Source organism: Variovorax terrae (genome assembly GCF_022809125.1).
GTDB classification, from domain to species: Bacteria; Pseudomonadota; Gammaproteobacteria; order Burkholderiales; family Burkholderiaceae_C; genus Variovorax_A; species Variovorax_A terrae.
Genome location: NZ_JALGBI010000001.1, coordinates 2,465,408 through 2,576,429, shown reverse-complemented (window position 1 = coordinate 2,576,429; position 111,022 = coordinate 2,465,408). Strand labels below are relative to the sequence as shown.

The following is a 111,022-nucleotide window of genomic DNA, read 5'->3' as shown; positions in this document are numbered from 1 at the left end:
GCCAGTGGTTGCGCAGCACGCGCATCAGCACGCTGAGCACCAGGGCCGCCAGCACGCAGCGCAGGCCGGCCACGCCCCAGGGCCCGAGGGCCGGGCTGGCGATGCGGATGAAGGGAAACGACGCGCCCCAGAGGGCGGACAGGGCGATCAGCTGGGCGAAGTGGCGTGTCTGCATGGACGCAGGCGATTGTGAGGCAGCGCGGCGAATCCTGCTGGGCGCCAGCGGCCGGTGCACGGGCAGATTTCAAGGAAAATCGGCCCGAGGTCCAGGTGCTCCGGTCATTCATTGCTATCAAAACAGGAGCGACCGGGTTTCGCTCGGGCTGCGGGGCTGAGAGACCGTGAACAGGCTCCAAGCGGCGCGGCGTGGCCTGAAACCAACGTTGACACGGCGGGGCTCCCGTCCGGCGGCACAATGCAGCAAGCCGATCAACAGCCAGACAGGAGGGGCCATGCCGCAGTTGAACTTCGTCAAGCAGGGAAAAGGCTCGACCGTGGTGCTCAGCCATTCGATGGGCTGCGACCTCGGCATGTGGGACGAAGTGGCCGCGCTGCTGCAGCCGCGCCACACGGTGCTGCGCTACGACCACCGCGGCCACGGCCGCTCGGAGGTGGTGCCCGGGCCCTGCACGATGGAGGCCCTGGCCGACGATGCCGCGGCCCTGATCGAGCAGCACGCGCGCGGACCGGTCACCTTCGTGGGCCTGGGCATGGGGGGCATGGTGGGGCAGCAGATCGCCGTGCGCTACCCGCATCTGATCAAGAGCCTGGTGCTGGCCAATTCCGCCAGCCGCTTTGGCGAGGCCGCGAGCGCGGCCTTGCTGGCGCGCGCGCGTGGCGCGCTGACGCTGGGCATGGCCGCGCTCGCCGACGAGGCGCTGGCGAACTGGTTCACGCCCGGCTTCCTGGCCGAGCCGGGGCCCGCCGCGGCCCGCGTGGCGGCCGCGCGCGCCGCCTTCATCGCCACCGACGCGCAGGCCTATGTGGCGAGCTGCGAGGCCCTCCTGCAGGCCGATTTCCGCCGCAGCAACCCGCTGATCGCCTGTCCGGCCCTGGTGATCGCCGGGGCGCAGGACAGCAATATCTCGATCGAGATGACCGACACGCTGTGCCGCACCATCTCGGGCGCGCAGCTGCGTATCATCGACACGGGCCGCCTCAGCGCCGTGGAGCGGCCCACCGACTTTGCCAACCTCGTGATCGAATTCCTGAACAGCCTATGAAAACCGCCTATGTCCTGAACGGACCCAATCTCAACCTGCTGGGCACGCGCGAGCCGCAGGTCTACGGCTCGCAGACCCTGGCCGACGTGGAGGCGCTCTGCGCCCAGGCCTGTGCCCGGCACGGCTTCGCGCTGGAATTCCGCCAGAGCAACCACGAGGGCGTGCTGGTGGACTGGATCCACGAGGCGGGCCGGGCGCACGCCGCCGGCACGCTGGCCGGCGTGGTGCTCAATGCCGGGGCCTACACCCACACCAGCGTGGCGCTGCACGATGCGATCAAGGGCACGGGCATCACGCTGATCGAGCTGCACATCAGCAACGTGCATGCGCGCGAGGCCTTCCGCCACCACAGCTACATCTCGCCGGCGGCCAAGGCGGTGATGGCGGGCTTCGGCGTGCCGGGCTATGCGCTGGCGATCGCCGGCTTGGCCGAGCTGGCTCCGGCCGCCTGAGGCGGGGCAGGGCCTCCGCCAAGCACAGGTGTCCATGTCCACACCGTCCCTGTTTCCGGTGGATGAGCGCGACGTGGAGATCAGCGCGATCCGCGCCCAGGGGGCGGGCGGTCAGAACGTCAACAAGGTCTCGAGCGCGGTGCATCTGCGTTTCGACATCGCCGCCTCGTCGCTGCCGGACGACGTCAAGGCCCGCCTGCTGGCGCTCAGCGACAGCCGCATCACCCGGGACGGCGTGCTGGTGCTCAAGGCCCAGCAGCACCGCACACAGGAGATGAACCGGGCCGATGCACTGGCGCGGCTGCAGGAGCTGGTGGACAGCGTGTCGCTGCCGCCGCGGCGCCGGCGCGCCACCCGCCCGACCCTGGGCTCGCGCCTGCGCCGCCTGGACGGCAAGAGCCAGCGCTCGGCGCTCAAGGGGCTGCGCGGCCGGGTGCGGGGCGAAGGCCCGGCCTGAACCCGCCGTCCCGGCAGGCCCGGGCGGCCCCCGCCCGGGCAGCAGGGTTTCTTGAAAATCCCTAGCATTCCCTCATCTGCATGAACCATCTCTCTGTCTGAAAGCGGTACCATGACGACACTCCTGAAGATCGATTTCGTCTCCGATGTCTCCTGCCCCTGGTGCGCCATCGGCCTGAACTCGCTTGAACAGGCGCTGCGCCGGCTGACGCCCGACGTGACGGCCGAGCTGCATTTCCAGCCGTTCGAACTCAACCCCCAGATGCCGCCCGGCGGCCAGGACATCACCGAGCACCTCAGTGAAAAATACGGCGCCACGCCCGAGCAGGCCGAGCGCAACCGCGAAGCCATCCGCCTGCGCGGCGAGGCCGTGGGCTTCACCTTCGACATGGCCGCGCGCGGCCGCATCTACAACACCTTCGACGCGCACCGCCTGCTGCACTGGGCCGAGCTCGAAGGCTGGCAGACCGAGCTCAAGAAGCTGCTGTTCAAGGCCTATTTCACCGACGGCGAAAGCCCCGAGTCGCACGAGGTGCTGCTGCGCCTGGCCGGCGAGGCGGGGCTGGACACGGCGCGCGCCCAGGCCATCCTGGCCAGCGACGAATACGCCGAGGCCACGCGCGAGCGCGAGCAGTTCTACCTGAACGCCGGCATCCATTCCGTGCCGGCCGTCATCATCAACCAGCGCCACCTGATCTCGGGCGGCCAGCCGGCCGAGGTGTTCGAGCAGGCCCTGCGCCAGATCGCCGCCGAGGCCGCGCCGGCCTGAGCGCTGCCGATGCGAGCCCTTGAAGAGACGCCGGTGCTGCCGGTGGAGATCCAGCGCCTGGCGCAGTCGGCCGAACGCCTCGAAACCCCTTGCGGCGCCGGCAGCCTGGTCTGGCACGCCTGGGGCGAGGGCGATGGGCGTCACCCGCCCGTGGTGCTGCTGCACGGCGGCAGCGGCAGCTGGACGCACTGGCTGCGCAACATCGAGCCGCTGGCCACCGCCGGGCGGCGCGTGCTGGCGGCCGACCTGCCGGGCTTCGGCGATTCGGCGCCGCCCGCCGCGGGGCGCGACGCCGATGCGCTGGTCGAGCCGCTGCAGGCCGGCCTGCAGCAACTGCTGGGCGACGCGGCCTGCGACCTCGTGGGCTTTTCCTTTGGCGGCATGGTGGCCGGCCTGTGGGCCGAGCGTTTTTCGGCCCGCGCGCGGCGCCTCGTGATCGTGGGCGCGCCGGGCCTGGGCGTGGTGCCGCGCGGCACCGTGCCGCTGTCGGGCTGGCGGCACCTGCAGGACCCTACGGCGCGCGATGCGGTGCACCGCCAGAACCTGGCCGCGCTGATGCTGCATCAGCCCGCGTCGATCACCGAGCTGGCGCTGCGGCTGCATGCGGCCAACGTCGTGCGCGACCGCATGCCGGGCCGGCGGCTGGCCCACACCGACGTGCTGGCCCGTGCCCTGGACCAGGTGGCCTGCCCCGTGCACGCGATCTACGGGCGCGAGGACGCGCTGTACCGCGAGCGTCTGGACGCGCTGGCGCAGGTGCTGCGTTCCAAGCCCTGCGTGCGCGAGCTCACGCTGATCGACGGCGCCGGGCACTGGGTGCAGTTCGAGGCCGCGGCGGCGTTCAATGCGCTGCTGCTGCGCCTGCTGGCGGCGCCGGGCGGCTGAGCCACGGCGCCCCGGCTCAATTCAAGAGGAGACATGCCATGAAGTCCGCATCCAGGCTCGATTTGCCGCTCACATTTCTGGAGCGCCCGGCCGAGGGCGACAGGCCCTGGCTGCTGGTGCTGATGCACGGCGTCGGCAGCAACGAGCAGGACCTGTTCGGCCTCGCTCCCTATGTGCCGCCGCATTTTCACGTGCTGAGCCTGCGCGCGCCGCACACCCTGGGCTATGCGGCCCACGCCTGGTTCGAGTTCGGCCTGCGGCCCAACGGCGAGCGCGTCATCAACGAGGCGCAGGAAGCCGCCAGCCGCCAGCTCGTGGCGCAGACGGTGGAGGCCGCCGCGCAGCAGCTCGGCATCCCGCCGGAGCGGGTGGTGGTGGGCGGCTTCAGCCAGGGCGGCATCATGTCGCTGTCGCTGCTGCTCACGCGGCCCAGGAGCCTGCACGCGGCGATGGTGCTGCACGGGCGCCTGCTGCCCCAGGCGGTGCAGGCCGCGGCGGCGCCCGAGGCGCTGCAGGGCCGGCAGCTGTGGGTCAGCCACGGCCTGCAGGACAACGTGATTCCGCTGGCCAGCGCGCAGGCGATCCGCGACTACGCGCAGCGCCTGCCCATCGCGCTGCACTATGCCGAGTTTCCCGGCGCCCACGAGATCCGCCCCGAGGAGCTGCAGCAGGCCATGGCCTGGCTGGAGCAGCTGCCGGCGGCGGGCTGAAGGTCTGTTGAGGCCGCGGCCGGCGGATTTTGAGGCGAAATCGGCCCGATGTCCGCGTGCAGCGGTCATCGGGTGCTATCAAAAAATGAGCGTCAGGCCCAACGCGCCGCCAGCGCGGGCAGCGCCGAACCCAGCAGCGCGATGCCTGAGGCCGTCAGCAGGCCCAGCACGATCTTGCGGAAGGCTGCCTCGCTGATGCCGATGTACAGCCGCGTGCCCAGCAGCGTGGGCACCAGCATGGCCGGGGCCACGACGGCGAACAGGGGCAGCGTGTCGCGTGTGATCAGGCCGGTGGCCAGGTAGACGCCGAAGGTCACGAGCAGCATCGAGAGGTTGAAGTTCTGGATCACGCTGCGCTGCACGTCCTTGTCGAAGCCGCGCAGCGTGCACCACAGCGTGGGCGCGACGCCGGTGAAGCCGCCGAGCCCGCCCATCACGCCGCCGATCGCGCCGGCCACGCCATCGGCCAGGCGCCCGCCGCGCGTGACGCGCGGCAGTTCGCGCGCCATCAGCATCAGCGGGCACCAGATCACCAGCACCAGGCCGAGGAACAGCTTGAACAGGGTGACATCGAGCCGAGGCAGCAGCAGCACGCCCAGCGGGATGCCCACCAGCCCGCCGGCGACGAAGGGCAGCAGCAGCTTGAGGCTGAAGCCGCGGCGCACCGACAGCACGGCCAGCAGCTGCCCGGTGAGCGAGCCGAAGACCACCAGCGCCGCCGCCAGCCGCGGCTCCAGCACCCAGGCCCAGAACGACATGGCCACCAGGCCGAAGGCAAAACCCGACAGGCCCTGGACGAAGCCGGCCACGGCCGCACCCAGGACGATCATTCCAACGACGAAATCCATGCCGGCGCGACTCCTTGACTCTGGCAGCTCTTTACTGGGGGGCCATTCTCGCATCCGTCACCCGCCGCATCGGCGAGAACAGCAGGGCCAGGGCCGCCAGCGCCACCAGCGTGCCTCCGCTGGCGGCGAACAGCTGGCCCAGCGTGACGGCCTTCATCAGCCAGCCGGTGACCGCGGCCGACAAGGGCGCCAGGCCCATGAAGATGAACATGAACAGGCTCATGGCGCGGCCGATCAGCGCCGGCGGCACGCGCTGCTGGATCCAGGTGAACACCGACACCTGCATGAAGCCGCCCAGCAGGCCGATGGCCAGCATCAGCGCCGCGCCCTGCCACACGGCGGTGATCTGGCCCATGGGGATGAACAGCAGGCCGATGACGGCATCGAAGGCGAGGATGGTCGTGCCCAGGCTGCCCAGGCGCAGCCGGGGCGCGATGCCCGAGACCACCATGCCCGCGAGCGTGCCCGCGCCGTGGGCGCCGAGCATCAGGCCGAAGGCGGCGGCGCCGAGCTGCGGCCGGGCGTTGGCCAGCACGGGAATCGCGATGTGGATCGGCCCCATGATGAACAGCGCGACCGCCGCCCAGTAGACAAAGCAGGTGCGCAGTTCGCGGTCGCGCCAGAAGTGCGCGAGCCCCTGCGCCACGGCCGCCAGCACCGGCTGCGGCGCCCCGGGCGCGGCGCGGGCCGCCGCTGCGTGCGGGCGCACCTGCGCCAGGGTCCAGGCCGACAGCGCGAAGCTGACCGCGTCGAAGGCGAACGCCAGGCCGATGCCGGTGGCATTCGCCGTTGCCGAGGCGCCGTCGCCGAACAGCGCGATCAGGAGGCCTGCCAGCAGGGGGCCGAGGAACATCGAGAGCTGGCGCAGGCCCAGCTGCACGCCGTTGGCCGCCTGCAGCTGCGCGGGGGCCACCACGCTGGGCATCAGCGCCGTGCCCGCAGGAATGCTGAAGGCCGTGGCCAGGCCGATGCCCAGCGCCAGCGCATAGACCATCCACAGCGCGAGGCTGCCGGTGAGCACCAGCGCGGCCAGCACGCCGAGCAGCACGGTGTTGACATGCTTGGTGAGCATCAGCACCTGCTTGGGCGAATGCTGGTCCACCAGGGCGCCGCCGACCAGGATGAACGCGGCGCGCGGCAGGCTGATGAGGGCCAGCACCGTGCCCAGCACCAGCGTGTCGCCGGTCATGCGCAGCACCAGCCAGGGCAGGGCGATCAGCGTGAACTGGTCGCCCAGCATGGACAGCGCGCCGCCGGCGGTCATCCAGCGGAAATTGGTGTCGCGAAACAGCGCGGCGCGCTGGCTGCGCCGTGCGGCGCCGGGGTGGGGTGTGTTCATGCCGTCGATCCTTGGGTTCTGTACCGGGGGCCGACTGTAGGCCCTCACGTTGCGTGAGGGTCAAGCGGATTCTTCAGGAAAACTCAGGCGGCGGGCAAGCCCTGCTGGAGGTAGTCGCGCACGGCGGCGCTCAAGGGCGAGCCGGCCCGCAGCAAAGGCTCGTTGGCGGAGGCCGCCAGCAGCTTGCTGCGCAGAACCGGGTCGTGGCGCGTCAACTGGTCCATCAAGTCGCTCCACTGCTGCACCGCTGCCTGGCCCGGCGGGCTGCCGGGCGGCACGCCGTCGTGCAGCAGACCGGTCACGCGGTTCTCCAGCGCCTCCCACTGCGCGATGGAGACATGGGCCAGGCGGCGCAGCTGCGCCGGTGTCACGTATTTTTCCAGCAGGGCCATGCGCAGCTTGATGGCGGTTTCCACGAACTCGAACATGTCGCCGGGCGGGCCATGGTGGCGGCCATGCGCCGAGGGCTCCTGGCGGTACATGTGGCCCCAGCGGTGGAGCAGCTCGAGATCGCCGTCCATCCAGTGCAGCACCAGCGACATCCAGCGGTAGGCCAGCCGCTGCACCTGCGGCGTTTGCGGTGCCAGGCCCTGGTCCATGGCCTCGCGCACCTGCGCCATCAGCGGCACCCACTCCGCCTCGATGCGTTTCCAGTTCTCGAACACCTGTTTGAGCTCGGCGGCGCTGAAGTACTTCCCGAAGGTGGCCATCAGCCCCAGCGTTTCCAGCCAGTTGCCCATGTCGGGCTCGGCGCCGGCCACCAGGCCATCGCGCATCAGGGCCAGGCGGCCGCGCAGCTCGGTGGCCTGCACGATCTGCTGGTCCAGCGCGTGAATCTGCTGCGCGATGATGCGGTCGGGCTGGGCGCCTTCACCCGCCAGCAGCTGCGCGATGTCATGCAGCGGCAGCCCCAGGTGCCGCAGCGCCTGGATGCCGTGCAGGCGCTGCACATCCTCGCGGCTGTACAGGCGGTAGCCGGCGCCGGAGCGCCCCGAGGGCTTGAGCAGGCCGATCTCGTCGTAGTGGTGCAGGGTGCGCACCGTGAGGCCGGTGCGCCTTGCCAGCTCACCGACCTTGAGCAGCATGGGGTGTGCGGCCTAGCGCTTCACCGAGATCAGCTCGATCTCGAAGTTCAGCGTCGCATTGGGCGGAATCACGCCGCCGGCGCCGCGCTCGCCGTAGGCGATGGCCGGCGGGCAAGTCAGCTTGGCCTTGCCGCCCGGCTTCATCAGTTGCACGCCTTCGGTCCAGCAGGGGATCACGCGGTTGAGCGGGAACTCGGTGGGCTCGCCGCGCTTGTAGGAGCTGTCGAATTCGCGGCCGTCGGGGAAGCTGCCGCGGTAGTGCACCTTGACCGTGTCGGTGGCGGCGGGCGCGGCGCCGCTGCCTTCCTTGAGCGATTGGTAGATCAGGCCGCTCTTGGTGGTGACGGGCGCGTTTTGCGCCAGGACGGCGGGCGCGGCCGCGAGGCCGGCGAGCAAGATGCACAACAGGGTTCGCAAGATCGATCCTTCGGGAAAGAGGGGTGAATGGGAAGCGGCGATGTTACCCGCCGCCGCGCCCCTTTTCCGCTCAGTCGTCGTCGCCGATCGGCACGCAGCTGCAGAACAGGTTGCGGTCGCCGTACACGTTGTCCACGCGGCCCACCGGCGGCCAGTACTTGGCGTGCCGGGTCTGGCTCAGCACGGCGGCGCCGGTGTCGCGGCCATAGGCGTGGGGCCACTCGCCCTTGAGCAGGCTCACGGCGGTGTGCGGCGCGTTCTTCAGCGGGTTGTCGTCCTGCGGCCACTCGCCGCCCTCGATGCGGCGGATTTCCTGGCGGATCGCGATCATGGCGTCGATGAAGCGGTCGAGCTCGTCGAGCGTCTCGCTCTCGGTCGGCTCCACCATCAGCGTGCCGGCCACCGGGAAGCTCAGCGTCGGCGCATGGAAGCCGTAGTCGATCAGGCGCTTGGCCACGTCCTCGGCCGTCACGCCGCTGGTTTCCTTGAGCGGGCGCAGGTCGAGGATGCACTCGTGCGCCACATGGCCGTTGGCGCTGGCGTACAGCGTAGGGTAGTGGTCCTTCAGGCGCGCGCTGACGTAGTTGGCGGAAAGGATCGCCACCTCGGTGGCCTGCTGCAGGCCGGCGGCGCCCATCATGCGGCAGTACATCCAGCTGATCGGCAGCACCGCGGCGTTGCCCAGCGGCGCGGCCGAGACGGCTCCCACCGCCGAATGCAGGCCCGCCGTGGCGTGGCCGGGCAGGTAGGGCACGAGGTCTTCCACCACGCACACCGGGCCGACGCCGGGGCCGCCGCCGCCGTGCGGGATGCAGAAGGTCTTGTGCAGGTTCAGGTGGCTCACGTCGCCGCCGAACTCGCCGGGCGCGGCCACGCCCACCAGCGCGTTCATGTTGGCGCCGTCCACGTAGACGCGTCCGCCATGCTGGTGCACCAGCGCGCAGAGTTCCTTGACCTGGGTTTCGAACACGCCGTGCGTGCTCGGGTAGGTGATCATCACGCAGGCCAATCTGTCGCCGTGCTGCGCGCACTTGGCGGCGAGGTCGCCCAGGTCCACGTTGCCGCTGGCGTCGCAGGCCGTCACCACCACCTGCATGCCCACCATCTGGGCGCTGGCCGGGTTGGTGCCGTGCGCGGAGGAGGGGATCAGGCAGATGTTGCGGTGGCCCTGGCCCTGCGCCTCATGGAAGGCCTTGATCGCGAGCAGGCCCGCGTACTCGCCCTGCGAGCCGGCATTGGGCTGCAGGCTGATGCCGGCGTAGCCGGTGGCCTGGCACAGCCAGTCGCGCAGCTGGGCATCGAGCTGGGCGTAGCCCTGCAACTGCTCGGCGGGCGCGAACGGGTGGATGTTGGCGAACTCCGGCCAGGTGATGGGGATCATCTCGCTGGTGGCGTTGAGCTTCATGGTGCAGCTGCCCAGCGGGATCATGCTGCGGTCCAGCGCGAGATCCTTGTCGGACAGCGCGCGGATGTAGCGCAGCATGCCGGTCTCGCTGTGGTGCGTGTTGAACACCGGGTGCGTGAGGAAGGCGCTGGTGCGGCGCAGCTCGGTGGGAATCAGCGGCTCGATGCCGCGCTCGAAATCGGCCACGCGCGGCAGCGCCTGGCCGGGCCGGGCGAAGAATGACCAGAGCTGCTCGATGTCCTCGCGCGTGCTGGTCTCGTCGAACGACACGCCCAGGTGGTTGTTCAGCCGGTGGCGCAGGTTGACGCCGGCCTGGCGAGCCCGGGCGGCGATGGCGGGGGTGGCGTCGCCGGTGCGGATGGTGGCCGAGTCGAAGGCGCCGCCGTTGGTGATTTCGTAGCCCAGGGCCTGCAGCCCGCGCACGAAGACCGCGGTGTAGCAGGCCACGCGCCGCGCGATGCGCAGCAGGCCCTGCGGGCCGTGGTAGACCGCGTACATGCTGGTCACCACGGCCGGCAGCACCTGCGCCGTGCAGATGTTGGAGGTGGCTTTCTCGCGGCGGATGTGCTGCTCGCGCGTCTGCAGCGCGAGGCGGTAGGCCGGGTTGCCGTGCGCGTCCACGCTCACGCCGACCAGCCGGCCCGGCAGCGAGCGCTTGAACTCGTCGCGGCAGGCCAGGTAGGCTGCGTGCGGGCCGCCGTTGCCCATGGGCATGCCGAAGCGCTGGGTGGTGCCGCAGACGATGTCGGCATCCCACTCGCCGGGCGGCAGCAGCAGGGTCAGCGCCAGCAGGTCGGCCGCCACGCACAGCGCCGCGCCCACCGCGTGGGCCTGGCCCGCCAGCGGGCGCAGGTCATGGATGGCGCCGGTGGTGGCCGGGTACTGCACCAGCACGCCGAAGTAGTCGCCCTCGGCCATCAGCTGCGGCACGGTGGCGGCCGCGGTGCTGACCTTGACCTGCAGCCCGAGCGGCCGGGCCCGGGTCTGGATCACCTCGATGGTCTGCGGATGGCAGTCGCCGGCCACGATGAAGATGTTGCTCTTGCTCTTGACGCTGCGCCTGGCCAGCGTCATGGCCTCGGCGGCGGCCGTGGCCTCGTCGAGCATGGAAGCGTTGGCGACGGCCATGCCGGTCAGGTCGCAGACCATGGTCTGGAAGTTGACCAGCGCCTCCATGCGGCCCTGGCTGATCTCGGCCTGGTAGGGCGTGTAGGCGGTGTACCAGGCCGGGTTCTCCAGCACGTTGCGCAGGATCACGCCCGGCGTGTGGGTGCCGTAGTAGCCCTGGCCGATGAAGCTCTTGAACACCTGGTTCTTCGATGCGATCGCGCGCAGCTCGTCCAGCGCCGCCGCCTCGGTCACGGCCGCGGGCAGCTGCATGGGCTGCGCCCGCCGGATCGACGGCGGCACGATGCCCTCGATCAGTTCGCGGCGCGAGGCCGAGCCGATCACCGGCAGCATGCGGTGTTCGTCGTCGGCGTCGATGCCGATGTGGCGGGCGATGAACTCTTCGGGGTCTTCGAGTTCGCGAAGCGGCGGGGCGGATTGCATCAGCATGGGCGGCTCGGCTGGGTCAGGCTTCTTTGGTGAATTTCTCGTAATCGGGTTCGTCCATCAGCTGGTCGAACTGGGCCATGTCCTTGATCAGGATCTTGAAGAACCAGCCGTTGCCCATCGGGTCGCTGTTGGCCAGCGCCGGGTCGGCGCGCAGGGCCTCGTTGACTTCGGTGACCTCGCCGGCCACGGGCATGAATATGTCGGCCGCGGCCTTGACCGACTCGACCACGCCGGCGACTTCGCCCTGGCTGAAGGTCTTGCCGACTTCGGGCAGGTCGACGAACACCACGTCGCCCAGCGCGTCCTGCGCATGCAGCGTGATGCCGACGACGGCGGCTTCATGGTCTTCGAGCTGGATCCACTCGTGATCCTGGGTGTACTTGACGGTCATGGTCGGTTCTCCGGAAAAAGGTTGAAAAAGGGCTGTGCAATCAGCCCCTGTAGTATCGGTTGGGAACGAAGGGCATGGGGCTGACTTCCATCGGCACCGGCTTGCCGCGCACCAGGGCGTTCAGCCGGGTGCCGGGGGCGGCCTGGGCGGCGTCCACGTAGCCCATGGCCACGGGCCGGTCGATGCTGGGCCCGAGCAGGCCGCTGGTGACTTCACCGACGCGCCGGCCGGCCGCATCCTGCAGCTCGGTGTGCTCGCGCACCGGAATCCGCTCCAGCGCCACGAGTCCGACGCGCTTTCGCGTCAAGGCCCCTGCCGCGTCCTGCAATTGCGCCATCACTTTGGCCGCGCCCGGATAGCCGCCCTCGCGCGCGCCGCCGGCGCGGCGCACTTTCTGCAGGGCCCAGGTCAGGCCGGCCTCGACCGGCGTGGTGCCCGTGTCGATGTCGTTGCCGTACAGGCACAGCCCGGCCTCCAGGCGCAGCGAATTGCGCGCGCCCAGGCCGACGGGCTGGACCTCGGGCTGGGCCAGCAGCGTGCGGGCCAGGCCCTCGGCGTGGGAGTCGGGCACCGAGATCTCGAAGCCGTCCTCGCCGGTGTAGCCGCTGCGGGTGATGAACAGGTCGGCGCCTTCCCAGGTGAAGTGGCCGCCGGTCATGAACACGAGTTTCTCGATGTGGGTGAGCAGCCGCGACAGCGCCTGCGCGGCCTGCGGCCCCTGCAGCGCGAGCAGGGCGCGCTCGGGCATGGGAATGACCTCGCAGCGCGCGCCGATGCGCGCCTGGATGTGCGCGATGTCGCCTGCTTTGCAGGCGCCGTTGACGATCACGAACAGGTCGCTGCCCCGGTTCACGAACATCAGGTCGTCGATGATGCCGCCTTCGCCGTTGAGCAGCAGGCCGTAGCGCTGCTTGCCCACGGGCAGGTCGATCACGTCCACTGGCATCAGGGTTTCAAAGGCGGCGGCGGCGTCCGGCCCCACGAGGCGCAGCTGGCCCATGTGCGAGACGTCGAACAGGCCGGCGGCGCTGCGCGTGTGGTGGTGCTCGGCCATCAGGCCGGCCGGGTACTGCACCGGCATGCTGTAGCCGGCGAACGGCACCATGCGGGCGCCCAGTTCGAGGTGCAGGCCGTGCAGCGGGGTCTTGAGCAGGGGGGCGGTGGCGGCGGACAAGGTGTTCTCCAGGGCAAACAGGTTCCATGGCCCCAGGGCCATGGGCTTGCCCCGCTGTCCGCTTTACCTGAGAGATTCACCGGGCCCGCCATGGACGACATGGGCAGACTGCGGCTTGCTCCTTCGGTGGGCCGCTGCGCGCAGCGGCCTCTCTCCAGGGGGGGACGTCCTTGCGGACGTTTGCCAGTCCTTTTGCCTGAGCGTTCGGATGGATCCTGCGCCTTCGGCGGCCCTTGGAAAAGGGCTCTCTCCTGACCCCGCCAGTGTAACGGATGGGCGCGGCCTCAGCTCGCGTATTCGGGCGGCAGCAGCATGGCGATGCGCTCGCTGATCGAGTCGGCGCGCTCGTGGCCCGCGGCCTTCTCGATCTCCACCAGCATGCTGCGGCCGGCCGCGAGCATGCTGTCGCGGTCCTTGGCGGCGCGCAGCGCCTCGCGGAACTGCTCGGCCAGCGCCGGGTCGCGCCGGGCGAACATGCGCTCGCAGATGTCGAACAGGAACATGCGCGTGGTCGCCAGCGAGCGCTTGCCCTCGAATGAATCGGCCGCCACCCGGATGGCCTGCGTGGTCTCGGGGCTCGGGAAAGCCTCGCGCTGCGCCGCGGTCGGGGGCGCCACGGGCGCCGGTGCCGGCGCCCGCGCGGCAGCGGCACCGCCTTGCAGGTAGCCCTCGCGCAGCAGGCGCAGCGCGATCTCCTCGCCTTCGCCGTCGAACAGCCCGCGGAAGTCCTGCGCCGACTTCTGGCCGTCGGCCAGCAGCAGGAGCGTGCGCTCGCGCTGGCCCAGCGTCCGGTTGCCCGGGCGAAGCTCAGCGCGCGCCTTGTCGGTCTTCAGCAGGAACATGCGATGCCGTGGAGGTCAAAGCCACAGCATCGATGGAAAAGGTGACAGCTTGATGAAGCCGGCAGGGCGTGGACAGGTTCTAGCGCGAGTACACCAGGTCGCGCAGGCCCAGCGACAGCCCGGGCACGTAGGTGATCACCATCAGGCAGGCCAGCACCACCAGCACGAAGGGCAGCAGCTGCGTCACGATGCGGTCCAGCGAGATGCGCGCCACGGTGCAGGCGGCGAACAGGTTCACGCCGAACGGCGGCGTGATCATGCCCAGGGCGAGGTTGACCACCATGATCAGCCCGAAATGCACCGGGTCCACCCCGAAGTGCAGCGCCACCGGGGCAAGGATGGGCGCCAGCACGATGATGGCGGCGCTGGTCTCGATGAACATGCCGATCACGAACAGCGCCGCGTTCACGCCCAGCAGGAACATGGCGGGCGACTGCAGCACCTGCTCGAGCCAGTGGCCGATGGCCTCGGGCACGCCGGCGCGCGTGAGCAGGAAGGCGAACAGCCCGGCGTTGGCGATGATGAACATGATGACCGCCGACGACATCACCGACTTGCGCAGGATGGCGTAGAGGTCCTTCACGCTGATTTCGCGGTAGATCACCATGCCCACGATCAGGGCGTAGAACACGGCCACGGCGGAGGCCTCGGTCGGCGTGAACACGCCGCCGTAGATGCCGCCGAGGATGATGACCGGCATCATCAGCGCCCAGCCGGCCTGCCAGGTGGCGCGGCCCAGGGACATGCGGCCGACGCCGTCGTTCTTGCCCCAGCCCTTGTACTTGCAGTAGAGCCAGACGAACAGCATCAGCGCGCCGCCGATCAGCAGGCCCGGGCCGAAGCCGGCGATGAACAGCTCGCCGATCGAGACCTCGGCCGAGACGCCGTACAGGATCATCGGGATCGAGGGCGGGATGATCACGCCCAGCTCGGCGCTGGTGGCCTGCAGCGCCGCCGCGTAGGTGGTGGGGTAGCCGTGCTTGATCAGGGCCGGGATCAGGATCGCGCCGATGGCGAAGGTGGTGGCTACCGAGGAGCCCGAGACGGCGGCGAAGATCATGCAGGTGAGCACGCAGGTCATCGGCAGGCCGCCCTGCACGCCGCCCACGATGCTCTTGGCGAACTCGACCAGGCGGCGCGAGATGCCGCCGGTCTCCATGAGGTTGCCGGCCAGGATGAAGAACGGGATGGCCGCGAGCGGAAACTTGTTGATCGAGCCGAACATCTCCTTGACGGAGATGAGCATGTTGGCGTTGGCGACCTGGATGCCGAGCACCGAGGCCAGGCCGATCGAGACGGCAACGGAGATGGTGAGTGCAAAGCACAGCACCATGGTGGAAATCATCACGGTGGACATGGCGATTCTTGTCTTTCTTTTATTGCGCGGTTTCGAGTTCGAGCCGCTGCGGGTCGAGCAGGTTGCCGACGATGCCGAACACCGAGAACAGGGCGCCGACCGGCATCGCCAGGTAGGCCCAGAACATCGACAGCGACTCCAGGCCGCTCATGGTCTGGACCTTGCCGCGCTGCGCGTAGTCCCAGCCCCACCAGAGGATCACGGCCACCAGCAGCAGCGCGGCCAGGCACACCACCCAGTCGAGCACGCGCTTGAAGGCCGGCGGGCTCCAGCGGTACAGCACGTCCACGCTGACCATGGCGCCGGCGCGGAACGCCGCGGGAATGCCCAGGAACACCATCCAGATCAGGCTGAAGCGGATCAGCACCTCGGTCCACTCGGCCGGTTTCTCGATCACGAAGCGCGTGATGATCTGGTACAGGCCCAGCGTCGAGGCCACGGCCAGCATCAGGCAGGCGCCGGCCATGGCGAGTTCGGAGGCGAAGCGCTCGAACCGGAGAAAAGCTGCTTTCATGGGGCTTTTTCTGATGAAAATGCCCGAAGGTCCTGGACCTCCGGGCATTGTTTGCTATGAAAAAAGGAGCGTTCTACTTGTAGTTGCGGATGGTGTCGAGGTTGGCCTTGCCGAACTGCTTCTCGAAATCGGCGTAGACCGGCGTGAGCGTGCTCACGAATTTGGCCTTGTCCACGGTCTCCACCACCTGCATGCCCTTGGCGCGCAGCTCGGCCACGCCCTTGGCGTCGTCCTCGTCCACGCGCGCGCGGTTGGCGGCGGCGGCGACCTTGGCCGACTCGAGGAAGGCCTTCTTGTCGGCGTCGGACAGCTTGTCGTACATGCCCTTGTTCATCAGGAAGATGCAGGGCGAGTAGACATGGCCGGTGAGGGTGAGGTACTTCTGCACCTGGTCGAACTTGGCCGACATGATGACCGGCAGCGGGTTCTCCTGGCCGTCCACCGTGCCCTGCTGCAGCGCGGTGAACACCTCGGGGAAGGCCATAGGCGTGGTGATGATGCCGAAGCCCTTGTAGGCGGCCACGTGCACCGGGTTCTCCATGGTGCGCATCTTCAGGCCCTTGAGGTCGTCGGGGCTGTTGACGGCGCGCTTGCTGTTGGTCATGTGGCGAAAGCCGTTCTCGGCCCAGGCCAGCGCCTTCATGCCCTTGCTGTCGAACTTGGTCAGCAGGTCCTGGCCGATCGGGCCATCGAGCACGGCGCGCGCATGGGCCTTGTCGCGGAACAGGAAGGGCACGTCGAGGATGCGGGTCTCGGGCACGAAGTTCGGGATCGGGCCGCTGGAGGTGAAGGTGAGCTCCTGCGTGCCGAGCTGCACCGCCTCGATCGATTCGCGCTCGCCGCCGATGGAACCGTTGTAGAAGGTCTGGATCTTGTAGCGGCCGTTGGTGCGCTTCTCGACCTCCTTGGCGAAGGTGTCGATGGCCACGCCCTGGTGCGAGTTCTGCGCCACCGAGATGTTGATCTTCATGGTGGTCTGCGCCATCGCGGCGGCCGTCAGGCCGAAGCCCAGCACCAGACCTGCAAACAATCGGCTTACTTTCATGGTATCTCCTGCTCCTGTGGTGGATCTGTCAATGTGTATGCATAGCAACTATGCCCGAACCGGCGGCCTGCCGGTGTCGGGATTTCCACCGACGCGCGGTCGCCGTGGCGACGCTCAGGCCGCGGGCGGGGGCGTCTGCTGGTCGAGCTGGGCGCGCACGTAGTCCACGTGCTGGCGCAGGGTGTAGACCCGGTCGGAGAAATCGAGCGGGAACTTGGCGATGCTGACCTCGTGCTCGATGTGGTTGAGCTGCTCCCGCGCGGCCTGCCGCTCCGCATCGCTCAGGGTGCGCGAGGCCAGGTCCTTCTCCAGGAACTTGAGTTCGCCGTAGCGGCGGAACAGCTTGTTCTTTTCCTTCCAGGTCAGGAGCGGCGGCAGGATCCTGAACAGCGGCACCAGCACGGCCACCAGCGGCACCAGCAGCAGCACCAGGCGCTGCACCAGGTTGGCGGCCCAGAACGGCAGGTAGCGCTGCAGGAAGGGCCGGCCGTTCTTGAAATACGGCTCGGCCTCCGCGGCCAGCGGGAAGTCGGTAGCCTGCGGGCTCGGGAAGTCGCCCGGGCGGCTCAGCAGGCTGGGCTGGTGGTGCGTCTGGTTGGCCGCGTCGAGCAGCAGGTAGGCCAGGGCCGGATGCAGGTCCTGGCTGATCACGAGGTTGGCCGTGGTGGCCAGCAGCGCGATGTCGTGCGGGGGCAGGTCGCGCCGCGGATCGACCGAGCCGCGCTTGAGGCTGACCGGCTGGAAGTACGGGAAGCGCCGCGCCAGGCCCTGGGTGTGCCGCAGCGAGGCGAGCTGGATGGCGCTGTCGTTGAGCAGCAGCTGCACCGCGGCGGCCTGCGGCGCCGACACCAGGATCAGCGCGTCGACCGCATGGGCTTGCAGCAGGCGCGCGGCCGCCACGCCGCCTTCGCCCACCAGCGTGGTGCCGGGCGTGGGCCGGTCCTGCGCATCGACGACACCGTAGACCTTGAGCAGATCCAGCGCCAGCCGGTGGTTACCGCTGCCGGACACGCCGGTGGCGATCTTCTTGCCTTCCAGCGCGCCCAGTCCGCGCGACAGGTCCAGGGTGTGCGAGAAGATCCAGACCGGCTCGTAGAACACCGTGGCGAGCGAGCGCAGCGGTGTGTCGACGGCGTCGTCGGACTGCGGCTCCAGCGTCAGGAAGCCGAGGCCGCCCTGCACCAGGCCGACCGAGGCCGTGCCGGCGTTCAGCCGCTGCAGGTTCTCGACCGCGCCGCTGGACGGGTGCAGCTCCAGCGTGACGCCGTTGGCCTTGAGCAGTTGCTGGTAGCGGAGCGCGAACGCGTGGTAGGCGCCGTCGGGCGCGCCCGTGGTCATGACCAGGGTGCGCGGCGGCAGCGGGCTGACGAAGCGGAACACGGCCCAGGTCGACACGGCGATGAACGCCGCCACCGCGACCCAGAAGACCGCCTGCTGCCTGGACGTGAGCGCCGGGATGATCATGCGCCGAGTTTAGGGCCTGTTCAGCGCGTGCGCACGGGCACAACGCGAGGCGCGGCGCGTCAGCGCGCGCGCAGCGTGAGCAGCCGCTCGCGCGCCGCCGCGAGATGCTCGCGCAGGGTGTACCAGCGGTCGGCGTAACGGTCGGGCAGGTCCAGCGCGGCCACCTGCTGCTCGATCGCGTCGAGCTTGGCCAGCAGGTTCTTCAGCGCCAGCGGGGTCTCGGTGACCACATGCTCGATGTCGTTCTCCAGGAACTTGAGCTCGCCGTAGTAGTGCGACAGCACGGCGTTGACGTGCAGGCTGAACAGCTGCGGGATCCAGACCAGCGCCACCATCGCCAGCAGCAGGATCGGCAGCAGCGCGTACAGCACCAGCGCGGCCAGCTGTGCCCACCAGTAGGGCAGGGCCGATTCGAGCCAGGGGCGGTCGCCCAGCGCGTAGTGCTGGGCCTCGGGCGAGAGCGGGAAATCGGTGCCGCGCATGTCGGGGAATTCGGACTGGCGCTGCAGGAACGAGGCCGGCGAGTGGATGTCGGTGGCGGCGTCGAGCAGGGCGCGCTGCAGGGCCGGATGCATGCCGGTGCGTACCAGCAGGTGGGTGCCGGTGTAGAGCATCGTGAGGTCGCGCGACGGCACGTCGCCGCGCAGCTCGATCGTGCCCTGCGGCAGCACGAACGGGCGCAGGCGCGGCTCGCGCGCGGCCACGGTGGTGGCGCGCTCCACGCCGAGCATCTGGATGCCGGGGGAGTGCGTGAGCAGGCGCGCGGTGGGCGAGTCGCCGCTGCCGATCGCCACCAGCGCATCGATCTTGCCGTCCAGCAGGTCGTTGGCTGCGTCCAGGCCCTGGCGCGCCACCCATTGCACCTCGTCCACGTCGAGCTGGGCCTGCGCGAGCAGTAGTTGCGCCACATGGCGCGCCGGGCCGTTCTCGGCCCCGGCGGCGATGCGCAGGCCGCGCAGCTGGGTGAGGGAGGTGAGCGCTGGGTGCCGCGTGAAGATCCAGACGGGCTGGCGCCCGATGATGGCCAGCGCCTGGAGCTGCGGGTTCCCCTGCTGCGACAGCAGGCCGTAGGCGAAGCCGGCCTGGGATGGATCGGCCGGATCGGCCAGGCGCTGCATCGGCCCGAGCGCGCCCGCGGCGCTGCCCAGGATGTCGACCGCGATGCCGCGCCGGCGCAGCTCCTCGCGGTAGCGTTCGGCCAGCTGCATGTAGCCGCCCTGCGGCACGCCGGCGGCAAAGGCCAGGCTGCGCGGCGGCAGCGGCATCCAGTAGGTGGCGGCCCAGGCCATGGCGGCCACGGCCAGCGCCACCACGGGCAGGTAGAACAGGCCCCAGCGGCGGCGATACAGCAATACCACTTTCGTCATTTAGCGCCCTCGCCGGCGGTACAGCCGCAGCCGCACGAAGTCGATGTGCTGGCGCAGCATGAACCAGCGCGGCATCAGGTAGGCCGGCGTCACGAAGGCCGCCATGCGCCGCTCGATGCTGTTGAGCCGGCCGAGGTACTTGGTCAGGTCCAGGCCCGACAAGCTGTCGCGCGAGAGGTCCAGCTCGATGTACTTGAGCTCGCCGTACCAGCGGGTCACGCGGCTTTCCACCAGCCAGCGCAGGTAGGCCGGGATCAGGTGCGCCAGCCACAGGGCCAGCAGCAGCACCGGCAGGCAGATGACCAGCAGCCGCGTGGTGACCTGGGCCCACCAGAACGGCAGGTGCGCCTCCAGCCACGGCAGGCCGTGGACCAGCGTGTGGCGCGCCTCGGCCGAAGCGGGGAAATCGAGCCGCTTGAGCGAGGGGAACTCGCCGGGGCGGTAGAACAGCCCGCTGCGCGCATGGATTTCGCTGGCGATCTGGGTGGCCAGCCGCTTGAGCGCGGGGTGCAGGTCGTCGCGCGCGACGAGGCTGGCCACCACGGTCAGCAGCGTGGCGTCCTGCGGCGGGTGCCGGCCGGTCGGGTCCAGCGTGCCCTGCGCCAGCAGGTGGGGCTCGAGGTAGGGCAGGCGCTCGGTGAGGGCGGCCGTGCGCCGCAGCTGGACCAACTGGAGGCCGGGCGCGATCAGCAGGGCGTTGATGACGGCGGATTCAGGCGCCAGCACCATCACGGCCGCGTCCAGCGTGCCCTGCTGCAGGGCCTGCACCGCGGCCATGCCGGCGGTGTCGGTCACCGTCAGGTCTTTGGGGCCGAGCCGGACCTGCTCGAGCAGCTTCAGCGCCAGCAGCCGGGTGCCGCTGCCGGCCGGGCCCAGCGACACCTTCAGGCCCTGCAGCTGCTGCAGGGATTCGATGTCGCGCAGGCGCGAGAAGATCCACAGCGGCTCGATGTCGATGTTGGCCAGCGTCTGCACGCGCCCGCTGCCCCGGATGTTGCCGGCACTGCCGAGATAGCCGACGCCGCCCTGCATGAAGGCCAGCTCGGCCTGCTCGCCGTGCAGGCGCTGCAGGTTCTGCAGCGCGCCGTCCGATTCGAGCACCTCCAGCGTGACGCCGTGCTCGGCGAACTTCTGCGCGTACTGCTGGGCATAGGCGTAGTAGACGCCGTCGGCGCGGCCGGCCGACACGCGCAGCTGGCTGGGCGGCATCGGCAGCCATTCCAGCCAGAGCCACGCCATCGTTGCCAGCGCCAGCAGGGCAATCGGCAGCTTGATGAGAACCCACTTGCGCTGATAGAGCCGGGCGGCTGCCATGACGACACTCCCTGACGTCGGGTTGAGTGCGCCGTTTATAGCGCAAGCGCGTGATTGTTACAAGATGTGACGAAACGCGGCGGACCCCCCGCCGCGCAGGCCTACATGCCCGAGTAGTTGGGCCCGCCGCCGCCTTCGGGCGTGACCCAGACGATGTTCTGCGTCGGGTCCTTGATGTCGCAGGTCTTGCAGTGCACGCAGTTCTGCGCGTTGATCTGCAGGCGGTCGCTGTTGTCGGCGTTCTTGACGAATTCGTAGACGCCGGCCGGGCAGTAGCGCGACTCGGGGCCCGCGTACTTCGCCAGGTTGATGCCCACCGGCACGCTCGCGTCCTTCAGCGTCAGGTGCGCCGGCTGGTTCTCTGCGTGGTTGGTGTTGCTGATGAACACGCTGGAGAGGCGGTCGAAGGTGAGCTTGCCGTCGGGCTTGGGGTAGGCGATGGGCTTGCACTCGGCCGCGGGCTTGAGGCTCAGGTGGTCGGGCTTGTCGCGGCGCAGCGTCCAGGGCACATGGCCGCGCAGCGCGAACTGCTCGACGCCGTTCATCAGCGTGGCCACCACCAGGCCCTTCTTGAACCAGGTCTTGAAGTTGCGCGACTTGTGCAGCTCGGTGTGCAGCCAGCTGTTCTCGAAGGCCTCGGGGTAGGCCGTCAGCTCGTCGTGCTGGCGGCCGGCGGTGACGGCGGCATACGCGGCCTCGGCGGCCAGCATGCCGGTCTTGATGGCGGCGTGGCTGCCCTTGATGCGGCTCACGTTGAGGTAGCCGGCATCGCAGCCCACCAGCGCGCCGCCGGGGAACACGGTCTTGGGCAGCGACAGCAGGCCGCCGGCCGTGATGGCGCGCGCGCCGTAGCCCAGGCGCTTGCCCGGCTTGATGCCCTGGGCTTCATCGCCCTCGAGGTACCAGCGGATGTTGGGGTGCGTCTTCCAGCGCTGGAATTCCTCGAACGGGCTCAGGTAGGGGTTGGCGTAGTCCAGGCCGGTGATGAAGCCCAGCGTCACCTTGTTGTCTTCCATGTGGTACAGGAAGGCGCCGCCGTAGGTGCTGTTGTCCATCGGCCAGCCGGCGGTGTGCATGACGAAGCCGGGTTGGTGGCGCTTCGGGTCGATCTCCCACACTTCCTTCACGCCCAGGCCGTAGGCCTGCGGGTCGCGGCCGGCGTCGAGCTTGAAGCGGGCGATCAACTGCTTGCCCAGGTTGCCGCGCGCGCCCTCGGCGAAGATGGTGTACTTGGCATGCAGCTCCATGCCGAGCTGGAAGTCGGCCGTGGGCTCGCCGTCCTTGCCCACGCCCATGTTGCCGGTGGCCACGCCCTTGATCGAGCCGTCGTCCTTGTACAGCACTTCGGCCGCGGCGAAGCCCGGGAAGATCTCGACGCCCAGAGCCTCGGCCTGCTGGGCCAGCCAGCGCGTCACGTTGCCCAGGCTGACGATGTAGTTGCCGTGGTTCTGGAAGCACTCGGGCAGCAGGAAGTTGGGGGTGCGCAGGCTGGCCGACTCGCCCAGGAAAATCATGGCGTCGTCGGTGACCGGCTGGTTCAGCGGCGCGCCGCGCGCCTTCCAGTCGGGGAACAGCTCGGTCAGCGCGCGCGGGTCCATGATGGCGCCCGAGAGGATGTGGGCGCCGGGCTCGGAGCCTTTTTCGAGCACCACCACCGACAGGTCCGTGCCCTTGTCGGCCGCCAGTTGCTTGAGCCGGATCGCCGTGGCCAGCCCGCCGGGGCCGCCCCCGACCACCACCACGTCGTATTCCATGGCTTCGCGGGGGCCGAACTGGGCCAGGATTTCATCGTTGGTCATTGGGGTGTCTCGCTGATAATGGATTGGAAACCGGAAGGCGCGTGGCGCGCCGCTGAACTGACAGCATTTTATGCGGCGGCCACCGGCCGGCGGATGGTCATTTCATTCATCTGAAGAGGACTCCCTAAATGGCTTACAGCATCGATCTCTCGGGCCGTGTGGCCTTCATCACCGGCGCATCGAGCGGGCTCGGGGCGCAGTTCGCCAGGACCCTGTCGCGCGCCGGTGCCGCCGTGGTGCTGGCCAGCCGCCGCACCGACAAGCTCAAGGAGCTGCGCGCGCAGATCGAGGCCGAGGGCGGCGATGCGCATGTGGTGCAGCTCGACGTGACCGACATCGCCAGCATCCGCGCGGCCGTGGCGCGTGCCGAGACCGAGGTCGGCTCGATCGACATCCTGGTCAACAACTCGGGCGTGAGCACCACCCAGCGCCTGCAGGACGTGGGCGAGGAAGACTACGACTTCATCTTCGGTACCAACGTGCGGGGCGCCTTCTTCGTGGCGCAGGAAGTGGGCAAGCGCATGCTGGCGCGCGCCCGCGGCGCGGCGCCGGGCACCTACACCGGCGGGCGCATCATCAACATCGCCTCGATGGCGGGCCTGAAGGTGCTGCCGCAGATCGGCGTGTACTGCATGAGCAAGGCCGCCGTGGTGCAGATGACCCGGGCCATGGCGCTCGAGTGGGGCCGCTTCGGCATCAACGTCAACGCGATCTGCCCGGGCTACATCGACACCGAGATCAACCACCACCACTGGCAGACCGAGCAGGGCCAGAAGCTGGTCAACATGCTGCCGCGCAAGCGCGTCGGCCAGCCGCAGGACCTGGACGCGATCCTGGTGATGCTGGCCAGCAGCCAGAGCCACTTCGTGAACGGCGCGGTGATCGCCGCCGACGACGGATTCGCGGTCTGAACGCCATTCGCAAGGACCTGAGCATGGACTTCCATTTCCCTCCCTACCTCGCCTCCGTCGGCATGATCCTGCTGGCCCTGTTGGCCGGCGTGCTGAGCCCGGGGCCGAGCTTCGTGCAGGTGGCGCGCATCGCCGTGGCGCGCTCGCGCGCCGACGGCCTCGCGGTGGCCGTCGGCCTCGGCCTTGGCGCGGTGGTGTTCGCCGTGCTGGCGCTGGCGGGCCTGCACGCGGTGCTGGCGGCGGTGCCGCCGCTGTACACCGCGCTCAAGCTGCTCGGCGGGCTGTACCTGCTGTGGATGGCCTGGTCGATCTGGCGCGGCGCGAAGCAGCCGCTGGCGCTGGCCGGCGAGGCCGCTGCTGTGCCGGCCCGGCGTTCGCTGTGGCAGTCGTTCCGGCTCGGGCTGGTCACGCAGCTCAGCAACCCCAAGTGCGCCGTGGTGTACGGCAGCGTGTTCGCCGCGCTGCTGCCCGCGCATTTCCCGCTGGCAGCCAGCCTGCTGGTGGCGCTGGGCGTGCTGCTGATGGAGACGGGCTGGTACGTCGTGGTGGCGCTGGTGCTGTCGTCGGCCGCGCCGCGCGCGGCCTACCTGCGCAGCAAGATGGCGGTGGACCGCACCGCGGCCGGCGTGATGGGGCTGCTGGGCGGGCGCCTGGTGCTGACGGCCTCGCAGGTCTGAGCCGCGGATGACGGCCGGCATTCTCGCGGGCCTCGCGGCGGGCGCGCTCTGGGGCCTCGTGTTCGTGGCGCCGCGCATGGTGCCGGGCTATGCGCCGGTGGATTTCGCGGCGGGCCGCTTCGTGGCCTACGGCGCGATCGCGGCGGCGATGATGCTGCTGGGCCTGCGCACGCGGCGCCGGCCCACCCTGCGCCAGGCCGGGGCGGCGCTCGGCTTCAGCGTGCTGGGCTTCACGGGCTACTACCTGCTGCTGGTGCTGGCGATCCGCGATGCCGGCACCGAGGTGCCGACGCTGATCATCGGCACCATCCCGATCTGGGTCATGCTGCTGGGCAAGCCCGGGCACCTGCGCTGGGGCGCGCTGGCGCCCGGCCTGCTGCTCACGCTGGCCGGCCTGGGCCTGATGATGAGCGCGCCGCACGGCGTGGCGGGCGAGGGCCTGCCCCCGCACTACGCGCGCGGCCTGCTGCTGGCCGCGGCCTCGCTGGTGTGCTGGACGGTTTTTGCGATCGGCAACGCGGCCTGGCTCAAGCGCCATCCGGAGGTCAACGCCACCGACTGGGCCAACTGGCTGGGCGTGGCCACGGGACTGGGCGCCGTGGTGCTCTGGCTGGCCGCGGGTTCCGGCCTGAAAACGCTGGAGGTCCAGGCGGACGGGTCGTTGTTTGCTATTCTTTCGATAGCAACCGGATTCGGTTCGAGCTGGCTGGCCACGATCCTCTGGAACCTGGCCAGCCAGCGGCTGTCGGCCAGCCTGTGCGGCCAGCTGATCGTGAGCGAGACGCTGTTCGCGCTGCTCTACTCGTTTGCCTGGGACGGGCGCTGGCCGACCTGGGCGCAATGGCTGGCCTGCGGGCTGTTCACGCTGGGCATCCTGGCATCCATCAAGGCACACCGATGAAGATCGAACTCCCCGAGAAGAAGAAGCTGGTCCACACCATGAGCATTCCCATCCGCTGGGGCGACATGGACGCGATGGGCCACGTCAACAACACCACCTATTTCCGCTACCTCGAGACCATCCGCATCGAATGGATGCGCAGCATCGGCTGCCAGCCCGATCCGAAAGGCGAGGGGCCGGTGATCGTCAACGCCTTCTGCAACTTCTACAAGCAGCTCGAATACCCGGGCGATGTGCTGATGAAGATGTACGTGAGCGACCCGGCGCGCAGCACCTTCGAGAGCTGGGGCACCATGGAGCGCGCGGACGCCCCCGGCGTGATCTGCGCGGCGGGCGGCGCCACCACCATCTGGGTGAATTTTCCGGCGCAGAAATCGGCGCCGCTGCCCGACTGGGTGCGCGCGCAGCTGCTGTAGCGGCGGCCCAGAGACTGTGGCGCTCAGGCGCCGGGGCGCACCACGCGGAAGCTGTCGGCGTTGGCGGCCAGCCAGCGCTCGGCCAGCGCGCGGTCGCCGTCCTGGTCGGGGTGGAAGCCGCGGCGGTAGTAGGCCAGCAGCGGCCCGGTGCAGCGCCAGAGCTGGCCGTCGCGGCCAAAGAAGAAGGTGGCCGCGCCCCACCAGGTGCGGGGCTTGAACAGCGAGCCGTCGCGCCAGAGGTTGAGCACGGTCTGGCGCATCGCATCGAACGCGAACACCGCGAGCACGTAGCTGTACCACCACACGCGCCACCTGTGGTTGCCGCCCAGGGCCAGGTAGAGGTCGTAGGCCACGGCCTTGTGCTCGGTTTCCTCGGCCGCGTGCCAGCGCCACAGCGTGCGCATGCGCGGCTCGGCCGCCTCGAACCAGCTCGCGTGGCGCAGCGTGCCGTCGGCGAACACCGCGGTGCAGTGCTCGTAGGCGCAGGTCACGGCCAGGTCGTGCAGCGGGTGGAAGCCGCGCGTCTTGGCGATGCGCCAGCTGGCCCAGTGCTGCCAGCGGTTGACCAGGCCCTGTTTTTCCAACTGCGCGTTGTACAGGCCGTGGATGTGGCGGTGCGTGGCCTCCTGGCCGATGAAGCCCTGGATCGTGGCGCGCAGCGGCGCGTGGGCCTCGGTCTCGGGCAGCAGCTTGAGGGCCGCGCGCACCGAGTCGATGAAGAACTGCTCGCCCACCGGAAAGCTCATCGATAGCGCGTTGTAGTACTGGCTGCGGAACGGGTCGCCGCCATGCCAGTGGCGTGCAAAGCCGCCGGACAGGTCGACCTCGAGTTTGCGGATGGGGAGCTGGGTCATGGAAAAGCCTTGATGCGAAGCCGTTTTATGAGCATTATTCAGTTCTGCGGCCTGGCCCGCAACTCGCTTATCGCTCAGTTTTCACTCCTCGTCCGCCATGAAGAACGCCGCCCCGAGCCCGCCCTCTGACAGCATGCGCAAACTGCCCACGCAGGAGCGCGCGCAGCGCACCATCGAGGCCCTGTTCCAGGCCACGGCTCAGATTGTGGAAGACGAGGGCGAGGCGGCGCTGACCACCAACAAGGTGGCGCGCAAGGCCGGGTTCTCGATCGGCACGCTGTACCAGTACTTTCCGAGCAAGGAAGCCATCCTGCTGGCCATGATCGGGCGCGAGCGCCGCCGCGTGATGGAGCGGCTGCAGGCCCTGCTGAGCCAGGCGGTGCAACAGCGGCGCGACCCGCAGGCCGTGGTGCGCGAGCTGGTGCACCAACTGGTGGAATCGTTCGGCAGCGGGCCGAAGCACCGGCGCGCCATGATCCGGCTGGCCTGGCGCATGGACCATCACGACAACGTGACGCAGGCGCTGCGCGAGGCGGGCGAGCGCAATGCGTTCGCGCTCGGCCAGCTCAACGACCCGGGCGTGCGCGCGCCCACGCCGGCCATGATGTTCGTGGCCACGCGCGCCGTCATGGGCACGATCCGCAGCGCCTCGCTGGAGGATTCGCCGCTGCTGGGCACGCCCGAGTTCGAGGACGAGCTGGTGCGCATGGTCTGGGGCGTGCTGCGGGCCTGATTTTTGAATGAAAACCGGCCAAGGTCCTCGTCCCGTGGTTGTTTCATGCTATTGAAACAGGAGCGGCCGGGCGCTGCTCAGGCCGCCGGCTTGGCCCTGGGCACGCGGCCCATCAGGTAGAACTCGGGGTTGGGCAGCATGCTGCTGAACGAGGCGATGCGGTTGGACAGGCCGAAGAACGCGGTGATGGCGGCGATGTCCCAGATGTCCTCGTCGGAGAAGCCGTGCGCGTGCAGCGGCGCGAAGTCGTCCTCGCCGATCTCGTGCGAGCGCAGGCAGACCTTCATCGCGAAGTCGAGCATGGCGCGCTGGCGCGGCGTGATGTCGGCCTTGCGGTAGTTGACGGCCACCTGGTCGGCCACCAGCGGCTTCTTCTCGTGGATGCGCAGGATGGCGCCGTGCGCCACCACGCAGTACAGGCACTGGTTGGCTGCGCTGGTGGTGGTGACGATCATCTCGCGGTCGCCCTTGCTGAGGCCGCTGTCGCGGCCCGCGGTCTCGGGCGCCATCAGCGCGTCGTGGTAGGCGAAGAAGGCGCGCCACTCGGCCGGCCGGCGCGCCAGCGCGATGAACACGTTGGGGATGAAGCCGGACTTCTCCTGCACCTCGAGGATCTTGGCGCGGATGTCGTCGGGCAGGTCGTTCAGTTCGGGGGCGGGGTAGCGCTGGGACACGGGCAGATCTCCTGGATGGGATGAAGCGGGCGGGCATGCGCAGGCGGCGCACGGCCGGTGTCTCCATCATAGGCGCGGCGGCCGGGCCCTCGGGGGTGTGGAATATAAAAACTATCGGAGGGATATATCTGATTGTCTTTACCGATTTGCCCGCAGTGCCTAGCATGGGGCCTCTGTCCTTCCTTTCTGTCACCAGGAGACTCCCATGACCAGCGAAGCCAAGTGCCCCTTCCATCCCACGGCCGGCGGCGGCACCTCGAACCAGGACTGGTGGCCCCAGCAGCTCAAGCTCGGCCTGCTGCACCAGCATTCTTCCCTGTCCGACCCGATGGGCCAGGGCTTCAACTATGCGCAGGCGTTCAAGAGCCTCGATTTCGCCGCGCTCAAGCAGGACCTGCGGGCGCTGATGACCGATTCGCAGGACTGGTGGCTGGCCGACTTCGGCCACTACGGCCCCTTCTTCATCCGCATGGCCTGGCACAGTGCGGGCACCTACCGCACTGGCGACGGCCGCGGCGGCGCCGGCCGCGGCCAGCAGCGCTTCGCGCCGCTCAATAGCTGGCCCGACAACGTGAGCCTGGACAAGGCGCGCCGGCTGCTCTGGCCGATCAAGCAGAAATACGGCAAGAAGATTTCCTGGGCGGACCTGATCATCCTCACCGGCAACGTCGCGCTGGAGTCGATGGGCTTCCAGACCTTCGGTTTCGGCGGCGGCCGCGCAGACGTCTGGGAGCCGGACGAAGACGTCTACTGGGGCAACGAGAAGAAGTGGCTCGACGACCAGCGCTACGCCGGCGACCGCGACCTGCAGAACCCGCTGGCCGCCGTGCAAATGGGCCTGATCTACGTCAACCCGGAAGGCCCGAACGGCCAGCCGGACCCGCTGGCGGCGGCCCGCGACATCCGCGAGACCTTCGCGCGCATGGCGATGGACGACGAGGAGACCGTCGCGCTGATCGCCGGCGGCCACACCTTCGGCAAGACCCATGGCGCCGGCCCCGTGTCGCACGTGGGCCCCGAGCCGGAGGCCGCGCCGATCGAGCAGCAGGGCCTGGGCTGGAAGAACAGCTTCGGCACCGGCCGGGGCGGGGACACCATCTCCAGCGGCCTGGAGGTCACCTGGACCACCACGCCGACCCGCTGGAGCACCAACTTCTTCTGGAACCTGTTCGGCTACGAATGGGAACTGAGCAAGAGCCCGGCCGGCGCGCACCAGTGGGTGGCCAAGGGCGCCGGCGCCACGATTCCGGACGCCCACGACCCCGCGAAAAAGCATGTGCCGACCATGCTGACCACCGACCTGTCGCTGCGCTTCGACCCGGCCTACGAGAAGATCTCGCGCCGCTTCATGGAGCACCCCGACCAGTTTGCCGACGCCTTCGCGCGCGCCTGGTTCAAGCTCACGCACCGCGACATGGGCCCGCGCGCGCGCTACCTCGGCCCCGAGGTGCCGGCCGAAGAGCTGCTGTGGCAGGACCCCGTTCCCGCGGCCGGCCACCCGCTGGTCGATGCGAAGGACGTGGCCGCGCTCAAGGCCAGGGTGCTGGCCTCGGGCCTGTCGGTGGCCGAGCTGGTCTCGACCGCCTGGGCCTCGGCCTCCACCTTCCGCGGCTCCGACAAGCGCGGCGGCGCCAACGGTGCCCGCATCCGCCTGGCACCGCAGAAGGACTGGGCGGCCAACCAGCCGGCCCGGCTGGCCACCGTGCTCAAGGCGCTCGAAGGCATCCAGGCCGAGTTCAACGGCGCGGCCGGCGGCGGCCGGAAGATCTCGCTGGCCGACCTGATCGTGCTGGCCGGCGGCGCCGCGGTCGAGCAGGCGGCGAAGCAGGCCGGCGTCGAAGCCAGCGTGCCGTTCGCACCGGGCCGCACCGATGCCTCGCAGGCGCAGACCGACGTGGCGTCTTTCGCGGTGCTCGAACCGGCCGCCGATGGCTTTCGCAACTACCTGCCGCGCCGCTACACCGTGCCCGCCGAGGCGCTGCTGGTGGACAAGGCGCAGCTGCTGACCCTGAGCGCGCCCGAGATGACGGTGCTGGTGGGCGGCCTGCGCGTGCTCGGCGCCAACGTGGACGGCTCACCGCACGGCGTGTTCACGCGCACGCCCGGCGCGCTGACCAACGACTTCTTCCTGCACCTGCTCGACATGGGCACGGTGTGGCAGCCGCTCCCGGCAACCGGCGATGCGCCGGAGGTGTTCGAAGGGCGCGACCGCAAGACCGGCAAGGTGCAATGGACCGGCACCCGCGTGGACCTGATCTTCGGCTCCCACTCGCAATTGCGGGCGCTGGCCGAGGTCTATGGCAGCGCCGACGCGAAGCAGAAGTTCGCCGACGACTTCGTGGCGGCCTGGACCAAGGTCATGAACCTGGATCGCTTCGATCTGGCCTGAGAGAGGAGGGACCTCATGAAGCGCATCAGGACCGCCGTGGGCCTGGCTATCTCCGGCACCGGCCTGGTGGTGGTGCTGGCGAACCTGGCGCACGGCTACGTGGGCTGAGCACGCGGGCGATGCCTGCGGCGGGAGGCGTGCGGCTACCATGCGGTGGTTTTTTCATGGAGAACCGCATGACCCCGCCTCCCGACAAGGACTTCGACCAGGGCCTGGCCACCCGCAAGCAGGTGATGGGCGAGGACTTCGTGGCCAAGGCATTCGCCGGCGCCACCGAGTTCACGCTGCCGATCCAGCACTACATCACGCGCAACGCCTGGGGCGACGTCTGGCAGCGCCCGGGGCTGGACCTCAAGACCCGCAGCCTCGTCACGGTGGCCTTCCTCGCCGCCCTGGGCAAGCAGCACGAGCTCAAGGGCCATGTGCGCGGCGCACTCAACAACGGCGCCACGCCGCAGGAAATCCAGGAAGTGCTGCTGCACGCGAGCATCTACTGCGGCCTGCCGGCGGCCGTCGATGCCTTTCGCACCGCGGCCGAGGTGGTGGATGCCGGCAAACCGGCCTGAATCCAAAAATTTTCAGTGAAAATGGCCCGATGTCCGCGTCGGGCGGTCATTGGCTGCTATGGAAAACGTAGCATCCGAAATGTGACGCCACGCCCGCTCAGCCCGCCATCAGCTTGTGCACGAGGTCGGCCGTGGTGCTGGCCTTGTACTTGCGCATCAGCCGCGCGCGGTAGATCTCCACCGTGCGGTGGCTGATGGCCAGCACCTTGCCGATCTCCTTGGAGGTCAGGCCGTCCATCAGGTGGGCCGCCACCTCGCGCTCGCGCGCGGTGAGCTCGGCCTTCACCGGGCGGCGCGAGCTCAGGTCCTCGAAGCTCCAGATGCCGGCCTCGTGCGGCGCGGCGCGGTTGAGCGCGCGGCCGGTCACGTGGCACCAGAAGGTTTCGCCCTTGAAGCGGCCGTCCACGCGCTTCATGATGCGGTCGTCGGCGTAGTGGCCCTTGGCGTTCATGATGGGCGCGATGCGCGCGCCGGTGCGCTCGTACTCGTCCACGCTCGGGTACAGCACCTGGAACGACTGGCCCACCAGTGCCTCGCGCGAGGCGCCGAACATCTCGCACAAACGCTGATTGCAGTCCACAATGGCGCGGTTGCGCGACAGCACCAGCCCCACCGGGGCGAGGTCGAACGCGAGACGGTAATCCACTTCCATGGGGCTAACCTTTACGAAAAACTACGTATGCTCCTAGGTAGTATCGTAACGTTCTGAATTTCCAGAGGAGACCTTTGTGAACAAACTTTCCCCCTCCGCCGCCGAGGCCCTCAAGGGCGTCGTCCAGGATGGCCAGTTGCTGGCGGTCGGCGGCTTCGGCCTGTGCGGCATCCCCGAGGCCCTGATCGACGCGCTGCGCGACAGCGGCGCGAAGAACCTGACCGTGATTTCCAACAACGCGGGCGTCGACGGCTTCGGCCTCGGCAAGCTGCTGGAGACGCGCCAGATCAAGAAGATGATTTCGAGCTACGTGGGCGAGAACAAGGAGTTCGAGCGCCAGTACCTCGCGGGCGAACTCGAGCTGGAGTTCACGCCGCAGGGCACGCTGGCCGAGAAGCTGCGCGCCGGCGGCGCGGGCATCCCGGCGTTCTTCACCAAGACCGGCGTCGGCACCCAGGTGGCCGAAGGCAAGGAGCTGCGTGACTTCGACGGCGAGACCTATGTGATGGAACGTTCGCTGGTGCCCGACGTGGCGCTGGTCAAGGCGGCCGTGGCCGATACATCCGGCAACCTGCGCTTCAACCTCACCGCGCGCAACTTCAACCCCGCCGTGGCCATGGCCGGGAAGGTCTGCGTGGTCGAGGTGGAGAAGATCGTCGAAGTCGGCGAACTCGCGCCCGACGACATCCATCTGCCGGGCATCTACGTGCACCGCCTGGTGCTCAACGCCACGCCCGAGAAGCGCATCGAGAAGCGCACGATCACTGAAAAACAAGGAGCCTGACATCATGCCCTGGACGCAAGACCAAATGGCGGCGCGCGCCGCGCAGGAACTCGAAGACGGCTTCTACGTCAACCTCGGCATCGGCATTCCCACGCTGGTGGCCAATTTCACCGGCGACAAGGAGGTCTGGCTGCAAAGCGAGAACGGCATGCTGGGCATCGGCCCGTTCCCGACGGAAGACCAGGTCGACGCCGACCTCATCAACGCCGGCAAGCAGACCGTCACCACCATCAAGGGCTCGTCGATCTTCGGCAGCCATGACAGCTTCGCGATGATCCGCGGCGGCAAGATCAACCTGTCCATCCTCGGCGCCATGCAGGTCAGCGAGCACGGCGACCTGGCCAACTGGATGATCCCGGGCAAGATGGTCAAGGGCATGGGCGGCGCCATGGACCTGGTGGCCGGCGTCAAGCGCGTGATCGTGCTGATGGAGCATGTCGCGAAGAAAAAGGACGGCACCGAGGACTTGAAGATCCTGCCCAAGTGCACGCTGCCGCTGACCGGCGTGGGCGTGGTCGACCGCATCATCACCGACTTGGCCGTGCTCGACGTCACGCCGCAGGGCCTGAAGCTGGTCGAGTTGGCACCCGGGGTGACGCAGGAGTTCCTGCAGTCCAAGACCGGCGTCAAGCTGCTCTGACGAAGGCCGGCGAGAACGCCGGCCAATGCCTGGACAGGGCGCTGCGCGGCCCCGGCCCGTAGCGCCGGCCCATATCCCTGCGGGCAAAACGGGGAATGCCGGCCGCTGCACATCGCCGGCCCGAGGCGTATAGTTTTCTGCATCCCCCTATGAAGAAAGACAACATATGTGGGTGCTTCTTCTGCTGCCGTTTGCCGGCCTGCTGTACGTGCCGTTCTACAACCACGCGCAGCCCGCCTTGTTCGGCTTCCCCTTCTTCTACTGGTACCAGCTGGCCTGGGTGTTCGTGACGGCGCTGCTGACCTGGGTGGTGTACCGCCACTACCGGGCGCCTGACGACGAGGAGGAGGAATGATGGCCGACTCCCGCATCCACTGGACCGCGCTGGCGGTGTTCGTGTTCTTCTTTGCGCTGGTGACGGTAATGGGCTTCGTGGCGTCGCGCTGGCAGCGCGGCCCCGCGTCGCCCGGGCCCGGCCAGCACCTGGACGAGTGGGGCCTGGGAGGCCGCCGCTTCGGCGCCTGGATCACCTGGTTCCTGGTGGGCGGCGATTTCTACACGGCCTACACGGTGATCGCGGTGCCGGCGCTGGTGTACGCCGTGGGCGCCTATGGCTTCTTTGCATTGCCCTACACCATCGTGGTGTACCCCATCGTCTTCGCCATCATGCCGCGGCTGTGGACCCGGGCGCGCGAGGCCGGGCACGTGACGGCCGCCGATGTGGTCTATGGCCACTACGGCTCGCGCACACTGGAGCTGGCCGTGGCGCTGACGGGCGTGGTGGCCACCATGCCCTACATCGCGCTGCAGCTCGTTGGGATGGAGGTGGTGATCAAGGCGCTGGGCCTGTCGGGCGAACTGCCGCTGGCGGCGGCCTTCGTCATCCTGGCGCTCTACACCTACTCGGCCGGCCTGCGCGCGCCGGCGCTGATTGCCTTTGTGAAGGACCTGATGATCTACATCGTGGTGCTGGTCGCGGTGGTGCTGGTGCCGGCCCGGCTGGGCGGCTACGGCGCCGTGTTCCAGGCGGCCGGCGATGCCTTCGCGGCCAAGGGCGGCGCCACGGGCCTGATCCTGCAGCCGCAGCAGATGCTGCCCTATGCCAGCCTGGCGCTGGGCTCGGCCCTGGCGGCCTTCATGTACCCGCACACGCTGACCGGCATCTTTGCCGCCAGAAGCGCCGACACCATCCGCAGGAACGCCGTGTTCCTGCCGGCCTATACGCTGCTGCTGGGGCTGATCGCCCTGCTGGGCTACATGGCCCACGCCGCGCATCTGGTGGTCAAAACCCCCAACGATGTCGTGCCGGGCCTGTTCGCCGCGCTGTTTCCGGACTGGTTCAGCGGCTTCGCGTTCGCGGCCATCGCCATCGGCGCCCTGGTGCCGGCGGCGGTGATGTCGATCGGCGCGGCCAACCTGTTCACGCGCAACTTCTGGAAGGCTTACGTGAACCCCGAGCTGTCGCCTGAAGGCCAGGCCAGGGTGGCCAAGATCGCCTCGCTGGTGGTGAAGTTCGGCGCGCTGGTATTCATCCTGTTCATTCCCACGCAGTACGCGCTGGATTTGCAACTGCTGGGCGGCGTCTGGATCCTGCAGACGTTCCCGTCGGTGGTGCTGGGCCTGTTCTTCCGCCTCTTCCGCGCGCCGGCCCTGCTGCTGGGCTGGGCCATGGGCATGCTGGCCGGCACGCTGCTGGCCTATGCCGACGGCATCAAGCCGGTGCACACCTTTGTTCTCGGCGGCCACTCCTATGCCTTGTACACCGGCCTGGTCGCCTTGCTGCTGAACGTGGTTGTCGCGCTGGTGGCGCAGGCCGTGTTGTCGGCCGGACGGGGTGCCGCCCCGCGGGTGCATGCCTGAGGGGCGGGTGGCCGCACCGGACCGGCATGCCGCGGGTGCGCTGGAGGCCCGCGCGGTCCTGCAGGGCCTGTGGCAGGCCGCGCAGTTGCCGCCGGACGCGCTGGGCCAGGTGCAGTTGAGCGGGGCCGATCCGGTCCTGCCGTCTTCCTTTGCCGTGGGCGCGGCCGCGCAGGCCACGATGGCGGCTGCGGCGCTGGCCGCCTGCGAGCTGGGCCACGCGCGCGGCGTGGCGCGTCAGCAAGTCAGCGTGGACATGCGGCAGGCCGCGCTCGAGTGCGTCGGCTGGTTCAGCCTCGATGGGCGCGTGCCCGCCAAGTGGGATCCCTTCTCGGGCCTGTACCGCAGCCGGGACGGCTGGGTCCGCATCCATGCCAATTTCGCGCACCACCGTGACGGCGCCTTGCGCCTGCTGGGCCTGAACCCCTCCACCGCGCAGCGCGGCGATGCCGAGCACGCGATGCTCGGATGGCGCGCCGAAGATTTTGAAGATGCCGCGGCCCAGGCCGGCCTGGTGGCGACGGCCCTGCGCAGCTTCGAGCAATGGGATGCCCATCCCCAGGGGCAGGCCGTGGCCGCGCAGCCGCTGTTCACGCTGGAGCGCATCGGCGAAGCCGCGCCGCGGGCACTGCCGGCACTGGGCGCGGACTCGCTCCCGCTGTCGGGCCTGCGCGTGCTGGACCTCACGCGCATTCTGGCCGGGCCGGTGTGCGGCCGGACCCTGGCGGGCTATGGCGCTGACGTGATGCTGGTCAATGCGCCGCAGCTGCCCAATATCGAATCGATCGCCGACACCAGCCGCGGCAAGCTGTCCACCCACATCGACCTGCGCACGCCGCAGGGCTGTGCCGACCTGGCGCGCCTGCTGGAGGAGGCCCATGTCTTCGTCCAGGGCTATCGGCCCGGCGGCCTCGATGCGCTGGGCTTCGGCCCGCAGGCTGTGGCGGCGCTGCGGCCGGGCATCGTCTATGTCTCCCTCTCGGCCTATGGCGAGCAGGGGCCCTGGCGGGCCCGGCGCGGCTTCGACTCGCTGGTGCAGACCGCCACGGGATTCAACCTGGCCGAAGCGCAGGCTGCCGGCATGGCAGAGCCCAGGGCGCTGCCCATTCAGATCCTCGATTACGCGACCGGCTACCTGATGGCCTTCGCGGTCGCGGCCGCCCTGCGCCGCCAGCGGCTGGAAGGCGGGAGCTGGCACGCGCGGCTGTCGCTGGCACAGACGGGGCGCTGGATCCGGGAACTGGGCCGCGTCGAACATGGCTTCGCCGTGGCCTGGCCTGAGGCGGCTCCCTATCTCGAAACCTCGGCTTCCGGGTTTGGCGAACTGGTGGCCACGCGGCACAGCGTGGTGCTGTCGAGGTCGCCCGCGCGATGGCTGCGGCCGTCGATGCCGCCGGGCACCCACGCGCCCGCCTGGCCCTGACCGGCAGGCCCGGCGCGTGTTGCGGTGTTACGGCTGCTCGTTCGCGGCGTTACGTAACGCCCCGTAGCAAATGACGCTGCGGCCCGGCGTCGAGGGTACGCCAGTTTTCTGAATTTCCATTTCAAATCAACAGCTTGCAGCCGACGGGGAGGTTGGCTGGCAGGGCGCGCCGGCATCGGCACGCATGTTGCTCATTTCATGTTTTCTGTGTCAATTCAATGGAGGTCATGATGAGCAAAGCTAACTGGAAACAATCGGTTCTGACTCGCGCCCTGCTGGCAGGCAGCGTTGCGGCCTTGTGCGTGCTGGGGGGCTGTGCCAGCGATGGATCGCTCAACCTGGGCGGAGGCGACGCCGGTGGCAGCGGCGGTGGCACGGGCGGTGGAGGTGGCAGCAATGGCGGAGGCAATGGGGGTGGCGGGACCATCGCAACGACGCCGATCGCAGACATCATTCAGAAAACGGGCGATTCGACCAGCACGCTGGGTTCGGCGGTCGGCAGCCTCGGCACGGAAATTTCGCGCGCGCTGCCCAGCGCCCTGGGAACGCAAACCAGCGACGGTCTCAAGGGCGTCTTCGTGAACACGGGCAAGGCCGTCGACGCGCTCGGCGGCGGCCTGACCCAGGGGCTGGGGCAACTGGGCAAGACCGACGATCCCGTCGGGACGACGGCGGGCAGTCTGGGGGGCGTGGTGGTGCACGCCGGCAAGGCGGTGTCCAGCCTGGGCGAAACCGTGAGCGGGCTCGGTGGCGCATCGGCCCTCCAGCCGCTGGCCCCCGTGACGGGGCCGGTCGGCGGGCTGGTGGATCAGGTGGGTGCGGCCGTCAGCCAGGTGGGCACCCAACTGGGCACGCAACTGACGACGGGGCCGGTGAAGCAGGTCACGCGCTCGGCCAGTTCGCTGATCACGCCGCTGGCCACCTACACGCTGCGGACGACGCAGGATGTGGGCCATGCCACGGGCCTGGGCCAACCCGTCAGCAACCTGCTGGGCATCGTGGGCGGTACCGTGCAGCAGATTGGCGTTCAGGTCGCGGGCAATGGCAAGACGCCCGTGATCTCCGAGGTCGGGCACGTCGTCGACAACACCGGCGCCAGCGTGGCCTTGCTGGGGGGCGTGGTGTACCTGCCTGACCGCGTTGCCTCTCCCGGTGGCGGCCTGCTGGTGCCCGTGACCGGGTTGCTGGGCGGCCAGGCGAGCGGCGGCGTGCTGGCGCCGGTGACGGGCCTGGTGGGCGGTCTGACCGGTGGCAATGCAGGCGGCAATCTGCTCGCCCCGGTGACCGGGCTGATCGGTGGCCTCACCGGTGGCACGGGCGGTGGCGTGCTGTCGCCGGTGACGGGCCTGGTGGGCGGTCTGACCGGCGGTAACACGGGCGGCAATGTGCTCGCTCCCGTGACCGGGCTGATCGGCGGCCTCACCGGTGGCACGGGCGGCGGCGTACTATCGCCGGTGACGGGTCTGGTGGGTGGCCTGACCGGCGGCAACACGGGCGGCAACGTGCTGGCTCCTGTGACTGGGCTGGTCGGAGGCCTGACCGGTGGTACGGGTGGCGGTGCACTGTCGCCGGTGACGGGCCTGGTGGGCGGGCTGACCGGCGGCAGCGCAGGTGGCAATGTGCTGGCCCCCGTGACCGGGCTGGTGGGTGGGGTCACCGGCGGCTTGACGGGTGGCACGGGCGGCACTAACAATGTGCTGGCACCTGTCACCCAATTGGTCGGCGGCCTTCTGGGAGGGGTGAAACCTTGAGGGAGGAATGAGCCGATGCTGCGTGCCCTGACGTTGCTGTTTTTCTTCGCGGTCATGGGCACGGCGGTCACGCCGCCCGCACGGGCTCAGGCCGGTTCGGGCAACCCGCTGGACACGCTGCCCAGAGCACAGGAGCCTCGACAAGGCGGTGTCGCAACGGAAGTTGTGCCACCGCCTTCGCCTTTTCAGGCCTTGCGCAACGGGGTCATCACCCCCAGCCGCTTTGACGTCGAGGGGGTGCAGTCGATTCCGTTCGACGATGTCGCGGGACGCTTTGCCCCGCTGGCTGGGCAAAGCATCACCATCGGACGCCTGCTGGACGTGGCCCAGGAGGTGACCCAGCTCTATCAGCAGCGTGGCTACGCCCTGTCGTTCTGCTTTATCCCCCAGCAGGATTTCAAGGATGGGGTGGTGCGCATCATCGCCGTGGAAGGGCATGTGTCCGAGGTGCGCATCGAGGGAGAGGCGGGCCGGGCCAGGCCGAAGATCCGCGACATGGCCGAGCACATCCGCCAGGACAAGCCGCTCAGGCAGCAGACCTTCGATCGGTATATCCAGTTGCTGGGCCAGTTGCCTGGCCTGTCGATCCAGGCCAGCGCGCCACTGCCGGTGAACACCGACGGCGCCACGGTGCTGACGCTCAAGGTGAGCAGCAAGCCGTATTCGGTGTCGGTCGGGCTCGATTCGTACCAGTCGAAGCCGCGCGCCCTGGTCACGGGGATTCTGAACAACCCGCTGGCGGCGGGCAGCCAGTTGCGGGCGTCTGCCATGGCCTCCACGCTCAGCGAAGAAGAGTACTACGCGTTCCAGTATTCGCAATGGGTGGGCAGCGAGGGGCTGAGTTTCAAGATCGATGCCTCGCACTACCAGGGCAATCCCGACGCGCAGTTCAACCTCGACACAGGAACCCGCCGCAAGGTGACGAACGACCGGCTCGAATGGTCTGCCAGCTACCCGCTGGCCTTGTCCAAAACCATGAGCATGGTGGCCAGTGCCGGCGCGTACGGCGTCAACTACACCGACGACTACGCCAACCCTGTCACGGCGGCTGCGGTGGCGTACGACACCCGCGTGCGCGCCGTGTTCGGCCAGCTCAGCTACACGCTGTCGCAGCCCGACCGCGCGCGTCGCCTGAGCGTGATGCTGGTCCGGGGCCTGGATGCCGCGGGAGCGCTGGCACGCGCGAGCACCAATGTGCCGGGGTTGATGGTGACGAACCCCGTGGACCTGGACTTCACACGCGTGCTGTTCCAGGGCAGCCAGAGCGACAGTTGGCCGGCGCGCATCGGAACGGTGCTGTCGATGGCATTGCAGTACAGCCCGAATGCACTGCCCACCACCGAGCGGGTTTCGTTCGGGGGCCTGAGATGGGCACGCGGCTATGCGCCTGGCGAAACCTCAGGGGACTCCGGATGGGGCGTGGGGTTCGAGCTGAATCGCCGCTATGCCTGGGAGATCGGCCCTCTCAAGCAGATCCAGCCCTACGTCCTGCTGGAATCCGCTCGCGTCTACAACAAGCAGGGCACGCCGGTGCCGGCGCGGCTCAATTCCGTGGCCTTCGGTGCGCGGCTTTCAGATCAGCGCTACTACAGCCTCGATCTGTCGCTGGCCAAGCCCACGGGTGAACTGCCCATCGAGAATCCGGCACGCCATCTCCGCTGGAATGCGAGCCTGAATTACCAGCTGAATCCGCCTTGAATTCGGACCGTTTGTTAAGGCTGTGTAAAAGTGTTTCAAAATGAGAAATTGTTGAGTATGTTTGGCGTGTTTACAACGAATTTCAGGTGTTTCAGACCTTTTCTGTGCGTATCTATGCTGCTAGGATGAATTCGTCGGTGATACATAAAGATAAAAATTGACAGAAATGAATCTCTCTGTCTGACAAAGAGAGTGCAAGCAAAGTCTCTGTATTTTTGTGATTAAGGTTTTTCCTGGAGGTAATCATGAAAGAGTCTGTTGTTCGTTTCCTGCGCGATGAAGAAGGCGCCACCGCCATCGAATACGGCTTGATTGCCGGTTTGATTGCAGTCGGATTGCTCACCTCGCTCACCAATATCGGGACCTATCTGGCGGTCATCTTTACCAAGATCGCGACAGCCATTACGGCCGCAGGCACACCCTGAAGCGGCCAGAGCCCTGCCAGTCCAGCACTGAAGCGCAAACTTGAATCCCATGGGGTTCGGGTCGAGCCACCTATTGCTCGCGTGGCTCCTGATGGCGATTGTTTGGGATTGCCGTATGCGGCGCGTTCCCAATGGGTTGGTGCTGTCAGGTGCCGCTTGCGCAATGCTCGCGCTGGCTGTCGGGGGTTCGCCCTTCCACATCACTTTTCTGCAGGCCCTGCTCGGCGGGGCCGTGGGCTTCGCCGTGCTGCTGCCGTTTTACGCAACCGGTGTGATGGGGGCGGGCGACGTGAAGTTTGCTTGTGTTGCAGGCCTGTGGTTCGGGTGGCAGCCTCTGCTGCCCATCTGGGTGCTGGGAAGCCTGCTGGCCGGGATGCATGCGTTGGTCTGGCTTGCGGTCCATCGATGGAAATGGGGCGGGGCCATGAGCATTGCGTTTCCGGGTGCGCGGTCAAGGGCGGATGCTGCAGATGAGCCGCACGCCGAGGGGCACCCGCCCGGTGGATTCTTGACGAGATCTCGTCAGCGTCAGATCCCGTATGCAGCGTATCTGGCGATCGCCGCCCTGGCGATCATGGCGGTAGGGCCGTAGGTTGAGGCCAGGGCTAGGAGTTGGTGGAAGGTGTGGGCCCGGGTTCGGGGCCCAGGAACGAGATTAGGCAATTCAGGGCCGACATCACCCAGGTTGAAGATCTGCAAGGGCAGACAGGGTGATCGTTCCGGGCGCGGGCAGTTTTTGCGTGAAGTGGTTGCTGGTGACAAGCGGAGGTGGGCATGAGGCAAAAGTACAAAAGGCCCTCGGAGACTGCGCGCAGGCTCTTGGGGGTGAACTCGTGTATACGGCGCCGGCAGCGGGGCGCGACTGCGATTGAGTTCGCGCTGATCTTCCCGGCTTTCTTCATCATTTTTTACGCCATAGTGACCTATGGGCTGATCTTTGCCGCGCAGCAGACGTTGACGCTGGCGGCGGCAGAGGGCGGCCGCGCGGCGGTTCGCTGGTAAAACACGCTGCCCCAGCGCGTTGCAACCGCCTGCGATGTGGCGAGTGCTCCGCTGGCATGGCTGCGGGGCATGAAGGGGCTGGGCACGAGTGCCGCCTGCAACTCCGATGCCAGCAGCCCCGGCGTCTATGCGTCCAGTGGAAACTGCACCTACACCAGCGGTGGCGTCGTTTTGACGTGCGTCACCGTGACGGTGAACTACGACTATGACGGCCACCCGCTGGTGCCGCATCTGTTCGGCAACTTCCTGAAGCTTCCCACGCCGGGGCGTCTGGTGGGGCGAGCGGTGGTGCAGGTCAGCCCGACCTGAGGCTGTATGAAAAAAATCGCATGCGTTGATGCTGCAGGGGAGTGAGTGCCATGCTGAATTTCACGAAGATCATTGCGGTCTTGCTGGTGGTGATTGGCGTCTTGCTGGGCGCGTATGCCTGGGTCCTGAGTCGTGCCCCCGCTGCGCCGCCACCGGCTGTCGTGTCCGGGAGCTCGGCATCCGTGCATGCAGTGGTGATCGCTGTCAAATCGCTGCCCGCAGGACAACCCATCCGGGTGGAGGACGTGCGGGTGGAGCAGTTGCCCATTCAGTCTTCGGATACGTTTCGGGACGCGGGGGCGGTGGTCGGCAAGGTTCCAGTAATTGATGTGGGTGCAGGCACTCCGATTTCAGCGCAGCAACTGGCCACGGGGCTGGCGGAGAAAGTTGACGAAGGCGAGCGCGCCGTTGCCATCAAGGTGGATGAAGTGGTCGGTGTGGGCAACAAGATCCGACCGGGCGACTACGTGGATGTCTTTTTTCTGCTCAAGCGTGACAACGGCGAGATCGATCGCAGCCAGTCGCGTCTGCTTCTTGCCCGAAAGCGGGTGCTTGCCTATGGGGTTGCCTCGGTGGACAGCATGTCGGCGGCGTCCTCGCAAGGCGGCAATGCCACGGCCGTGCCCCGCACCGCCGTGCTGGCGGTGCCCGTCGACGAAATCAACCAGCTCGCATTGGGCGATGCCAATGGTCGCCTGCTGCTGGCTTTGCGCAACCCCAAGGATGCGGCCGTGCCCGACCCCAGCCTGTTCACACCCTTGCCCGTTGCGATGGTGCAGGCCTCCAGGCTCGGCAAGTCGGACCTCTCCAAAGAAGATCGCGCGCTGGCCGGCACGGCGCTGGCCGATCTGGTGACGCGTGGAGGCCGGCCCGCGGCGGTGCCGCCAAAGGGCAGCGCGCCGCAGCGTGTCGCCAAGGCCGCCGGGCAGGGCGCCGTCGCCACGACCGTCGAGGTGATCCGCGGCAGCAAGCAGGAAGTCTTGACGTACTGAGATTGACGAACAACAGGCAACAGGGATTTCAAATGAATTCAAAGCTCCTTCATGTGTGGCCCTTCTTGGTGTTGCTGGGGACTGCGGTGCCGCCGGCCGCGGCGGCCGAGGCGCATCAGCTTGCGCTGACCGTGGGGGCGCAGCAGGAGCTGGTCTGGGAGAAAGGGCTGGATCGCCTGGCCATTGGAGACCCTGCCGTGGCCGATACGGTGATCATGAAGGCCGGCAAGAGCGCAGGCGATGCCCGTGTACTGGTGGTCGGAAAAGCGCCTGGCCGCACCACGCTGATGATCTGGCCCAAAGGCCAGAAAACAGCCATCAGCTACGACGTCCAGGTGTCCGGTGCCGCCAGCGCTTCGCTGCTGGGCGCCGATGCCAAGTCGCGCGTCGATGCGTATGGCAAGACGGTGGTGATCGATGGCGTGCTGCCCGATATGGCCAGCCACAACCGGATTGCCGGCGTGGCCAACGAAGCAGCGGGCAAGCCGGTGCTGGTGGACCGATCGACGGTCGCCGTGAAAAGCAACACGGTGCAGGTCGATGTGAAAGTGGTCGAGTTCAGCAAGAGCGTGCTCAAGGAGGCCGGTTTCAACATCTTCACCAATCGCAATGGCTTTGGCTTTGGAGCATTTGCCCCCGGCGGGCTCAAGAGCATGACAGGCGGAGGGTCGCTCGACCCGATCGCCTTCACGGGCGCGAGCCCGTTGACACAGGCCTTCAACCTCGTGCTCAGTTCCAGCCGCAGCGGCATCGTGACCAATCTGGGCATTCTGGAAGGCAACGGCCTGGCGCGCGTTCTGGCGGAGCCGACACTGGTCGCGCTGTCGGGCCAGAGTGCCAGTTTCCTGGCAGGAGGCGAAATCCCGGTGCCTGTGCCCCAGGCCTTTGGGACGGTGAGCATCCAGTACAAGCCCTTTGGCATCGGGCTCATGCTGACACCCACGGTGCTGTCCAACGACCGTATCGCGCTCAAGGTGGCGCCGGAAGCCAGTGACCTGGATTTCAGCAACGCGGTGACCCTGAACGGTGTGTCGGTGCCCGCCATCACCACGCGCCGTGCCGACACGATGGTGGAGCTCGGCGATGGCGAGAGCTTCGTGATCGGGGGCCTGGTGAGCCGGACCACAGTGTCGGACCTCGACAAAATTCCCATGCTGGGCGACATCCCGGTCCTGGGCGCGTTTTTCAAGCGGCAGCACTACCAGCAGAACGAGCGGGAACTGGTGATCGTGGTCACACCGCATCTTGTGAAGCCGATCGCCAAGGCGACCGACCTCCAGCCGCTGCTGCCCGGCCGTTCGGAGCAGAGGGAAGGCGCCGTCTGGCAATCCTATCTTGCCGGTGCGGCGTCCAGAGATGCCTTGCCCGGGTTTTCGGACTGACAAGGGATGGACCCGACCATGAACGCCCGGCATGACCCCGCCATCGAGAAGAGCGTGCCCGCCTACCTCTTTGCGTCCGACGCGATAGGGCACAGCCAGTGGCTGTCCGAGGCGTTGGGTGACAGAGGCGTGGTGGAGTCGGTGGCCATGAATGCGCCGAGGTTGATCGAGCGCATTGCAGCCTTCAACCCTGCCGTTGTGCTGCTGGATTTCTCTTCAACCCAATCGGTGCCGGCGGCCGAACTGGCTCAGGCAGTCCGGCGGGTGTACGCCCACCTGCCGGTGCTGGGCACGGGCTGGGTGACGGAGCCCGCCGCAACCTTGTCGGCCTTGCGGGCCGGGGTGGACGATTTTCTGGACATGGCTTCCGCCCATGAGGACGTGGTTCTTTTCCTGCATCTGCTGGCCGAGAGGCGCAGCCAGAAGCCGTCCTCCAAAGGGCGCCTGGTGACTCTGCTGGGAGGGCGCGCGGGTCTGGGGGTGAGCACGCTGGCAGGCAATCTTGCGATCCTTCTGCAGCGAACTGACCTCGAACAGGGACGCAAGCAGCGAAACATCGCCTTGCTCGATCTGGGATTGCCCTGTGGCGATGGCATGCTCTATCTGGATGCGCATGGCGACTTCAGCTTTGTCGATGGAGTGCGCAACCTCAAGCGCCTGGACCAGACCCTCGTGCAAACCGCGTTGACCCGCCATGCCAGCGGCATCGGCGTGTTGCCGCTGCCTGCCAATCTGGCCCAGATGCGGGAAATCTCTCACAGTGATTCCGTGGCGCTGGTCCGGCGACTGCGTGATTTCTTCGATTTCCAGGTGGCTGACCTTGGCGGTTTTTCCAATTCGGACTTCATCGCGCAAGTGCTGCGCAGTGCGGATGACGACCGTGTGTGGGTGGTCTGCGATCAGGGCATTGCTTCCATTGTGTCCACGGCCCAGTTGCTGAGCGACTTGCGCGAGCGCGGCGTGGATACGAAGAAGGTGGGATTGGTCGTCAACAAATTCGATGCCCGTGTCGGCATTCAGGCCAGGGACATTGCGGACCGATTGGAACTGGGGCTGGACGCCGTGCTGCCGGCGCGCAGCACGTCGTTGCTGACAGCCGCCAGCCGCGGGGAAATGCTGGCCAACATGACCCGCAGCGATCCGTATGTGCAGGCCGTCGAGGGCTTGGTGAAATCCCTGCTGCACGGAAGCGCCGCGGCCGCCCATGGGGCTGCCGGTGCGCGCTGGGCGCAGCAGTTGTCGCGGTTCGCCGGTAAATGGATGGGGGGAAGCAATGTCCAGCGAGGTTGAGTTTGCCGATGACAACCAGGCCTTCCTGGACTCGCAGCAGTTCCAGGACATCAAGGCCTGGGCACATGAGCACCTGCTGAGCAGGATCGAGGAACTGGGGGCTGAGTTCGGGCGATGGTCCCGCACGGCAATCCGGCAGTTCGTCGACCTGGAGCTGGACAGCTTCGTGCGCCTGCAGCGCATCCCCATCAATGACAGCGAAACCCGGCTGATCGGCGAAGCGCTGACCAAGGAGCTGTCGGGATTCGGCCCGATCGAGGATCTGTTGCAGGATCCTGCGGTCGAGGACATCCTGATCAATGGCTACAAGCATGTCTACGTGTCCCGGCGCGGGGTGCTGCAGCGCGTCTCCCTGCGCTTCTCGGACGATGAGCACCTGCTGCGCATCGTGCGCCGCATCCTGGCACCCATCGGCCGGCGGCTCGATGAGTCCAACCCCATGGTGGATGCCCGGCTGCCCGATGGCGGGCGCATCAACGTCGTGATCGAACCCCTGGCGATTGACGGCCCCGCCGTTTCGATCCGGAAATTCAGGCGCGATCCACTGAGTCCCGCGGAGCTGGTGCAGCTCGGCACCTTCGACGCCACCATTTCACAGCTACTGGAGTTTGCCGTCAAAGGCCGGTGCAACATCCTGGTCAGCGGAGGCACGAGCTCCGGGAAAACCTCGCTGCTCAATGCGCTGGCAACCTTCATTCCTGAAAGCGAACGCGTGGTGACCATCGAGGACACGGCCGAACTGTCCTTGAACCACCCGCACGTGGTCCGGCTCGAAAGCCGCCCCGGCGGATTTGACTCCACGGGTGTCGTGGCGATCCGCGATTTGCTGCGGAACAGCTTGCGCATGCGCCCCGACCGCATCATCGTGGGCGAGGTGCGAGGCGGCGAGGTGCTCGAGATGATGCAGGCGATGAACACGGGGCACGATGGCTCCATGGGCACCATCCACGCGAGTTCGCCCCGGGAGTGCCTGTACCGCCTTGAGATGCTGGCGGGATTTGCCGGCTACCAGGGCAGCGAAGTCAGCTTGCGGCGCCAGATCGCCAATGCGGTGGACTTCATTCTGCAAATCGGCCGGCTCTCCAATGGGCAGAGGCGCATTCTTTCCGTCACGGAGGTGACGGGGCTCAACGACAGCATGGTGGCCATGCAGGAGCTGTATCGCTATGAGCCGGGCGTGGGGCCGAACGGCGAAGAGCGCGACCGCTGGGTTTCTCTTGGCATCACGCCTCATTCGCCCAAGCTCGCCAAGTTCCGCCAGGCCTTGCAGAAACTCAATGGGAGCGGCCATGTCTAGCGCCACGCTGGCGTTGGGCAGCGTGGCGCTGCTGCTGGTGGCGGCGGGCTTGTCAGGCTGGCTGTGGACGGTCCGGCGCCAGGAAGGGCGGATCGTCGAGCGCCATCTCGACCGGCGGCTCGCGGCAGAGGTGCGGCCTCGCGAACCTGCATGGGCCGACGGGGATGTGGCCGGCGCGGGACCGGCTGCCGATAGCGAAGCGATGCCGGCGGCGCCTGCCCGGATCGCCTGGGCCGTGCCAGCATGGTTCCTGGGCGCTGCCAGCCTGCAGACCCTGGTGGCGTGGGTGTCGCTGGAGTTGATCGCGGTGCTGTTGACTGTCTTGTCCGTGGGCTGGGTGGCGGGCTTGGCGATGCTGGTGCTCCTTCTGGTCTTCTCCGTATTCAGCTTGTGGTTTCGCATTCAGAAGCGGCGCGAGAAGCTGATCAGCCAACTGCCCGGATTCCTGGATTCCATGGTGCGTCTGATCAACATCGGCCATTCAACGCATGCCGCATTCCAGATCGCCGTGCCGGGAACGAAGATCCCCTTGCGCGGGTACCTGGACAACGTCAGCCTCCTGGTGAAAGCCGGGGTCGATCTGGAGCCCGCGCTGCTGCAGGTGGCTCGCAATGTTCGCGTCGAGGAGCTGCATCTACTGGCCGCCGTGCTCGGCTTGAGCGTGCGCTATGGCGGCCGTGCGGACGTCCTGCTCGAGCGGATGGCCAACTTCATGCGCGACAGCGAGCAGGCCGCCCATGAACTCGTGGCGCTGTCGTCGGAGACCCGTCTGTCGGCCTGGATTCTGGGGCTCCTTCCTGTGGCCGTGGGTGGGGCCATCATCATGATCAACGCGGCGTATTTCACCCGGATGTGGAATGACGAGTCCGGGCGAACCTTGCTTTTCGGTGCCCTGGGCTTGCAGGTCTTTGGTGCTTTCTGCCTGTACCGGCTGGCTCGCTCGATCTAGGCGGCAAACCATGCTGAACTCTCACTTCCTGCTGGCTTCGGGTATCGCGTTGCTGGCGCTGGGCCTGCTGTTGATGGCCGGCGTGCTCTTGGCGCAGCAATGGGCGCGCGCGCGCCGCGAGAGGGTGATCCACCGCGCGATGGAGCGACGCACGGCGGTCGTGGTTTCCGAGCCGGATGACGCTGGGCAGGCTGGCACGCCGTGGCAAGAGCCCGGCCATTCGGCGCACTGGCTGGAGAGCCGGCTGGGCCGGGCACTGGTGGTGGACGAGGACCGGCGCCTGATCGAACAATGCGGGTTTCCCGCGCTGAAGGCACAGCTGTGGTTTCTGTTCTCGCGGCTCGGCCTGGCCATGGGGCTGCCATTGCTGTATGGCCTGTTGTCGGCAGGACGGTCGGCGGGGGGCATGCGCTTTTTCTTCTGGGCTCTGGCGTTGACGGTGGGATTCCTCGGGCCCAAATGGTTTCTCTCCTGGTATGCCGCCCGGCGCAAGGAGCGTGTCATCCACGAGCTGCCGCTGTTCGTCGACCTCATCCGGCTGTTGCAGGGGGTGGGGTTGAGCCTCGATCAAAGCCTGCAGGTGATTGCCAACGATTTTCGAGGCATCCTGCGGGTGCTGGGCAAGGAACTCGAAACCGCGAATCGCCAGTACAGCCAGGGGCGCACCCGGGAGCATTCATTGCAGCGCCTGGCCCAGCTTCACGACAACGAGAACATGGTCAACCTCATGGCATTGCTGGTGCAGGTGGACCGCCATGGCGGAGCAGTGCAGGAGCCCTTGCGCCAGTTCAGCGAACGCCTGCGCGAGCGGCGCAGGGCCGAACTGAAGGACCGCATTGGAAAGATCACCGTCAAGATGACAGGGATCATGGTGACGACGCTGCTGCCGGCGCTGATCATCGTGACGGCCGGCCCAGGCTTTCTGGCCGTCATTCGTTCACTCGGGGCCATGGCACGATGAAAAAACCGCTCCACACCATTGCGGCGGGCTGCCTGGCCATTCTGGCCAGTGCCTGCTCCACGGCGCCATCGGGGTATGGCATTGCAACGGGCCCGCGTCCCCCTGCGGCTTCGGTCGAGGACCCCCAGGTCAATACCGCGGCAACCTATCTGACGCTGATTCGCCAGATGCAGCAAAGGGGGCTGTGGTTTGCCTCGCTGGCCCACATCGATGCGCTGGAGCAGCAATGGGGTACCTCGCCGGAAGCCGCGCTGCTGCGCGCAGATGCCTTGCGGCAGACAGGACAGGCAGCCTCCAGCGAGCAGGCCTATCGCAAGCTCATGGGAACGGCTTTGGAGGCGGCCGGCTATCGCGGTCTTGGTCTGCTGGCGGCAGCGCAGGGCGACTACGCCCGCGCCATCCAGATGTTCGAGCAGGCCCAGCGCCGCAGTCCTACGGATGCCCTGCTGCTGAGCGATCTGGGCTATGCCTACATGAAGGCAGGCCGCCTGGCTCAGGCACGCATTCCCATCATGCAGGCTGCGCAGTTGCAGCCGGAGATGCCCAAGGTGCAAGGCAATTTCGCGCTCTACCTGCTGGTCGATGGCAAGCCGCAACAAGCCGGAGCCCTGATGGACAAGCACGGCATGCCCGACGAGGTGCGCGCCGTGATTGCACGGGAGGCTGCCGAGATGAGACTCGATTCAAGCAGCGCGGGCGTGCCAATGTCAGAGGCGAGGCTGCAAGAGGGGATGAACATGCCGCTCACCCTCAAGACCTCATCCTCGCTGCTGTCGACCGGCAGCAGCGAGCGATGAACGGGAAAGCCTGAGGGCTGGAACACATCAACGAATCAATGACAGGAGGTTCCCATGCTGACACGAGAAAACTTCAGGGCTGGTTTTGCGTTGCTGAGTGCCATGGGGCTCCTTGCGGGGTCCGTCCATGCTCAATCGACGGGGTCTTCTGCGGACTCGCCGAATACACCCGCGGCCGTGGCTGCAGGCCCGGGAGCCGATGGGCCGGCGAGAGGGCTACGTGTGGGCGATGCGACCCGTCAGTTGCTTGAGCTCCAGCGCAACAGCACAAGCCCGGCGCGTCCCATCCCGGGGGAGCAGGCCGGCCTGAGCTACCAGCGCTACCTGAACAGCTTCAACCATGCCATTCCTGAATTCATGAGTTCTACCGTAGGCAAAACGAACTCCGGGAAATAGGGGGCGGCATGCGGGACCGGCATCAGCCAAGGCGCGCGCCTGCATGGCCACGGCAGCATGGGGCCGTCGCCATGCTGGGAGCCATCTGGCTGATGGTGGCCGTGATCTGCCTGATGAGCATCGATATTGGCAACGTGTTCTGGCAGCGGCGTGAAGTACAGAAGATCGCGGATCTCGCGGCCCTGGCGGGGGCAGGGGTGGTGGCCGGTGGATGCGCCAATGCGTCCGCGAATGCGCTGGCCAACGCCGGTTTGAATGGCTTGCAGACCACGGACAGCGCCGCCGTGACCTGCGGCAACTGGAATCCAAGGGATCCTCGCGGCGCGGCGGATGCCACGGCGAGTCCGCCGCGCTATTTCCGCGTGTCGGAGGTTCCACTCAATTCGGCACATGTGTCGGTGTCGCGGACGGTGCCCTATTTCTTTGTGTTCAATTTCTTTGGCGCGGGCGGTGCTCCCGCATCGCGCACCGTCACGGCCGAGGCGACGGCGGCGCGCACCTCACCCCTTGCGGCGCTGAACATCCAGAGCACGCTGGTGACGGTGGACAGCGGCAAGTCGACCTTGCTCAACTCGGTGTTCGGCGGCCTGCTGGGAGGCACCCTCAACCTGAGCGCCGTCGGCTGGCAGGGGTTGCTGGATACCAACATCAATCTACTGAGCTACCTGGACCGGCTGGCGCTCAACCTGGGCGTGGCTGCGGGCGACTACAACGCACTGCTGGCGACGCAGACCACCGTGGGCCGCCTGCTTCAGGCCGCCGTCGACGTGCTGGGCAGCGGCAGCGCCGCGTCCACGGCCATCATTGGCCTGCAGGGCATCGTGGCCCCGGCGATCGGCGCGCTGCCGCTCGAACTCGGGGACGTGCTTCAGCTTCAGGCTGGTACGCAGGCGGCCGGCTTGAACGTCGATCTGCAGGCGTTTCAGCTGATCCAGGGCGTGGTGCAGCTTGCCAATAGCAAAAGCGCGGTGTTCGCTGCCGTTCCTCTCTCGGTTCCCGGCATTGGAACGGCCACGGTCAATGTCAAAGTACTGGAGCCGCCGCAGCTGTCGGCGATCGGCAATCCCGAACTGGCCAAGGCCGACCCCACCGGGCCGAACGGGATTTTCGTGCGGACGGCCCAGGTGCGGACCCTGCTGTCGGTCGACCTGACTTCCAGCCTGACGAGCCTGGTTTCGGGGCTGCAAAGTACGCTGGACGGCCTGCTTTCGCCGATCACCAACCTGCTCAACAGCGTGCTGACGCTGAACCTGGTGGACGTTCTGAGCAACCTGTTGTGCATTGGCTGCACCCGGAACGTCACGGATCTCTTGATCCTGCCGGGACCTTTCCGTTTTGACGTGAACATCGACGCGGCAGCGGGGCAGGCCCGCATCACGGATTTCACATGCAATTCCAACACGAGCAAGTCGCTGACCGTTCCCGCGTCGACTTCGGCGCTCAATGTGCGCATCGGCAGGATGGGCTCCAGCGCGGCCGATGCCGCGAACAAGGTGTTTGCGAGCCCTAGCGCGCCGACGGTGGCGCCCGTGCCCCTGATCGATATCGGCGTCAAAACATGCACTCGCACCTGTGTCGTGTTGTGCATCAGCAGTTGCCAGCCGCGCCAACCCTTTGCGGGCGGTGGCATCGGCCTGATGACGAACACTTCGCTGGCGGGGGCTTCGCAGGGGCTGACATACTCGGCGCCGCCTGCGACGGACCTTCCCGACATCACCAGCGCGCCGGCCTACCAGTCGATTTCCTCGTCCAACGTCGTCAACAGCCTGTCCAGCACCCTGTCGGGCGTCAGCATCCAGATGTATAAGCCCCTGGTGTCCGGCAGCGGCCTCGGGGACTTACTGGCGGGGGCCGGTTCGGTCATCAGCACGCTCGTCAGCCTGCTGCAGTCCGCGGTGTCCACGGTCCTTTCCCCCTTGCTGGACCCTTTGGTCAACTCCCTGCTGAAAACGCTCGGCATCACCCTGGCCCAGAGCAGTGTAGGCGCCCGCCTCACCTGCGATGGCTCCGTTGAACTGGTGTACTGACGATGCGATTTTTTGCACCCCCATCCAGGCAGTGTGCTTCGGGCGCCTTGAAGCCTCTTCATCCAGGCCATCCATGAGAAACCTGTTCCATTTCGACGAACTCGACCTCTATGTCTGGGAGGGCAAGGCAGACGTGCTGGACCGCATTGCGCGCTGCATGGCCAGCTTCGACGTGGAGGTGATCCGGGCCGACGGTATTCCGCTGCCGCAGGACCGCTCGAGCACGCGCGTGGCATTGGCCATCATCAGCGTGACCGTGATCGACGGCGGCGGGCTGCCGCTGGCTTCCGAGGTGGTGCAGGGCATGCCTGTGATCTGGGTGGCCGCCGCGACACGGGAGCGTGACTCGCGCAACTATCCGCCTGAATACCTGCACATCCTGCCCTTTGATTTCACCTGCGCCGAGCTGCGCACGCTGGTGACCAAGCTGGTGCAGCAGATCCGCGCCAACGGTGCCAAGCCGGAAAAACCCGACGTGCTGGTGGCCAACTCCGAGTGCATGCAGGCGCTGCTCGCCGAGGTGGCGGCTTTTGCCGACTGCGACCACAACGTGCTGGTCCACGGGGAAACCGGCGTGGGCAAGGAGCGCATCGCGCAGCAGTTGCACGCCGGCCATGGGCAGTATGGCAAGGGGCCCTTCGTCGCGGTCAATTGCGGCGCGATTCCCGATGGCCTGTTCGAGTCGCTGTTTTTCGGCCATGCCAAGGGCTCGTTCACCGGCGCTGTCCATGCGCACAAAGGCTACTTTGAGCAGGCCACGGGGGGCACGCTGTTCCTGGATGAAATCGGCGATCTGCCACGCTACCAGCAGGTCAAGCTGCTGCGTGTGCTGGAAGACAACACGGTGACCCGGCTGGGCTCCACGGTGGCCATCAAGCTCGACTTCCGCTTGGTGGCCGCCACCAACCGCGACCTGCGCGACCTGGTGCAGCAGGAGGAGTTTCGCTCCGACCTGTTCTACCGCCTGGCGGTGATCGAGCTCCACGTGCCCACACTGGAGGAGCGGGGCGCCATCGACAAGATCGCGATCTTCAAGGCGATCATGACCTCGGTGATGGGAACGCAGCCGCCGCCCAACCCGCCGGACCTGCCGTATTGGCTGACCGATGCTATTGCCGACATGTATTTCCCCGGCAACGTGCGCCAGCTGCGCAATCTCGCGGAGCGGGTGGGCGTCATCGTCCGGCAGACGGGTACCTGGGACCAGCCCCTGATCCAGCGTGCCTTGTCGCTGGCGCGGAGTTCGACGCCGACGCCGGAATCCATGGCGGCCGACGGCAGCGCACGCAAGAACTGGAATGCGGGTGAACGCAACCGCATCATCGCGGCACTGGAGGCCAGCGAGTGGAAGCGCCAGGAAACGGCCCAGTACCTGGGCATCAGCCGCAAGGTACTGTGGGAAAAAATGCGCAAGTACCAGATCGTGGACGGAGAGCCGGGAATTCCGGAGGCTTCGTGACGGCGGCGGGTGTGGAGACTGGAGCGGGTGAAGGGAATCGAACCCTCGTATGAAGCTTGGGAAGCTGCCGTTCTACCATTGAACTACACCCGCGTCTGAGTGGCGGCAGGCCGGCCGTGGCCGAATCTGCCAGGAGCGATGCTAACTGGGATCCCCAGCCGATCATCGTTCTCTATCGATTATCGCATTGGTTCGCATCGCTGCGGCTCCGGCCGCATTGGCAGGCCGCCTGCGTTCGCCGTATTCCGAGCATTGACCCGAATTTACATTAAGTGCATAGTTTGACAAATGCTTGCATTTGGCGCGCCGCGCCTCGAGTGCGGCGGGTTCTGGCGGGTTTGAAACTTAGTGCAGAAAATGAAAAAACAGCTTATCGGGATGGTCCTGTGTACCGCTGGCGGCAGCGCGCTGGCCGCTGTGGCCGACGACGTCAAGTCTCTGCTGGAGAAGGGACAGCCCAGGCAGGCTTATGAGCTGGGCAAGGCGTCGCCAGGGGAGATGGGGCAGCCGCTGTTCGACTTCTATTTCGGCATCGCGGCGCTGGACGCCGGCGCGCCGGGCGAGGGCGTGCTGGCGCTGGAGCGCTATGCGCTGTTGTTTCCCGACAACCGGTCGGCGCGGTACCAGCTGGCGCGCGGCTACTACATCCTGGGAGAGGACCAGCGTGCGCGCGAGGAGTTCACGGGCCTGGTGGCGGGCAGCACCGGCCAGGAACTCGACGCCATCAACAAGTTTCTGGATGCCATCCGGGCGCGGGAGAGCCGCTACCAGCCGACGGCCTCGGCCTATGTGGAATTGGGGCTGGGCACCGACAGCAACATCAACGCCGGGCCACCCAGCGGCCAGGTGAGCGGACTGCCCCTCGGGGTGGTCATCGCGCCGGGAGATTCCGCCGAGAAGGAATCGGCGGGGTTCTCCACGTTGGCCGCGGGCGCCCAGGGCACCTATCCGGTGGCGCCCGGCGTGGCCCTCTATGGCGGCGTCGGCGCGACGGGCCGCCTGTACCAGGGCGGCGGCAACAGCCAGTTCGACCAGCGCTCGCTGGCCCTGCAAGGCGGCGTGTCGGTGATCGGCGGGCGCAACCTGTACCGCTTCGGCATCGACTGGAACAAGCTGACGGTCGACAACCAGAATTACTTGAGTCTCACGACGCTGGTGGGCGAGTGGCAGTACCAGAACGACCAGTTCAACCGCTTCGGCCTGTCCGCGCAGTGGTCCGACCTGAACTACGACAACATCCTGACCTATCTCACCAAGAACAAGAGCGGCGCACCGGTGCTGTCGGCTACCGATGAGCGCGACAGCCGGCTGGCCACGCTCACCGGCTTCTGGACCCGCTCGCTGGTGCATCCCTGGAACCCGGTCCTCAACCTGAGCCTGAACGCCGGGCGCGAAAGCAACCGCAGGAACCGCGACGACCTCTCGCGCAACCTGTGGGGCGGCCGGGTTTCGCTGTCGGCCCAGCCCCGGGCGCGATGGACGGTGGCCGGCGGCCTGAGCTACCAGAACAGCCGCTATGCGCGCGAGTTTGCCGTGGGCGCTCCCCATCGCCAGGATGATTTCTGTGCCCTCGATCTCGCGGTCATCTATGCGGTCGACCGCAACTGGTCGGTGCGCGGGGAGTACCAGTACACCGATCAGAGATCGAACATCGGCTTCTACCAGTACGACCGCGACGTGCTGGCCGTGAAACTGCGTTACGACTTCAAATAGCCGGGGAGCGAACATGAAGAAAACCCACATCGCTGTCGCCGTGCTCGCGCTGGGCAGCAGTTATCCGGGCGCATGGGCCGCCTCGGCCGGCCGGGTGCTGGCCGTGGCTGGCGACGCCAATATCGAGCGCGCCGGCGCCAAGGTGGCCGTCGGCGTCGGCACGCTGGTGGAAAGCGGGGACACGCTGCTCGTGGGCGACAGGAGCGCGCTGCAGGTCCGGTTTTCCGACGAGTCCATCGTGGCGCTGCGGGCCAACAGCCAGTTCAGGATCCAGGACTACCAGTACGACCGCAAGGCCGAGTCCGACAAGTCGGTCCTGAGCCTGATCAAGGGCGGCCTGCGCACCATCACGGGCCTGATCGGCAAGGCCAACCGCAAGGCCTTCGCGCTCAACACACCCACTGCCACCATCGGCATCCGCGGCACCAACTTCACCGTGGTGACGTGCGACAACGATTGCACCAATGCCGACGGCAGCCAGGCGCCCAACGGCACCTTTGGCGGCGTCACCGACGGCCGCATCGACGTGAGCAACCAAGGCGGCGAGACCGAGTTCGGGCAGCAGGAATACTTCTTCGTGGCCGACCAGAACACCGCGCCGACCCAACTGCTGGCGCCCCCGTCGGTGCTGAGCGAGCGCGGCCTGCTGGCCCGTGGGCGCGGCAACACCAATGCGCCGCCGTCCGGTGCCTCCGGCACGTCAGGCACATCGGGTGCGTCAGGCATGGCCAGCGCCTCAGGAACGACGAGCGCGGGCGGCGAGTCGGGCAGCGGGCAAACGGCGTCGTCCTCGCCGTCGTCCTCCTCTTCGTCTTCTTCGGAGGCCTCTGCGCCGCCGCAATCGTCCAGCTCGACCCAGACGTCGACCTCGCCGCAGACCTCGTCCTCGTCCCAGATGGCCCTGCAGGGCACGCCGCCTGTCTCTTACAAGGCCGCGGACGCGACCACGACCTCCATCCCCACCACCCCCGCCAGCAACGGGCATGTCGTGCTGGTGACGGACCGGCCGGGCGGCCCCAATGTGCGCGAGGGCACGCCGGATCTCGGCGGCTTCTGGAACCCTGCCTTCAACCTGACGGGCGTGACGAATGCCGCCGGGCTCGCGGCCGCCATCGATGCGGTGGCGACCGATCCTTCCTACAAGATGGGCTTCGTGTCCACCAGCTCCAGCAGCGCTGCGGGCGCGTACTGGCTGTACGACACCTTCCGGGTGGCTCACTACATCTTTGCCGATTCGCCCACGGTGGCGCTACCGACCTCGGGCATCGCCCAGTACAACTACGCCGGCGGCTCGCCGGCCACCGACAACTTCCACCGCCAGGGCACGTTTGCGCCGGGCAACCTCTCGATCAACTACGGTAGCCAGTCCGTCACCACGCTCTCCAACATGGTGATGGGCTTCGGCGCCGGGGCTGGCCAATCCGCCACCAGCTACTCCATCGCCGCCGGCACCCAGTATTCGCTGGCCGCCGGCGCCCAGGCCTTGCCGGTGACCTGCACGGCGGGCTGCCAGACGGGCAATGTGTCCACCGCGATCACGGCGGGCCAACTGGCGGGCGCCAGCGGGCAGAGCTTCCTCGCGGTGTTCAGGGTTCAGAGCACGCTGCTCAGCAGCGGCGCGGGCCATGTGGCCGGCGCCTCGGCGGCCTTCGTCAAGGCGCCGTAGCCGGGCCGCGCTTCAGGTGCTGCGGCGTCCCGGCCTTGCGGGGTGCCTCGGGCTCAGGGCCGCAGGTAGGCCCAGCCCTCGGCCTGCTTCTTCATGATTTCCGTCACGCCGGCCGGCACGTAGCCGACGGCGCCGTTCATGTCGTCCTTGGTCAGCTTCTGGCCGCGCATGGTGTTCTCGCAGGCCAGCACCTTGACGCCGGCCTTCACCGCATCGTCGACGCGCGAGGCCACCGGGGATTCGAGCTTGAGCATGCCGATGCCGGGGCCGTAGGCCACGATCTCGATGTCCACGTTGGTGGCGCCGACGTCGTCCTGCAGGTTCTTCGCGTTGTTCAGCGCGAGATTCCACTTGCCCGGGTCGGCATCGCTCATCTGGATCACGATTTTGTGGCGTTTTGTGCCGGAGGTCCCTGTCCCCTGGGCCTGAGCTGCTATCAAAAGCGTAGCGGATGCGGTGGCCGCGGCGGCCTGGATGAAGAGTCGGCGGTTCATTTGAGAATGTCTCCGAGGCAAAGGTACTTCATTTCAACATACTCATCCATGCCGTGGTGCGAGCCTTCGCGCCCCAGGCCCGACTGCTTGACGCCGCCGAACGGCACATGCTCGGTGGCGATGATGCCCACGTTGATGCCCACCATGCCGTACTCCAGCGCCTCGCCCACGCGGAAGATGCGGCCCACGTCGCGGCTGTAGAAGTAGCTGGCCAGGCCGAACTCGGTGTTGTTCGCCGCGTCAATGGCCTCCTGCTCGGTCTTGAAGCGGAACACCGGGGCGAACGGGCCGAAGGTTTCCTCGCGGGCGCACAGCATGTCGGCCGTGGCCTCGGCCACCACGGTGGGCTCGAAGAACTGGCCCGGCAGCCTGTGGCCGCCGGCCACCACCTTGCCGCCCTTGGCCACAGCGTCGTCCACGTGGCGCTGCACCTTGTCGATGGCGGCATCCTCGATCAGCGGGCCCTGCACCACGCCGTCCTCGAAGCCGTTGCCGACCTTGAAGGCCTGGACCTTGGCAGCGAACTTCGCCACGAAGGCGTCGTACACGCCGTCCTGCACATAGAAGCGGTTGGCGCAGACGCAGGTCTGGCCGGCGTTGCGGTACTTGCTGGCAAGCGCGCCCTCGACGGCCGAGTCGATGTCGGCATCGTCGAACACGATGAAGGGGGCGTTGCCGCCGAGCTCGAGCGCCAGCTTCTTGACCGTGGGAGCGCTCTGCGCCATCAGGATGCGGCCGACTTCCGTGCTGCCGGTGAAGCTGATGTGGCGCACCGTGTCGCTGGCGCAGAACACCTTGCCCACGGCGATGCTGTTGGCGCCGTCGGCAGGCAGCAGGTTCAGCACGCCGGCCGGGATGCCGGCACGCAGGGCCAGCTCGGCAGCGGCCAGCGCCGTCAGCGGCGTGAGCTCGGCGGGCTTGATCACCACCGGGCAGCCGGCCGCCAGCGCCGGCGCCACCTTGCGCGTGATCATGGCCAGCGGGAAATTCCAGGGCGTGATGGCGGCGCACACGCCGATCGGCTGGCGGATCACCATCAGGCGGCGGTTGTTGTCGAAATGGGGCAGGGTCTCGCCGTTGACGCGCTTGGCCTCCTCGGCAAACCACTCCACGAAGCTCGCGCCGTAGGCCACTTCGCCCTTGGCTTCGGCGAACGGCTTGCCCTGCTCGGCGGTCATGATGCGGCCCAGGTCCTCCTGGTGGGCCATCAGCAGGTCGAACCACTTGCGCAGGATGATGCTGCGCTCCTTGGCGGTCTTGCTGCGCCAGGCCGGCCAAGCGGCGTTGGCGGCGGCGATGGCGGCCTCGGCATCGGCCGGGCCGAGGTTGGCCACGTCGGCCAGCTTGCGGCCGGTGGAAGGGTCGTTCACGTCGAAGCGGCTGGCGCCCTGCACCCATTGGCCATTGATCAGCGCATCGGTCTTGAGCAGGCTGGGGTCCTTGAGCAGGGCGAGGGGGGAAGTCTTCATGTCCACGAAAGGTCTCCTGAGGGTGAGGGCGTCCGGCTGGGCCGGAAATTACTTAACGTATTAACTAATTTTGCCAGCATTCGGGCCGGGCGTCTGCGCCAAATCGGGCCAGACACCGGGGCAGGCCGAAACTTATAATCGAATGTTCAAATAAATCAAGCATTTACGTGTGGTCTGCGGTCGCTGGCCGGCACGGCATTCTTCCAGAAGATGAGCACTCCCACTTTTACCGTTGCCGACATCCGCAAGACGTTTCTCGACTTCTTCGCTTCCAAGGGCCACACCATCGTGGCGTCCAGCTCGCTGGTGCCCGCCAACGACCCCACGCTGATGTTCACCAACTCGGGCATGGTGCAGTTCAAGGACGTGTTCCTCGGCACCGACAAGCGCCCCTACGTGCGCGCCGCCTCGGTCCAGGCCTGCCTGCGCGCCGGCGGCAAGCACAACGACCTGGAGAACGTGGGCTACACCGCGCGGCATCACACCTTCTTCGAAATGCTGGGCAACTGGAGCTTTGGCGACTACTTCAAGCGCGAGAGCCTGAAGTGGGCCTGGGAGCTGCTGACCGAGGTCTACAAGCTGCCCGCCGACCGCCTGCTGGCCACCGTCTATGCCGAGGACGATGAGGCCTACGACATCTGGACGAAAGAAATCGGCCTGCCGCCCGAGCGCGTGATCCGCATCGGCGACAACAAGGGCGGGCGCTACAAGTCCGACAACTTCTGGATGATGGCCGACACCGGCCCCTGCGGCCCCTGCAGCGAAATCTTCTACGACCACGGCGACCACATCCCCGGCGGCCCCCCGGGCAGCCCGGGCGAAGACGGCGACCGCTTCATCGAGATCTGGAACAACGTGTTCATGCAGTTCGACATGGCGGCCGACGGCAGCGTCACCAAGCTGCCCGCGCCCTGTGTAGACACCGGCATGGGGCTGGAGCGGCTGGCGGCCATCCTGCAGCATGTGCACAGCAACTACGAGATCGACCTGTTCGCTGCCCTCATCAAGGCGGCGTCCCGCGAAACCGGCGAGAAGGATCTGCAGAACAAGAGCCTGCGCGTGATTGCCGACCACATCCGCGCCACCGCCTTCCTGGTGGCCGATGGCGTGATCCCGGGCAACGAAGGCCGCGGCTACGTGCAGCGCCGCATCATCCGCCGCGCCATCCGCCACGGCTACAAGCTGGGCCAGAAGAAGCCTTTCTTCCACAAGCTGGTGCCCGACCTCGTGGCGCTGATGGGTGAGGCCTATCCCAAGCTCAAGGCCGACGAGAAGCGCATCACCGAGGTGCTCAAAGCCGAGGAAGAGCGCTTCTTCGAGACGCTGGCCAATGGCATGGAGATTTTAGACGCGGCCCTGGCCAACGGCGCCCAGGTGCTGCCCGGCGACGTGGCCTTCAAGCTGCACGACACCTACGGCTTCCCGCTCGACCTGTCGGCCGACGTCTGCCGCGAGCGCGGCGTGAGCGTGGACGAGGCCGGCTTCAACGCCGCGATGGAAAAGCAGAAGGCCGCCGGCCGCGCCGCCGGCAAGTTCAAGATGGACCGTGCGCTGGAGTACAGCGGCGCCGGCAACACCTTCACCGGCTATGACGAGCTGGCGCATGCCAGCCAGGTGGTGGCGCTGTATGCCGAGGGCACGCCCGTGGCTGAGCTCAAGGCCGGCCAGGATGGCGTGGTGGTGCTGGACACGACGCCGTTCTATGCGGAAAGCGGCGGCCAGGTGGGCGACCAGGGCGTGATCGCCGGCGGCGGCGCGCGCTTCGCGGTGGCCGATACGCAGAAGATCAAGGCCGACGTGTTCGGCCACCATGGCAGGCTGGCCGAAGGCACGCTCAAGCTTGGCGACGCGGTGACGGCGCAGGTGGACACGGCCGTGCGCGCGGCCACCATGCGCAACCACAGCGTGACCCACCTGATGCACAAGGCCTTGCGCGAGGTGCTGGGCGACCATGTGCAGCAAAAGGGCTCGCTGGTCGATGCCGACAAGACGCGTTTCGACTTCACCCACAACGCGCCGGTGAGCGACGCCCAGATCCGCGAGATCGAAACCAAGGTCAACGCCGAAGTGCTGGCCAATGCCGCCACCCAGGCGCGCGTGATGGACATCGAGTCGGCCCAGAAGACCGGCGCGGTGATGCTGTTCGGTGAAAAGTACGGCGACACCGTGCGCGTGCTCGACATCGGCAGCAGCCGCGAGCTCTGCGGCGGCACCCATGTGCAGCGCACCGGCGATATCGGCCTGTTCAAGATCGTCTCGGAAAGCGGCGTGGCCGCTGGCGTGCGCCGCGTGGAAGCCGTCACCGGCGCCAACGCGCTGGCCTACCTGCAGCAGCTCGAGGCCACGGTGCAGCAGGCGGCGGGCACGCTCAAGGCGCCGGCCGCCGAGCTGCAGGGCCGTCTCCACCAGGTGCTGGACCAGGTGCGCACGCTGGAGAAGGAAGTGGCCCAGCTCAAAGGCAAGCTGGCTTCCTCGCAGGGCGACGAACTGATGAGCCAGGCCGTGGACGTCAAGGGCATCAAGGTGCTGGCAGCGCGCCTCGAAGGCGCCGACGCCAAGACCCTGCGCGAGACCATGGACAAGCTGAAAGACAAATTCAAGACCGCGGCCATCGTGCTGGCGGCCGTCGATGGTGGCAAGGTGCAGATTGCCGCCGGCGTCACTGCCGACAGCATGGGCCGGCTCAAGGCCGGCGAGCTGGTGAACTTCGTCGCGAGCCAAGTGGGCGGCAAGGGCGGCGGCAAGCCCGACATGGCCATGGCCGGCGGCACCGACGCCGCGGGCCTGCCGGCTGCGCTGAAGTCGGTGCAGGGCTGGGTGGCCGAGCGCCTCTGAGGCTGGCTGCGACAGCGGGTTGCTATCAATTCAATAGCATGTTATGTCCAGGCGACAAGGACCTCTGGTACTTTTGATGCTGATTTGTGCGCTGTGGCCGGTCTGGGCCGCGGCGGCGTCGCCTGAAGAGGTCCACTTCCCCAGCCTGGATGGCACCACCCTGAAAGGCTGGTTGTTCAAGCCGGCCTCGCCTGCGCCCCACGCCACCGTGGTGGCCCTGCACGGTTGTGGCGGTCTCTATGCCACCACCGGCGCGCGCAAGGGCGAGCTCAATGCCCGGCATCAGGCCATGGCCGACTGGCTGGTGGGCGAGGGCTGCGCGGTGCTGTTTCCCGACAGCCTCACGCCGCGCGGCGAGCGGGAGCTGTGCACCCAGAAGATCGGCCAGCGCCGCATCGACCAGACCCAGCGCCGCGCTGACGCGCTGGGCGCGGGCGCCTGGGTGCTGGCCCAGCCCTGGGCCGCACCGCAGCGGCTGGCGCTGCTGGGCTGGTCGCATGGCGGCAGCGCCGTGCTCGCAGCCACCGATGCCACGCGCCGCGAGGTGGCGGCCCAGCCCTGGCGGTTCGCGCTGGGCGTGGCCTTCTACCCGGGTTGCAGCGCCGCGCTCAAGAGCGGCTACCGGCCCGCCACGCGGCTGGCGATGATGCTCGGTGAGCTGGACGACTGGACGCCGCCCGGCCCCTGCATCGAGCTGGGCCAGGCGGTGGGCGCCGAGGTCAACGTCTATCCCGGCAGCTACCACGACTTCGACAACCCAATAGGCAGCGTGCGCCTGCGCGCCGACGTGCCCAACGGCACGCACCCGGGGCAGGGCGTGCATGCCGGGCGCAACCCGGTGGCACGCGAGCAGGCCTATGCGCGGCTGAAGGAGTTGCTGCGGGAGGCGCTGCGCTGACGCTCAGAGCGTTGCGCGCACACCCCGCAACGTGATGCGCGTCAGGGCATAAGCCACCAGCGCCGAGCCGGCGATCCCCGCTACCATCGGCCGTACGCTGCCGTCCACGAACAGGCCGACGATGGCCATCACCAGCGCGCCGGTGACGAACTGCAGCGTGCCCATCAGTGCCGAGGCCGTGCCGGCGATCGTGCCATGCTCCTCCAGCGCCAGCACGGCGGTGGTCGGCACCACCAGGCCGAGGAAGCCGTAGCCCACGAACAGCAGGGCCAGCAGCACATCCAGCCGCTGCACGCCGGCGAGGTTGAGCACCAGCAGCAGCAACATCACGCCGGCGTAGCCGACCACGGCTACCTTCACCACCGGCACCAGCCCGAAGCGCGCGCTCAGCCGGCCCGTGAACTGCGAGACGCCGATGAACGACGCCGCGTTCGCCGCGAACGCGAGGCTGTACTGGCGCGGCGTGAGCCCGTAGTGGTCGATCAGCACGAAGGACGAATTGGCCAGGTAGGCGAAGAAGCTCGCGATGCCGAAGGCGCCGATGAACACCAGCCCCAGGAAATGCCGGTCGCGCAGCAGCACGCCATAGGCTGCGAGCGCGCTGGCCACGCTGCTGTCCACCCGCTGCTCGGGCGGCCGCGTCTCGGGCAGGCTGGTGGCCAGCAGCGCCAGGCCCAGGGCGGCGGCCACTGTCACGGCCCAGAACACACTGCGCCAGCCCAGCGACTCGATCAGCAGGCTGCCGGTCAGCGGCGCCAGGATGGGCGAGACGCTGAACACCAGCATCAAAAGCGACATCAGGCGCGCCGCGTCATGGCCGGTGTGCAGGTCGCGCACCACGGCGCGCGGCACCACCATGCCGGCACAGGCGCCCAGGCCCTGCACGAAGCGCAGCACCACCAGCGTGTGGATGTCGGGCGCCAGCGCGCAGCCGATGCTGCCGGCGGCGAACAGCAGCAGGCCGAAGTACAGCGGCGCCTTGCGCCCCACCATGTCGGACACCGGCCCATAGACGATCTGGCCGATGCCCAGCGAGATGAAGAACGCCATCAGGCTGGCCTGCACCGCGCCCGTGGAGGCGCCCAGGCTCTGGCCGATGGACGGCAGCGCGGGCAGGTACATGTCGATGGCGAAGGGGCCGATGGCCGAGAGCAAACCGAGCACTAGCGCGGTTCGCAGGAAATGCGAGTTCATGGAAATCAAAGGGTTCTGCGGGAGCCCGGCCCGTGCCGGGCACGGTGGGGATGCATCATTCGTGCAACATGCAGGCGCGCCAGCGACGCGCCCAGGTCCCTGGGCGGAAAGCAGCGAGCATACCGAATGATGGAAAAGCGTGCAGGGCCGCCGGCCAGAGCCCGGGCGAGCCTAGCGGATCACTTTGCCGTCGGCCGTGATGGTCACCAGGTCGATGGCGCGCACCGAGTCGCGCACGCCGGCCCGCAGGTTGATGCGAAAGCCGCCCACGTCGTAGTCGGTCATGCTAGCCATGGTCTTTTGCAGGCCGGCCTTGTCGAAACCCTTGCCGGCGCGCCTCAGGGCTTCGGCCAGCGTCTTGGCGGCGATGAAACCCTCCAGGCTCTCGTAGGTCGGCGACTGGTCGGAGTTGTCGATGGCCGCCAGATATTCCTTGACGATGGGCGTGGCCGAACTGCGCGGCGAAGGCACCACCTGCGACACCACCACGCCATTGATCTCCTTGCCTAAAGCGGTGAACAGCGGGTCGATGCCGACCACCGAGAAATTCATGAAGGAGCCCACGTAGCCCGCCTTGCGCATCTTGCGGATGAAGGCGGCCGTGGCGTTGAACAGCGAGACCTGGATGATGGCCTGCGGCTGCGCCTTGGAGAGTGCGGCGACGGCGGCATCCACCTTGTCGCTGTTGACGGGCACGAAGGCCGAGCCTACCAGTGGCGGCAGCTTGAGCTCGGTGATGGCCTGGTTCACGGCGGCCAGGCCGGCGCGGCCCATGGCATCGTCTTCGGCCAGCACGGCGATGCGGTTCTGGTTGAGCGTGGCGCAGTGGCGCACCATCTTGAAGGCCTCATCGGCCATGCTGGGGCGCACGTGGAAGACGTTGCCGTGTGCCGGGTCGCGCAAGGTGTCGGCCGCGGCGAAGGGCGCGAAGAACAAGGCGTCGTCCTGCTTCGCCACCGCCGCTCCGGCGTCCGCACTGGCGGTACCGACGAAGCCGAACAGCAGGTCAGCGCCATCGGCCAGCAGCTTCTTGGCATTGGCGCCGGCCCTGGCGGCGTCGTAGCCGTCGTCCAGCTGCCGCAGCTCCAGGCTGAAGGGGTTGTTCTTGCGGGCGTTGAAGGCATCCACATAGAGCTTGGCGCCACCGGCGAAAGCCAGCCCGATTTCGCTGGCGGCACCCGTGAGCGGCACCGACTGGCCCAGCACCACCTTGCGCCCGACGGGCGCCTTGGCCGCCTGCGCCCAGCTTGCACTGCCCGCACCCAGGGCATCCAATCCGGCGCCGACGGCGGCTCCCAACAACCACTGCCTGCGTATTCTGTTCATGTGCAAATCCTTGACACCGGGGCCGGCATCAAACCCCATGTCAGGCACCCTATTACAAAAGACTTCATCTGCCAAGCTGGTTTTGCCTGAGGGATGGGTGCACGCGGAGCGGACAAATAAAAAAGGGCCCGCAAGGCGGGCCCTTTTTGTCAGTGACGGATCAAGCGCTTTACAAAGGCAGCGCGCAGCGCGCGGTGGCGTTGGTGGGGCGGGTGATCGGCGTGTAGACCAGGAACGAGGCCGGTGTGCCGACGTTCAGGCGACGCTGGGCGTAGCCAGCCGATGCGGCCGTGCCGGTTCCGATGACGAACTGCTTCAAGACACCGTCGGCCGGGTCGACCGAGGTGAACGGGCCGACCACCGGGGCGCATGGCTGGTTGACATCCGAGCCGGCGACAGCCTGGTTGAAGGTGATGACGTCGTTCGGGCCGCGCACGTAGATGTACTGGTTCAGGGCGGGGTTGCCGCCGAGGCTGCGCGAGAAGTACCGGCCGGACCACAGGCGGCTGCGGGTGGTTTCGGACAGGCCGCTGATGGCCTTGGCGCCCATTACGGTGCCCAGCTTGACGAAGCGTGCGCCTTCCATCGAGACGGCGCCATCCGACTGCAGCACGGCGACACCCGGGTCTCCAGGAATGGAGAGGTTGCCGTTGAAGTCGATGACCACCGGCGAGCCGGTGGTGGCGATCTGGGCCGTGGCGATCGTCGAGAAGCTGATCTGCGTGATGTTGGACACCGTGGTCGTCTGCGAATAGGCGCCGCGCTGCATGCCGGCCGAGCGGGCGGTTTCGAAGAACGAGGAGCTGCCCGTCTGGAAGTCATCTTCGCCGTAGAACGTGCTGTGCACGTAAGTTGCGTCGTCGAGGAACAGCAGGAATTGCGGCTTGTCGCTTCCGTTCGGCGTGATCCACCCGCCAACGAGCGGATTCGTCGCGCTGGTCAGGCGCGTGAGGCTCAGCCCCCCGCCGGACAGCGTGTTGCCCGAGATGGTGACGCCGCTCACGGAACCGTTGGTCGGGCCGGATTGGCCGGAAGCTTCGATGAGGCTGGTCTTCAGCACGCCGCCTTCGAAGGTGTAGCGGCCGTAGCGGGAGCCGAAGCCGTTGTCGAAGGCGGTGGTGGAGGTGATGGCCGTTGCAACGGTCTGGTGCACGAAGGTGCCGTCGCCTGCGAACAGGAACACTTCCTTCTGGTTGCCGGTGGTGCGAATCCAGGCGCCTTCGATTGGCTCGGCCGCGGTCTTGGCCTTGGCCTTGGCGATCGACGCTAGGGTCGCGGTGGTCGGAACCACGCTGTCCTTCACCGCAGCGAAGATGGTGTCGCGGTTGGCCAGGGTGAGCGTGCCGGAGACCTGCGTGAGCAGGTGCTTCATGGAGCTGCCAGCCGCCTGGCCCAGCGCTGCGGACAGTTCCATGCCCGAGTTGGAGCCCACGAGGGTCTGGGTCGCTGCGAAGCTCTTCGCCAGCAGCTGCGCCGCACCGTACATCTTCAGCTGGACTGCGCTGGGCGCTCCGGCGGAGACATCGGTGTAGTTGGAGTACAGGCTGAGTCCGCCGACCTGTCCGGCCGTGCCCACCATACCGGCGAGCACCGTGCTCTCCGCTTCGCGCAGGTTCTGCGAGCGGCCGGAGTCAACCTCGGACTGAACCAAGGTGGTATAGGGGCTCACGAACTCTGGCTTACCGGCCGGCGCCATCAGCATGTAGCTGTCGTTCAGCAGTCCGTAGTCGGAATCGACAGTGGCGCCGGCGGTGACCATGGCCAGCACGGGGAAGTTCGTGCCGACCGCCGAGTTGATGGTGTAAGCGCCGGCTGCGTCCGTCATGGCGCTGGGTTCGTTGGCGTCGCAGATTCGGTTGTTGTTGACGTCCAGGCACACTTTCGCGTTCTGCAGCAGCCCATCGGCGACGATACCGCTCACGGCAACGGTGGAAACGCCGGGCGTGGTGCCACCACCACCGCCGCCCGTGCCGGGACCGGTCGATCCCAGACCACCGGAGTCGCTACCGCCGCATCCGGCAAGAATCACGCTGGACGTCGCGACGAGCGCGAGCGCCAAGCGGCTCAATTTTTTCATCTTCATAATCGTTCTATCTCCTAATCGGCCGCGCATTCGCTTTTCCTGGAAAGGCAGCCGAACTATTGATCTGTGAGGCCGTGGCGCCTGCAGGCGCCACGGAAATGCTTACTGTTGCTTGCGGCGGCGAACCACCAGCAGAGCGAATCCGCCCAGCATCAGGAATGCCAGATCGGCGGCGCCGAATGAACCACCACCACTGCTCGTGGCGCTCGGAATGCCTGGCACTTCGCCGCCGGGGGTCTGGGCGATGTCCAGGAAGGCCGCAGACACGGCGCCCGGCTTGTTATCGGCATTCACGCCCTGCACATAGACCATGTGGCGGCCTGGAGCGAGCCCGGTCGTGTCCAGCATGCCACCGGCGGTCATCGTGGCGTTCGGGAAGTCCGAACGTGCCTGGTCCGAGGTGGACAGCGTCAGGGGGATCGCCTTGGCGCCTTCTTCCCAGGGCAGCTTGCCGATGTAGGCGTTGGCCGACTTGATGTTGTAGACCACGGGGTACGGCGGCGGCTTGATGGTCGACTGCCCGGCGTTCGAGTAGCGATACCGGTTGTCGTCGACCGTGGCAGAGAGCGCCACCTTTGTGCCAGGCGTCACCGATACACCGAGTCCGACCTTGACACCGACCGTGTCGGGCCCGAAAGGCAGCTTGTACACGCGATGCAGGATGCGGCTCAGGTAGTGGAAGCCGTTGAAGTTCTCCGGATAGGTTTCGCGGTCGAACACGCCGCAGTCCTCGTAGAACGAGCGGCCCATTTCCACCGTGTACGACGGTGCGCCGAGGTAGCCGTAGAAGGCGTCCTTGGTCGTGCCCTCGGTGTTGTAGCTGAGCAGCTGCTGTGACGAGTAGTTGTTGTGGAACGCCATCCGCTGGCCGATCACCGCCATGCCCTTGTTGTTGGGCGTGTGGGTGTTGAAGCCGTTCTCGGTGCGCTCCACGCCCCAGGGCCACAGCACGGCGCGGGCATTGCTGTGCAGGTCGATGAACATGCCGCCGCCGTAGTCCTCGTCAGCCGCGGTTTGCCAGTCGAGAGGATTCTCGTTGTTGACATCCAGCCGAGACTTGTCGCGGTTTTCGGGGTTGCAGAACTCGGGCTTCTTGGGCCGCCCGTCCGGAAGTACGCCGCCCGTCCAACTGCAGGTCTTGGCCGGCGTCGTGGTGAGCGACGTCGTGCCGGTCACGGTGGTTCCGCTCACGGTCCACATCTTGTCGGTGCCGACGAAGGTGGTGCCGCGGACGTAGTTCAGGATCGCCGTGGTCTCCGGCTCGGAAGAAGGCGCCACGCCGCGGAAGGTCTCGCCGCAGGAGTTGCCGTCCGAACCGCCGCCGCCGCCTGTGCCCCAGCCGAACGGATAGTTGCGGTTCAGGTCAACGCCCGAGGCGATGGTGTTGGTCACAGAGACCGTCGAGGTGTAGTAGCCGAGCGTGGATGTCGTGCTGGGGACGGTGATCTGCACGTTCGTGTTGGTCGTACAGGCCGCGCTCGAATAGTTGGTGTTCTTGCGCTGGCGTGCCGAGACGTCCTGCTCGGCCAGCTTGCGGCCGTCCGGGTTGTGAATGATCAGGTGATACTGATTCATGTTCAGCATCATCGTGGCGTTGGCGTCCTTGCCGTAGTTGTTCAGCAGCCACTCGATGAATTTCACGCCGACTTCCTGCGGCGCGTACTCGCGCGCATGGATGCCGCCGGTCCAGACCATGCGAGGGGTCTTTTCATTCTGGATCGCGAAGTTGCCGACGACGATGGCCTTGACGTTCAGCGGCTGGTCCGGCAGCTTGGTGAGGTCGAAGCGCTGGAGGAAGGCTGCGGGGAGATACTTCGCGAGCAGCTGGCGGTAGTTGGACCAGGAGCTGTCGGGCTGGCCGCCGACAGTAAACGGCGGCTTGATCTGCGTGCCCATCCAGGCGGGGCCGAGATCCTTGATTTCGACGAATTTCGGGAATTTCGCTTTTAGCTCATCGAAAGATGTATAGACCTGCTCCACGGTGCGGTAGCAGGAATGCGCTCCATTGGCCACACTGCTGGGCTGTTCGCGGTCGCTGCGCTTGATCGCGCCGGAGGCGACGTCGGCCGTGCGCGCAGCCAGCCATTCCTGGATTCGCTTGGTTTCTGCCTCGTCGATGTCGACGGTCATGCCCATGTCGCGCAGGGCTTTCAACTCGCCGCCGCCGATTTCGGCCAAGACGGTGTGGTTTCTCTGATCCACATACGGGTGATCCAGCAAGTCGGTCAACTGCTTGAGTTGTGCCTCGCTGGTGTAGCGGACCTTGACCGACCAGACGTCAGCCCCCGAGCTTTGGGCCAGTCCGGCTCCTATGCAAGCGGCCAGCGCTGCCACCACGATGGGGCCGCGCAGCTTGCGCAAATTTTCAACTTTTATCTTCATCAAGTACTTCTCCTCAATCAGTGTTGTGAATGGACCTTGGTCCAGCGTCGTCGTTAAACTTCGAGAAAGGCCGACGCGTTTATAGCGATGGTCTTAGTTGCGCAGCCAACGCCATTTGGGTATGCCACGATGCGGTTTGTGCATGGTCAGTTCAAAGTTCTAATTCGCGGGCTTCCTTTCATTTGGGTTAACCCTTGGTTCGCAAAGAGCGTGCCTGTGAAGTGAGACGAGCCTCGAAGTTTCATGAACGATCATGCAAAAACGACATTCGACAATGCTCTGTATGAATATGAATTCTTTCGATGCAATTCGTTAAACAGTTTTTTGCCGCGAATGCGCCCGCCAGTGGCGAGGCATGGGTTTCTTCAGCGCAGAAAAAGGGCTGGTGGGCTCTCGTGGCCGGGATGCTGGCCGTGATGCTTGCCTTGCAATGGTGCGGGCCGCCCGCTTATGCCCTGTTGCGGTACGAGCGCGGCCTGGTGCATGCCGAACCCTGGCGCATCGTCAGCGCCCACTGGGTCCATCTCGGTGCCTGGCATTGCGCTCTCAATATGGGGGGCCTGCTGGCATGGGCCGTCTGGCTCGGGCAGGGCTCCTGGCGCCGGCACGCGGCTGTCATCGCCGCGCTGTGCGCGGTGACAGGCGCAGGCCTGTTCGCATTTCCCGGGATTTCCAACTATGCAGGCTTCTCGGGCGTGCTCTATGGATTGTTTGCCTATTCCTTTGCGCACCGTGTGCGAGCCGGCCGGCGCATCTTCCTGCTGGGTCTGCTGGCGCTGGCGGCGCGCATGGCGTGGCAACTGGCGGGGCCGCCCTCGCTGGAAGAGGAGGCTCTCATCGGCGGCACGATCGTGGCGCAGGCGCACCTGATCGGGGCTCTGGCCGGCTGTGCAATCGGCCTGATGGCGCGTCCGGGAATAGGGCAGGCGGTTGTTCGCCGCGCGTCGGACGCTTCATAATCCCGCCATCATGGACATCAAGTGGTTGGAAGATTTCGTCAGCCTTGCCGATACAAGAAACTTCAGCCGCTCGGCTCAGTTGCGCCATGTCACCCAGCCCGCGTTCTCGCGCCGCATCCAGGCGCTGGAGGCATGGGCCGGCAGCGACCTCGTCGACAGGGCGTCGTATCCGCCGCGCCTGACCGCGGCAGGCGAGACGCTCTATGGCCAGGCACTCGAACTGCTGCAATCGCTTCAAAGCACGCGTGCCATGCTGCGCGGGCACAGCACCGCCAGCCGTGCCGCGATCGATTTCGCGGTCTCCCATAGTCTGGCCTTCACTTTTTTTCCGCGATGGCTCACCTCGCTGCGCAAGGAGATCGGGCCTGTCAGAACCAAGCTCTTTGCCCTTAACGCGCACGATGCCACGATGAGCCTCGTTGAGGGCAACTGCGACATCCTGATCGCGTTCTTCCATCCGGCCTATCCGTTTCAGCTGGACCGCCTACGCTACGACACGGTGGTCCTGGGAGAAGAGGTGGTCTCTCCATGGAGCCGGCCGAGGTCCGATGGGCGCGCGCTGTACGAACTGCCGGGCCGGGCCGGACAGCCGCTTCCCTATCTCGGCTACGCCTCGGGCGTGTATCTGGGGCTCCTGGTGGATCTGCTGGTCCGGCAGTCCCCGGTCCCGCTGCACCTGGACCGCGTCTACGAGATGGACATGGCGGAAGGCCTGAAGGCCATGGCACTCGAGGGGCATGGCATCGCTTTCCTTCCCGAAGGCACGGTGCGCAACGAGGTGGCGAGCGGCCGGCTGGTCAGCGCCGTTCCGGCCGGCATGACCGGGGTCTCCATCGTCGCGCAGATCCTGGCCGTTCGGGAAAAACCGGGCCCCACCGCGGATACCCGGTCCGCCGCCGCGCAATTGTGGGCGTATCTTTCGCGTTGATCCCGGCGCTCGGCCGCGAGCCGAATCTGCAAGCCAGGCGCAGGCGCATCGGACCAACACCCCCGGCCGGGCTGCGACAATCGGCCCATGCCTGAACGCGAGCGGCGAATCCTGTTGCGACAACTGGCCCTGCTCGGCGCGGCGGCCGTGTGCCCGGCCTGGGCGGCCGGCTTCGAGGCCGTGCCGTGGCCCAAGGGCCAACGCGCTCCTGCGCTCGACGCCGTGGACCTGGACGGCCGCCGCTGGCGCCTGGACGCGCTGCGCGGCCGTGCCGTGCTGCTGAACTTCTGGGCCAGCTGGTGCGAGCCCTGCCGCGCCGAGATGCCGACCCTGCAGCAACTGGCGGAACTCTATGGTGCCGACCGGCTCGTGGTGCTGGCGATCAATTTCAAGGAAAGCGCGGCCAAGGCGGCGCAGTTCGCCCGCAGCACGGGCCTGGGCCTGCCTGTGCTGCTGGACCCGGCGGGCGCCGCGGCGCGCCAGTGGGGTGTGCGCATCTTTCCCACCACGGTGCTGATCGACGCGGCGGGCCGGCCGCGCCAGCGTGTGCAGGGCGAGGTGGACTGGACCAGCCAGGAAGCCGCCCGATGGGTCGAGCCGCTGATGCGGCCATAATTCCGGGCAGCCGCTGTGGTCCTGAACCATGGCGGCGCAGACCACCTCGGGGCATTTTTCCATGCGCCGCTACGTCTTCTCCCGCCACACCCGGAGTTCGCTTCATGACCCCCGCACGCCGCCTTTTTCTTCAAAGAACCGCCATCGCCAGCGCTGCCGCTGCCTTTCCTTCCATTCACTTCGCGCAGGGCACAGGCCCGGCGCCGCGCCAGTTCAGCCCCCGGCCCGGCGAGTGGCGCACCTTCGAGGTGACCACCCGTGTCGACCTGCTGCAGCCGCAAGGCACGACCCGCGTCTGGGTGCCCCTGCCTTCGGTCAACAGCGGCTGGCAGCGCTCGCTCGAGAGCAGCTATGCCAGCAATGGCCAGGCCCGCCTGGCGACCGAGGCCCAGGAAGGCGCTCGCATGGTCTATGCCGAGTTTGCCGGCAGCGAGGCCCGGCCATTCGTGGAAGTCACCAGCCGCGTGCAGACCCAGAGCCGCGCCGTGGACTGGACGCAGAAGCGCACCGTGCGCGAGGAGGCCGACACCCTGCGCCACTGGCTGCGCCCGACCGCGCTGATCCCGACCGACGGCATCGTGCGCAAGACCGCGCTTGAAGCCACGCGCGGCGCGAAGACCGACGCCGACAAGGTGCGCCGCATCTACGACTGGGTGGTGGCGAACACCTACCGCGAGCCCAAGGTGCGCGGCTGTGGCGAGGGCGACATCAAAACCATGCTGGAGACCGGCAACCTGGGCGGCAAGTGCGCCGACCTCAACGCCATCTTCGTCGGTCTGTGCCGCTCGGTAGGCGTGCCGGCGCGCGACGTGTACGGGCTGCGCCTCGTGCCGTCGGCCTTCGGTTACAAGGAACTGAGCGGCAACCCGGCCAGCCTCAAGGGCGCCCAGCACTGCCGCGCCGAGGTGTACCTGCAGGCCCACGGCTGGGTCGCGATGGACCCGGCCGACGTGGCCAAGGTCATGCGGCTGGAAACGCCCGAATGGCTCAAGACCACGCAGCACCCGGTGGTGGCGCCGGTCAACCAGGCCCTGTTCGGCGGCTGGGAGGGCAACTGGGTGGCCTACAACAACGCGCACGACGTGGCGCTGCCAGAGTCCAGGGGCGAGCGGCTCGGGTTCCTCATGTACCCGGTGGCCGAGAACGCGAACGGGCGCTTCGACTCCTACGCGCCCGACGACTTCAAGTACCAGATCACGGCGCGCGAGATCCGGAGCTGAGCCGCGAGGCGCAGGCCGTTCTCAGTGGGGAACGGTCTTGGAGAACAGGTGCATCACCCCCACGCCGGAGATGATCAGCCCGATGCCGATCAGGGCCGGCAGGTCCAGCACCTGCTTGTAGAGCACCACGCCGGCGACCGACACCAGCACCACGCCCACGCCCGACCAGATGGCGTAGGCCACGCCCACGGGAATGGTGCGCAGCGTGAGCGAGAGGAAGTAGAACGCCGTGCCGTAGCCGACCACCACCACGATGGACGGCAGCAGCCGGCTGAAGCCGTCGGCCGCCTTGAGCGCGGAGGTGGCCAGCACCTCGGCCACGATGGCGATGAAGAGATAGAGCCAGTTCATGCGGGCGGGTCCTCTTGGCGGCGCTCGAACACCACGTCCCAGACCCCGTGCCCGAGCTTGAGCCCGCGGTTCTCGAACTTGGTGAGCGGGCGGTAGTCGGGCTTGGGCGCAAAGCCGTCGGCCGTGTTCCGCAGCAGCGGCTCGGCGCTCAGCACCTCGAGCATCTGCTCGGCATAGGGTTGCCAGTCGGTGGCGCAGTGCAGGTAGCCGCCGGGTTTCAGCCGGCGGCTCAGCTTGGCCACCAGCGGCGGCTGGATCAGGCGGCGCTTGTGGTGGCGCAGCTTGTGCCAGGGATCGGGAAAGAAGATGTGCACGCCGTCCAGGCTCTGCTCGGGCAGCATGTGGTCGATGGCTTCCACCGCGTCGTGCGCGAGGATGCGGATGTTGCTCAGGCCGCGCTCGCCGATGCGCTTGAGCAGCGCGCCCACGCCGGGCTCGTGCACCTCGCAGCACAGGAAGTTGGTCTCGGGCTTGAGCGCGGCGATGTGGGCCGTGGCCTCGCCCATGCCGAAGCCGATTTCAAGCACGGTCGGCGCGCTGCGGCCGAAGCTCGCGGCGAAATCCATCGCCGTGCCGGTGTAGGGCAGCAGGAACTGCGGCCCCAGCGCTTCGAAGGCCTTGGCCTGGCCGGTGGTGGTGCGGCCGGCGCGGCGCACGAAGCTGCGGATGGTGCGGGGATGGGCGACGCCTTCGGGCGTGCCCGCGGAAGCGGGAGCAGGGGAGGGAGTGGGTTCAGTCACGGCCCTGATTGTAAAAGTGGCGCCACTGCGCCACCCAGGCCGCCAGCGCGTCGGCGCGGCCGCCCTCGTGCGGCGCGAGCCCCAGCACGCGGGCCGCGGCGTTGAGCGCGGCCTGCGGGGCGCTCGTGTCCAGCGCCTCGGCGCCGTTCTGCTTGGACAGCTTCTCGCCGTCGGCGCCCCGCACCAGCGGGGTGTGCAGGTAGTGCGGCGTGGGCAGGCCCAGGTGCCGTTGCAGCAGGATCTGGCGCGGCGTGTTGTCGGCCAGGTCTTCGCCGCGCACGATGTGCGTGATGCCCTGGGCACCGTCGTCCACCACCACGGCGAGCTGGTAGGCCCACAGGCCGTCGGCGCGGTGGAGCACGAAGTCGCCGACCTCGGCGGCCACGTTCTGATGCTGCGGGCCGAGCCGCCGGTCGTGCCAGGCGAGGGTGCCGTTTGCTATCGAATTCGTAGCATCCAAAGACCAGCCTGCCTGGACATCGGCCTGTTTTGGCTTGAAATCTTCGGTCAGCAGGCGCCAGGCGCGCGCCGGGCGTCCCCGCAGGCCCTGGCGGCAGGTGCCGGGGTACACCAGCTCGCCGTGGCGCACGCGGGCCAGGCCCAGCGCGGTGCGCGCCTGCTCGATGTCCTTGCGCGAGCAGGCGCAGGGATAGGCCAGCCCGGCAGCGGCCAGCTGGTCCAGCGCGGCCTGGTAGAGCGCGCCGCGCCGCGACTGGTACAGCGGCTCGGCGTCCGGCCGCAGGCCGCAGGCGGCCAGTTGCTGCAGGATGGTTTCGCTGGCGCCGGGCACGCAGCGCGGGGTGTCCACGTCCTCGATGCGCACCAGCCAGATGCCGCCCTGGGCTCGGGCGTCGAGCCAGCTCGCCAGCGCCGCCACCAGCGAGCCCGCGTGCAGCGGGCCGGTGGGCGAGGGGGCAAAGCGGCCGACGTAGCCCGTCATGCCACGGCCAGCGCGAGCTCCAGTCCCGAGACGAAGGCGTTTTCCACGCGATGGCCCAGGCACCAGTCGCCGCAGGCGCCGAGCCGCGCCTGGGCGTCCCAGAGGTGGCTCTTGCCGAGCGGCTGCAGGGTTTGCGCATGGCGCCAGCGCCGCACCTCGGCGTAGGCCGGTTCGGCGCGCATGCCGGTGACTTCGGCGAAGGCCTTGAGCAGCTTGGCTCGCACCCGCGCGGCGTCATCCTCCAGGTGCTCGCGCGACCAGGCGGCGCTGGCCTGCACGGTCCAGCGCTCCACCAGGCCGCGCGCGGGCTTGGACGACTCGCGCGCCAGCCAGGCGATGCGGTGGTGCGTGCTGCGCGCGGCGTTCCACTGCGGGCCCAGGTGCGTCAGCGTCGGCTGCACGGCCTGCGGGTAGGCCAGCATCAGGGTCCAGCAGGGCGCGACCTGCACCGCGCCGATCGTCTGCGCGAGCTTGGGCGCCAGGCCCGAGGCCTGTAGCAGGCTGTGCGCCAGGGCCGCGGGCTGGGCCAGCAGCACGGCGTCGAAGCCGGAGAACACATGCTGCGCCTCCTGCTCGCCCCGCATGCCCGCGGTGCGCAACTGCCAGCGGCCGGCGTCCAGCGCGTCCCGCTCGATGCGGGTGACCCGGGTTTCCAGCTCGAGCTGCCGGGCGTCCAGCAGCGGCTGGGCCCAGTACTGCGCGAGCGTGTTCATGCCCGGCACGCCCACCCAGTGCGGCTCGCGCGTGGGCAGGGCGGCCTCGGCCACGCGGCCGTGGGCGTCGAGCACGCGCACGGCATTGGCGCTCCAGGGCTTGTGCAGGCCGGGGGCGGTGTCCAGCGTCCTGGCAAAGCGGGTGTCGCGCACGGTGAAGTACTGCGCGCCGGCATCGAAGGTGCCGAACGGCGTGTCCTGCGTGGCCATGCGCCCCCCCGGGCTCGCGCCTTTCTCGAACACCGTCACACGATGGCCGGCCTGGACCAGCGTGCGGGCGCAGGCAATGCCGGCCATGCCGGCGCCGACGATGGCGAAATGCCGGGAGCTGCCTGAGGCGGGAGGCTTGATGGGCATGGTTGTCTCTCTTTTCAGCTTTTGGGGTGGTGGGGCTACTCTACACGGGCCGGTGGCTTGGTTTTCCCTCTAGGCGCGCGCAGGGCCGGCGCACCCGTCACCGGGCTCACGGTGGAGTTGCTCCTTTTTTGATAGCGAGAAATGACCAGTCGACGAGGACATTCGCCTGATTTGGTTTGAAAAACCGCCGATATTCTCCGCTGCGGCGCCTTTCGTGCTCACTCCGGCCGCACGCGCCCCGCCTTCACCACCGGCTGCCAGCGCGCGATCTCGCGCACGATCAGTTGCCCGAACACCTCGGGCGGGTTCGGCGTGGCCTCGGCGCCTTCGGCCAGCAGCCGGGCGCGGATTTCGGGCGAGTTCAGGCTGGCGTTGATCTGCGCATTGAGCTTGGCGACCACCTCGCGCGGCGTGCCGGCCGGCGCCACCACGCCGTACCACTGGTCGGCCTCGAAGCCAGCCAGCGCCGGCAGCCCGCTTTCGGCCACCGTAGGCAAGTCCGGCAGGCCGGGCAGGCGCTTCGGGCTGGAGACGGCCAGCGCGCGCAGCTGCCCGCTCTTGACGAAGGGCATCACCGCCGGCGCGCCGGTGAACATCAGCTGCAACTGGCCGGCGATCAGGTCGTTGACCGCGGGCGCGGTGCCGCGATACGGCACATGCACCATGAAGGTCTGGCTTTGGAGCTTGAGGTACTCGGTGGCGATGTGGGCCGCGCTGCCATTGCCGCCCGAGCCGAAGTTGAGCCGGCCCGGCTGCTGGCGCGCCAACGCCACCAGCTCCTTCACGCTGTGCGCCGGCACGCTGGGATGCACCACCAGCACGTTGGGCACGCGCGCCACCCAGGCCACCGGCGCGAAGCTCTTCACGGGGTCGTAGGGCAGATGCGGGTAGATCGAGGGCGTGACGGCGAGCGTGCCGATGTGGCCCATCAGCAGCGTGTAGCCGTCGGGTGCGGCCTTGGCCACCTTGTCGGCGCCGATGCTGCCGCCCGCGCCGGGCACGTTGTCGATCAGCACCGGCTGGCCCCAGGCCTCGCTCAGCTTCTGGCCGATGGTGCGCGCCAGGATGTCGGTGGAGCCGCCGGGCGTGAACGGCACCACCAGCCGGATCGGTTTGGACGGCCAGCTCTGCGCCAGCGCGGTTTGGCCGGAGAAAAGCGCCAGGGTCCAGGCGCCCAGGGCCAGGAGTGCTCTTTTTTTCATAGCGGATTCATAGCGGATCAGGGGGCTTCGGCAATCCGCTGGGCGGTCTGGCGGATCAGGTTGAGTGTGGCCTGCAGGGTCAGCGTGCCGGGGCGCTGCGAGCTGGTGGCCAGCGAGAGCTTGGTGCGCAGCGGCGGCGAATCGATGGGCCGCACCGCGAACGCGCCCGGGCGGCCCGAGCCCGCCACCGCGTTGCGCGACAGCACGGCGCTGCCAGCGCCGTCGGCCACCAGGTCGAGGATGGCGGACACGCCGTCGATCTCCAGCGCGATCCGCGGGCGGCAGCCGAGGTTGGCCAGCTCGGTCTCCACCAGCATGCGGATCGCATTGGGCCGGCTCGGGATCACCAGCGGCAGCTGCGCCAGGTCGCGCAGCGCGATGGCGCTGGGCGGCGGGTCTTCGGGCAGGCCCGGCGGGCGCGCCTGCACCAGGAACAGGTCTTCCTCCAGCAGCGGCGCGATGTCGATCTCGGCCGTGGGCTGGGCGTTGTAGAGCAGGGCGATGTCCAGCCGCCCAGTGAGCAGCGCCTCCTGCATGCTGGTGGACAGGCCTTCGCTGATGGAGACCGCGGCGTCCGGCATCTGCAGGCGCACGGCGCGCATCAGCGGCACGGTGAGCACCTTGGCCAGGCTCGGCGGCAGGCCCACCGCCACCCGGCCGGCCAGCGCGCCGCGCACCCGGCCCAGCTCCTCGCGCGCGCGCTCCACCTGGTGCAGGATGCCGCGGCCATGCGCCAGCAGCAGCTTGCCGGCCTCGGTGGGCGTGGCGCCGCGGCCGTTGCGCACCAGCAGGTTCTGGCGCAGCTCCACCTCCAGCAGGCGCACCTGGCGGCTCAGGGCGGGCTGGGCGATGCCCAGCACGGCCGAGGCGCGTGTGAAGCTGCCGAGCTCGGCCACGCGCACGAAATACTCGAGTTGCTTGAGGTCCATGCCTGCCTTGGATTTTGAATAACTTTGCGGTAATTATGCTGGATTGATATAGCTGCTAGTGAGGGTATGGTCTTCTGCAAAACCGCGCGCGCGCCCACAATGCGCGCATGCGGGTGCACCGGCCCGCGCGCCCCGCCGCGGGCTCGGCGCACAGGAGCGGAATCAACATTGAGGAGCAGATGAATGATCATTGATTGCCACGGCCACTACACCACGGCCCCCAAGGCGCTGGAGGAATGGCGCAACCGGCAGATCGCGGGCATCAAGGACCCGTCGGCCATGCCCAGGGCCTCGGAGCTGAAGATCAGCGACGACGACCTGTGCGAGACGATCCAGAGCAACCAGTTGCGGCTGATGACGGAGCGCGGCAGCGACCTCACGCTATTCTCGCCGCGCGCCAGCTTCATGGCGCACCACATCGGCGACTTCAACGTGTCGAGCACCTGGGCCGCCATCTGCAACGAGCTGTGCTTTCGCGTGAGCCAGCTGTTCCCCGACCATTTCGTGCCCGTGGCCATGCTGCCGCAGTCGCCCGGCGTCGATCCGAAGACCTGCATTCCCGAGCTGGAGAAATGCATCAAGGAATACGGCAACGTCGGCATCAACCTCAACCCCGATCCCTCGGGCGGCCACTGGAACTCGCCGCCGCTGTCCGACCGCCACTGGTACTCGATCTACGAGAAGATGGTGGAGTACGACATCCCCGCCATGATCCACGTGAGCACGAGCTGCAACGCCTGCTTCCATACCACCGGCGCGCACTACCTGAACGCCGACACCACGGCCTTCATGCAGTGCCTGACCTCGGACCTGTTCAAGGACTTCCCGACGCTGCGCTTCCTGATCCCGCATGGCGGCGGCGCCGTGCCCTACCACTGGGGGCGCTTTCGCGGCCTGGCGCAGGAGCTCAAGAAGCCGCTGCTGAGCGAGCACCTGCTCAACAACATCTTCTTCGACACCTGCGTCTACCACCAGCCGGGCATCGACCTGCTCAACACCGTGATCCCGGTCAAAAACGTGCTGTTCGCGTCCGAGATGATCGGCGCCGTGCGCGGCATCGACCCCGAGACCGGCCACTACTACGACGACACCAAGCGCTACATCGAGGCCTCGAAGATCCTCAGCGCCGGCGACCGCCAGCAGATCTACGAAGGCAACGCGCGCCGCGTGTTCCCGCGCCTGGACGCGCGCCTCAAGGCAAAAGGACTCTGATCATGTACGAACTAGGCGTTGTTTACCGCAACATCACGCGCGCCGACCGCGCCACCGCCGATGCGCTGGCCGCGCTCGGCTCGGCCACGGTGCACGAGGCCATGGGCCGCGTCGGCCTGATGAAGCCCTACATGCGCCCGATCTACGCCGGCGCCCAGGTCTCGGGCACGGCCGTGACGGTGCTGCTGCACCCCGGCGACAACTGGATGATGCATGTGGTGGCCGAGCAGATCCAGCCCGGCGACGTGGTGGTGGCCGCCATCACGGCCGAGAACTGCGACGGTTTTTTCGGCGACCTGCTGGCCACCAGCTTCCAGTCGCGCGGTGCGCGCGCCCTGGTCATCGACGCCGGCGTGCGCGACGTGAAGACACTCACCGAGATGGGCTTCCCGGTCTGGAGCAAGGGCATCAGCGCCAAGGGCACGATCAAGGCCACCCTCGGCTCGGTCAACATTCCCGTGGTGTGCGCCGGCATGATCGTCAACCCCGGCGACGTGGTCGTGGCCGACGATGATGGTGTGGTCGTGGTGCCCCGGGCCCTGGCCGCCAAGACGCTGGAGACGGCGCGGGCGCGCGAGGCCAACGAAGGCGAGAAGCGCGCCAAGCTGGCCTCGGGCGTGCTGGGCCTGGACATGTACAAGATGCGCGAGCCGCTCGAGAAGGCTGGCCTGAAATATATCGACTAGAGACCTCGACTCACCTCCCGAAGCGCCTGCGGCACCTCCCCAAGGGGGCAACACCAGCGGCCCGGCAAAGCCGGCTCCGCGGTGTTCCTGGCCCAGGTGATTCGCCCACGAAGCTGATTGCGACAACATGACACAAGCCAACGACAAACCCACCAGCGGGCCGTTCGAGAAAACCGCCGGCTGGCTCGACTGGTACACCGGCCCGAGCCAGCCCACGTTCAAGCTGCCCGCAGGCGCCGTGGACGCGCACTGCCACGTGTTCGGCCCCGGCGCCGAGTTCCCTTACGCGCCCGAGCGCAAGTACACGCCCTGCGACGCCAGCAAGGAGCAGCTCTACGCGCTGCGCGACCACCTGGGCTTCGCGCGCAACGTGGTGGTGCAGGCCACCTGCCACGGCGCCGACAACAGCGCCATGGTGGACGCCTGCGCTTCGTCGGGCGGCAAGGCCCGCGGCATCGCCACCGTCAAGCGCGACGTGAGCGACGCCGAACTGCAGCGCCTGCATGACGCCGGCGTGCGGGGCGTGCGCTTCAACTTCGTCAAGCGCCTGGTGGACTTCACGCCCAAGGAAGAGCTGCTGGAGATCGCCGGCCGCATCGCCAAGCTGGGCTGGCAGGTCGTCATCTACTTCGAGGCGCGCGACCTGCCCGAGCTGTGGGACTTCTTCACCGCGCTGCCCACCACCGTGGTGGTCGACCACATGGGCACGCCCGATGTGACGCAGCCGGTCGACGGCCCCGAGTTTGAGCTGTTCGTGAAGTTCATGCGCGAGCACGGCAACGTGTGGTGCAAGGTGACCTGCCCCGAGCGCCTGTCCAGAGACGGCTCGGCGGCGCTGGCCGGCCAGCAGGACCCGTACAAGGACGTCGTGCCATTCGCCAGGCGCATCGTCGACACCTTCCCCGACCGCGTGATCTGGGGCACCGACTGGCCGCACCCCAACCTCAAGAAGCACATGCCCGATGACGGCCTGCTGGTGGACTTCATCCCGCGCATCGCCACCACGCCCGAGCTGCAGCAGAAGCTGCTGGTGACCAACCCGATGCGCCTCTATTGGCCGGAACTATGACCCACCGCCGAAGCGCCTGCGGCGCCTCCCCCTCAAGGGGGCGCCTCCAGCGGCCCGGCAAAGCCGGTTCCGCGGCGGCCCCGCGAAGAATGTCTTTGGAAAAGCAAACATCATGGCTTTAGAAAAACCCTACCTGGACGTGCCCGGCACGACCATTTTCGACGCCGAACAAAGCCGCAAGGGCTACTGGCTCAACCAGTTCTGCATGTCGCTCATGAAGGCCGAGAACCGCGAGCGCTTCAAGGCCGACGAGCGCGCCTACCTCGACCAGTGGGCGATGACCGAGGAGCAGAAGCAGGCCGTGCTCGCGCGCGACCTGAACCGCTGCATCGCCGCCGGCGGCAACATCTATTTCCTGGCCAAGATCGGCGCCACCGACGGCAAGAGCTTCCAGCAGATGGCGGCCAGCATGACCGGCATGACCCAGGAGCAGTACTACCAGATGATGGTGGCCGGCGGCCGTTCCGTCGAAGGCAACCGCTACATTGGAGAAAAGAAATGAACCCCCACGCCCACATGCGTTCGCTGCCCCCCGAGGGGGCCACAGCCTCCCTGAGGCGGCTCGGCGGAGGCCGGAAATAATGGCCCGCATCACCGCCAGCGTCTACACCTCGCACGTGCCCGCCATCGGCGCGGCCATCGACCTGGGCAAGACCGCCGAGCCCTACTGGCAGCCGCTGTTCAAGGGCTACGAGTACTCCAAGCAATGGATGAAGGACAACAAGCCCGACGTGGTCTTCCTGGTCTTCAACGACCACGCCACGGCCTTCAGCCTGGAGATGATTCCCACGTTTGCGATCGGCACCGCGGCCGACTACACGCCGGCCGACGAGGGCTGGGGCCCGCGTCCGGTGCCGCGGGTGCAGGGGCACCCCGAACTGGCCTCGCACATCGCGCAATCGGTGATCCAGCAGGACTTCGACCTCACCATCGTCAACAAGATGGATGTGGACCACGGCCTCACCGTGCCGCTGTCGCTGATGTGCGGCCAGCCCGAGGCCTGGCCCTGCCCGGTGATCCCGTTCGCGGTCAACGTGGTGCAGTACCCCGTGCCTTCGGGCCAGCGCTGCCTGAACCTGGGCAAGGCGATCCGCAAGGCCATCGAAAGCTACGATGAGGACCTGAACGTCCATATCTGGGGCACGGGCGGCATGAGCCACCAGCTGCAGGGCCCGCGCGCCGGCCTGATCAACAAGGAATTCGACAACGGCTTCCTCGACCGCCTGATCGCCGACCCCGAGGGCCAGGCCGCCGTGCCGCACATCGACTACGTGCGCGAGGCCGGCAGCGAAGGCATCGAGCTCGTGATGTGGCTGATCGCGCGCGGCGCCATGGGCGACCTGGCCGGCGGCCCGGCGCCCCAGGTCAAGCACCGCTTCTACCATGTGCCCGCGTCCAACACGGCCGTGGGCCACCTGATACTCGAGAACTCTTAAGGAAACCGACATGACCATCAAAGTCGCACTCGCCGGTGCCGGTGCCTTCGGCATCAAGCACATCGACGGCATCAAGAACATCGAGGGCGTGGAAGTCGTCTCGCTGATCGGCCGCGAACTCGACAAAACCAAGGAAGTGGCCGCCAAGTACGGCATCGGCCACGTCACCACCGACTTGGCCGACAGCCTCGCGCTCAAGGAAGTGGACGCCGTCATCCTGTGCACGCCCACGCAGATGCACGCCGCGCAGGCCATCCAGTGCCTGAAGGCCGGCAAGCATGTGCAGGTGGAGATTCCGCTGGCCGACAGCCTGAAGGATGCCGAGGCCGTGGTCGCGCTGCAAAAGGAAACCGGCCTGGTCGCGATGTGCGGCCACACGCGCCGCTTCAACCCCAGCCACCAGTACGTGCACAAGAAGATCGAAACCGGGGAGTTCAACATCCAGCAGATGGATGTGCAGACCTACTTCTTCCGCCGCACCAACATGAACGCGCTGGGCCAGCCGCGCAGCTGGACCGACCACCTGCTGTGGCACCACGCCGCGCACACGGTGGACCTGTTCGCCTACCAGGCCGGCAGCCCGATCGTGAAGGCCAACGCCGTGCAGGGCCCGATCCATCCCACGCTGGGCATCGCCATGGACATGAGCATCCAGCTCCAGGCCGCCAACGGCGCGATCTGCACGCTGAGCCTGTCGTTCAACAATGACGGGCCGCTCGGCACCTTCTTCCGCTACATCGGCGATACGGCGACCTACATCGCGCGCTACGACGACCTGTTCAATGGCAAGGAAGAGAAGATCGACGTGAGCCAGGTGGACGTGTCGATGAACGGCATCGAGCTGCAGGACCGCGAGTTCTTTGCCGCCATCCGCGAAGGCCGCGAGCCCAATTCCAGCGTGGCCAAGGTGCTGCCGTGTTACCAAGTCCTGCACCAATTGGAGCAGCAGCTGAAGTGACGCCTCCCCCAGGCTCCGCAGGTGCTCCGCCTCCCCCCTGCCGCTGCGCGGAGGGGACGCACCCAGCGGCCGGGCCCAGCCCGTTCCGCGGGTGCCCTGGAACGGGTGTCGCTTCGCTTGCCGCGGCCTAGCTTGGTTTGCTATTTATTGGATAGCTGCTCGCGCCCGTTCCATGCGGGCCGCGAGCTTTTTTCATTGAGGAACTGAGATGCAGACACGACAAATCGGCCCCTTCACCGTCAGCGCCATCGGCCTGGGCTGCATGAACCTGAGCCATGCCTATGGCACGCCGCCGTCGGCCGAGCAGGGCGAGCGCGTGCTGCTGGCTGCGCTGGACGCGGGCGTGACCCTGTTCGACACGGCGGCCCTCTACGGCTTTGGCGCCAATGAAACGCTGGTGGGCCGGGTGCTCGGCCCGCACCGCAGCCGGTTCACGCTGGCCAGCAAGGGCGGCATGGCGGGCGTGCAGTTCGACGACGGCATCAAGCGCGTGATCGACGGCCGGCCCGAGACCGTGCGCAGGAACTGCGAGGACAGCCTGCGCCGCCTCAAGACCGACGTGATCGACCTCTACTACCTGCATCGCTGGGACAAGAAGGTGCCGATCGAGGACAGCGTGGGCGCCATGAGCGACCTGGTGCGGGCCGGCAAGGTGCGCGCGCTGGGCCTGAGCGAGGTGTCCGCCGCCACCCTGCGCCGCGCCCATGCCGTGCACCCGATCGCGGCGGTGCAGACGGAGTACTCGCTGTGGACGCGCAACCCCGAGATCGCGGTGCTCGAGGCCTGCCGTGAGTTGGGTGCCGCCTTCGTGGCCTTCAGCCCGCTGGCGCGCGCCTTCCTGACCGGCGCGCTGACCGATGTGGTGGCGCTCGATGCCAAGGACATCCGCCGCCCGATGCCGCGCTTCGCGCCTGGCCATTACGCAGCCAACCTCAAGCTGCTGCCCGCCTACCAGGCCCTGGCGCAGGAGGCCGGCTGCACGCCCGCGCAGCTCGCGCTGGCCTGGCTGCTGCACAAGGCGCCGCACATCGTCCCGATTCCCGGCACCACCAGCCTCGCGCACCTGCGCGAGAACCTGGGCGCGGCGGACGTGAAGCTCTCGCCGGAGGTACTGGCGCAACTGGAAGCGCTGATCAACCAGCGCACCGTGACCGGCGCGCGCTACGCGGCGCAGGCCACCGTCGAGGTCGATACCGAGGAATTCGCTCAGTAGTTCAGGTGGGCGATGGCCTTGCGGCCATCGGGCGACAGGCGGGCCAGCTCGTGCGAGAGCCGCATCAGGCAGGACTCCGCATCGTCGCTGTCGGCCAGCCCCGGGTCGGGGGCCAGCATGCAGGTGACGTGGAACTTCAGCGTCACGCCACCGGGCAGCTTGAGCGAGGGGTTCAGCCCGCGGGCCACCACCTGCGTGGCCATGGCCGCGGCCTGCTCCGAGGTGACCGGCCCCTCCATCAGCATCGCGAACTGGGCCAGGTCGATGCGCGAGACCGTGTCCACGTCGCGCGCCACGCGCATCAGCCGCGCGCCCGCCAGCACCAGGGCGCGGTCGGCCGCTTCGCGGCCGTGGCCCGCCAGGATCTCGGCATGGTTGGCGAGGTTGATGACCAGCATGGCGCAGCGGCGGCTGTCGCGCCGGGCGCGCTTGAGCGCGTCGCGCAGGCGAAACAGCAGCATGCCGCGCGGCGGCAGCCCGGTCAGCGGGTCCTGCGTTTCCATGGCGTTGGCGCGGATGCCGGCCTCGCTGATCTCGCGGGCGCGGCGGCTCAGCATCCACAGCTGCAGCGGAATCTCCAGCGCCGCGCCGATGGCCAGCGCGTACTGCGTGAGAAAGCTCGCCGGCAACAGCCCCTGGTTGCGCAGGATCGGAAAGGGCGCGGTCACCAGCACGGGCAGAAAACTCAGGCCGAAGCGCAGGGCCCAGCGCTCGCCGTTGCGGTGGCACCAGAAGCAGATCGTCAGCACCAGCACGAGGCAGGCCACCTGGTAGAGGGCCAGCACGCCGAAGCCGGCGCTGCTGGGCCAGGCCACGTAGGCCACGCCCCACAGCGGGCCGAACGCGACCCAGGCCAGCACGAAGCGGTCCAGGGCGGGCGACAGGCGGTGGATGGAGCAGACCTCGCGCAGCAGCAGCCCCCCGGCGGCGCACGACAGCATGCTGAAGATGAACGGCGCGGCATTGTTCCACCAGGGCGAATGCGGCCACAGGAACAGCCCGCCGATGCCGGTGAAGCAGACCTGGACCATGGTGGCCATGCTGGCGTACAGGCAGTACGCTGCAAAGGCGCGGTCGGCGTACTGCCGCGCGCTCAGCGCGCCGACGTAGACCACCAGCAGGGCCAGGCCGAAATAGGCGCCCAGAAGCAGGTTGCCGCCGTTGCGCCAGGCGGTCAGCTCGTCCTCGCGCAGCAGCAGCAGTCGGGCCCCGACCGGGATCGGCCAGTTGGCGATGCGCAGCCAGTACTCGCGCGGCGCCGCGGCGGTGTCCAGCGCGAACACCGGCGTGCGGTCGCGGATCGCCCAGTCGTCCACCGCCACGCGGTCGCCCGCGCGCTGGGCGACCCAATGGCCGTCGGCGTCCTGGTAGAACAGGCCGACCTGGTCCAGCCCATGGAAGCTCACCTGCAGGAACCAACGCTGCCCAGCCGGCAGGGGCTGCAGCACCAGGCGCTGCCACAGGGCGCCATCGCCCAGGCGGTGCGTCAGGGTGGAGGCGGACGGCTCGAACGGCAGGCTGGGCGCCAGCACGGCGACGGTGGCGGCATCGAGCTGGCCGGTGTGGTCGATCCAGTAGTCGGTCTGTGCGGTCACGTCGAGCTCGCTGGCCGCGGCATCGACCTCGATGGGCGCGGCCCAGGCCACGCTGAAGCAGCCTGCCAGCACCCATCCCATGGCCCAAGAGGCCAGCACCCCCAACGTACCCACCCGCACTTGAGTCCTTGAATTCGGTTGATGCCCGCGATCTTAAGCCTGAAAAATACCGAAACAAACCGAAACCGCGCCGTGATGACCGCAAGTGTTGCGCCCGGCACCATGACAGCCATGTTCATCACCCTGAAAAGGACACTGTCATGCGACCCTGGATCAAACGTACCTTGTTCGGCCTGCTGGGCGCCGGCATCGCTTTCGGCGGCCTGACGGCCTGCGGCCATCGCTACGACGGCCACGGCTGGCAGATGAGTGCCGAGGACTCGGCCAAGATGCGCGGCCGGATGATCGAGCGCGTGAGCAGCAAGCTCGATCTCAACGCCGACCAGAAACAGCGCCTGGGCGTGCTGGCCGACAAGCTGCAGGAGCAGCGTGCCGCGCTGGCGGGCCAGGGCGACCCGCGCGCCCAGGTGCAGGCCCTGGTGGCCGGCGACAAGTTCGACCGCAGCCGGGCGCAGGCGCTCGTCACCGAGAAGACCGCTGCGCTCAACAGCAAGAGCCCGGAAGTGATCGCGGCCCTGGCCGACTTCTATGACAGCCTCAACCCCGCGCAGCAGCAGAAGGTGCGCGAATTCATGCAGCGCCGCCACGGCTGGCGGCGCGGCTGAGGCTTGGGGGCTGCCCATGACCCGCGAAGCCGCTCCCGGGGCCCTGGCCCCGGGAGGTGACCGACTGACCGATCGAACCAACAGCGCCCATCTGCTGTTTGCCGGCATGCGCGACCATGGCCGCGCCTTGCTGGCCGGCGCCGACGACCCCCATGCCGAGCTGCTGGCTTTGGTGTGGGGGCCGAGCTTCGACCGCCTGCATGCGCAGCAGCTGCTGGCGCAGCGGCCCGCGCCCGCACCGGCCTGGCAGGCGCTGGCGACGGCGGCCGACAGCTTCGACGGCCTGCCCGCGCCGCGGCAGCGGCGGCTGCGCCAGCTCATCCTGCTGCACCGCGCCCGCTGCGACGGCATGCGACACAATGGCAGCCATGCCCCGCATCCTGCTGATTGACGACGACGAACAGCTGGGCCCGCCGCTGGCCGCGTACTTCGCGCGCTTCGAGCTGCAGCTCGAGCACGCCACGCGGCCCAGCGACGGCCTGGCGCGGCTGCGGCGCGGCGGCTTCGATGCCGCCATCCTCGACGTGATGCTGCCCGAGATGGACGGCTTCGAGCTCTGCCGCACCATCCGCAAGGACAGCGACCTGCCCGTCATCATGCTCACCGCGCGCGGCGAGGTGATGGACCGCGTGGTGGGGCTGGAGCTGGGCGCCGACGACTACCTGCCCAAGCCCTTCGAGCCGCGCGAGCTGGTGGCGCGCGTGCAGACCGTGCTGCGCCGCCGCACGGCCGCACCCCGGCCCGGCGCCGCCGCGCGGCTGGCGTTCGAAGGCGGGCTGGAAATCGACCCCGCCACCCGCACCGTGCTGCGCGGCGGGCAGAAGCTGGAGCTGACCAGCACCGAGTTCGACCTGCTGCACCTGTTGGCGCGCGAGGCTGGCAAGGTGTTCAGCCGCGACGACATCCTCAACCACCTGCGCGGCCACGAGGCCGAGCTCTACACCCGCGCGGTGGACATCGTGGTGAGCCGCCTGCGCCGCAAGCTCGAACCGCTGGACTGCATCAAGACCCTGCGCAACGCCGGCTACTCGCTCGCGCTGGCGCGCAGCGGCGGAGCGCCGCGTGGCTGAGCCGGTGCGGGCCGGCCGGCACGGGCGCTGGCACCACCGCGCGCGCCACGCGCTGGGCCACTCGCTGCGCGTGCGGCTGGTGGTGCTGTTCCTGCTGCTGGCTCTGGCCACCACCGTGGCCTTCGTCGGCGGCATGCAGAAGGCTCTGGGCGTGGGCTGGCGCAACGCCGCGCGCCCGCTGGTGATGGACTACGTGGACCGCCTCGCGGCCGACATCGGCAGCCCGCCCAGCGTGGAGCGCGCCCGCGCGCTCAGCGAGCGCCTGCCCCTGAGCGTGCGCATCAGCGGCCCGCTGGTGAACTGGCAGTCGGACAACGCGCCGCCCGCGCGGCACTCGTACGAGCGCGGCCGCTGGCTGCGCGGCCCGCCGGGGCTGGACGATGCGCCGCTGCTGAGCCGCACCACGGCCGACGGCCATCGCCTCGATTTCGGGCTGAGCCTCAGCGCCTGGCAGAACCAGCCGCGCCGCGTGGGCTGGATCACGCTGGCCGTGCTGCTGGCCCTGACCGCCGTGGCCTACCTCTACGTGCGCCGCCTGCTGCGCCCGCTGGACGACATCCGCGATGGCGCGCAGCGCTTCGGCGCGGGCGAGTTCGGCCAGCCCATCCCCATCCGTCGGCGCGACGAACTCGGCGTGCTGGCGCAGGGCATCAACACCATGGCGCACGACCTGCACCAGATGCTGGACGCCAAGCGCGCCCTGCTGCTGGCCATCAGCCATGAGCTGCGCAGCCCGCTCACGCGCGCGCGGCTCAACACCGAGCTGCTGCCCGACCTGCCCGGGGTGCAGGCGCCGCGCGACGCCTTGCTGCGCGACCTGGCCGCGATGCGCGACCTGGTGACCGACCTGCTGGAGAGCGAGCGCTTGGGCCAGGGCCATGCCGCGCTGCACCTGGAAGCCACGGACCTGGGCGAACTGGCCCGGGAAGTGGCGCGCGAGGTGGCGGCCGGCCAGCCTGCCGGCGGCGCAGGGCAGGGAACAGGCATCGAGTTGCACATCGCACCGGGCCTGCCCGCGCTGATGCTGGACCGCACCCGCATGCGCCTGCTCGTGCGCAACCTGCTGGACAACGCGCTGCGCCACAGCGCGCAGGCGCCGCTGCCGCCCGAGCTGCACCTGGGCCCGGCCGAGCGCGGCGGCCTTACCTTGAGCGTGCGCGACCATGGCCCCGGCGTGCCCGAGGACCAGCTGCCGCATCTGGCCGAGCCCTTCTATCGCCCCGACGTGGCCCGCGAACGCGCCACCGGCGGCGTGGGCCTGGGGCTGTACCTGTGCCGGCTGGTGGCGCAGGCGCATGGCGCCGACTGGCGCGTGCGCAATGCGGAGCCCGGTCTGGAGGTACGGGTGGGGTTGCGAGCCGAAGCCGGCAGGCGCTGACGGCGCGCCCCGCGCGCGCGGGCATTGTGGCCCGGGCTTGATCCAGATCAGGGTGCTGCCCGCGCCGTGCGCCCACACTGGCGAGCAAGGCATTCGCTGGAGACAACGCCATGGCCCCTTCAACCCCGGTTTCCATTCCCGGCACCACTTTGTTCGACGGCATTCAAGCCCGCAAGGGCTATGCCCTCAACAAGATGTGCTTCTCGTTCAACAGCGCCGAGAATCGCGCGGCGTTCAAGGCCGACGAGGACGCCTATGTACGCACCTACGGCCTGAGCCACGAGCAGGCGCATGCCATCCGCGCGCGCGACGTGCTCGGCCTGCTGGCCGCCGGCGGCAACGTCTACTACCTGGCCAAGTTCGCGGGCATCCTGGGCCTGGACGTGCAGGACCTCGGGGCCCTCCAGACCGGCCTGAGCAAGGAGGCCTTCAAGGCGCGCCTCGTCGCGCAGAACGATCAACCCGAAACGCTGGAGGCTTGAACCTCATGGCCCGGATCCTCGGTGGCCTCACCACCTCGCATGTGCCCGCCATCGGCGGCGCCATCGCCAAGGGGCTGCAGCAGCAGCCGTACTGGAAGCCTTTCTTCGACGGCTTCCTGCCGGTGCGCGCCTGGCTCGATGAGGTCAAGCCCGACGTCGCCATGGTGTTCTACAACGACCACGGCCTCAACTTCTTCCTCGACAAGATGCCCACCTTCGCCGTGGGCGCGGCGCCTGAGTACCGCAACGCGGACGAAGGCTGGGGCCTGCCGACGCTGCCGCCGTTCCAGGGCGCGCCCGAGTTGTCGTGGCACCTCATCAACCACCTGGTGGCGCGTGAGTTCGACATCACCACCTGCCAGGAGATGCTGGTGGACCATGCCTTCGCGCTGCCGCTCAAGCTGTTCTGGCCCGAGGGGCCGTGCCCGGTGCGCACGGTGCCGGTCTGCATCAACACCGTGCAGTTCCCGCTGCCCAGCGCCCGGCGCTGCGTGGCGCTCGGCAAAGCCGTGGGCGAGGCCCTCGCGTCGTGGGACAGCGACCAGAAGGTGGTGGTGATCGGCACCGGCGGCCTGAGCCACCAGCTCGACGGCGAGCGCGCGGGCTTCATCAACAAGCCGTTCGACCTCAAATTCATGCAGAGCCTGATCGAGGAGCCCGAGTGGGCCACCCGGTTCAGCATCCCCGAACTGGTGGAGAAGACCGGCACCCAGGGCGTGGAACTGCTGATGTGGCTGGCCGCGCGCGCTGCCGTGCCGGGCCCGGTGCGCCGGGTGCACAGCAACTACCACATCCCCATCAGCAACACCGCCGCCGGCATGATGGCGCTGGCCGCCGCCTGAAACGCCGGGCCGCTATAGTGGTGCCGCCCGGGCCTGTGCCCCTGGGGACAAGGAGCAACCGTGCGGTGTCTGATTCGTTGGATGGTGGGGGCCGGCCTGCTGGCGCTGGCCTGCGTGGCGGGGGCGCAGCCGGCGCCGCGGGTGCAGCCCGATGTCGCCCGGCTCACGCTCAACATCGGCGGCAAGCCAACGGAGGTGGTGACCCACCTCTACAAGCCGGCCGGCGACGGGCCGTTTCCGCTGGTGATCTTCTCGCACGGGCGGGCCGGGGCGCGCATCGACCGCGTCAAGCTGCAGTACCCGGTGGCGGTGGGCCATGCCAACTACTGGCTCAACAAGGGCGTGGCCGTGATGGCCCCGGTGCGCCCCGGCTATGGCGACACCGGGGGCACCGACCGCGAGGACTCCCATGCCAACTGGAGCGGCAACCTCTGCACCGGCAACCCCGACTTCACCACTTCGGCCGGCAACGCGCGCGAGACCGTGGTGGCCGCCTACCAGTGGGCGCTGCAGCAGCCCTGGGTGCGCAAGGACCGCATCCTGCTCGAAGGCCAGTCGGTCGGCGGCATGACCACGGTGGCCACCGGCGCGCTGAACCTGCCCGGCGTGGTGGGCTTCGTCAATTTTGCTGGCGGCTCGGGCGGCTACCCCGAAGTCTCGCCCGGCAAGAGCTGCAAGCCCGGCAACCTCACCGAAACCTATCGCGCCTATGGCCAGCTTGCCAAGGAGCCCAGCCTGTGGCTCTATGCCGAGAACGACCTGTACTGGGGCGCCGAGGCGCCGCGCCAGTGGCATGAGGCGTTCAAGGCCGGCGGCAGCGACACCGAGTTGGTGCAGACCGGCCCGGTGGAAGGCCGCGACGGCCACCAGTTGCTGATCTACGGCGGCAAGATGTGGAGCGGGCCGCTGAACGCCTTCGTGAAGAAGGTCGGCCTGCTCTCTCCCTGAGCCGGTTGCTATCGAAAATATAGCGGCCGATGACCGCCCGGCGAGGACCTCAGGCTATTTTTCTTCTGAATTACCGGCTTGGGCCAGGTGTTCGAGCAGCAGCCGCGCCGCAGGCGGCAGCGTGGCCGCGTCGCGAAAGCAGATCGCGAAGCGGCGCCTCGCCCAGGCATCGGTGAGCGGCACCACGCGCAGGCCGAAGGCGCTGGCGTAGGGCTGGGCCAGCTCCGCCGGCAGCACGCTGATGGCGAGCTTGGCACGCACCACGCGCAGCGCCGCCTCGAAGGTGGCCACCACCACGCGGTAGCGCAGCGACTGGCCGTGCAGGGCGGCCGAGCGCTGCAGCATGACCTGCACGGCGCTCGAGGGCGGCAGGCTCACGTGGTCGAACTCCAGGGTCTGCGCCAGCGCCAGCGCCTGGTGCTGCGCCAGCGGATGGTCCAGCGGCATCACCACGGCCAGGTGGTCGCCGCGCCAGGGGCGGGCCTGCAGGCCGTCCAGGTTGGCGGCGTCCCAGCACAGACCGAGCGAGGCGCTGCCCTCGTGCACGCCGCGCAGCACGCCGCTGCTCACGCGCTCCTCGATGTCGACGCGGATGTCGCCATGCGCCGGGTGGTTGAGAAAGCTCGCCACGTCGTCGGCCAGCGATTCGGCGATCACCGAGGCCGTGGCCAGGATGCGCACCTGGCCGCGCACGCCCGCCGCATAGGCCGCCATGTCGCGCTCGACCAGGTCGGCGCTGGCCAGCATGCTGCGCGCGTGCTCCAGCAGGGTCTCGCCGGCCGGCGTCGGCTCCACGCCGCGGCGGCGGCGCACCAGCAGCGGCGTGCCCACCGTGTCTTCGAGCTGCGCCAGCCGCTTGCTGATGGCCGAGCCCACGATGTGCTGCTGCTCGCCCGCGCGCGCGATGCTGCGGGCCTCGCACACCGCGACGAACAGGCGCAGCGTCGTCAGGTCGAGGTCGCGCATGGCGGGGGTTCAAGAGTTTCCATTTGGGAATCTTAAGGCTTCCGAAATTGATTTTGTGAATCAATACGGAATTCCTAAACTCCGATGATTCCGAGACAGGAGACAAGCCGAAGTGACTGCATCCTCCCCCGCCACCGTGGTCCGCGAAGTCGGCCTGCGCGACGGCCTGCAAAGCATTGCGCGCGTGCTGCCCACGGCGCAGAAGATCGAGTGGATCACGCGCGCCCATGCGGCCGGCCAGCGCGAGATCGAGGTCGGCTCCTTCGTGCCGGCGCGGCTGCTGCCGCAGCTTGCCGACACCGCCGAGCTGCTGGCCCATGCCAAGACCCTGCCCGGCCTGCGCGCCTCGGTGCTGGTGCCCAACCTCAAGGGCGCCGAGCGCGCCCTCGAGGGCGGGGCCGACCTGATGGTGGTGCCGCTGTCGGCCAGCCACGCGCACAGCCTGGCCAACCTGCGCAAGACGCCTGACGAGGTGGTGGCCGAGGTGGCGCGCATCCGCGCCGCGCGCGATGCCGCGGGCCGCAAAACCCTGATCGAGGGCGGCGTGGGCACGGCTTTCGGCTGCACCATCCAGGGCGAAGTGGCCGAGAGCGAGGTGCTGCGCCTGATGCAGGCCCTGCTGGACGCCGGCGCCGACCATGTGAGCCTGGCCGACACCGTGGGCTATGCCGATCCCGCCGGGGTGAGCCGCCTGTTCGAGAAGGCGCGCCACCTGGTGGGCGAGCGCCTGTGGTGCGGCCATTTCCACGACACGCGCGGCCTGGGCCTTGCCAACGTGTTCGCGGCCTGGCAGAGCGGCGTGACGCGCTTCGACGCCTGCCTGGCCGGCATCGGCGGCTGCCCGCACGCACCCGGCGCCAGCGGCAACGTGGCCACCGAGGACCTGGTGTTCATGCTGCACAGCATGGGCCTGCCGACCGGCCAGGACATCGAGGCGCTGCTCGCGCTGCGCCGCGACGTGGCCCGCTGGCTCGCGGGCGAAACCCTGCACGGCACGCTGTGGCAGGCCGGCCTGCCCAAGACCTTCCGCGCGGCCGCTGCCGCCGCGGCCTGACGACTGTTTTTCTCCTTCCAGACCCCATGACTGCTTCCCAACCCCCGGCCTCGTCCCGCCTGCCGCTCGCGGGCCTGCGCGTGGTCGAGTTCACCCACATGGTGATGGGCCCCACCTGCGGCCTGGTGCTGGCCGACCTGGGCGCCGACGTGATCAAGGTCGAGCCCATCGACGGCGACCGCACGCGCCACCTGCTGGGCGCGGGCTCGGGCTTCTTCCCGATGTTCAACCGCAACAAGAAGAGCATCGCGCTGGACCTGCGCCAGCCGGCGGGCGCCGAGGTGGCGCGCCGGCTGGCCGCCAGCGCCGACGTGGTGGCCGAGAACTTCAGGCCCGGCACCATGAAGAAATACGGGCTCGACTACGCCGCGCTGTCGCAGGCGAACGAGCGCCTGATCTACGTGAGCCTCAAGGGCTTCCTGCCCGGCCCCTACGAGCACCGCACGGCGCTCGACGAGGTGGTGCAGATGATGGGCGGCCTGGCCTACATGACCGGGCGCCCCGGCGACCCGCTGCGCGCGGGCACCAGCGTCAACGACATCATGGGCGGCATGTTCGGCGCCATCGGCGCCCTGGGCGCGCTGATCCAGCGCGGCATCACCGGCCGCGGCCAGGAGGTGCAGAGCGCGCTGTTCGAGAACAACGTGTTCCTGGTCGGCCAGCACATGCTGCAGTACGCCGTGACCGGCAAGCCCGCCGCGCCGCTGCCCGCGCGCGACAACCCCTGGGCGGTGTATGACGTGTTCACCGTGAAGGACGGCGAGCAGATCTTCCTGGCCGCCGTGAGCGACGCGCAGTGGGTGAGCTTCTGCGACGCGCTGGGCTTTGCCGACCTGAGGGCCGACCCGGCGCTGGCCACCAACAACCAGCGCGTGCAGGTGCGCCCGGCGCTGCTGGCGCAGCTGCGCGAGCGGCTGGTGCGCTGGTCGGCGGCCGAGCTGGCGGCGATCTTCGAGCGCGCCGGCCTGCCGTTCGCGCCCATCGCCCGGCCCGAGGAACTGTTCGACGACCCGCACCTGCAAGCCACCGGCGGCCTGGCCGAGGTGCGCCTGCCCGATGGCGAGCGCGCCGGCCAGACGGCGCGCGCCGCGCTGTTCCCGTTCACGATGGACGGCCAGCGCCTGGGCGTGCGCCTGCAGCCGCCCGCCATGGGCGAGCACACGCGCGAGCTGCTGGCCACGCTCGGCTACACGGCCGCCGAGGTGGCCGCGCTGCAGGCCAGCGCCGCGGTGGCCTGAGGCCGGCACGCCCCTTCCCTCACACATGACGATTCCGACGGAGACAACGAACCCATGCGCCCCTCATCCCTTTCCACTGTGTTCCCCGCGGCCGAGGCCGCCACGCTGACGCGCCGCCACGCGCTCGGCGCCCTGGCCGCGGCCGGCGTCCTGGGCGGCCTGCCGCGCCTGGCGCGGGCCCAGGGCGAGCGCGCCGTGCGCTTCATCCTGCCGGTGGCGGCGGGCTCGGGCGTGGACACCATCATGCGCGCGTCCAGCCAGGCGCTGGGGCAGGCGCTGGGCCAGACCGTGGTGCTGGACAACCAGCCCGGCGCGGGCGGGGTGGTGGGCACCCAGGCCCTGGTGAAGTCGCCGCCCGACGGGCTGACGCTGAGCGTGGTGTCGAACAACCACGTGATCTACCCGAGCGTGCTCAAGTCGGTGCCGTTCGACCCGGTGGGCGACATCACGCCCATTGCCGTGATGGGCAGCACGCCCATGGTGCTGGTGGTCAACCCGAAACTGCCCGTGAAGAACCTGCGCGAATTCGTGGCGCTGCTGCACGCCAGCCCGGGGCGCTACAACTTCGCCTCCTCGGGCAACGGCACCATCCTGCACCTGGCGGCCGAGCTGTTCAAGGACACCACGGGCAGCTACTCCACCCACATTCCCTACCGCGGCTTCGGCCCGATGATGCAGGACATCGTGGGCGGCCAGGTGGACTGGGGCGTGGGCGCGCTGCCGGCGGTGCAGGGCCAGGTCAAGGCCGGCAACCTGCGCGCGCTGTGCGTGGCCTCGCCGCAGCGCGTGGCGGCCGCGCCCGAGATCCCGACGGCGGTGGAGCAGGGCTACCCCGGCTTCGTGGTGGACGGCTGGTTCGCCGTGGTCGGCCCCAAGGGGCTGCCGCCCGAGCAGGTGCGGCGCGTGCACCAGGCGTTCGTCACCGCCTTTGCCACGCCCGAGGTGAAGGAGGCGATGGCGCGCCAGGGCAACCTCATCAACATCAGCACGCCCGAGGCCGCGGGCGCCTACTTCCGCAGCGAGCTGCAGCGCTACGCGGCGCTGGTGAAGAAGGCCGGCGTGGTGCCGCAGTAGCGGCCGGCCGAACGGCGGTTGCTATTGAAAGCGTAGCAAACAATGACCGCCCGATGCGGACATCGGGCGGTTTTTCTTCTCAAATGGCGTTGCGGGGCGCGCCGCTCACTCGATCTTGGCGCCCGAGGCCTCGACGATGCCCTTCCACTTGGCATAGTCGGTCTTGAGCAGCGTGCCGAACTGCGCGGCCGTCATGGCCTCGGGCTCGGCGCCCTGGGCGTGGATGGCGGCCTTCACGTCGGCCTGGGCCAGCAGCTTGTTGATCTCGGTGTTGAGCGTGGTGACCACGGCGGCCGGGGTGCCGGCCGGGGCCAGCACGCCGTACCAGGTGCTGACATCGAAGTCCTTGAAGCCCGACTCGGCCACGGTGGGCACCTCGGGCAGCGAGGAGCTGCGCTTGATCGAGGTCACGGCCAGCGGGCGCAGCTTGCCGGCCTTGATCTGGCCCATGGCCGAGGGCAGGGACGACACCAGCAGGTCCACGTTGCCGGCCAGCGCATCCATCAGCGCGGGGTTCGAGCCCTTGTAGGGCACGTGCACCAGCTTCACGCCGGCCGCCTTCTCGAACAGGTCGCCCGCGAGGTGGATGGAAGTGCCGTTGCCCGGCGAGCCGTAGGTGACCTTGCCCGGCGTGGCGCGGGCGGCGGCCACCACGTCGGCCAGGGTCTTGAACTTGGAGTTGGTGCTGGTGGCGATCACCACGGGCGTGTAGGCCACGTGGGCCACGGCCACCAGGTCTTTGGTCGGGTCCCAGGGCAGGTTCTTGTAGAGCCAGGGGCCGATCACGAGGTTGTCCTTCTGGCCCATCACGATGTCGTAGCCCGTGGGCGCGGCCTTGGCGGCCTCGGTGATGCCGATGGTGCCGCCCGCGCCGGCCTTGTTGTCGGGCACCACGGTCCACTTGTTGACTTCGGTGAGCTTGGTGGCCACGAGGCGCGCCAGGATGTCGGTGCCGCCGCCGGGCGGGAAGGGCACGATCAGGCGCACGGGCTTGGCGCCCGGGTAGGCTGCCGCGGGCGTGGTCTGCGCTTGGGCGCCGGCGCCCAGGGCCAGCGCCAGGGCCGTGAAGGAAATCAGTTGGCGAAACATGGGGGAAAAGTCTCCGTGAAAAATGGGGGGCGCGTCGGGGGCGCGCCTCGTCTGCGCCGGGCGCGGATGCTTTGGATGATCGCCGATGCGCGGCCCCGCCCGCCGTGCCAAAGCAGGAAGGCGGCATCGCGGACGACGATGGCGGCGCGGCTACGGCCGATGGGTCAGAGGCGCTCGAAGATGGCCGCGATGCCCTGGCCGCCGCCGATGCACATGGTCACCAGCGCGTAGCGGCCCTGGATGCGCTGCAGCTCGTGCAGGGCCTTCACCGTGATGACCGCGCCGGTGGCGCCGATGGGGTGGCCCAGCGAGATGCCCGAGCCGTTGGGGTTGACCTTGGCCGGGTCCAGCCCCAGGTCGCGTGTGACGGCGCAGGCCTGGGCCGCGAAGGCCTCGTTGGCCTCGATCACGTCCAGGTCGTTCACCGTGAGGCCGGCCTTCTTGAGCGCGAGCTGGGTGGCGGGCACGGGGCCGATGCCCATGTACTTCGGGTCCACGCCCGCGTGGGCGTAGGCCACGAGGCGCGCCAGGGGCTTGGCACCGCGCGCCTGGGCCGCCTGGGCTTCCATCAGCACCACGGCGGCGGCCGCGTCGTTGATGCCCGAGGCGTTGCCCGCCGTCACCGTGCCGTTCTCCTTCACGAACACGGGCTTGAGCTTGGCCAGGTCGTCCATCGTGGCGCCGGCGCGGAAATGCTCGTCGGTCGCGTAGGCCACCTCGCCCTTGCGGCTCTTGAGCATCACGGGCACGATCTGGTCCTTGAAGTAGCCCGCCTGCGTGGCGCGCTCGGCGCGGTGGTGGCTCTCGACGGCCAGCTGGTCCTGGTCCTCGCGCGTGATGCCCCACTTGGCCGCGATGTTCTCGGCCGTCACGCCCATGTGGATGGTGTGGAAGGGGTCGTGCAGCGCGCCGATCATCATGTCGACCATCTTGGTGTCGCCCATGCGCGCGCCAAAGCGCGTGGCCAGGCTGGCGTAGGGCGCGCGGCTCATGTTCTCGGCGCCGCCGCCGATGGCGACGTCGGCATCGCCCAGCAGGATCGACTGGCTGGCCGAGACGATGGCCTGCAGGCCCGAGCCGCACAGGCGGTTCACGTTGAACGCGGGCGTGCCTTCGGCGCAGCCGCCGTTGAGGGCCGCCACGCGCGAGAGGTACATGTCCCTGGGCTCGGTGTTGACCACGTGGCCGAACACCACGTGGCCCACGTCCTGGCCCGCCACGCTGGCGCGGGCGAGCGACTCGCGCACCACGAGCGCGCCGAGTTCGGTGGGCGGCACGTCCTTGAGGCTGCCGCCAAAGGTGCCGATGGCGGTGCGCACGGCGGAAACGACGACGACGTCACGGGTCATGAGGAAATCCTTTCTGTATCCAGTATCGAATGGGGGTCGGCGCCGGAAAGCGGAGGCGCCGGCCGGCCGCCAGGGGCCGGAATGGGTGGCGGCAAGATTAGCACGCCGGGAAACCCTGTCACGCGCGTGCCATGCGGCCGCGCGCATACTGGCTCCCTCCCAACTCACCTCAGGAGACTGCCATGGAGATCCAGGAACTGGCGCAGGCTTTCACCGCGCTGTGCAAGCAGGGGAAATTCGAGGACGCCGGCCGCGTCCACTGGGCCGACGACATCGTCTCGCTCGAACCCATGACCGGCGAGATGGCCGAGCTCAAGGGCCGCGCCGCGGTCGAGGGCAAGGGCGCCTGGTGGTACGCCAACCACGAGATTCACGACGTGAGCGTCGAAGGCCCCTATGTGCACGGCCAGCAGTTCGTCGTGCGCTTCAAGATGGACGTCACGCCCAAGGGCGGCCAGCGCATGGCGATGGACGAAGTGGGGCTCTACACGGTGCGCAACGGCAAGATCGTGGAGGAGCGCTTCTTCTTCGGCGGCGGAGCCTGAGTTGCTATTGATCTGATAGCAACAAAAGACCGAGCAACCTGGACCTCGGGGCCATTTGGCTCAAAAAATGCCGGTGGGCTCGGCCAGCGGCCATTCCTCGAGGTTGCAGCCTTCGCCGCCACGGTCCACGACGATGAAGTCGCAGACCGCCTCGAGCGCCAGCAGCGGGTGGTGCCAGACGTTGCGGTCGTAGTTGACGCCCTGCCAGCCGCAGGTGACGAAGGCCTGCAGCGGCCCCGGGCGGCCGCCGTGATCCGGCGCCACCACCACGAGATAGGGCTGCGCGGACAGCGGCAGGAAGGCCTGCGAGCCCAGCGGATGCCGCTCCATCAGGGTCAGCCGGACCGGCTGCGCACGCGGCTGCGCCCGGAACAGGCTGATGAGCGGGCGGCCGCCTTCGGCCAGGGTGTCCACGCGCGCTAGGTCGTGAAAGCGCTGGGTGGTGCCGCCGTTGATGGCGAACTGCGTGGCGCCCTCGAGCTCGATGACCTGGCCGAAGGGCGCGAAGGCTTCGCGCGTGAGCGGCCGGGGCTGCAGCAGCTTCATGGCCGGGCCAGCGGGGCCAAGCGCTGGCGCATGAAGTTGCGCACGTGGGGCGTGAATTCCATGAAGCCCTTGACGGCATGGAACTCGGGCGTGTCATACACCCAGTCGCCGGCGATTTCGTAGATGGCCGCGTATTTCGGCCCGTCTTCGAGCGAGACGAAGCGGCGCGCCGACAGCCAGCCCGGGCAGGCGAGCAGGGCGGGCACGTGCACCTCGTCGTACCAGCGGTTGAAGGCGTCCTCGTGCTCGGGCGCGATGTCCACGCGCACGATGTGCAAGAGGGGCGGGGTGGGGTGGGGCGTGGCGGTCATGGCGCGATCAGGCGGCGGGGGTGTCGGCGCGCGGCTTGACGCGCGGGAACTTGAGCGTGGCCTCGGCCTTGAGCACTTCGCGCCCTTCCTCGTTGGCGGCGCTGGCCTGCCAGGTGACGGTGCGGGTCTCGGCGTTCATCTCGTGGATCCACACGCGAAAGCGGATGGTGTCGCCGTAGAACACCGGCCCGGTGAACCAGAAGCGGTCTTCGATGGAAACGCCCAGCGTGCCGGCCAGCTCGGCCGTGAGCACGTTGGTGCAGATGCCGGCGACCATGATGCCGGGCGCCAGCCGGCGGCCGAAGCGCGTGGTCTGCGCGTAGCTGTCGTCCACGTGCACCGGGCCGAAGTCGCCGGTGGCGGCGATGTAGAGCGCGCCATCGGCTTCGGTGATGGTCTTGCTGACCGACACCTCGTCGCCGACGTGCAGGCTGTCAAAGGGCTTGAGGTCGTACATCTCAGCGCCCCGCAGCCACCGGCACCAGGCGTGCCGTGCCTTCGGCCACTGCGTGGGCGCCGGCCACGGCGCAGCGCACGCTGCAGGTCACGCTGGCCGCGTCGGCGGCAGTCACTTCGACCCGCGATTCGATGGTCTGGCCGACCAGCACCGGCGCGCTGAAGTCGATCTGCAGCGCGGCCAGCCGCCAGCCTGGGCCAGCCAGGCGGTTGAGCGCCGTGGTGGCCAGCGCCACGCCGTTGAGCTCGAAGGACAGCATGGCGTCGAAGCCCGCTTCGCGCGCGGCGCGCTGGTCGACATACAGCGGCGCGAGATTGCCGCTGATGCCGGTGTACATGGCCTGCTCGGCCACGGTGAGGGTCTTGCGGAACGACATGCTGTCGCCGGTCTTGAGGGAGGTGGTCATGGAGTGCCTGGAAGTGGTGGTTGCTGTTGCGCGCCGCTGTCCTATGTCAGGGCACCCGCGGAACCGGCTTTGCCGGGCCGCTGGGTGCGCCCCCTTGGGGGGAGGCGCCGCAGGCGCTTCGGGGGGTCACAACACCAACCCGCGCTTCATCACGCTGCGCGCGATCAGCATGCGGTGGATTTCGGAGGTGCCGTCGTAGATGCGCGTCACGCGGCAGTCGCGGTAGATGCGCTCCAGCGGCAGCTCCTTGGTGAAGCCCATGCCGCCGAACACCTGGATGCCGCGGTCGGCCACGCGGCCCAGCATCTCGGAGGCGTAGAGCTTGACCATCGAGACCTTGTCGCGGCAGTCGATGCCCTGGTCCAGCTCCCAGGCCGTGTTGAGCACCATCATGCGCGTGGCGAACAGCTCGGTGGCCGAGTCGGCGATCATCTGCTGCACCATCTGGAACTCCCCGATGGGCTGGCCGAACTGCTTGCGGTCGTTGGCGTGGTTGCGCATCAGCTCCAGCACGCGCTGGCCCATGCCCACGGCGCGCGCGCCGATGTGCGCCAGGCGAATGCCCGAGACGCTGTTCATGATGAGCTTGAAGCCTTCGCCCACCTCGCCCATCACGGCGCCGGCCGGGATGCGGCAGTTCTCGAACACCAGCTCGGCGTGACCGTAGCCGCGGTGGCCCATCATCGGCTGCACGCTGGTCACCTCGAAGCCGGGCGTGCCCTTGTCCACGAGGAACAGCGAGATGCCGCCGCGCGCGCGTTTCTCCTTGTCGTGCACGGCCATCACGATCACGTAGTCGGCGATGTCGCCGTCGCTGATGAAATGCTTGCGGCCGTTGAGCACCCAGTGGTCGCCGTCCTGCGTGGCGGTGGTGCTGATGGCCGCGGCGTCCGAGCCCGCGCCGGGCTCGGTGATGGCCATGGCGCAGATCTTCTCGCCGCGCACCGTGGGCAGCAGGTACTTCTCGCGCTGCTCGCCCCGGCAGGCCAGCAGCATCGGGTAGACCTGGCCGAAGATGCGGCGGATCAGCGCGTCCGAGGTCTTGCCGAGCTCTTCCTCGACCAGGCACATGTCGACGTGGCTCAAGCCGCCGCCACCGGTGTCCTCGGGCATGTTCATGGCAAACAGGCCCAGATCCTGCGCCTGCTTGCGCACGCGCTGCAGCGCTTCGGGCGGCACGCGCCCGAGGGCCTCGGTTTCGGCTTCGAGCGGTTGGACTTCCTGCACCACGAAGCGGCGCACGGTGTCCAGCAGCAGCTGGGTCTCGGAAGGAATGGAGTAGTCGAGCATGGTGTGAAGGGGGTGAAGAAAGGGTGGGGAGATCAGGGGGCGGGCGCCGGAACGCCGACGACCTGAGCATCAATGAGCGCCTGGCACTGGGCCTCGCTCAGGCCCAGGCGGCGCAGGATGGCCAGGCTGTCCTGGCCGGCGTGGAACGGCATGCGGCGATAGGCCGGCAGCGCGCCGTCGTAGCGCAGCGGGTGGTTGACCAGCAGCGCACGGCCGCCGCCCGGCACGTCGATTTCGCGGAAGGCCTCGTTGTGGATGGCCTGCGGGTCCTGCAGCAGGTCGTCGTAGTCGCGCACGCGCTCGTGCCAGATGGCGTGCGCGTCGAAGACCGGCGAAACGTCGTCGAAGCGGCGCGTGCGCAGCTCGGCGGCCACGGCCTGCGCATAGCGGTCGCGCTCGGCGTAGCGGTCGATCGCCTGCAGCGCGCGCAGCGCGTCGCTGTTCAGCGCGGCGGCCAGCTTCACCGGGTCGTTCATGGACAGCACCAGGTGGGCGTCGGCCAGCGCGTAGACGCCATAGGGCGCGTCGTGGTACCAACTGCCCACATGGCGGTCGCGCGTGAACACGTCGGGGCGGTCCTTCACGGCGTAGTACTTGGTCAGCGCCTCGGTCTGCAGGTCGATGCCGGCTGCGAACAGGCTGCTCTCCACCAGCGTGCCTTCACCGGTCTGCAGGCGGCGAACGTAGGCGCCGAGGATGCCCATGGCCAGCAGCGCGCCGCCGTGCTGGTCGACCACCGCGGCGCCCACGGCGCTGGGGCCGTTGGCGCCGCCGCCGGTGGCGGCGATCAGGCCCGAGCGCGCCTGCATCAGCAGGTCCTGCCCCGGGCGCGAGGCCGCGGGGCCGGTGCGGCCCAGGCCGCTGGCCGAGGCCAGGATGAGCGAGGGCTGGCGCTGGCGCAGCGTGTCGAAGCCCAGGCCCAGCCGGTCGAGCACGCCGGGGCGGAAGTTCTCGATCACCACGTCGGCGTCATCGATCAGGCGCAGCACCAGGTCGCGCCCCTGCGGCTGCTTGAGGTCGACCGCCAGGCTTTCGGCATTGCGGTTGGCCGACATCAGGAACGCGCTCACGCCGTTGACCCACGAGTTGCCGCCCGACCAGTGGCGCTCGAACGCGCCGGCCAGCGGCTCGATCTTCACCACCTCGGCGCCCATGTCGGCCAGGTACTGCGTGCAGGCCGGGCCTTGCAGGTAGTGGCAGAAGCTCACCACTTTCATCTTGATCTTCATGGCGCGCTCCTTCAGGCCGTGGCCGCGGCCACCACGCGCGACTGCACGAAGGCCTCGATCTGCTGCGCGTCATAGCCGGCTTCGGACAGGATGTCGCGCGTCTGCGCGCCCAGCTTCTGCGGCACCAGGCGCAGGGGCGGGGCGGCGCCGTCGTAGCGCAGCGGATGGGCCAGCAGCGTGACCTGCTCGCCCTCGGCGCCGGGGGTGTCGACGAAGGCGCCCAGATGCGCGAGTTGCGCGTCACCGCGCAGGTCGTCGTAGTCCTTCACGGGCATGTGCCAGATGGCCTGCTGCTGCAGCGCGGGCAGCCACTCGGCCGTGGTCTTGTGCGCCAGCCGCTCGGCGACCAGGCGCGTGATCTCGTCGCGCTGGCTGAAGCTGGCCGAGGCGGGCAGGGTGGCCAGCGCCGGCAGGTCGAGCGCGGCCGCCAGGTCGGCCGGCGATGCCATCGAGATGGCCAGCCAGCCGTCGGCCGTGGCGTGGATGCCCGAGGGCCCCGCGCTGCACCAGCTGGCCAGGCCATGGCGCCCGCGCGGCGTGTCACTGGGCGCGCCGTTGAGCCAGGCCGTGAGCGATTCGGACTGCAGGTCGATGGCGGACTGCAGCAGGCTGCCCTCCACCAGGCAGCCCTTGCCGCTTTTCACGCGGCCCAGCAGCGCCGCCAGGATGCCCATGGCCAGCAGCGAGGCGGCGTGCTGGTCGACGATGACCGGGCCGGTGGGGGTGGGTGCGCCGTCGGCGCGGCCGGTGCGCGCGGCCAGGCCCGAGCGCGCCTGCAGCAGCAGGTCCTGGCCGGGCATGTCGCGGTCGGGGCCGCTGGCGCCGTAGCCGCTGACAGAGGCGTAGACCACGCCCGGGTTGAAGGCCTTGACCTGCTCATAGCCAAAGCCCATGCGGTCCATGGCACCGGGCCGGAAGTTCTCCATCACGACGTCGGCGCCTTCGAGCAGCCGGCGCGCGATGGCCTTGCCCTCGGCCGACTTCATGTCCAGCGCCAGGCTGCGCTTGTTGCGGCCGCTGGTCAGCAGGTTCACGCTCTGCCCGGCGACGAAGCGATTGGCGACGGCCCAGTTGCGGTGGAAGGCGCCGTCCACCGGTTCGACGGCGATCACGTCGGCACCCAGGTCGGCAAGAAACTGCGCGGCCACCGGGCCGGCATGAAAATGGTTGAAGCTGATGACCCTGATTCCGGACAGCATGGAGACTCCAAAAAAAGCGGCGCAGGGCGGCTGCCTTGCATGGCGTCGCGAGGGACCTGTGGCGCTTTTTCAGAATAGCGGAGGGGCGCTGTTTGCGGGGGTGTTCGGCCTATTAGATATGGCGGCCCGACTATCAGCCGGCTGCATACGCGCGGCGGCCGCGAGAGGCCTGCGCCGGTGCCGGCTGCTATGGCCGGCGCTTATAGTCGCGCCCCGGTTTCTGATTGACCTGCGCGAGGCCCGCGCGCTATGGTGGCTGCAGCTTGTTGCCACTCCAACCTTCCGCATGACACCCCAGCCCATTGCCCGCTTTCGCGGCATCTACGCCGCCACCATCTGCCCGCTGAACGAGGATGATTCCATCGACGAGGCCACGCTCGCGCAGCACCTGCGCGCCGTGGCCGGCGCCGACGGCATGACCGGCCTGCTGCTCAACGGCCATGCCGGCGAGAACTTCATGCTGGCGCGCGAGGACAAGCGCCGCGTGTTGGAGATCGCGCGCGCCGAATGCCCGCCGGGCACGCTGCTGGTGTGCGGCATCCACGCCGAGGACAGCCGCGAGGCGCGCCGCCACGTGGAGGATGCCGAGGCCGCGGGGGCCGATGCCGTGCTGATCTTTCCGCCGTTTTCCTGGGCCGTGTCGCAGGACAGCGAAGTGGCCGTGCGGCATCACCGCATGGCCACCGAAACCAGCGGCCTGCCGCTGTTTCTCTACCAGGCCGGTGTTGGCGCGGGCAGGCTGGCCTACACGCCCGAGGTGCTGGCGCGCCTGGTGCGGCTTCCGAACGTGGTGGGCGTCAAGGAGGGCAGCTGGGAGACCGCGGCTTACGAAGCGCACCAGCGCCTGGTGCGCCAGGCCGCGCCGCACGTGCTGATGATGGCCTCGGGCGACGAGCACCTGTTCACCTGCTTCGCGCTGGGCACCGAGGGCAGCCAGGTGAGCCTGGCCTGCGTGGCGCCCGAGCTCATCGTCGGGCTCTACCGCGCCATGCAGGCGGGCGACCTGGCCGCGGCGCGCGGCTTCAACGACCGCATCTACCCGCTGGCCAAGGCGGTCTACGGCACGGCGCCCGGCGGCCATGCCACGGCGCGCCTGAAGACCTGCCTGATGCTGCTGGGCCGCATTCCCAGCGACCGCATGCGCGCACCCATGGGGCCGCTGCCTGCCACCGAAACCGAGATGCTGCGCCAGGCGCTGCGCGCGGCCGGCCTCGCGCCCGCCTGAAGGACGCCGACATGAGCACCACCACCCTGATCCGCCATGGCCGCATCGTCACGGCGGTCGACGACTACCACGCCGACCTCCTGATCGAGGACGGCAGGATCGCCGCCATCGGCCGCCAGCTGAACGTCGGGCCCGAGGTGCGCGTGATCGACGCCACGGGCCTGATGGTCTTCCCCGGCGGTGTGGACTGCCACACGCACCTGGAGAACACCTTCGGCGACTCCACCACCTGCGACGATTTCGAGTCGGGCACGCGCGCCGCGGCCTTCGGCGGCACCACCACCATCATCGACTTCGCGTTCCAGAACCAGGGCACGAGCCCGATGGACGCGATCACGCGGGCCCAGGCGAAGGCCGAGGCCGGCGCCAGCATCGACTACGGCTTCCACGTCATCGTTACGCACGTGGACGACGCGGTGCTGGGCGACATGCGCCATGCCATCCGCCACGAAGGGGTGAGCAGCTTCAAGATGTTCATGGCCTACCTGGGCACGGTGATGGTGGACGACGCCGCGATCTTCCGCGCCATGCGCATGGTGGGCGAGCACGGCGGCATGATCGCGCTGCACGCCGAGAACGGCACGGTGATCGACCTGCTGATCCGCGAGGCGCTGGCGCAGGGCCACACCTCGCCCAGGTACCACGCGCTCACGCGGCCGTCCATTTTGGAGGGCGAGGCCACGCACCGCGGCATCAAGCTGGCCGAGCTGGCGCAGGCGCCGGTGTACTTCGTGCACCTGTCGGCCAAGGAGGCGCTGGCCCACGTGATCGAGGCGCGCGACTCGGGCATCCCGGTGTTCGCCGAAACCTGCCCGCACTACCTGTTCTTCGACGAGTCGGTCTACGACAGCGACGACTTCTCTTTGGCCAAATACGTCATGAGCCCGCCGCTGCGCTCGCGCGAGGCGCAGGACGCGCTGTGGACCGCGCTGAAGACCGACGACCTGCAACTCGTCTCCACCGACCACTGCCCGTTCTGCATGAAGGAGGGCCACATGGGCCGCGTGCGCCAGAAGATGTACGGCCAGGACGACTTCTCGAAGATTCCCAACGGCGCCCCCGGCATCGAGACGCGCATGACCGTGATCTACGACGGCGGTGTGCGCACCGGCCGCATCTCGCTCAACCGCTTCGTCGAGCTGACGGCCACTGCGCCGGCCAAGCTGTTCGGCCTGTTTCCGCGCAAGGGCACGATCGCCGTGGGCAGCGATGCCGATCTGGTGCTGTTCGATCCGCAGGCCGAGCAGGTCCTGACGGCGCACACGCATGACGGCAACCACGGCAACTGCGACTACAGCCTGTTCGAAGGCCGCCACGTGCACGGCAAGGTGCGCAAGGTGCTCTCGCGCGGCGACCTGATCGTCGACGAGAAGGCCTGGCTCGGCACGCCCGGGCGCGGCCAGTTCGTGCGCCGCGGCGAAGCCGGCGGCTTCTGACGGGCGGCCAGCTTCCATGCATCTCAATCCCGTGGCCGCCCATCTGGCGGCGGGCCGGCCCGTGCTGGGGCTGGGCCTCCAGCAACTGCGCGGCGGCGCTGCGGTCGGCCTGGCCGCACGCTGCGGCTTCGATTTCCTGTTCATCGACCTCGAGCATGGCCCGCTGGGCGTGGAGACGGCGGTGGACCTGGCCGCCGCCGGGCTGGCGGCGCGCCTGCCTGCCATCGTGCGCGTGGCCGGCAAGGGCTCGCACGACATCGCGCGCCTGCTCGACGGCGGCGCGCAAGGCATCGTGGTGCCGCATGTGGACAGCGTGGACGAAGCGCGGGCCGTGGCCGCTGCCGTCAAGTACCCGCCGCTGGGGCGGCGCTCCTTCTTCGGGCTGCAGCCGCTGTTCGGCTACCAGCGCTTTCCGGTGCATGAGGCCATGGTCGAGGCCAACCCGCAGGTGATGGCCGTGGTCATGCTCGAATCGCCCGAAGCGATTGCCCAGGCGCACGCCATCGCGGCCGTGCCCGGCGTGGATGTGCTGATGATCGGCTGCAACGACCTGTCGATGGAACTGGGCATCGCGGGCCAGATCGACCATGCGCAGATGCGCGCCGCGCGCCAGGCCGTGCTCGCCGCCTGCCGTGCGCATGGCAAGGCGGCGGGGCTGGGCGGCATCGCCGACGCGGCGCTGCTGCGCGCCTGCCTGGCCGAGGGCTTCGGCTTCATCCTGGCCAGCAACGACACCGACCTGATCCTGGACGCCGGGCTGGCGCGCGTGGCTGCGCTGCGCTGAGCCGCCCCCGCGGGCCGCCGCAGGGCGGCGCACTTCAGTGCGTCATCACCTGCTTGAGGAAGCTGCGGGTGCGCTCGCTGCGCGGCTGCGTGAAGAATGCCTCGGCCGCCGCCGATTCGATGATCTCGCCCTTGTCCATGAAGATCACGGTGTTGGCCACTTTGCGCGCAAAGGCCATCTCGTGCGTGACGCAGATCATGGTCATGCCCTCGTCGGCCAGTTGCGTCATGACGTCCAGCACCTCCTTGATCATCTCGGGGTCGAGCGCCGAGGTGGGTTCATCGAACAGCATGACCTTGGGCTGCATGCACAGCGATCGCGCGATGGCTACGCGCTGCTGCTGCCCGCCCGACAGCTGGCCGGGGTACTTGTTGGCTTGTTCGGCGATACGCACGCGCTCCAGGTAGTGCATGGCAGTGTCGCGCGCCTCGGCTCTGGAGATCTTGCGCACCCAGACCGGCGCGAGCATGAGGTTGTCCAGCACCGTGAGGTGCGGAAACAGGTTGAACTGCTGGAACACCATGCCGACTTCGCGCCGCACGGCCACCACGTTCTGCGCGCGCGCCTTGGCGGTCAGCTCCACGCCGTCGACGACGATCTGCCCCTGCTGGTGCGATTCGAGCCGGTTGATGCAGCGGATCAGCGTGGATTTGCCCGAGCCCGACGGGCCGCAGATCACCACGCGTTCGCCCTTGCTCACGTTGAGCGACACGTCGCGCAGTGCGTGATAGGCGCCGTACCACTTGTTCACATTCTGGATCGAGATCATGGCGGGTCCTTGGCGGATATCGGGGGAAGGGAGAGGTTCAGGCGAGGGCGCGCGCATGGGCCAGGCCGTGGCGCAGGGCGGCGCGCTGCGCGTCGTCGAAGACGGTCTTGCAGGTGCGCGAGAAGGCCGAGCGGATCAGCCCGTCGTCGTGCAGCGCGACCTTGATGCGCGCATACATGTCGGAGCGCGGCAGCGCATAGACCGCGCGCACCAGCGGGTAGAGCGCGTCGTTGGCGGCGCGCATGGCGTTGAGGTCGCGGGCCTCGCTGGCCCGCCACAGGTGTGCCAGCGCCTGGGGTGCCAGGCTGGCCAGGCCCGAGAGGATGCCGTCGCCGCCCACGGCGAGCTGCGGCAGGAACCAGTCGAAGTTGGACGGCAGCATCAGCAGGCCGGGGTTGGCGGCCTTGGTCGCGCGCAGGTTGTCCTCGTACAGCGTCATGCTGTCCGAGCCTTCCTTGATGCCGAGCAGCCGGGGCAGCGCGGCAATGGCCGCCAGCGTGGCTGTGTCGTGCGTGGCAGGCGAAGCGAACGGGTACTGGAACAGCGCCAGCGGCGTGTCCACCGCTTCGCCGATGGTGCGCACGTGGGCGATCTGCGCCTGGCTGCGCGCGGCGGCCTCCAGGCCGGGGAATTCGAGCGGGAACACGGTCAGCACGTCGGCGCCGCTGTCCTGCGCCTGGCGCGCCTGCTCGACCGCGTCGGCGGTGTCGCGCGCCACCAGGCCGGCCACCAGGCATTGGCCCGGTGCCATGTGGCGGCGTGTGAAGCGGATGACCTCGGCGCGTTCATCGGGCGTGAGCGCGCCGCTTTCGCCGGCGTGGCCGTTGACGAAGACGGAGCTGACCTCGGGCTGGGTCGTGCAGTAGCCGAGCACGCGCGTGAAGCCGTCCCAGTCGATGCGGCCGTCAGCGTGGAAGGGAAGGATGGTGGCGACGGTGAGGCGTCGCAGCCAGTGGCTGTTCATGGATGTTTGTGAAGGAAGGGAGGAGGCGCCCGTGCTGCGCGGCAGCGCGGGCGAGGCCGGTCTCATGTGCGCGGCGCCATCGGCGCGCCGAAGCGTTTTTCAAGCTGGGCCTGCACCAGGCCCCAGGCGGTCGTCATGATGAGGTAGAACACGGCGGCGGCGGCGAACACCTCCAGCACCTCGAACTTCTCCTGCATCACCATCTGGCTGCGGCGCAGCAGCTCTTCCATCGAGATCACCGAGGTGATCGAGGTGGACTTGAGCAAGCCGTTGATCGAATTGCCCAGCGGCGGAATCATCAGGCGGAAGGCCTGCGGGAAGGTGACCTTCCACACCACGAGCCAGCGCGGTAGGCCCAGCGAATCGGCCGCTTCGCGCTGCCCGGCGGGCACGCCCAGGAAGCCGCTGCGCACGATCTCGGCCATGTAAGCCGCTTCGTTGAGGATCAGCGCCAGCAGCGACGACTCGACCACGCCCAGGCGGATGCCGAGCTGCGGCAGGCCGGTGTAGATGATCACCAGCTGGATCAGCAGCGGCGTGCCGCGGAAGACCCAGAGGTAGAAGCGCGCAAGATAGCTGATCGCCGGGTTGGCGGCCATGCGCATGAAGGCGACGATCACCCCCAGCAGCATGCCGCCAATGACGGTGACCACCGTCATGCCGAGCGTGACGAGGACACCCTTGAGCAGGAATCCGTTGGTCAGGTAGCCGAGGAAGGCATCCGGCTTGAAGAACTCCATGGTGTCCTGCGTTCCTGTGGTTGTTTATTTCGGGCCTTCGCCGCGGATCGCGATCACGCGCTCCGGCAGCCGGGTCATGGCGTACCCGCCCAGGATGCGGTCGTAGGTGCCATCCTGGACCATGTCGTTGTACACCTTGACCACGGCGTCGGCCACGACCTTGGAGCGGAAGCTCATCATGGTCGGCGAGCCGCCCTGCGCGGGCAGCAGCATCTTGGCGATGCCGCTCTTCACGAAGGCGCCGCCCGCGTAGTTGGGGAACGCGGCCACGTCGAGCTGTCCGGCGCGCAGCGCAGCCATCACGTCGCTGGCGGTCGGGAAGGCGTTGATCTTCATCGCCTTCTTGCCCTTGGCCTGGTTTTCCTTGTCGACCGTGCGCAGCCAGCGCTCCTGGTACGAATCGGTCTCGACGCCGACGGTCATGCCTTCCATCGCCTCGGGCGAAGCGACGGCGACCTTGGTGCTGGGTGCGCCCACCACGTCGATGGCCGACATGGCGTAGGGGATGGCCCACATCATCTTCGCGCGCTCGTCGGTGTAGAACATGCCGGTGTTGATGCCGTCGAAGCGGCCGGCCTTGAGCGCGGGGATCATGGCCGGGAAGTCCATGCGGACCAGCTCGGCCTTCAGGCACAGGCGCTTGGCGATCTCGTTGGCCAGCTCGACGTTCATGCCCTTGAGCTCGCCGGTGGTGTCGATGTACTGCAGCGGGCGCAGCGTCGGGTTGGTGGAAAGCATGAGCTTTCCCTCGGAGATCAATTCACTCTTGGGGATGGTGGGAGTGCAGTTCTGGGCTGTCGCAGCCACCGGAGCCAGGCTCGCGCCTCCGGCAATTGCCACCAGCGCCAAGGCAGAGCGCAAACGATTGAGATACACGGTGAAGCCCTTCGTAGAATCTTCCACTCGGAAGTGAGCAAGAAGTAAGCCGAAGAATAAGTCCGCTGATAGCGCCGCTTCAATTCCGTTTGGGGGCGCGACTATAAGGACTCGGTATATGTGCCGCGTGGTGTAGCATGCACCAGGCACAAGACCCCGCGCGCCGTTTTGGGGCGCGCCATGCGGCGCCATGCTGCACAGCAGCAAGACCACATGAAAAAC

At 68.2% G+C, this 111,022-nt stretch carries 107 protein-coding genes, 1 tRNA gene, 1 pseudogene and 2 riboswitches (1 of these 111 only partly in view); of the genes and pseudogenes, 62 read left to right on the top strand and 47 right to left on the bottom strand.

The window, feature by feature from the left end:
* On the bottom strand, positions 1–175 hold the 5' portion of the coding sequence (locus MMF98_RS12135; protein WP_243306529.1) for a DMT family transporter. It extends 710 nt beyond the left edge of the window; 175 of the gene's 885 nt are visible here — the first part of the coding sequence; it begins with the start codon at positions 173–175; the stop codon falls past the left edge of the window.
* Between the two features lie 277 nt (positions 176–452).
* Here MMF98_RS12135 and MMF98_RS12130 point away from each other — a divergent pair, with 277 nt between their 5' ends.
* The 6 genes from MMF98_RS12130 to MMF98_RS12105 all read left to right on the top strand — a co-directional run bounded on the left by MMF98_RS12130 (position 453) and on the right by MMF98_RS12105 (position 4,495).
* On the top strand, positions 453–1,223 hold the full coding sequence (locus tag MMF98_RS12130; RefSeq protein ID WP_243306528.1) for an alpha/beta fold hydrolase: 771 nt from the start codon (positions 453–455) through the stop codon (positions 1,221–1,223).
* The gene (aroQ, locus tag MMF98_RS12125; RefSeq protein WP_243306527.1) at positions 1,220–1,675 is read left to right on the top strand and encodes a type II 3-dehydroquinate dehydratase; all 456 of its coding nucleotides are present in this window, start codon (positions 1,220–1,222) and stop codon (positions 1,673–1,675) included. The genes MMF98_RS12130 and aroQ overlap by 4 nt, the downstream gene beginning before the upstream one ends.
* Before the next feature lie 34 nt (positions 1,676–1,709).
* A complete protein-coding gene (arfB, locus tag MMF98_RS12120; protein WP_243306526.1) occupies positions 1,710–2,132 on the top strand; it encodes an alternative ribosome rescue aminoacyl-tRNA hydrolase ArfB in 423 nt (140 codons plus the stop codon).
* Between the two features lie 111 nt (positions 2,133–2,243).
* Positions 2,244–2,900, top strand: a complete 657-nt coding sequence (locus MMF98_RS12115) for a DsbA family oxidoreductase (protein WP_243306525.1) — start codon at positions 2,244–2,246, stop codon at positions 2,898–2,900.
* Positions 2,901–2,909: 9 nt separating this feature from the next.
* Positions 2,910–3,785 carry an alpha/beta fold hydrolase gene (locus tag MMF98_RS12110; protein WP_243306524.1) on the top strand — a complete coding sequence of 292 codons (876 nt, stop codon included), beginning with the start codon at positions 2,910–2,912 and terminating at the stop codon, positions 3,783–3,785.
* A 38-nt stretch (positions 3,786–3,823) separates the two neighbouring features.
* The gene (locus tag MMF98_RS12105; protein ID WP_243306523.1) at positions 3,824–4,495 is read left to right on the top strand and encodes an alpha/beta hydrolase; all 672 of its coding nucleotides are present in this window, start codon (positions 3,824–3,826) and stop codon (positions 4,493–4,495) included.
* 92 nt (positions 4,496–4,587) lie between these two features.
* Here MMF98_RS12105 and MMF98_RS12100 read toward each other — a convergent pair whose 3' ends face one another.
* The 15 genes from MMF98_RS12100 to MMF98_RS12030 all read right to left on the bottom strand — a co-directional run bounded on the left by MMF98_RS12100 (position 4,588) and on the right by MMF98_RS12030 (position 22,413).
* A complete protein-coding gene (locus tag MMF98_RS12100; RefSeq protein ID WP_243306522.1) occupies positions 4,588–5,343 on the bottom strand; it encodes a sulfite exporter TauE/SafE family protein in 756 nt (251 codons plus the stop codon).
* Between the two features lie 31 nt (positions 5,344–5,374).
* Positions 5,375–6,682 carry an MFS transporter gene (locus MMF98_RS12095; protein WP_243306521.1) on the bottom strand — a complete coding sequence of 436 codons (1,308 nt, stop codon included), beginning with the start codon at positions 6,680–6,682 and terminating at the stop codon, positions 5,375–5,377.
* Positions 6,683–6,765: 83 nt separating this feature from the next.
* Positions 6,766–7,767, bottom strand: coding sequence for a MerR family transcriptional regulator (locus tag MMF98_RS12090; RefSeq protein ID WP_243306520.1), 1,002 nt, complete (start codon positions 7,765–7,767; stop codon positions 6,766–6,768).
* Between the two features lie 12 nt (positions 7,768–7,779).
* Entirely contained in the window at positions 7,780–8,184 is a 405-nt protein-coding gene (locus tag MMF98_RS12085) for an FKBP-type peptidyl-prolyl cis-trans isomerase (RefSeq protein ID WP_243306519.1), read from the bottom strand.
* Positions 8,185–8,254: 70 nt separating this feature from the next.
* Positions 8,255–11,146: an aminomethyl-transferring glycine dehydrogenase gene (gcvP, locus tag MMF98_RS12080; RefSeq protein WP_243306518.1), complete on the bottom strand. Its 2,892-nt coding sequence runs from the start codon at positions 11,144–11,146 to the stop codon at positions 8,255–8,257.
* Between the two features lie 16 nt (positions 11,147–11,162).
* Positions 11,163–11,537 carry a glycine cleavage system protein GcvH gene (gene gcvH / locus MMF98_RS12075; protein ID WP_243306517.1) on the bottom strand — a complete coding sequence of 125 codons (375 nt, stop codon included), beginning with the start codon at positions 11,535–11,537 and terminating at the stop codon, positions 11,163–11,165.
* Between the two features lie 40 nt (positions 11,538–11,577).
* Complete coding sequence (gene gcvT, locus MMF98_RS12070; RefSeq protein WP_243306516.1) at positions 11,578–12,711, bottom strand: glycine cleavage system aminomethyltransferase GcvT; 1,134 nt, start codon at positions 12,709–12,711, stop codon at positions 11,578–11,580.
* A gap of 44 nt (positions 12,712–12,755) precedes the next feature.
* Positions 12,756–12,879: riboswitch (glycine riboswitch) on the bottom strand.
* Positions 12,880–12,885: 6 nt separating this feature from the next.
* Positions 12,886–12,975: riboswitch (glycine riboswitch) on the bottom strand.
* 20 nt (positions 12,976–12,995) lie between these two features.
* A complete protein-coding gene (locus MMF98_RS12065; protein ID WP_243306515.1) occupies positions 12,996–13,553 on the bottom strand; it encodes a hypothetical protein in 558 nt (185 codons plus the stop codon).
* 79 nt (positions 13,554–13,632) lie between these two features.
* The gene (locus tag MMF98_RS12060; protein ID WP_243306514.1) at positions 13,633–14,910 is read right to left on the bottom strand and encodes a TRAP transporter large permease; all 1,278 of its coding nucleotides are present in this window, start codon (positions 14,908–14,910) and stop codon (positions 13,633–13,635) included.
* Positions 14,911–14,929: 19 nt separating this feature from the next.
* On the bottom strand, positions 14,930–15,424 hold the full coding sequence (locus tag MMF98_RS12055; RefSeq protein ID WP_243306513.1) for a TRAP transporter small permease: 495 nt from the start codon (positions 15,422–15,424) through the stop codon (positions 14,930–14,932).
* Positions 15,425–15,497: 73 nt separating this feature from the next.
* Positions 15,498–16,469 (bottom strand): TRAP transporter substrate-binding protein, encoded by a 972-nt coding sequence (locus MMF98_RS12050; RefSeq protein ID WP_243306512.1) that lies wholly within the window; start codon positions 16,467–16,469, stop codon positions 15,498–15,500.
* Positions 16,470–16,583: 114 nt separating this feature from the next.
* Positions 16,584–17,933 (bottom strand): TAXI family TRAP transporter solute-binding subunit, encoded by a 1,350-nt coding sequence (locus tag MMF98_RS12045; RefSeq protein WP_243306511.1) that lies wholly within the window; start codon positions 17,931–17,933, stop codon positions 16,584–16,586.
* Between the two features lie 59 nt (positions 17,934–17,992).
* Positions 17,993–19,300 carry an ABC transporter substrate-binding protein gene (locus MMF98_RS12040; protein ID WP_243306510.1) on the bottom strand — a complete coding sequence of 436 codons (1,308 nt, stop codon included), beginning with the start codon at positions 19,298–19,300 and terminating at the stop codon, positions 17,993–17,995.
* A complete protein-coding gene (locus tag MMF98_RS12035) occupies positions 19,301–20,614 on the bottom strand; it encodes a TAXI family TRAP transporter solute-binding subunit (protein WP_243306509.1) in 1,314 nt (437 codons plus the stop codon). It lies immediately after the preceding gene.
* A 101-nt stretch (positions 20,615–20,715) separates the two neighbouring features.
* The gene (locus MMF98_RS12030; protein ID WP_243306508.1) at positions 20,716–22,413 is read right to left on the bottom strand and encodes an electron transfer flavoprotein-ubiquinone oxidoreductase; all 1,698 of its coding nucleotides are present in this window, start codon (positions 22,411–22,413) and stop codon (positions 20,716–20,718) included.
* A gap of 128 nt (positions 22,414–22,541) precedes the next feature.
* Between MMF98_RS12030 and MMF98_RS12025 the strand changes: the two genes are divergently transcribed.
* The 4 genes from MMF98_RS12025 to MMF98_RS12010 are packed head-to-tail and all read left to right on the top strand — an operon-like array spanning position 22,542 to position 25,318.
* A complete protein-coding gene (locus tag MMF98_RS12025; protein ID WP_243306507.1) occupies positions 22,542–23,324 on the top strand; it encodes an SDR family oxidoreductase in 783 nt (260 codons plus the stop codon).
* Positions 23,325–23,347: 23 nt separating this feature from the next.
* The gene (locus tag MMF98_RS12020) at positions 23,348–24,001 is read left to right on the top strand and encodes a LysE family translocator (protein ID WP_243306506.1); all 654 of its coding nucleotides are present in this window, start codon (positions 23,348–23,350) and stop codon (positions 23,999–24,001) included.
* A gap of 7 nt (positions 24,002–24,008) precedes the next feature.
* Positions 24,009–24,902: a DMT family transporter gene (locus MMF98_RS12015; RefSeq protein ID WP_243306505.1), complete on the top strand. Its 894-nt coding sequence runs from the start codon at positions 24,009–24,011 to the stop codon at positions 24,900–24,902.
* The gene (locus MMF98_RS12010; protein ID WP_243306504.1) at positions 24,899–25,318 is read left to right on the top strand and encodes an acyl-CoA thioesterase; all 420 of its coding nucleotides are present in this window, start codon (positions 24,899–24,901) and stop codon (positions 25,316–25,318) included. The genes MMF98_RS12015 and MMF98_RS12010 overlap by 4 nt, the downstream gene beginning before the upstream one ends.
* A 23-nt stretch (positions 25,319–25,341) precedes the next feature.
* Here the strand turns inward: MMF98_RS12010 and MMF98_RS12005 are convergent, their stop codons facing one another.
* Positions 25,342–26,172, bottom strand: a complete 831-nt coding sequence (locus tag MMF98_RS12005) for a metal-dependent hydrolase (RefSeq protein ID WP_243306503.1) — start codon at positions 26,170–26,172, stop codon at positions 25,342–25,344.
* A 97-nt stretch (positions 26,173–26,269) separates the two neighbouring features.
* Between MMF98_RS12005 and MMF98_RS12000 the strand changes: the two genes are divergently transcribed.
* Entirely contained in the window at positions 26,270–26,905 is a 636-nt protein-coding gene (locus MMF98_RS12000) for a TetR/AcrR family transcriptional regulator (RefSeq protein WP_243306502.1), read from the top strand.
* Positions 26,906–26,982: 77 nt separating this feature from the next.
* On the opposite strand, the gene MMF98_RS11995 is transcribed toward MMF98_RS12000, so the two are convergent.
* Complete coding sequence (locus MMF98_RS11995) at positions 26,983–27,579, bottom strand: peroxidase-related enzyme (RefSeq protein ID WP_243306501.1); 597 nt, start codon at positions 27,577–27,579, stop codon at positions 26,983–26,985.
* A 205-nt stretch (positions 27,580–27,784) separates the two neighbouring features.
* Between MMF98_RS11995 and katG the strand changes: the two genes are divergently transcribed.
* Positions 27,785–29,968 (top strand): catalase/peroxidase HPI, encoded by a 2,184-nt coding sequence (gene katG / locus MMF98_RS11990; RefSeq protein ID WP_243306500.1) that lies wholly within the window; start codon positions 27,785–27,787, stop codon positions 29,966–29,968.
* A gap of 176 nt (positions 29,969–30,144) precedes the next feature.
* Positions 30,145–30,534, top strand: coding sequence for a carboxymuconolactone decarboxylase family protein (locus MMF98_RS11985; protein WP_243306499.1), 390 nt, complete (start codon positions 30,145–30,147; stop codon positions 30,532–30,534).
* Between the two features lie 97 nt (positions 30,535–30,631).
* On the opposite strand, the gene MMF98_RS11980 is transcribed toward MMF98_RS11985, so the two are convergent.
* A complete protein-coding gene (locus tag MMF98_RS11980; RefSeq protein ID WP_243306498.1) occupies positions 30,632–31,186 on the bottom strand; it encodes a LuxR C-terminal-related transcriptional regulator in 555 nt (184 codons plus the stop codon).
* Positions 31,187–31,262: 76 nt separating this feature from the next.
* Between MMF98_RS11980 and MMF98_RS11975 the strand changes: the two genes are divergently transcribed.
* From MMF98_RS11975 to MMF98_RS11880, 20 genes and pseudogenes are all read left to right on the top strand, one after another.
* Positions 31,263–31,970, top strand: a complete 708-nt coding sequence (locus tag MMF98_RS11975) for a CoA transferase subunit A (protein WP_243306497.1) — start codon at positions 31,263–31,265, stop codon at positions 31,968–31,970.
* Positions 31,971–31,974: 4 nt separating this feature from the next.
* Positions 31,975–32,610, top strand: a complete 636-nt coding sequence (locus tag MMF98_RS11970; RefSeq protein ID WP_243306496.1) for a 3-oxoacid CoA-transferase subunit B — start codon at positions 31,975–31,977, stop codon at positions 32,608–32,610.
* 166 nt (positions 32,611–32,776) lie between these two features.
* Positions 32,777–32,965, top strand: a complete 189-nt coding sequence (locus tag MMF98_RS11965) for a DUF3311 domain-containing protein (RefSeq protein ID WP_243306495.1) — start codon at positions 32,777–32,779, stop codon at positions 32,963–32,965.
* Complete coding sequence (gene mctP / locus MMF98_RS11960; RefSeq protein WP_279343673.1) at positions 32,965–34,470, top strand: monocarboxylate uptake permease MctP; 1,506 nt, start codon at positions 32,965–32,967, stop codon at positions 34,468–34,470. The genes MMF98_RS11965 and mctP overlap by 1 nt, the downstream gene beginning before the upstream one ends.
* On the top strand, positions 34,463–35,890 hold the full coding sequence (locus tag MMF98_RS11955; RefSeq protein WP_423837595.1) for a CoA transferase: 1,428 nt from the start codon (positions 34,463–34,465) through the stop codon (positions 35,888–35,890). The genes mctP and MMF98_RS11955 overlap by 8 nt, the downstream gene beginning before the upstream one ends.
* A gap of 230 nt (positions 35,891–36,120) precedes the next feature.
* Positions 36,121–37,641 carry a collagen-like triple helix repeat-containing protein gene (locus MMF98_RS11950; protein ID WP_423837620.1) on the top strand — a complete coding sequence of 507 codons (1,521 nt, stop codon included), beginning with the start codon at positions 36,121–36,123 and terminating at the stop codon, positions 37,639–37,641.
* 15 nt (positions 37,642–37,656) lie between these two features.
* Positions 37,657–39,339, top strand: coding sequence for a ShlB/FhaC/HecB family hemolysin secretion/activation protein (locus MMF98_RS11945; protein WP_243306491.1), 1,683 nt, complete (start codon positions 37,657–37,659; stop codon positions 39,337–39,339).
* Positions 39,340–39,584: 245 nt separating this feature from the next.
* On the top strand, positions 39,585–39,764 hold the full coding sequence (locus MMF98_RS11940) for a Flp family type IVb pilin (RefSeq protein ID WP_243306490.1): 180 nt from the start codon (positions 39,585–39,587) through the stop codon (positions 39,762–39,764).
* Positions 39,765–39,813: 49 nt separating this feature from the next.
* Complete coding sequence (locus MMF98_RS11935; RefSeq protein WP_243307384.1) at positions 39,814–40,356, top strand: A24 family peptidase; 543 nt, start codon at positions 39,814–39,816, stop codon at positions 40,354–40,356.
* Positions 40,357–40,538: 182 nt separating this feature from the next.
* A pseudogene (locus MMF98_RS11930) lies at positions 40,539–41,075 on the top strand (TadE/TadG family type IV pilus assembly protein).
* A gap of 50 nt (positions 41,076–41,125) precedes the next feature.
* Positions 41,126–42,067: a Flp pilus assembly protein CpaB gene (cpaB, locus tag MMF98_RS11925; RefSeq protein ID WP_243306489.1), complete on the top strand. Its 942-nt coding sequence runs from the start codon at positions 41,126–41,128 to the stop codon at positions 42,065–42,067.
* Between the two features lie 32 nt (positions 42,068–42,099).
* Positions 42,100–43,449, top strand: coding sequence for a type II and III secretion system protein family protein (locus MMF98_RS11920; RefSeq protein WP_243306488.1), 1,350 nt, complete (start codon positions 42,100–42,102; stop codon positions 43,447–43,449).
* Between the two features lie 6 nt (positions 43,450–43,455).
* Complete coding sequence (locus tag MMF98_RS11915; RefSeq protein ID WP_243306487.1) at positions 43,456–44,739, top strand: CpaE/TadZ family protein; 1,284 nt, start codon at positions 43,456–43,458, stop codon at positions 44,737–44,739.
* Entirely contained in the window at positions 44,723–46,036 is a 1,314-nt protein-coding gene (locus tag MMF98_RS11910) for a TadA family conjugal transfer-associated ATPase (protein ID WP_243307382.1), read from the top strand. Before MMF98_RS11915 ends, MMF98_RS11910 begins: the two co-directional genes overlap by 17 nt.
* Positions 46,029–46,985: a type II secretion system F family protein gene (locus tag MMF98_RS11905; RefSeq protein ID WP_243306486.1), complete on the top strand. Its 957-nt coding sequence runs from the start codon at positions 46,029–46,031 to the stop codon at positions 46,983–46,985. Before MMF98_RS11910 ends, MMF98_RS11905 begins: the two co-directional genes overlap by 8 nt.
* A gap of 10 nt (positions 46,986–46,995) precedes the next feature.
* A complete protein-coding gene (locus MMF98_RS11900; RefSeq protein WP_243306485.1) occupies positions 46,996–47,946 on the top strand; it encodes a type II secretion system F family protein in 951 nt (316 codons plus the stop codon).
* The gene (locus tag MMF98_RS11895) at positions 47,943–48,743 is read left to right on the top strand and encodes a tetratricopeptide repeat protein (protein WP_243306484.1); all 801 of its coding nucleotides are present in this window, start codon (positions 47,943–47,945) and stop codon (positions 48,741–48,743) included. The genes MMF98_RS11900 and MMF98_RS11895 overlap by 4 nt, the downstream gene beginning before the upstream one ends.
* 54 nt (positions 48,744–48,797) lie before the next feature.
* Positions 48,798–49,139: a DUF3613 domain-containing protein gene (locus tag MMF98_RS11890; protein ID WP_243306483.1), complete on the top strand. Its 342-nt coding sequence runs from the start codon at positions 48,798–48,800 to the stop codon at positions 49,137–49,139.
* A gap of 71 nt (positions 49,140–49,210) precedes the next feature.
* Entirely contained in the window at positions 49,211–51,166 is a 1,956-nt protein-coding gene (locus MMF98_RS11885; RefSeq protein WP_243306482.1) for a TadG family pilus assembly protein, read from the top strand.
* Positions 51,167–51,239: 73 nt separating this feature from the next.
* On the top strand, positions 51,240–52,625 hold the full coding sequence (locus tag MMF98_RS11880) for a sigma 54-interacting transcriptional regulator (RefSeq protein WP_243306481.1): 1,386 nt from the start codon (positions 51,240–51,242) through the stop codon (positions 52,623–52,625).
* Between the two features lie 19 nt (positions 52,626–52,644).
* Here the strand turns inward: MMF98_RS11880 and MMF98_RS11875 are convergent.
* Positions 52,645–52,718, bottom strand: a tRNA-Gly gene (locus MMF98_RS11875).
* A 264-nt stretch (positions 52,719–52,982) separates the two neighbouring features.
* Between MMF98_RS11875 and MMF98_RS11870 the strand changes: the two genes are divergently transcribed.
* Both MMF98_RS11870 and MMF98_RS11865 read left to right on the top strand, forming a co-directional pair.
* Complete coding sequence (locus MMF98_RS11870; protein WP_243306480.1) at positions 52,983–54,338, top strand: porin family protein; 1,356 nt, start codon at positions 52,983–52,985, stop codon at positions 54,336–54,338.
* A 13-nt stretch (positions 54,339–54,351) separates the two neighbouring features.
* Positions 54,352–56,004, top strand: a complete 1,653-nt coding sequence (locus MMF98_RS11865; RefSeq protein ID WP_243306479.1) for a FecR family protein — start codon at positions 54,352–54,354, stop codon at positions 56,002–56,004.
* Positions 56,005–56,057: 53 nt separating this feature from the next.
* On the opposite strand, the gene MMF98_RS11860 is transcribed toward MMF98_RS11865, so the two are convergent.
* Positions 56,058–56,498, bottom strand: coding sequence for a DsrE family protein (locus MMF98_RS11860; protein ID WP_243306478.1), 441 nt, complete (start codon positions 56,496–56,498; stop codon positions 56,058–56,060).
* On the bottom strand, positions 56,495–57,973 hold the full coding sequence (locus MMF98_RS11855; protein WP_341481300.1) for an NAD-dependent succinate-semialdehyde dehydrogenase: 1,479 nt from the start codon (positions 57,971–57,973) through the stop codon (positions 56,495–56,497). The genes MMF98_RS11860 and MMF98_RS11855 overlap by 4 nt, the downstream gene beginning before the upstream one ends.
* A 204-nt stretch (positions 57,974–58,177) precedes the next feature.
* On the opposite strand from MMF98_RS11855, the gene alaS reads away from it, so the two are divergent.
* Together alaS and MMF98_RS11845 are read left to right on the top strand one after the other, a co-directional pair.
* The gene (alaS, locus tag MMF98_RS11850) at positions 58,178–60,802 is read left to right on the top strand and encodes an alanine--tRNA ligase (RefSeq protein WP_243306476.1); all 2,625 of its coding nucleotides are present in this window, start codon (positions 58,178–58,180) and stop codon (positions 60,800–60,802) included.
* A gap of 76 nt (positions 60,803–60,878) precedes the next feature.
* Positions 60,879–61,700: a dienelactone hydrolase family protein gene (locus MMF98_RS11845; protein WP_243306475.1), complete on the top strand. Its 822-nt coding sequence runs from the start codon at positions 60,879–60,881 to the stop codon at positions 61,698–61,700.
* Positions 61,701–61,703: 3 nt separating this feature from the next.
* Here the strand turns inward: MMF98_RS11845 and MMF98_RS11840 are convergent, their stop codons facing one another.
* From MMF98_RS11840 to MMF98_RS11825, 4 genes are all read right to left on the bottom strand, one after another.
* Positions 61,704–62,894, bottom strand: coding sequence for a multidrug effflux MFS transporter (locus MMF98_RS11840; protein WP_243306474.1), 1,191 nt, complete (start codon positions 62,892–62,894; stop codon positions 61,704–61,706).
* 171 nt (positions 62,895–63,065) lie between these two features.
* Positions 63,066–64,220, bottom strand: a complete 1,155-nt coding sequence (locus MMF98_RS11835) for an ABC transporter substrate-binding protein (RefSeq protein ID WP_243306473.1) — start codon at positions 64,218–64,220, stop codon at positions 63,066–63,068.
* A gap of 169 nt (positions 64,221–64,389) precedes the next feature.
* Complete coding sequence (locus tag MMF98_RS11830; RefSeq protein ID WP_243306472.1) at positions 64,390–66,297, bottom strand: hypothetical protein; 1,908 nt, start codon at positions 66,295–66,297, stop codon at positions 64,390–64,392.
* Positions 66,298–66,405: 108 nt separating this feature from the next.
* Positions 66,406–68,685: a M14 family zinc carboxypeptidase gene (locus MMF98_RS11825; RefSeq protein ID WP_243306471.1), complete on the bottom strand. Its 2,280-nt coding sequence runs from the start codon at positions 68,683–68,685 to the stop codon at positions 66,406–66,408.
* Positions 68,686–68,987: 302 nt separating this feature from the next.
* Between MMF98_RS11825 and rrtA the strand changes: the two genes are divergently transcribed.
* The 4 genes from rrtA to MMF98_RS11805 all read left to right on the top strand — a co-directional run bounded on the left by rrtA (position 68,988) and on the right by MMF98_RS11805 (position 72,407).
* Positions 68,988–69,644 (top strand): rhombosortase, encoded by a 657-nt coding sequence (gene rrtA / locus MMF98_RS11820; protein ID WP_243306470.1) that lies wholly within the window; start codon positions 68,988–68,990, stop codon positions 69,642–69,644.
* Positions 69,645–69,654: 10 nt separating this feature from the next.
* Complete coding sequence (locus MMF98_RS11815; protein WP_243306469.1) at positions 69,655–70,572, top strand: LysR family transcriptional regulator; 918 nt, start codon at positions 69,655–69,657, stop codon at positions 70,570–70,572.
* Positions 70,573–70,659: 87 nt separating this feature from the next.
* Complete coding sequence (locus MMF98_RS11810; RefSeq protein ID WP_243306468.1) at positions 70,660–71,187, top strand: TlpA family protein disulfide reductase; 528 nt, start codon at positions 70,660–70,662, stop codon at positions 71,185–71,187.
* Between the two features lie 104 nt (positions 71,188–71,291).
* Positions 71,292–72,407: a transglutaminase-like domain-containing protein gene (locus tag MMF98_RS11805; RefSeq protein WP_243306467.1), complete on the top strand. Its 1,116-nt coding sequence runs from the start codon at positions 71,292–71,294 to the stop codon at positions 72,405–72,407.
* 21 nt (positions 72,408–72,428) lie between these two features.
* Here the strand turns inward: MMF98_RS11805 and MMF98_RS11800 are convergent, their stop codons facing one another.
* The 6 genes from MMF98_RS11800 to MMF98_RS11775 form a co-directional block, all read right to left on the bottom strand.
* The gene (locus tag MMF98_RS11800; RefSeq protein ID WP_243306466.1) at positions 72,429–72,758 is read right to left on the bottom strand and encodes a DMT family transporter; all 330 of its coding nucleotides are present in this window, start codon (positions 72,756–72,758) and stop codon (positions 72,429–72,431) included.
* Positions 72,755–73,498, bottom strand: coding sequence for a tRNA (guanosine(46)-N7)-methyltransferase TrmB (trmB, locus tag MMF98_RS11795; protein ID WP_243306465.1), 744 nt, complete (start codon positions 73,496–73,498; stop codon positions 72,755–72,757). The genes MMF98_RS11800 and trmB overlap by 4 nt, the downstream gene beginning before the upstream one ends.
* Positions 73,491–74,438 (bottom strand): tRNA glutamyl-Q(34) synthetase GluQRS, encoded by a 948-nt coding sequence (gene gluQRS, locus MMF98_RS11790; RefSeq protein WP_243306464.1) that lies wholly within the window; start codon positions 74,436–74,438, stop codon positions 73,491–73,493. The genes trmB and gluQRS overlap by 8 nt, the downstream gene beginning before the upstream one ends.
* Positions 74,435–75,508 (bottom strand): NAD(P)/FAD-dependent oxidoreductase, encoded by a 1,074-nt coding sequence (locus MMF98_RS11785; RefSeq protein WP_243306463.1) that lies wholly within the window; start codon positions 75,506–75,508, stop codon positions 74,435–74,437. The genes gluQRS and MMF98_RS11785 overlap by 4 nt, the downstream gene beginning before the upstream one ends.
* A gap of 218 nt (positions 75,509–75,726) precedes the next feature.
* Entirely contained in the window at positions 75,727–76,710 is a 984-nt protein-coding gene (locus tag MMF98_RS11780; protein ID WP_243306462.1) for a Bug family tripartite tricarboxylate transporter substrate binding protein, read from the bottom strand.
* Positions 76,711–76,727: 17 nt separating this feature from the next.
* Entirely contained in the window at positions 76,728–77,639 is a 912-nt protein-coding gene (locus tag MMF98_RS11775; RefSeq protein WP_243306461.1) for a LysR substrate-binding domain-containing protein, read from the bottom strand.
* A 183-nt stretch (positions 77,640–77,822) separates the two neighbouring features.
* Between MMF98_RS11775 and MMF98_RS11770 the strand changes: the two genes are divergently transcribed.
* The 7 genes from MMF98_RS11770 to MMF98_RS11740 all read left to right on the top strand — a co-directional run bounded on the left by MMF98_RS11770 (position 77,823) and on the right by MMF98_RS11740 (position 84,213).
* The gene (locus tag MMF98_RS11770) at positions 77,823–78,851 is read left to right on the top strand and encodes an amidohydrolase family protein (RefSeq protein WP_243306460.1); all 1,029 of its coding nucleotides are present in this window, start codon (positions 77,823–77,825) and stop codon (positions 78,849–78,851) included.
* A 2-nt stretch (positions 78,852–78,853) separates the two neighbouring features.
* Complete coding sequence (gene ligK, locus MMF98_RS11765) at positions 78,854–79,537, top strand: 4-carboxy-4-hydroxy-2-oxoadipate aldolase/oxaloacetate decarboxylase (RefSeq protein WP_243306459.1); 684 nt, start codon at positions 78,854–78,856, stop codon at positions 79,535–79,537.
* Between the two features lie 127 nt (positions 79,538–79,664).
* Positions 79,665–80,606 carry an amidohydrolase family protein gene (locus tag MMF98_RS11760; protein ID WP_243306458.1) on the top strand — a complete coding sequence of 314 codons (942 nt, stop codon included), beginning with the start codon at positions 79,665–79,667 and terminating at the stop codon, positions 80,604–80,606.
* A 112-nt stretch (positions 80,607–80,718) separates the two neighbouring features.
* A complete protein-coding gene (gene ligA / locus MMF98_RS11755) occupies positions 80,719–81,108 on the top strand; it encodes a protocatechuate 4,5-dioxygenase subunit alpha (RefSeq protein WP_243306457.1) in 390 nt (129 codons plus the stop codon).
* A 79-nt stretch (positions 81,109–81,187) separates the two neighbouring features.
* Positions 81,188–82,042, top strand: coding sequence for a class III extradiol dioxygenase subunit beta (locus MMF98_RS11750; protein WP_243306456.1), 855 nt, complete (start codon positions 81,188–81,190; stop codon positions 82,040–82,042).
* Positions 82,043–82,052: 10 nt separating this feature from the next.
* Positions 82,053–83,000 carry a Gfo/Idh/MocA family oxidoreductase gene (locus MMF98_RS11745; protein ID WP_243306455.1) on the top strand — a complete coding sequence of 316 codons (948 nt, stop codon included), beginning with the start codon at positions 82,053–82,055 and terminating at the stop codon, positions 82,998–83,000.
* A 208-nt stretch (positions 83,001–83,208) separates the two neighbouring features.
* On the top strand, positions 83,209–84,213 hold the full coding sequence (locus tag MMF98_RS11740; RefSeq protein ID WP_243306454.1) for an aldo/keto reductase: 1,005 nt from the start codon (positions 83,209–83,211) through the stop codon (positions 84,211–84,213).
* Here MMF98_RS11740 and MMF98_RS11735 read toward each other — a convergent pair.
* Positions 84,207–85,889 carry a sensor domain-containing diguanylate cyclase gene (locus MMF98_RS11735; RefSeq protein WP_243306453.1) on the bottom strand — a complete coding sequence of 561 codons (1,683 nt, stop codon included), beginning with the start codon at positions 85,887–85,889 and terminating at the stop codon, positions 84,207–84,209. The two genes, MMF98_RS11740 and MMF98_RS11735, sit on opposite strands and share 7 nt — an antisense overlap.
* A 179-nt stretch (positions 85,890–86,068) precedes the next feature.
* Between MMF98_RS11735 and MMF98_RS11730 the strand changes: the two genes are divergently transcribed.
* From MMF98_RS11730 to MMF98_RS11700, 7 genes are all read left to right on the top strand, one after another.
* Complete coding sequence (locus tag MMF98_RS11730) at positions 86,069–86,533, top strand: Spy/CpxP family protein refolding chaperone (RefSeq protein ID WP_243306452.1); 465 nt, start codon at positions 86,069–86,071, stop codon at positions 86,531–86,533.
* A gap of 16 nt (positions 86,534–86,549) precedes the next feature.
* Complete coding sequence (locus MMF98_RS11725; RefSeq protein ID WP_243306451.1) at positions 86,550–86,924, top strand: hypothetical protein; 375 nt, start codon at positions 86,550–86,552, stop codon at positions 86,922–86,924.
* Complete coding sequence (locus MMF98_RS11720; protein ID WP_243306450.1) at positions 86,902–87,603, top strand: response regulator transcription factor; 702 nt, start codon at positions 86,902–86,904, stop codon at positions 87,601–87,603. Before MMF98_RS11725 ends, MMF98_RS11720 begins: the two co-directional genes overlap by 23 nt.
* Positions 87,596–88,981 carry a HAMP domain-containing sensor histidine kinase gene (locus MMF98_RS11715; RefSeq protein ID WP_243306449.1) on the top strand — a complete coding sequence of 462 codons (1,386 nt, stop codon included), beginning with the start codon at positions 87,596–87,598 and terminating at the stop codon, positions 88,979–88,981. Before MMF98_RS11720 ends, MMF98_RS11715 begins: the two co-directional genes overlap by 8 nt.
* Positions 88,982–89,091: 110 nt before the next feature.
* Positions 89,092–89,463 carry a protocatechuate 4,5-dioxygenase subunit alpha gene (locus MMF98_RS11710; RefSeq protein ID WP_243306448.1) on the top strand — a complete coding sequence of 124 codons (372 nt, stop codon included), beginning with the start codon at positions 89,092–89,094 and terminating at the stop codon, positions 89,461–89,463.
* A gap of 5 nt (positions 89,464–89,468) precedes the next feature.
* Positions 89,469–90,305, top strand: a complete 837-nt coding sequence (locus MMF98_RS11705) for a class III extradiol dioxygenase family protein (protein ID WP_243306447.1) — start codon at positions 89,469–89,471, stop codon at positions 90,303–90,305.
* A gap of 60 nt (positions 90,306–90,365) precedes the next feature.
* Entirely contained in the window at positions 90,366–91,253 is an 888-nt protein-coding gene (locus MMF98_RS11700; RefSeq protein ID WP_243306446.1) for a dienelactone hydrolase family protein, read from the top strand.
* Between the two features lie 54 nt (positions 91,254–91,307).
* On the opposite strand, the gene MMF98_RS11695 is transcribed toward MMF98_RS11700, so the two are convergent.
* On the bottom strand, positions 91,308–92,219 hold the full coding sequence (locus MMF98_RS11695) for a LysR family transcriptional regulator (protein ID WP_243306445.1): 912 nt from the start codon (positions 92,217–92,219) through the stop codon (positions 91,308–91,310).
* A gap of 112 nt (positions 92,220–92,331) precedes the next feature.
* On the opposite strand from MMF98_RS11695, the gene MMF98_RS11690 reads away from it, so the two are divergent.
* The 3 genes from MMF98_RS11690 to MMF98_RS11680 are packed head-to-tail and all read left to right on the top strand — an operon-like array spanning position 92,332 to position 95,585.
* Positions 92,332–93,273, top strand: coding sequence for a hydroxymethylglutaryl-CoA lyase (locus MMF98_RS11690; protein ID WP_243306444.1), 942 nt, complete (start codon positions 92,332–92,334; stop codon positions 93,271–93,273).
* Positions 93,274–93,299: 26 nt separating this feature from the next.
* A complete protein-coding gene (locus MMF98_RS11685; protein ID WP_243306443.1) occupies positions 93,300–94,511 on the top strand; it encodes a CaiB/BaiF CoA transferase family protein in 1,212 nt (403 codons plus the stop codon).
* 54 nt (positions 94,512–94,565) lie between these two features.
* Complete coding sequence (locus tag MMF98_RS11680) at positions 94,566–95,585, top strand: Bug family tripartite tricarboxylate transporter substrate binding protein (protein ID WP_243306442.1); 1,020 nt, start codon at positions 94,566–94,568, stop codon at positions 95,583–95,585.
* A 105-nt stretch (positions 95,586–95,690) separates the two neighbouring features.
* On the opposite strand, the gene MMF98_RS11675 is transcribed toward MMF98_RS11680, so the two are convergent.
* Together MMF98_RS11675 and bktB are read right to left on the bottom strand one after the other, a co-directional pair.
* Positions 95,691–96,674, bottom strand: a complete 984-nt coding sequence (locus tag MMF98_RS11675) for a Bug family tripartite tricarboxylate transporter substrate binding protein (RefSeq protein WP_243306441.1) — start codon at positions 96,672–96,674, stop codon at positions 95,691–95,693.
* Between the two features lie 164 nt (positions 96,675–96,838).
* The gene (gene bktB / locus MMF98_RS11670) at positions 96,839–98,023 is read right to left on the bottom strand and encodes a beta-ketothiolase BktB (protein WP_243306440.1); all 1,185 of its coding nucleotides are present in this window, start codon (positions 98,021–98,023) and stop codon (positions 96,839–96,841) included.
* 182 nt (positions 98,024–98,205) lie between these two features.
* On the opposite strand from bktB, the gene MMF98_RS11665 reads away from it, so the two are divergent.
* On the top strand, positions 98,206–98,568 hold the full coding sequence (locus MMF98_RS11665) for a SnoaL-like domain-containing protein (RefSeq protein ID WP_243306439.1): 363 nt from the start codon (positions 98,206–98,208) through the stop codon (positions 98,566–98,568).
* A 60-nt stretch (positions 98,569–98,628) separates the two neighbouring features.
* On the opposite strand, the gene MMF98_RS11660 is transcribed toward MMF98_RS11665, so the two are convergent.
* The 7 genes from MMF98_RS11660 to MMF98_RS11630 form a co-directional block, all read right to left on the bottom strand.
* Positions 98,629–99,114, bottom strand: a complete 486-nt coding sequence (locus MMF98_RS11660; RefSeq protein WP_243306438.1) for an ureidoglycolate lyase — start codon at positions 99,112–99,114, stop codon at positions 98,629–98,631.
* Positions 99,111–99,425, bottom strand: a complete 315-nt coding sequence (locus MMF98_RS11655; protein ID WP_243306437.1) for a DUF4286 family protein — start codon at positions 99,423–99,425, stop codon at positions 99,111–99,113. The genes MMF98_RS11660 and MMF98_RS11655 overlap by 4 nt, the downstream gene beginning before the upstream one ends.
* A 7-nt stretch (positions 99,426–99,432) precedes the next feature.
* Positions 99,433–99,882: a MaoC family dehydratase gene (locus MMF98_RS11650; RefSeq protein ID WP_243306436.1), complete on the bottom strand. Its 450-nt coding sequence runs from the start codon at positions 99,880–99,882 to the stop codon at positions 99,433–99,435.
* Position 99,883: 1 nt separating this feature from the next.
* Positions 99,884–100,288 carry a MaoC/PaaZ C-terminal domain-containing protein gene (locus tag MMF98_RS11645; protein WP_243306435.1) on the bottom strand — a complete coding sequence of 135 codons (405 nt, stop codon included), beginning with the start codon at positions 100,286–100,288 and terminating at the stop codon, positions 99,884–99,886.
* Positions 100,289–100,414: 126 nt separating this feature from the next.
* On the bottom strand, positions 100,415–101,578 hold the full coding sequence (locus MMF98_RS11640; RefSeq protein ID WP_243306434.1) for an acyl-CoA dehydrogenase family protein: 1,164 nt from the start codon (positions 101,576–101,578) through the stop codon (positions 100,415–100,417).
* Between the two features lie 32 nt (positions 101,579–101,610).
* On the bottom strand, positions 101,611–102,807 hold the full coding sequence (locus MMF98_RS11635; RefSeq protein WP_243306433.1) for a CaiB/BaiF CoA transferase family protein: 1,197 nt from the start codon (positions 102,805–102,807) through the stop codon (positions 101,611–101,613).
* Between the two features lie 11 nt (positions 102,808–102,818).
* Positions 102,819–104,006 (bottom strand): CaiB/BaiF CoA transferase family protein, encoded by a 1,188-nt coding sequence (locus MMF98_RS11630; RefSeq protein ID WP_243306432.1) that lies wholly within the window; start codon positions 104,004–104,006, stop codon positions 102,819–102,821.
* Positions 104,007–104,292: 286 nt separating this feature from the next.
* On the opposite strand from MMF98_RS11630, the gene MMF98_RS11625 reads away from it, so the two are divergent.
* From MMF98_RS11625 to MMF98_RS11615, 3 genes are read left to right on the top strand one after another with little or no spacing between them, the layout of a single operon-like run.
* Positions 104,293–105,231 carry a dihydrodipicolinate synthase family protein gene (locus tag MMF98_RS11625; RefSeq protein ID WP_243306431.1) on the top strand — a complete coding sequence of 313 codons (939 nt, stop codon included), beginning with the start codon at positions 104,293–104,295 and terminating at the stop codon, positions 105,229–105,231.
* Between the two features lie 11 nt (positions 105,232–105,242).
* Positions 105,243–106,667 (top strand): dihydropyrimidinase, encoded by a 1,425-nt coding sequence (gene hydA / locus MMF98_RS11620; RefSeq protein WP_243306430.1) that lies wholly within the window; start codon positions 105,243–105,245, stop codon positions 106,665–106,667.
* Between the two features lie 16 nt (positions 106,668–106,683).
* Entirely contained in the window at positions 106,684–107,451 is a 768-nt protein-coding gene (locus MMF98_RS11615; protein WP_243306429.1) for an HpcH/HpaI aldolase family protein, read from the top strand.
* A 34-nt stretch (positions 107,452–107,485) separates the two neighbouring features.
* Here the strand turns inward: MMF98_RS11615 and MMF98_RS11610 are convergent, their stop codons facing one another.
* From MMF98_RS11610 to MMF98_RS11595, 4 genes are all read right to left on the bottom strand, one after another.
* Positions 107,486–108,220, bottom strand: a complete 735-nt coding sequence (locus MMF98_RS11610) for an amino acid ABC transporter ATP-binding protein (RefSeq protein WP_243306428.1) — start codon at positions 108,218–108,220, stop codon at positions 107,486–107,488.
* 37 nt (positions 108,221–108,257) lie between these two features.
* Positions 108,258–109,184, bottom strand: coding sequence for a dihydrodipicolinate synthase family protein (locus MMF98_RS11605; RefSeq protein WP_243306427.1), 927 nt, complete (start codon positions 109,182–109,184; stop codon positions 108,258–108,260).
* A 62-nt stretch (positions 109,185–109,246) separates the two neighbouring features.
* A complete protein-coding gene (locus MMF98_RS11600) occupies positions 109,247–109,924 on the bottom strand; it encodes an amino acid ABC transporter permease (protein ID WP_243306426.1) in 678 nt (225 codons plus the stop codon).
* 24 nt (positions 109,925–109,948) lie between these two features.
* A complete protein-coding gene (locus tag MMF98_RS11595) occupies positions 109,949–110,662 on the bottom strand; it encodes a transporter substrate-binding domain-containing protein (protein ID WP_243306425.1) in 714 nt (237 codons plus the stop codon).
* Between the last annotated feature and the right edge of the window lie 360 nt (positions 110,663–111,022).

Coding starts and splice junctions, on each gene's coding strand:
- MMF98_RS12130 (WP_243306528.1), top strand. CDS start 453: ATGCCGCAGTTGAACTTCGTCAAGCAGGGAAAAGGCTCGACCGTGGTG.
- aroQ (WP_243306527.1), top strand. CDS start 1,220: ATGAAAACCGCCTATGTCCTGAACGGACCCAATCTCAACCTGCTGGGC.
- arfB (WP_243306526.1), top strand. CDS start 1,710: ATGTCCACACCGTCCCTGTTTCCGGTGGATGAGCGCGACGTGGAGATC.
- MMF98_RS12115 (WP_243306525.1), top strand. CDS start 2,244: ATGACGACACTCCTGAAGATCGATTTCGTCTCCGATGTCTCCTGCCCC.
- MMF98_RS12110 (WP_243306524.1), top strand. CDS start 2,910: ATGCGAGCCCTTGAAGAGACGCCGGTGCTGCCGGTGGAGATCCAGCGC.
- MMF98_RS12105 (WP_243306523.1), top strand. CDS start 3,824: ATGAAGTCCGCATCCAGGCTCGATTTGCCGCTCACATTTCTGGAGCGC.
- MMF98_RS12100 (WP_243306522.1), bottom strand. CDS start 5,343: ATGGATTTCGTCGTTGGAATGATCGTCCTGGGTGCGGCCGTGGCCGGC.
- MMF98_RS12095 (WP_243306521.1), bottom strand. CDS start 6,682: ATGAACACACCCCACCCCGGCGCCGCACGGCGCAGCCAGCGCGCCGCG.
- MMF98_RS12090 (WP_243306520.1), bottom strand. CDS start 7,767: ATGCTGCTCAAGGTCGGTGAGCTGGCAAGGCGCACCGGCCTCACGGTG.
- gcvP (WP_243306518.1), bottom strand. CDS start 11,146: ATGCTGATGCAATCCGCCCCGCCGCTTCGCGAACTCGAAGACCCCGAA.
- gcvH (WP_243306517.1), bottom strand. CDS start 11,537: ATGACCGTCAAGTACACCCAGGATCACGAGTGGATCCAGCTCGAAGAC.
- MMF98_RS12065 (WP_243306515.1), bottom strand. CDS start 13,553: ATGTTCCTGCTGAAGACCGACAAGGCGCGCGCTGAGCTTCGCCCGGGC.
- MMF98_RS12060 (WP_243306514.1), bottom strand. CDS start 14,910: ATGTCCACCGTGATGATTTCCACCATGGTGCTGTGCTTTGCACTCACC.
- MMF98_RS12055 (WP_243306513.1), bottom strand. CDS start 15,424: ATGAAAGCAGCTTTTCTCCGGTTCGAGCGCTTCGCCTCCGAACTCGCC.
- MMF98_RS12050 (WP_243306512.1), bottom strand. CDS start 16,469: ATGAAAGTAAGCCGATTGTTTGCAGGTCTGGTGCTGGGCTTCGGCCTG.
- MMF98_RS12045 (WP_243306511.1), bottom strand. CDS start 17,933: ATGATCATCCCGGCGCTCACGTCCAGGCAGCAGGCGGTCTTCTGGGTC.
- MMF98_RS12040 (WP_243306510.1), bottom strand. CDS start 19,300: ATGACGAAAGTGGTATTGCTGTATCGCCGCCGCTGGGGCCTGTTCTAC.
- MMF98_RS12035 (WP_243306509.1), bottom strand. CDS start 20,614: ATGGCAGCCGCCCGGCTCTATCAGCGCAAGTGGGTTCTCATCAAGCTG.
- MMF98_RS12030 (WP_243306508.1), bottom strand. CDS start 22,413: ATGACCAACGATGAAATCCTGGCCCAGTTCGGCCCCCGCGAAGCCATG.
- MMF98_RS12025 (WP_243306507.1), top strand. CDS start 22,542: ATGGCTTACAGCATCGATCTCTCGGGCCGTGTGGCCTTCATCACCGGC.
- MMF98_RS12020 (WP_243306506.1), top strand. CDS start 23,348: ATGGACTTCCATTTCCCTCCCTACCTCGCCTCCGTCGGCATGATCCTG.
- MMF98_RS12015 (WP_243306505.1), top strand. CDS start 24,009: ATGACGGCCGGCATTCTCGCGGGCCTCGCGGCGGGCGCGCTCTGGGGC.
- MMF98_RS12010 (WP_243306504.1), top strand. CDS start 24,899: ATGAAGATCGAACTCCCCGAGAAGAAGAAGCTGGTCCACACCATGAGC.
- MMF98_RS12005 (WP_243306503.1), bottom strand. CDS start 26,172: ATGACCCAGCTCCCCATCCGCAAACTCGAGGTCGACCTGTCCGGCGGC.
- MMF98_RS12000 (WP_243306502.1), top strand. CDS start 26,270: ATGAAGAACGCCGCCCCGAGCCCGCCCTCTGACAGCATGCGCAAACTG.
- katG (WP_243306500.1), top strand. CDS start 27,785: ATGACCAGCGAAGCCAAGTGCCCCTTCCATCCCACGGCCGGCGGCGGC.
- MMF98_RS11985 (WP_243306499.1), top strand. CDS start 30,145: ATGACCCCGCCTCCCGACAAGGACTTCGACCAGGGCCTGGCCACCCGC.
- MMF98_RS11980 (WP_243306498.1), bottom strand. CDS start 31,186: ATGGAAGTGGATTACCGTCTCGCGTTCGACCTCGCCCCGGTGGGGCTG.
- MMF98_RS11970 (WP_243306496.1), top strand. CDS start 31,975: ATGCCCTGGACGCAAGACCAAATGGCGGCGCGCGCCGCGCAGGAACTC.
- MMF98_RS11965 (WP_243306495.1), top strand. CDS start 32,777: ATGTGGGTGCTTCTTCTGCTGCCGTTTGCCGGCCTGCTGTACGTGCCG.
- mctP (WP_279343673.1), top strand. CDS start 32,965: ATGGCCGACTCCCGCATCCACTGGACCGCGCTGGCGGTGTTCGTGTTC.
- MMF98_RS11955 (WP_423837595.1), top strand. CDS start 34,463: ATGCCTGAGGGGCGGGTGGCCGCACCGGACCGGCATGCCGCGGGTGCG.
- MMF98_RS11950 (WP_423837620.1), top strand. CDS start 36,121: ATGAGCAAAGCTAACTGGAAACAATCGGTTCTGACTCGCGCCCTGCTG.
- MMF98_RS11945 (WP_243306491.1), top strand. CDS start 37,657: ATGCTGCGTGCCCTGACGTTGCTGTTTTTCTTCGCGGTCATGGGCACG.
- MMF98_RS11940 (WP_243306490.1), top strand. CDS start 39,585: ATGAAAGAGTCTGTTGTTCGTTTCCTGCGCGATGAAGAAGGCGCCACC.
- MMF98_RS11935 (WP_243307384.1), top strand. CDS start 39,814: ATGGGGTTCGGGTCGAGCCACCTATTGCTCGCGTGGCTCCTGATGGCG.
- cpaB (WP_243306489.1), top strand. CDS start 41,126: ATGCTGAATTTCACGAAGATCATTGCGGTCTTGCTGGTGGTGATTGGC.
- MMF98_RS11920 (WP_243306488.1), top strand. CDS start 42,100: ATGAATTCAAAGCTCCTTCATGTGTGGCCCTTCTTGGTGTTGCTGGGG.
- MMF98_RS11915 (WP_243306487.1), top strand. CDS start 43,456: ATGGACCCGACCATGAACGCCCGGCATGACCCCGCCATCGAGAAGAGC.
- MMF98_RS11910 (WP_243307382.1), top strand. CDS start 44,723: ATGTCCAGCGAGGTTGAGTTTGCCGATGACAACCAGGCCTTCCTGGAC.
- MMF98_RS11905 (WP_243306486.1), top strand. CDS start 46,029: ATGTCTAGCGCCACGCTGGCGTTGGGCAGCGTGGCGCTGCTGCTGGTG.
- MMF98_RS11900 (WP_243306485.1), top strand. CDS start 46,996: ATGCTGAACTCTCACTTCCTGCTGGCTTCGGGTATCGCGTTGCTGGCG.
- MMF98_RS11895 (WP_243306484.1), top strand. CDS start 47,943: ATGAAAAAACCGCTCCACACCATTGCGGCGGGCTGCCTGGCCATTCTG.
- MMF98_RS11890 (WP_243306483.1), top strand. CDS start 48,798: ATGCTGACACGAGAAAACTTCAGGGCTGGTTTTGCGTTGCTGAGTGCC.
- MMF98_RS11885 (WP_243306482.1), top strand. CDS start 49,211: ATGCTGGGAGCCATCTGGCTGATGGTGGCCGTGATCTGCCTGATGAGC.
- MMF98_RS11880 (WP_243306481.1), top strand. CDS start 51,240: ATGAGAAACCTGTTCCATTTCGACGAACTCGACCTCTATGTCTGGGAG.
- MMF98_RS11870 (WP_243306480.1), top strand. CDS start 52,983: ATGAAAAAACAGCTTATCGGGATGGTCCTGTGTACCGCTGGCGGCAGC.
- MMF98_RS11865 (WP_243306479.1), top strand. CDS start 54,352: ATGAAGAAAACCCACATCGCTGTCGCCGTGCTCGCGCTGGGCAGCAGT.
- MMF98_RS11860 (WP_243306478.1), bottom strand. CDS start 56,498: ATGAACCGCCGACTCTTCATCCAGGCCGCCGCGGCCACCGCATCCGCT.
- alaS (WP_243306476.1), top strand. CDS start 58,178: ATGAGCACTCCCACTTTTACCGTTGCCGACATCCGCAAGACGTTTCTC.
- MMF98_RS11845 (WP_243306475.1), top strand. CDS start 60,879: ATGCTGATTTGTGCGCTGTGGCCGGTCTGGGCCGCGGCGGCGTCGCCT.
- MMF98_RS11840 (WP_243306474.1), bottom strand. CDS start 62,894: ATGAACTCGCATTTCCTGCGAACCGCGCTAGTGCTCGGTTTGCTCTCG.
- MMF98_RS11835 (WP_243306473.1), bottom strand. CDS start 64,220: ATGAACAGAATACGCAGGCAGTGGTTGTTGGGAGCCGCCGTCGGCGCC.
- MMF98_RS11830 (WP_243306472.1), bottom strand. CDS start 66,297: ATGAAAAAATTGAGCCGCTTGGCGCTCGCGCTCGTCGCGACGTCCAGC.
- MMF98_RS11825 (WP_243306471.1), bottom strand. CDS start 68,685: ATGAAGATAAAAGTTGAAAATTTGCGCAAGCTGCGCGGCCCCATCGTG.
- rrtA (WP_243306470.1), top strand. CDS start 68,988: ATGCAATTCGTTAAACAGTTTTTTGCCGCGAATGCGCCCGCCAGTGGC.
- MMF98_RS11815 (WP_243306469.1), top strand. CDS start 69,655: ATGGACATCAAGTGGTTGGAAGATTTCGTCAGCCTTGCCGATACAAGA.
- MMF98_RS11810 (WP_243306468.1), top strand. CDS start 70,660: ATGCCTGAACGCGAGCGGCGAATCCTGTTGCGACAACTGGCCCTGCTC.
- MMF98_RS11805 (WP_243306467.1), top strand. CDS start 71,292: ATGACCCCCGCACGCCGCCTTTTTCTTCAAAGAACCGCCATCGCCAGC.
- MMF98_RS11800 (WP_243306466.1), bottom strand. CDS start 72,758: ATGAACTGGCTCTATCTCTTCATCGCCATCGTGGCCGAGGTGCTGGCC.
- gluQRS (WP_243306464.1), bottom strand. CDS start 74,438: ATGACGGGCTACGTCGGCCGCTTTGCCCCCTCGCCCACCGGCCCGCTG.
- MMF98_RS11785 (WP_243306463.1), bottom strand. CDS start 75,508: ATGCCCATCAAGCCTCCCGCCTCAGGCAGCTCCCGGCATTTCGCCATC.
- MMF98_RS11780 (WP_243306462.1), bottom strand. CDS start 76,710: ATGAAAAAAAGAGCACTCCTGGCCCTGGGCGCCTGGACCCTGGCGCTT.
- MMF98_RS11775 (WP_243306461.1), bottom strand. CDS start 77,639: ATGGACCTCAAGCAACTCGAGTATTTCGTGCGCGTGGCCGAGCTCGGC.
- MMF98_RS11770 (WP_243306460.1), top strand. CDS start 77,823: ATGATCATTGATTGCCACGGCCACTACACCACGGCCCCCAAGGCGCTG.
- ligK (WP_243306459.1), top strand. CDS start 78,854: ATGTACGAACTAGGCGTTGTTTACCGCAACATCACGCGCGCCGACCGC.
- MMF98_RS11760 (WP_243306458.1), top strand. CDS start 79,665: ATGACACAAGCCAACGACAAACCCACCAGCGGGCCGTTCGAGAAAACC.
- ligA (WP_243306457.1), top strand. CDS start 80,719: ATGGCTTTAGAAAAACCCTACCTGGACGTGCCCGGCACGACCATTTTC.
- MMF98_RS11750 (WP_243306456.1), top strand. CDS start 81,188: ATGGCCCGCATCACCGCCAGCGTCTACACCTCGCACGTGCCCGCCATC.
- MMF98_RS11745 (WP_243306455.1), top strand. CDS start 82,053: ATGACCATCAAAGTCGCACTCGCCGGTGCCGGTGCCTTCGGCATCAAG.
- MMF98_RS11740 (WP_243306454.1), top strand. CDS start 83,209: ATGCAGACACGACAAATCGGCCCCTTCACCGTCAGCGCCATCGGCCTG.
- MMF98_RS11735 (WP_243306453.1), bottom strand. CDS start 85,889: ATGGGATGGGTGCTGGCAGGCTGCTTCAGCGTGGCCTGGGCCGCGCCC.
- MMF98_RS11730 (WP_243306452.1), top strand. CDS start 86,069: ATGCGACCCTGGATCAAACGTACCTTGTTCGGCCTGCTGGGCGCCGGC.
- MMF98_RS11725 (WP_243306451.1), top strand. CDS start 86,550: ATGACCCGCGAAGCCGCTCCCGGGGCCCTGGCCCCGGGAGGTGACCGA.
- MMF98_RS11720 (WP_243306450.1), top strand. CDS start 86,902: ATGCCCCGCATCCTGCTGATTGACGACGACGAACAGCTGGGCCCGCCG.
- MMF98_RS11710 (WP_243306448.1), top strand. CDS start 89,092: ATGGCCCCTTCAACCCCGGTTTCCATTCCCGGCACCACTTTGTTCGAC.
- MMF98_RS11705 (WP_243306447.1), top strand. CDS start 89,469: ATGGCCCGGATCCTCGGTGGCCTCACCACCTCGCATGTGCCCGCCATC.
- MMF98_RS11695 (WP_243306445.1), bottom strand. CDS start 92,219: ATGCGCGACCTCGACCTGACGACGCTGCGCCTGTTCGTCGCGGTGTGC.
- MMF98_RS11685 (WP_243306443.1), top strand. CDS start 93,300: ATGACTGCTTCCCAACCCCCGGCCTCGTCCCGCCTGCCGCTCGCGGGC.
- MMF98_RS11680 (WP_243306442.1), top strand. CDS start 94,566: ATGCGCCCCTCATCCCTTTCCACTGTGTTCCCCGCGGCCGAGGCCGCC.
- MMF98_RS11675 (WP_243306441.1), bottom strand. CDS start 96,674: ATGTTTCGCCAACTGATTTCCTTCACGGCCCTGGCGCTGGCCCTGGGC.
- bktB (WP_243306440.1), bottom strand. CDS start 98,023: ATGACCCGTGACGTCGTCGTCGTTTCCGCCGTGCGCACCGCCATCGGC.
- MMF98_RS11665 (WP_243306439.1), top strand. CDS start 98,206: ATGGAGATCCAGGAACTGGCGCAGGCTTTCACCGCGCTGTGCAAGCAG.
- MMF98_RS11660 (WP_243306438.1), bottom strand. CDS start 99,114: ATGAAGCTGCTGCAGCCCCGGCCGCTCACGCGCGAAGCCTTCGCGCCC.
- MMF98_RS11655 (WP_243306437.1), bottom strand. CDS start 99,425: ATGACCGCCACGCCCCACCCCACCCCGCCCCTCTTGCACATCGTGCGC.
- MMF98_RS11650 (WP_243306436.1), bottom strand. CDS start 99,882: ATGTACGACCTCAAGCCCTTTGACAGCCTGCACGTCGGCGACGAGGTG.
- MMF98_RS11645 (WP_243306435.1), bottom strand. CDS start 100,288: ATGACCACCTCCCTCAAGACCGGCGACAGCATGTCGTTCCGCAAGACC.
- MMF98_RS11640 (WP_243306434.1), bottom strand. CDS start 101,578: ATGCTCGACTACTCCATTCCTTCCGAGACCCAGCTGCTGCTGGACACC.
- MMF98_RS11635 (WP_243306433.1), bottom strand. CDS start 102,807: ATGAAGATCAAGATGAAAGTGGTGAGCTTCTGCCACTACCTGCAAGGC.
- MMF98_RS11630 (WP_243306432.1), bottom strand. CDS start 104,006: ATGCTGTCCGGAATCAGGGTCATCAGCTTCAACCATTTTCATGCCGGC.
- MMF98_RS11625 (WP_243306431.1), top strand. CDS start 104,293: ATGACACCCCAGCCCATTGCCCGCTTTCGCGGCATCTACGCCGCCACC.
- hydA (WP_243306430.1), top strand. CDS start 105,243: ATGAGCACCACCACCCTGATCCGCCATGGCCGCATCGTCACGGCGGTC.
- MMF98_RS11615 (WP_243306429.1), top strand. CDS start 106,684: ATGCATCTCAATCCCGTGGCCGCCCATCTGGCGGCGGGCCGGCCCGTG.
- MMF98_RS11610 (WP_243306428.1), bottom strand. CDS start 108,220: ATGATCTCGATCCAGAATGTGAACAAGTGGTACGGCGCCTATCACGCA.
- MMF98_RS11605 (WP_243306427.1), bottom strand. CDS start 109,184: ATGAACAGCCACTGGCTGCGACGCCTCACCGTCGCCACCATCCTTCCC.
- MMF98_RS11600 (WP_243306426.1), bottom strand. CDS start 109,924: ATGGAGTTCTTCAAGCCGGATGCCTTCCTCGGCTACCTGACCAACGGA.
- MMF98_RS11595 (WP_243306425.1), bottom strand. CDS start 110,662: ATGCTTTCCACCAACCCGACGCTGCGCCCGCTGCAGTACATCGACACC.